Genomic DNA, 115,343 nt, shown 5'->3' on the forward strand with positions numbered 1-115,343 from the left:
GCCGACCTGATAACCAATATTCAGAAAGGGACCAAGGTGGCCGTAGAATCCATGCAGGTGGGCACCAGAGAAGTGGAAGAAGGTGTGACCCTGGCCCAGGAAGCCGGGCGTTCCCTGGAGGAAATAGTAAACGGTGTGCAGGTGGCCGGGGAGCATGTGCAAAAAATTATGGGCCTGATCAATGATATTTTGCAGAGCAGCCAGGAAGTTTCCAAGGCCGTTAACAACGTGGCCGCCATAACGGAAGAAAACACGGCCGCTACCGAGGAAATGTCGGCTTCTGCCCAGCAGGTCAATTCCTCCATGCAGAGTGTGGCTTCCATATCCGAAGAGAATGCCGCGGCAGCGGAAGAGGTATCAGCATCCACAGAAGAACTCACTGCCTCTATAGAAGAGATCTCTGCTTCATCGGAACAATTGGCGAAAATGGCCCAGGACTTACAGGCTATAGTTGCCAAATTTCGCGTTTAGGGGGTGGAGCAATTGAGCCAAATTTCAGAAGAAGAAAAGCAATATGTCGTTTTCCGGCTGGGTTCCGAAGTTTTCGGCATAGACATCAACAAGGTCAAGGAGATTATAGTTTACCAGGAACCTACCCATATGCCAGGGAGTTCAGAATTTATAGAGGGAATAATTAACCTGAGAGGACATGTGATTCCCATCTTCAGCCTGCGGAAAAAATTCAATTTCCCGGAAGCCGGGGATATGGGAAAAACGCGGATAATTGTGGTAGAAGCCGGCAACAGTACCGTGGGGATAGTGGTGGACGGCGTTTCCGAGGTAGTCATGATTTCCGGCAGTGTAATTGAAAAACCATCCTCTCTTCTCACTTCTACCGTAGACGAAAATTACATCACCGGGGTGGCCAAAATGGAATCGGGATTGGTCATAATCCTTGATTTAGAAAAGGTTATTGGCCGGGATATGGCTGAAGCTGTATAAATGCTCATACAGTCTGACAGGGGGTTAGCCAAAACATCAATGCGTAAACCATCAAAATCGCGCTCCCAATAACGGGAGTTTTTCTTTTACCCCAACTTGGCCTAACCGCCGAAATGCAGCGCCGCTGTATGCTGCGCGGCATAAATAATACATGAAAACGAGGCAGCCGTTCCATATTTTTACTATACACTCCAATAATAATAAAAGCATTAATAACTAACAATATAAACAATAAAAAAGACACATGTTAGGAGTGGTCAAGTTGTTCAAAATTAAAGACAGATTCTTGTTGGGTGTTGTAGCCGGTTTAGCTGGAAATACTATAAAAATGGCCATTGATGAAATCTCCATCAAAAAAAAGATATCCCAGCGCTCCTTCCGCGAGACTGCGGCCGGTGTCTGGGTATCAAACCGGAAGGAAGCCCTTAATATAAAAGGACAAATCCTCGGAGGGTTACTTGATTTCGGCATGGGTATGTTGGGTGGTATTGCCTCAGTATCTTTACTGTCCAAAACCGGGCGGGACCATATCATAACCAAAGGAATTACCTCAGGTATAGCCATGGGCTCGTTAATTACTTTTGTTTTGGGCACTTTACCCATAAACCAAATAAGACCGAAAGATGCAGCCAGTAATCTTTCATACATGGTCAGCCATGCTGCATACGGATTGGTTACAACAACGGTTGCCGCCAAACTCGGCCATCCCTCTTTATTTGATACAAAACCGCAAAATAATTATCTTGCACCGACAGAACTTACCTCTGAACAAAAAAAAATTTATAACACACCGGAACCAAAATATCATAAAACACAAAAACTTGAGCGGGCTTAATCGATCATCCATCAGTCCGCAATCCGCGTAAGCGGGAGCGGTTATGCAGTAAGAGACTTTGACCGGAGCGGAGGAATCATTTATCCCTGTCCGTACATTTATATTCTCCTGTACAGAGCGCCTATCGAATAACAGCCGCGGAAATCAGCCAGGCGGAAAAATCCCCTGTTTAAAAATAACCGGTCTAATGCCGTTAAAGTCATACCGTTAGAAGTGCGGGCGGTACGCATTTCCTTTACCTCGACAAAAACTAAACCGTCCCTTTTAAGTATATCCTGAAAAATTGATACCAGCCGTGAATTTGTGGCATTATCCAGCAGGTTCATAACAAAGGTGCAAACCACCGCATCAAAAGTACCCGGCCAGGTTTCTATAACCGCCGGCGAAATCACGCTTATAATCTGGTTTTCGCCCGGTTTAAACCGGGCGAATTTCTCAATGACCGGCGTTTTTTCCACCGCTATTACCGAAAAGCCCAATCCCTGTAAATACCTGGTATTGCGAAATGTTCCGGCGCCAAAGTCAAGTATGCGGGAGCATCCCATTTTTGCCATTAAGGGCGCCACTTTAACAATATTATTAGCCACCTGCGGCATCTCTCTTATCTTCCCTGTATACTTTGATTGCTTTTCCTACACAAGTCTTGTTCTCCACTTATTATTCTCCACTGGAAATAATAAAATACCCGCCTGTTGCGCTTTGTTTCAACAGGCGGGCCGTTACCAGGAAATATCCAAAATATATGGTTTTTCGGTGTCAGCAATATTTAAATCGGAACCAAAAATAAACCGTGCCGACTTTTCCTTCGGGTCCATAGGTTCCAGGAAAACTACCTCATCTATATATTCTCCGGGCATTAACTCAAGGGTCGGTTGTGAAAAAATTCCATACCGGTTGGGGATTTCTCTGAAAACCCTGTTACCCTGACGTCCAATCGGTTTTGATAAAACAAAATAGGCTTTATGGCGGGAGTAGTTTGCAACGGTTATAAATAACCTGGTTTCTTTGGTCGCAAACTCCACCCGGTTAATATTTACCACTTCACCATCCATATTCACCGCTTTATTCGGATAAACCGTCAACACAGTGGGGGCCAGAACAGACCATGGATCCTCTACCGGTTCAATCTTATCGGCCACAATAATCGGCGTGCTGCCTTTACTACCTTTGATGCCGTTTTTGATTTGCACACTGCCCACAACTTTGATATACTCGGAATACTGTAGCATGAAATGAGGTTTGCGGTATTCTACAATCAAGTTTTTAAAGGGTACATTATCACCTTCTACAGTAATGGTAAAAATAGTGGTGGTATCGGTCAGTTGTAGAATCTTCTCAATTTTACCCACCAGGTTAACAGGTACTCCTTTGAATTTGGCAGGGTCGGAGTACAATGTCCTGAGGTTTTCATTGGTAAAACCGTATTGAGCAGTTTGCAGAAAATCGCCCGTTGCTTTTCTGGAATCACTGTAGGCCTGATAACTCACAAGAAAAATGATAATAACCAGAGTTACCAGCGTTACAGTGGTTAAAAACTTTCGTTCACTGGCCATTAACCCTCGCAAAGGAGCAGGCAGCTTTTGGACCCATCTCCGGTAACGACCTCCGGACAACTGACCGGTACCTTTCAAATAGGGTTGCTCCTTTACAAATACATAGTATAAAGCCTCTCGCAGTTCAGTTACAGACTGAAACCTTTGTTCCGGTTCCTTGGCGAGGCATTTCATGACAACATCGGCAACCATGGACGGGACTTGCGGATTTTTTTCCTTAATGGGAGCCGGTTCCTGATACAATACTTTATTCACTAATTCCCCGATATGCCCACCGGTAAAAGGATATTCCCCCGTCAATAGCAGGTACATCAGCACTCCCAGGCCAAAAATGTCCGTCTTTTCATCAACCTTTTTACCGGTTATTTGTTCAGGAGCCATCACAGAAGGAGTTCCTATGCCGGCCAGGGTCTGGGTTAACGAAGAATCCTCTGTTAAACGCGCAATACCAAAATCTGATACTTTTACCTTCATATCCCCGGTGAGCAAAATATTGGCCGGTTTTAAGTCCCGGTGCACAACGTGGTTAGTATGGGCATGCTCCAGAGCTGCACAGACGGGCTCAATAATGTTGTAGGTTTCTTGCCAGCCGGGCTTTTTATCATGCAGGTATTCTTCCAGGGTTATCCCGTCAATGTATTCCATGATCAGGTAATAATCCCCGTTATCTTCATAGTAGTCATAAACAGCTACTATGTTTTCATGGTTTAGCTTAGCATTAATCTGGGCTTCCCGGAAAAACCTGCGGACGGCTTCGGGGTCCTTTTGTTTACTATGCATTTTTTTAATGGCAACTTCCCTGTCCAGTTTTATATCAAACCCACGAAAAACAGTCCCAAAATTCCCTCGGCCGATTTCCTCATAAATTTCATATCTGTGTACATTTTGCCCCAGTTGTTCCGTAAGGAATCCCGGAGCAAAATACTCTGTCTGATCCCTATGCTCCGCCGGAACAAGGATTTCGGCAAAATGTGCGATGTCTTCCCTGGAGTAACTGGCCCCTTCCCTGGTATGAATGTAATCGACCAGTTCATCCAGCTTCAACACTTTTACCCTGCCCACATAACCGGGTCTGGTAAACTCCATTGTACTGAGGTCTGCTTCTTCATGCACAAAAACAACTATGGGGTATACCTTGACACTCACCTTATCTCCGTATTCATTTAAGTAACGAACCGTTGTATAGGACTTGACAATCTTGGCGTAATGGTTTACCTGGTTGGCGGGGTTTCCTATTTTGACTTTTTTGTTTTTTCCGGACCTTTTTCGTTCCTGTGTCCAGTTTCCCATTAATCCGCCGGATATTTTACCGTGCATATTCTTGCTCTCAATGACAAAAACACCATTAGGGCCAATAACGACATGGTCAATGTCGATAGTGGCCCCATGGTAAAATATCCTGGGAGAATTTAAGACTACGTAATCCTCAGGAAGGCTCTTTTCCAAAAGTGAGGATACCTTTTCTTCTCCTGGTTGCCCGTATATTCCCGAAATTTTGGAAACATTTTTCAGAACCCTTGCCATCACTATCCCCACCATTATAATGCGCAAATAACACTTTTGTATTAATTTTACCAACAATTTTGGCTTTTTGCCACTAATATTAATTTATACCCTTATAGTAAATAGCAGCGGGCTCCAGTATATACCAATATACCAATTTTATATTTACTATATTATATATTCTAATATGCATATTACTAATGTTCAATCTGATTGTTTTTCCTTTTTTACTTGATTTGTCTAGTATTTTAAGGTCTTACTTGACATCGGCCCAATTTTCCGTTAGACTATTTATTGTGCAAATCATCATATGCGCCCGTAGCTCAGTGGATAGAGCACAGGTCTCCGGAACCTGGTGCGTAGGTTCGATTCCTACCGGGCGCACCATTTAAATCATAACATGACACAGGTCCAAAGTCTGATAAAAGGTCGGATAAATTGGCGAAACACGACAAAATGTCGTGTTTCTTTTCATGTTATTTGTATTATTATAAACCAGCTTTCCGGCTAATATTGTATTTTACTTTCCTTACCGGGATTTATTGTATTTTCCTTCTGCTCCTTTATTTTTTCCGCCTCTGGAATTTGGTCGTCATTGTGAATTGCTTCCAGCCCGATTTCTTCCAAAATCTGATTTATCAAATCTTTACTCATTTTATCCCCCCTTAAAATTTACCGACAAATTATAAATATGCTTATTCAGGTCAAAAAATTCATCTTTTCCCAAAACAATTTTCCAAAGGGTACATTTCATATTTAGCCGACATATTATATTCAGAAATAATCAGCAACTGTCAGGGAGGTATTATATAAATGATTATATCCATTGGCCGTCTTGTATTCAAGCCAGGTATGGAAGCCAAGGGCCTGGAAACCGTATTCGAAAACTCTGCACTGGGCGCTGAACAAAAAGGTTGTCTCGAAGCCACAGTCCTGCAAAACCTGGATAATCCCGCAGAAGTTTTATTAATATCGAAATGGCAGGACCAGGTCAGCTATTCCAATGCCATCACAAACTTAAAAAGAGACCCCAAAGCCAGAAGACTTTTCCTCAAGGTACTGCCCCAGTTGGAAAAACAGCCTACTTACGCCTCATACAAATTTTGCCGACATAAATTTTGCTTCCGGTAACAGTTTTTTTAACGACAGTTCACCATTAAAAAAGGATGGCCAAAAACAGCGTAAAAGGCCATTCTTTTTGCGGATGAGAGTTATCCTTCATTTTCAACCTTATTCTTTAGTTTAAAACGGCATACTGACTGTATCGGGCAATTGCCACAGTCGGGTTTCTTGTTGGAACAAAACCTATTTCCTATACCCACAATAAGGGCATGGTATTCATTATAATAACGTACATCCGGTGGAATATGTTTCATAAAAAATTGCTGCATCTCATCATAACTAACGGATTCCTCAAAAAACCCCAACCGGTGAAATATTCGCCTGGTATACGCATCCACCACAAAAACAGGTTGCTCGGCAGCATATAAGATTATACTGTCGGCTGTTTCAGGGCCAATTCCATACAAGCTAAGAAGTTCCCTACGCAACTCCTCCTTATCTTTCTGCAGAAATTTATCCAGATCGCCATGGTAGTTGTCCATTATATGATTAACAAAAGCCCTAAGTTTCTTAGCCTTCATCCGCCAGTACAAAGTAGGCACAATATGTTTTTCAATTTCCTCGATAGGCGCCTTATACATCGCCTCCAGTGTAAGAATACCCGCAGCCCGCAGATTTTCTATTGCTTTGCTCACATTCCGCCAAGCCACGCTTTGGGTTAGTATTGCGCCCACTATAATTTCAAACCTGGTTTCTCCCGGCCACCAATTCCTGGGTCCAAAGTAGGCAAACATAAGGTCGTATATATGCTGCAGTTTCTCTAAAGTTTTCGTTGCTTTGGTTTTCAGTTGCCATCCCCTCTTTGCCGTTAATTAAACTTCATATTTCTCCCAACGTTTTTTATCGTGGTCAGCATCTTTATGAATATATTTATTGCAGCGGATGATGCGCTTCCTCTCCCGGTCGTCGAAAGGGCATTCTCCTTTTTTTAACAGTTTGCATTTGGGACAGGCCCGTTTAGGACCTTCCGTAGGTGATTCCATCATTTCACGAATTTTTTGCCTGCAGGCGGAACAAACCCACTTTTCCGGCACAATTGCCGGTGTCAGGCGTAATTTCCCACATACTCTGCATTTTTGTCTCTTCATATTCTCTCTCCATCCGACCTTGAAATATTTCTTTTTTCAACATCATTTCGCAATATCCTGCAACAACAATCCAAAACATGAAAAAAGCTGACTTCTGTCAGCATAATAACCAATCATTTGTGCAATAATACAGCCGTTAAAGTTTTTCACCGGTGCTAAAGTATTTCACTCTGTTTAAACATATGCCTTGGTTTAAAATGTTCGCACTGACATTCAAATTCCGACAGTCTGTCGCTGCCGATAATGTTCAGTCGGCATTCGCCGTCTTTAGCATGCACGCATTCGGCAAAACAAGGTGTCGTCAAAAAAAATCACCTCCTTTGATATTATCTCCGGAAAGGTGATTTAATATTTGAAATTAAAGTGGCGGCTCGTATATGTGACTGATAATGCCCAAACAAAACAGGAATATTAAAGCTATTTCCACGTGAATAACCGGAATACCCCTAAAAAGGGGACTTTTGGCAATCAGCCTGGACGGTTCGGTAAACCAGTTGGAAATGTTAAACCCGTAATTTATTATGGCCGTTAAGGCAAAAACACCAAGCCATAAAAAAAGAATTTTAAACCTGGGGTAGTTCTTGCTGTATTCGTTGGCCGGTATCCTGTTTACCATTTCAAGCAAGAGAAATTTACTAAAACCTTTCAACAAACCCGCCCCTAATCCGAAAACCGCTACCAAACCCGCGTTAATATCACCGCCGGGAGCCAGTTTGACAACTAAAAACAGGGCCGTTAGCCCCAACAGCACACCGGTAAACATCTCCCGGTAAACAAAAACTATACCCCGCCAAATAAGTCTGCGCAATTTTTATTCTCACTCCTGTTAACACATGGTATGCCTTTACCAAGCAACTTAATTAGTACTATAGGCTTTTATCTCATTGATAAAAGTAGTCGTCAGTTGATTTAAAAACTTGTGAGTATTCCAGGCCAGATAGAGATCCCGCACCGAATTCCAGCCGGGAAGCTTTATCTCCTTAAGTAGTCCCAGTTTTAACGCCTCATCTGCCGCCCATCTGGAAACCATACTTATACCCAGACCCGATTCTACAGCCGTAATTACCGCTCTGGTGCTGCCCAGTTCCATGGCCACATCCATCTGCGCAGGCTGGATACCTATACTTTGCAACCGTTCCAGCATAACCTTTCTGGTCCCTGAACCATGCTCACGTAAAATATATTTTTCTTTCTGCAGGTCCGCAACGGTTACCTGTTTTTTCTGTCCTATCGGACTGGCAGACGAGGTGATTAACACCAGTTCGTCATCAAGCAGCTTTTCAAACTTTACCACGTCATTTTTGATCCTGGCACCGGTAACACCCAGGTCCGCCGTCCGCTCTCTGAGGGACTCAATGACCTGACCTGTATCGCTGATGACGAGTTCAATCTCGATTTGGGGATATTTTTCCTTAAAACGGCCAATGAATTTGGGCAGGATATATTCACCCGGGATGGTGCTGGCAGCAATCCTCAAGTGGCCCCGCCGCAAACCTTTCAGCTCGTCAAGGGATTCTACAATTCTTTCATAAGAAGCAAGAATTCTTTCGGCCTCTACCAGGAAAATCTCGCCAGCCTCAGTCAAAACCACCTGCTTGTCATTTCTCTCCATTAACTGCACATCCAGCCGTTCTTCCAGCGCTTTAATCTGGGCGCTGACAGCCGGCTGGGTCATATACAGGAGCTTGGCAGCTTTGGTGAAACTCTTCTGCTGGGCCACGTAAACGAAGGATTTAAGCTGGCGTAAATTAAACATAAGTATATCTCCCATCACCATGTTTTACAAAATACTTCAATATTTTTTTTAGTAATCCTGCACAATTATAAATTTTATTTATTTATCTCAACATAAATTGCTATTACAACTACCCATAAAAAAGCAGCCCGTTCATAGGCTGCTTTCCACTATATTTTCAGCAGAATTCATAATTCATATTTGTACTGTTTTACTTTTTTAAGGCGGCTAAAATATCAGCCAATACTTTGTCAATGGGCTGGTCGCCGTTAATATTTATTAACAGCCCCTTCTCTTTGTAGTAGTCAATCAGCGGCTGGGTCTGTTCTTCGTAAACATCCAGCCTGTTATTAACTGTTTCTTCGTTATCATCGCTCCTCTGATACAGTTCACCGCCGCAGTTGTTGCATACACCCTCTTTTTCCGGTGGGTTAAATAAGACGTGGTAGCTGGCTCCACAGCTCTTGCAAACCCTCCGGCCGGTCAGGCGGGCCAGAAGTTTTTCCCTGGGCACCTCTATATTGATTACCCCATCAAGTTTGATGCCCATTTCATCCAATGTCTTGGACAGAGCTTCTGCCTGTGCGATGGTTCTGGGAAAACCGTCCAATAAAAATCCTTTTTCGCAATCGGGTTGTGAAAGCCGGTCTTTAACCATTCCCACAACAACTTCATCGGGAACGAGTTGGCCTTTATCCATATATTCTTTAGCCTTTTTCCCCATTTCCGTTCCTTCTTTGATCGCAGCTCTGAACATGTCGCCTGTTGAAATGTGAGTAATGTTCAACTCTTTAACCAATACTTCTGCCTGAGTACCTTTTCCGGCCCCCGGCGGGCCCATAATCATCAGCTTCAATGCTACCCCTCCCACAAAATGTTGTAAATCGTTGATACCAGCCTTTTCCCAGTATCCTATTAAAATGAATTATATCATATTTGTCCCAGAAAAAAAACTGTCAAATATGAAAATTCAAAAATTATAACAAAGCCCCTTTAAAGCCGGATTACATGAAACACAGTTATCTACATCAGAGTTTCACCCACTGCCCATTTACTTTTTCAAACTGGTCCTTGCCAACCCCACAAACAGGACATACCCAGTCGTCGGAAATATCCGCAAAAGATGTTCCTGGCTTTATCCCTGAATCGGGGTCGCCTGACGCGGGGTCATATATGTACCCACAAACCATGCAGCGATATTTATCATTTCCTGTGGCCCTGCCCTGAGCAGCATTACTGCCGGCTGCTTCAACTTTGCCGCCGAAGTCCTGTGGTTTCTTGCCGCTCTTGATTTCATGGTAGTTGGCATAAGTCATCGGAACACCGTCTTTTACTGTCTCGGCATTCACAACCTCCCCAATAAAGACCGTGTGTGTGGCAACGTCGATACTGTCAATGACTTCAGCCTCAAAGTAAGCGATAGTATTTTCCAGTTCGACGGGCACCCCCGTCTGACCCTGTTTGTACCGAATACCTTCCAATTTGTCAGCTTCCCTGCCGGAACGGAAACCAAAATTTCCTATGAAATTCATGGGAGCGTCAATGGGTAGTACGGAAACGGTAAATACCTTACTTGCCCTGATGTATTCATGAGTCAGATTGTTTTTATTAATACTTACTGCCATAGTCAACGGCTCGGTACTGATCTGAAATACGGTATTGGCCACCTGGCCGTTTAGTTTGTCGCCCTTTCTCGAACACACGATGTACATACCATAGCTCAGCTTGAAAAATGCTCTGGTATCCATCAATACACCTTCCTTCCGTAATTTTTTGATTATTTATTGATTATCCCGTTTTTACCGGGCTAATACCTATTTATTTCGCTGCTGTTTCCGGTCCCTGTGGTGAATCTTATGTTCTATTTCCTCATGGATATTATGCAGACTCCTGTCAACCTTTGATTTTAAATACATCAACCGGTCCCAACTCAAAAACACCGCCCAGTAAACAATTATAGCCAGGGTCAGGCCCGACACCAGGCTGCCAATCCAGAGAGGCCATGCATAATATACCAGTTTATAGAAAAGGCCGGGCTGAACATTGACCCACCCGATATGCAAAACGGTCATAAGCCGGACACCCAGTTTATACTGAAGAGGAATGATTACCGGGGCCGTAACAGGGTTTGTAACCCAGCAGACAATTATGGCTGCCGGGATATTTACCCGCAAAAAATAGGCCGCCGCCCCAGCCAGCAACATCTGCAAACCGATAGTGGGAGTAAAAGCGACAATTGTCCCTACCGCCAAACCTGCCGCCACGGAGTGCCTGGTCATTGTCCAGCATTCTTTTTTGAAAAGTTTTTCGCCTATGGCCCGGTGTAAAATGGTGCCCCGTAAATGGTGCCGGCGAGGCAGGTTTTTTATAATTTTTTCCTTTATATCACGAAATTTTAACATAAATTATCTTTCCCACTGCTAACACAGATTCCTTCCACACCGGAGGTTAATTGTCCTTTTTGGGTAGCCGGTAATCATATGCTGGTGGCAGCAGCTTCCGGAATACCAGCCAAAAGATGCTCGTCTTTGGTCAACCAGATAATTTGGTGCTCCTTAGCCAGTACTCTTAATATTTCGATAGTCTTAAGCAGCCGCTCACTGTCAAAGTTTACAAATGGGTCATCCAGGAAAATGGGAAAAGTTGCGCAATTTGTCAAGTACTCGCCAAGGGCAATTCTCAATGCCAGGTAGAGTTGGTCCCGGGTACCGGTACTCAGGTACTGGACATCACGGTAACAATTGTATTGCTCATCCAGATATTGAAAGACCAGTTTGTCCCCTTCCATCTCCAGTCGAACATCCCGGTACCTTTTCTTGGTAATCCATTGAAATATTTTTATTACCTTATCCTTTACCTGTGGAGCAAGCTTTGACCTGGCCTCTTCTGTGGCTTCCTGAATAAGCTTGACAGCAAGTTCTATGCTTTTGCCTTCCAACTCAAGCTGCTTTAATAAAGCCTCTTTTTCGGTCAAGGCCGATTTGAGGCTCCAGATATCGCGATCCAAGAGAATAAGGCGGCTGTAATTCTCCAAACCCGCGGCAATCTTTATTTCTTCCTCGCGGGCCCTTTCCAACAGGCCGGTCAATTCGGCCAACTCCTCTTTCAGCCGGAGATACTCCGCCTCAGTAATGATTTCTGTCCCCAATTGCTGTCGGAGCCCGTCAATTTCTTCCTCCAGAACGGCTATTTCTTTGTCAATGTTTTCAGCATGAGTTTCTTCTCTTAAAAAAGCCAGAGTATCACTGGCAAGTTTTACCTCTGCTTTCAGATCTTTGTACTTTTCGTAATCTCTTTTAAATTGTTCCGCTGACTCGACACCGGCCTGCTGCAAAATTTCCTTCAGTTGCCGCAAGTACTGGTTAAGCTCTCTTTGCAAATCATCCAACTGTTCTTCATAGGGTTCCGGGTCCAGGCTCCGGAGTTCTTCCTCCAGCAGTTGGATTTTCTGCTTTATTTGGATCTGTTCCTTTACTTTTGTTTCAAATTCTTCAAGTTCTTCGCGGTCAAGAATGCCTTCCAGCATTCGCTTATATGTCGTTAAACCTGACTTTGCTCTTTCTAATTCTGTTGCGGTTATTTTCGCCAGTTCCTTGGATACACCGTGCTTCACATCCAGGCCGCCGAAATAAATAATCAGAATACCACTGGCGACCATGATGCTGGCCACCACATAACCCCATATACTGCCTGTAAACACCCCTACAGCAGAAAACAGACAGAGCCCAAGCCCCAGCCAAAAAGTCCAGGAAAACCTGCTGCCCCGATATGCGGCCAGCTCATCCAACCTTTGTTCTTTCTCCGAAATTTCCTGCTGCAGGTTACTGATAGCGGCCTGCAACCTGCGGGCTTCCGCGAGATTTTTTTCATTGTAGCGGACAGAATAGTAGACGGCCATCGTTTTACTGTAGTCACCCATCTCCCGCTGGACTACCTGCCTCTTACCCTTCACTTTCTGGTACTCGTAATTGACTTGTTCTATCCTCTGTTCAACCTGGTTAATTTTGCGGTCCAGGTATTCCAGGTTTTGCAGGTTTTCCGGGTTAAATGCCCGGTCGCCCGCCTGAAAAAGAATCAGGCGGTTATTTAATTCGTTCAGTTCCTGTTCCTTTTCAGCAATTTTCCTCCTAATTTCCTGCAGATTTGTCAGCCTGGCCGTCAATTGCTCGTACCGCTCCCTGAAACCACAACGGTTTTCATAATCCTCTAGGAGGGGAGCTATTTCCGCAATCCGCCGCTCGAGGCCTTCCTTTTCGGCCTGTTTTCGCTTCAGCCGGTTCAATATCCCGTTATATTCGGCATGATATGCCGTTACCTCATCGAGTTCCTCTCTAAGGCGCTTAATTTCTTCCAGGCAGGCTTTTATAGGACCGGGATTAGGAGTTTGCCGGCCAAATCCCCGGTTTAACTCTTTCAGACGGTCGGCCAGTATGGCCAGGATTTCCTTGACTGATATGCCTGAACCACTTTCCGTTATTTTTTTGATGATGGCATCAGTTAATTCTGTCCGGTTAAGTTCAGCCACTTCTTCCTGCTTTATCAGCAGAGTGCTTTGAAACAGCTTGCCCGATGGCAAACCCAGCCTTTCCCGCAGCAGGTCCTCGACAGAAACGTCTGCCGGCAGTTCCCGACCGTCCTGTAGTTTGGTTACCTGCACCTGGTCACCTTTAAAATCACGTTCAATTTTGTAGTCAAAAGCATCACCAAAGTTAACTACCATACTCGCCCGGTAAGGCGCTGTCTCATCCCAGGGTCTGTAGCTTTCCCGCAGGGCTTTTACTTCTTCGCTGCGACCCTTGAAGCCGTAAAGGATGCCCAGTATGGCATTTACCAGGGTGGTTTTCCCCGCTTCATTAAGGCCTTTGACGATATGGAAGGACTCGCTGAAGCGGAATGCCTGGTTCACAAGTTTGCCAAAACCGGTAATATGGACTTCCTTTAGTCTCAATCGAGGCGCCTCCCTTCAATGGCCGTTAAGCCAACCCGAAGGGTTTCCAGCAGCAGAAGGCGTTCTTCTTCTGTCAGGTTTGGGCTGTTCAGGCGTTCGTTAATTTTTCTGACAAAAATTCCTTTAATAGTCTGGTCGTTGGGATGACAAGCGGGAACCAGAGTAGTATCCTCAACTACTTCCAGGTAAAAGAACTTCTCCGCAAACTGTTCCCTGATTTTAACCTGCAGTGGATACAGGTCCAGGTCAACAATACCTTTTATAATTACCTTTACACAGGCTTCCGGATCCGTCCACCTTTCTAACTGCCGGTAGAGGTCCGGCAGGGTTTTTCCCGTTGCGTTATATTGGTATACCTTATATGGCCGGGAAGGTATGGGGACAGGGGTTATCCCTGTGCCGACGGCAGAAAATTCCACCAAAAGGACATACCTCTCCCCAATATTATCAAAAGACAATGTGCTTGGCGATCCGGAGTAAAAGGCTTTTACTCTTCCCGCCGAACAGTCCTGAAAATTATGGTAATGCCCTAAAGCAATGTAATCCATGCCAGAATCGGCAATTTCTGTTGCCTCTATCGGGCCGTAATTATCCCGGACCAAGGGCAGGGTTTTTACGGTGCCATGCAGCATAGCTACATGGTAGCCGGGATTATCCCTTTTCCGCAGCCTCTGTAAGGGGGAACTACCGCTCACTGCGGTTTCATAAGGCACTCCGTATATTGTCAAGTTTTCTAATTCCACCACGTTTTCCCGGCCTGGAGCAAAGAGATAAACGTTCTCATTGTCCTCTCCGATACCGGCAAACATGCGGGTGATCTCTTCGTCATGATTCCCTGGGATGACAAATACTTTGATCCCCCTGTTCGTCAGGCGTTCAAAGGCAAGCCAAACCGTAGTGAGGGTATGCCTGTCCACCCGGCTGGAGTCAAAAAGGTCTCCGGCAACCAATACCCCTTGGACTTCTTCAGCTATGGCCACATCGGCAATTACATCAAGGACCCGGAGAAGCTCCCGGCGCCTTACTTTCCTGGCCTGTTCGCTGAACTTACCAAATAACCAGTCAATATGCAAATCCGAAGTATGCAGCAGTTTAACATTCATATTCAATGCTTCCTTTCACGGGATGCGAGTAATACCTCCGCTTTAACACAACCTTTTCAACAAATCCACCAAAATTTCCTGCTATTTTTTGTTATCTCTGCCAATGGAAACAGATAAGCGGCCTATAAAAGCCGCTTGGTCGTTCTTTCACCGTTATACGAGAAAAGATACTTTTTATTATCAAGAATCGTTTCCAGGTGTACAGTCCTTTTCCAGATCCGGTAAACACCGGGCAGGGTTTTTTCCAGATAGAAAATATCCAGATCCCGGCCGTCGTGGTAATGTTTCAGATACAGTTCCCCGTTTAAGTTATAGTCAGCATCCTCTACTTTGATAACGGGGTAACCGCAGTTGGTCAAAAGAGTAACCATCCCTTCCCTGACCTTTTCCCAGTCCGTTTCGGTGACCTGCCACCTGGTATAAACTTTTTTAAAGAGATAGAGGTCCAGGTCTTCGACCAGTTCCTTGGTCAGGTAATTTCTTATAAAAGAAATATCATTTTCCGTGGTACGGACCTCAAACATCTTTGCCCTTCCCTCGCCACCGGCGCGGCCGTACTTTTCCTTTTCCTCTTCTGTCGGGTTATCCCATCTCTTCTCGATATCTTCCCATATTTTGAGTCCCACCAGGTATGGATTTATACTCATCCGGGAAGGTTGCAGGATACCGGCATTCATTTTAGCAAACTCGATGGTCTCTTCTTCCGTTAAATCAATTTCACGCATAATCCTGGCATGCCAATAGCTTGCCCAGCCTTCGTTCATAATCTTTGTTTCCATCTGCGGCCAGAAATAGAGCATTTCTTCCCGGATAATGCAGAGAATGTCTCTCTGCCACTCCTCCAAATTTTTCGCATGGGCCGCCATAAAGGACAGTAGGTCTTTTTCCGGTTCCGGCGGAAATTTCTTGGGTAGGTTATTGGAATCTTCCTGTTTAGGCTTTTCTTCGCCTAAATACCATAGGTCATCATAAGGTGTTTCCTGCCTTTGTTGTTCGGGTTTGGCCGACAATTTCTGCCGGGGTTTATATAGGTCGGGTTCGATATGTTCCTGTATTGATAAAACGTCATCAATAAAACCTTCCACCTTATCCCGTCCGTATTTTTGTTCATACCCCATGATCCTGTCAGCGCTTACCGCCATACTTTCGATCATGTTCCGGTTGGTGTTTTTAAAGTGGAAATTGTTTTTAAAAAAGTCACAATGGGCAAAGACATGCGCTATAACCAACTTGTTTTGAATAAGGGAATTTCCGTCCAGTAGAAAGGCATAACAGGGGTTGGAATTGATCACCAGTTCGTAAATCCTGCTCAGGTTATAATCATACTGAGTTTTCATTTTGTGAAAGGCTTTCCCAAAACTCCAGTGACTGAACCTGGTGGGCATGCCATAGGCGCCAAAGGTATAGATAATATCGGCAGGACATATTTCAAACCGCATATCATAGAAATCCAGGCCAAACTTTCTTGCCTGTTCGGCGATTTTTTCTATTGCTTCTTCCATAATTTTGATTTCTTCGGTTTTCATGCTGCCCCCTTTAATCATACCAAAATAAATTCCTTAAACCTGAAATACATCCCGTTTGGGATTAAAAAACGCCCTTAAAGCAGGGTAGACTCCCGATTTATCTTTGATCAGAACACTTGTAAATCTGGGATTTTTGATCTGCTGGTAAACCTTCATCAAACTGCTGGAATTATAATAAAGCCCTTCAATTTCACCATAACCGAAAATATTACACACATCCAATAACCGGTTAACCAGTCGGAGGCATTTCTCGTTGTCTGACGGTAGATTGTCTCCGTCAGAAAAATGAAAAGGATAAATGTTATAATCAGATACCGGATACCGCTCTTCAATAATTTTCAGAGCCAGTTCATAAACAGAGGAACACCTGGTACCGCCGCTTTCTCCTTTGGTAAAAAATTCTTGTTCCGTTACTTCCTTGGCTGTAGTGTGGTGGGCCAAAAAAACTATTTGCACATTTTTATATTTGGTCCTGAGGAATCTGACCATCCAGAAGAAAAAACTGCGGGCAATATACTTTTCAAAGGGGCCCATGGAGCCGCTGGTATCCATCATGGCAATAACCACGGCGCTGGACTGGTGCTTGATTTCTGTCTCCCAAGTCTTAAACCTGAGGTCATCAGGAATAATCTTCAATTCTGAGCTACCTTCCCTGGCATTGCGCCTGATACTTTCCAACAGGGTTCTCCTTTTGTCAATATTGCTCATGATTCCTTTTTTGCGGACATCTTTAAATTCTATAGACTCCGTCACCATTTCCGGCTGTTTCTTTTCCTGTAAATTAGGTAAGCCCAAATCTTCGAAAATCAGTTCCGCCAGTTCGTCTACCGTGATCTCCGCCTCATAATAATCAACCCCCGGTTCGTCACCGGCGCCCCCGCTTTTTCCGCTGCCCCTGGCACTGTCGCTGCCTAAAACGTTGCCGGGTTTTGTTTTTCCTTTCCCTTGTCCAACGTGTTCCTGTTTATTCAGGTTAAACCGGAAACGGTATTCTTCCAGGGACCTGATAGGCACTTTCACTATCTTTTTGCCGTCAGACATGATGATACTTTCCTCGCTCACTATATCGGCAAGGTTCTTTTTTATGGCCTCTTTGACTTTTTTCATGTGCCGCTGCTGGTCAACGTAACCTTTTCGGTGAAGGGACCAATCCTCTTTAGACACGATGAAGGAAAATTTCTCCATAGCCCTTCCTCCCGCGGCAGCAAAATTACCTGTTTAATAAGCTGCCTACATATTTCAGCAGTTCATTGGCGCATACCGGGCAGTATTTATACTCATCAATTAATTTGGCAATTACTTCGTTGATCTTTTTCAACTGATTTTCATCAGGCGTCTTTGTTGAAGTAGTTATCTTGACTACATCTTTCAGGTCAGCAAAGAGTTTTTTCTCGATTGCTTCTCTGAGACGCTCATGGGAACTGTAATCAAACTTTTTCCCCTGGCGGGCGTAACTGGATAATCTGATCAGGATTTCTTCTCGGAAACTCTTTTTGGCATTTTCTGAAACTCCGATTTGCTCCTCTATGGACCTCATCAGCTTCTCGTCAGGATCTAACTCTTCTTCCGTAATGGGGTCTTTCACCTTAACCCCGTTACAATAAGCTTCAATGTTGTCCAGGTAATTATTGAACAGAGTTTTGGCTGATTCATCAAAAGAATAGACAAAGGCCTTCTGAACCTCTTTTTTGCATATTTCATCATATTCTTTACGGGCGATGGAGATAAAATTAATCAGCCTTTCCTTCTCTTCTTTGGTAATTGACGGATGCTGGTCCAAACCATCCTTCAGCGCCCGCAAAATATCCAGAGCATTAATACAATATGTCTCCGTTTTAATGAGCGCTGTAGAAATTCTGTTGATTACATACCGGGGGTCGACACCTGTCATGCCTTCTTCGGGAAATTCATTCTGCAGTTCTGCCAAATCCTTTTGTTTAAACCCTTCCACATCCTCGCCGTCATAGATCTTCATTTTTTTCACCAGGTCCATGCCCTGTTTCTTAGACTCTTTCAAGCGGGACAAAACAGAAAAAATCCCGGCAATGCGCAAGGCATGTGGCGCAATATGAATACCCCGCATATCACTTTGATGAATTAATTTTTCGTAAATTTTTTCTTCTTCCGATACTTTTAAATTGTACGGAATAGGAATAACTATAATCCTTGACTGCAGAGCTTCGTTTTTCTTGTTGCTAACAAAGGCTTTGTACTCGGCTTCGTTAGTATGGGCAATAATTACCTCGTCGGCGGATATAAGAGCAAATCGCCCCGCCTTAAAATTCCCTTCCTGGGATAAACTTAACAGGTTCCAGAGAAATTTTTCGTCGCATTTCAACATCTCCTGAAATTCCATAATTCCACGATTGGCTATGTTTAATTCCCCGTCAAACCTGTAAGCTCTGGGGTCTGACTCGGATCCGTATTCAGTTATTGTTGAAAAATCCACACTTCCCGTTAAATCAGCTATATCCTGGGACTTTGGGTCAGAAGGGGTAAAAGTACCGATGCCTATCCTCTTCTCTTCGGAAAGGATTACCCGCTCAACAGGTACCTTTTCCACTTCCCCATTATATTGAGTTTCCACCATCATCCGGCAGGCCGGGCATAATTCCCCTTCAATATAAATACCATAGTCTCTTTCAAAAGCTTTTCGCATATCCCTCGGAATCAGGTGCAGAGGTTCTTCATGCATCGGGCAGCCCTTAATGCCATACAGCGCCCCCTGGGGAGTCCGGCTGTACTTTTCCAGCCCCCGTTTCAGCATGGTAACAATCGTCGATTTACCCCCACTGACAGGCCCCATTAACAGAAGAATTCTTTTACGGACGTCCAGTCTTCTTGCCGAAGGATGAAAGTACTCCTCTACAAGCCTTTCCAGGGTTTTATGCAAGCCAAAAAGTTCAGAGGAAAAAAACTTATATTCTTTATAGCCATCCTTCTCCTCCACTCCGGCATCCTTAATCATATTGTAAACCCTGTCATGAGCTAACCGGCAAATTTCGGGCCGTTCCTGTACCAGATTCAGGTAATCCTCAAAAGTCCCTTCCCAGTATAGGGCTTTTTCTTGTTCCTGGTACTGCCTCAAATCCCTGAGAATATCCATGCACGTCCCTCCACATTTTTACTGCCAACCTCAACTTTAACCCTAAATAATTATATGCATTTTTATTATCAAAGAAGACTTTGCGGGCAATCTTAAGTTTGCCGCTTGATTATTAATATGCGGAGGGTTGAGTTAAGTTCACCTGTTTTTGCCTGCCCGCCAATTTTTATTTTTTTTTTCGCCAAAGCAGAAAAATACCTCATCCCGCCAAAGGCCCTGCTTCATTAAAGTCCCCCTTACAAAATAAAAACGCCCTGGCTTTTCCGGACGTTTCGTTGTTTATTTCCCGCTATTTTTCTTTGAAATTTTAAATCTTATTCAACATTCAGGAATACCGAATCCTTATTAAAACTACCTTAAAAATATCTAAATCGGATTTGTATATAACAATCTTTTACAAATGTCCGGTAGGCCGTAAAGGGATGTCTAATGAAAAGGTAGTCCCGTGTCCAACAGCACTTGTCACTTTTAGATTCCCGCCTATTAAATGGGCCAGTTTTTGTACAATAGCCAGTCCTAGACCAGTCCCTCCTAATTCACGGCTTCTCCCCTTATCGACCCGGTAAAATCGTTCAAATATGCGTTCAAGGTGCTCGTTAGCGATACCGTTCCCAGTATCAGCAACTAGTATCCGTACTAAATCCGGGTGCTGTTCAACCCTAACCTCTATTCTTCCACTTTCCGGGGTATATTTGATTGCATTATCCAACAGATTCAGCAATATTTGCTGAAGAGCATCTGAATCTGTTGAAACAAATATATGTTTCGGAATGATCCATGATATTTCCTGGTGTTTTGCCTCAGTTAAAATCTTCATTTGCTCAAGCAAAGGAACTAAGGTTTCATATAAATCGATAGTATTTAAATGGTTCTTAATTTTGTCACCGTCTGCTCTCGCCAAAAACAGCAACTGCTCGACCATGCGAATAAGCCGGTCTACTTCCTCTTCAATACCTCCCAACACTTCTTTATAGTAGTTAGTGCTGCGTTCCTTTTGTAATGCTAAGGATATTTCCCCTTTCATCACAGTTAAAGGAGTTCTAAGCTCGTGCGAGGCATCTTCGGTAAATTGTTTGTACCCTTCGACGGCAATTTCCAACCTATTTAGCATACGGTTAAGAGACCTGGCCAGCCTAGCCACTTCGTCCTCTCCCGGAATATCCAATCGCTTGTGCAACTCCTGTTCAGAAATTCGTTCGGCTGTGGCTGCTATGCTGGCTATCGGTGCTAAAGCTCTTCCGGTTATCAAACGGCTGGCCAAAAGGGTAATTGTAAAAAATAAGGGAGCCAAAATCACCACAGTTGCTATCAACATTTGCAACATATTTTCTATGGGTTCAAGTGATTGGCCTGTCTGTACAAAACCAGCGACTTTGTTGGCACTTATAATTGGCAAAGTGTACACCCTGATAGGCTCATCGTCATTAATTCTAGTCAGTTCCTGGAACCCACCTTTAAGAGATACATTACCAATACCATTAATTTTTACTGGTAAGTCCTCCAGAGGACCCCAGTGTCCTTGCACCCGCCCTTTATTATCGACTATGCGCACGAATTGGCGTTGTTTTTCCAACTCACTGGAAGGAAAGGCTTCTTTATAGATGATCTCGCTCTTATTAACACTTACGTCCATAGAAATCTGCTTGGCCATTTCAGTCAAAGAACTGTCCACCTGATGATAAAGCCAAGTTTGCAGGACAAAATAGACCAGAACCAGACTGACCAAAAAGGTTCCGGACAAAAAAACAGCATTAAAAAGCGACAGGCGGGAACGCAAAGTGACCGGCATTTTAATTTTCACTTATTATTACCACCCTGAATTTTATAACCTGAACCACGTACTGTATGAATTAATTTTTCAGAAAAGGCTTCATCAACTTTCTTACGTATTTGACGGATATAAACATCTACAATATTGGACTGGTTAAAAAAATTATAATCCCAAATATGCTCAGCAATAATTGTCCTGCTGAGAACCTGCCCGGCATTACGCATAAGCAACTCCAGCAGAGCGAACTCACGGTTGGTTAGCTCAATCTCCTGCCCGTTGCGAAATGTCCTGCGCGAAACGAGATCTAATTTTAAATCAGCAACAGACAAGATGTTCCCTTTACCTTCAGTACGCCGTCTTGCTAATGCCCGTATTCTGGCAAGCAACTCCTTAAATGCAAATGGTTTAACAAGGTAATCGTCCGCACCGGCATCCAATCCCTCTACCCTGTCATCAACAGCATCCTTGGCTGTCAACATTAACACAGGAGTATCAATACCTCGTTCTCTGACAGTTTTACAAAGCGTAATCCCATCCATTTTGGGCATTAGAATATCCATAATAATTAAGTCATAACTGAAGCTGTTTATCCAATTAAGCCCTTCTTCACCGTCATAGGCAACATCTACGGCGTAGGTTTCTTCCTCCAGCCCTCGCTTTATAAATGAAGCTATGCGTTTTTCATCCTCCACAACCAATATCCGCATCGAGATCTCCCCTTCTAACGACTGATTAAGCTATTAAATAGTGGTAACCATTAATATTTTCTAGGAAAATAGTTGTTATCCTTTAAGTCAATTTTTAACTTTGTCGTAAAGCTTTTACTACTTGTTTTTGAGAAACAGCCTGTACCGCAAATACCGCAACAATCACCGCAAAACTACCAGCCGCCAGTATTAATGTAAGATAACTCCACGGGATAAACAAAAACTGAGGTGGTGGGTCGAAAACTCCTGTAAGTACTTTTACCAATACCTTCGCGATTATGAAACCAAGAGTATAACCGGTTAACCCTCCGCCTACAAGAATTAGAAGCCCCTCGCTCCATAAAAAAGAGCCCAATTGTTTCCTGTTAGCACCGAGCGCCGTAAGAATTGAGAAAGTGCGTTTCCGTTCCACCAGACCTAATGCCAAAACTAACCCGGTCGCTCCTAAGATCAGTAAAAGCGCATAGATTAGTTCAAGACGAGTTAGCCCACGAAGATCAACTGCGGTAAGGCTTGAACTTATGATATTTTGAGTTGAACCAATGTCAGTCACCCTGATCCCGGGAAGTGAATTGACCACGGACCGAACTTGAGGTAAAAGACTTCTCGGATCAGTCTGAGTGCGAATTAAAATTGTTTCTGCTGCCGATGACCCAGTTTGCTGGGCAATATAACTTGCGTTTGCCACCAAAAAGGAATCTTTGGGAGCTGTGGGAAACTCCCTGACAACACCTATAAAATGAAAGGGAACTGCATGGTATTGATGATCTCTGGCATTTTGTAACCGGAGAATAAGCTTATCGCCCGGCTTGAGCTGAAAATCAGTAACTGTCTCTTCAGATACTAATACACCGTCCGGGCGGTTAGCTAATGCAGATAGCATTGCTTTAGCATTACCTCCCGTAAAATAAGCATCAGAAATATTGGTGGCATCGCTGATGTGAAGTGGATCAATGCCAAAAATATCCTGGAGATCGTTACCCACATATGCAAATCGATGCTGCATTGGTTGAATTGCAATGATACTAGGAATTAGTTTCAGGTTTGACAATTTGCTGCTTGGAGGTTCGGAAGTAGATCCTGTAACTGTTATATCAGCCCCATTGGTAAGTTCCGCATCAACATGTGACTGAGCGTTATAAGTTGTATTGAAAATTGCTGTAGAAACGGCAAAAGAAAAGGCCAGCGCAACAATCACTATGCCGTTTGTTATCAAGAATCTTTGCTTGCTAAGTGATGAGGCCAGTACAGTGGAAAGCCCGTGGGCAATAGGCCGGATAGTTTTGGCCAAAGCTTTTTTTCCACGTTCGATTCCGGAAGACCAAAGACGAATGAATAGCAATGCACCACCTATCCACAAGCAAAAAGGTGCAATGAAAGCCTGGTAATCTACGCTGGTCTGAGCTACCCCTTCCGGAGCCAAAACAAGTTGATAACTGGAACTTCTAGTTCTCCAGAATGTTACCATAGCCAGAATCAGTAAGATGACATCAATAAACGTACGCTGCCATAAAGGTTTTCGTTTTTTACCTATAACAGCCCGTGCAGCGGCCACGGTTGAACAACTTATTTCGTTCCAGGCCGGATAAAGTACAGCCAGGACAGTAAGCAAAATACCGGCCAAGGTCGCTAACAAAATCCAGATAATCATTGATGAATCCATTTGCAAATCGAAGGCGGCAATGTATTTAGCGTTAACATATGTCAGAATGAATCCTAATAATGTTCCCATCACGGCAACCAAAATGGCTTCAACTCCGGCAAGGGCAAAAATTTGCATTCTTGATGCCCCTCTGGTCCGCAAAAGTGCTTGCTCTCTACGTCGGCGGTGTTTGCCGGAAGCCGTAACAGCAAGAGTCAGAATAACAGCTAAAATGGTACCCGGTAATCCCAGGAACAAGAACAAAACTCTCGCGTACAAGGCGTCTTCACGCACCCCATCCAAACGGGATGCTAAGTTGTCACCAATAATACCGTTGCCTGCGATTCGCGCTTCAACGTTGTTAGCCAGCCTCTGAGCCGACAAATAAGCGCTTGTGGGGTCCCCTGGTAAATGGTCATGTGCAATTTTAACATGTAATTGACTGCGGACTGAGTCCGGTCGAACCTGCATCTGGGGATCAAATAGCTTATGCCATAGCTGGTCAGGAACCAATAACACATTGTCAGGCGGCGCCTGCGGGGCTACGCCTGCCGGCGTGCCGATGGCCTGAAAAAGAGAGTCTGCATTTGGCAGGTCAATAATACCATCAATAGTAAGCTCAACCGGAGCCAGCCCTACCCGTTCAACAGACACTTTATCCCCTACAGTTACATGTAAATTGGCTGCAGTTTGCTGGGCGGCCAATACTCCAGTATTTTTTCCCAGGAGATGCCGGATTTGTGCAGGGAATCGTTTCCGGTATTCCGGGCTGATACCAAGAACTTTACCTGGGCCGGTTGTCTGGATGGAGGCACCTGTCTGGGCAACAAAGCCAGCAGCGTCGGCATAGCCTACCTCCTCAATGGACGTAATTTTGGTCGCTTTTCCAATTTCTGTTTTCACCGCTGTTTTATTCGAACCCGGAAGCAACAAGATCTGCCAGTCTACGGGAATGTTTGCTATTGCCCTACTGGTCATAGACCTTGCACTTGACGAGATAAATGCCCCCATTGAAGCAAGGAGAGAAACTGTAATGGCAACCCCGAGGGCTGCACCCAGATGGCGCCCACCTCGTTTGAAAATCGAACCTTTCAACCATAAAAGCACCTTCAACAATGCTGACGCACCTCCAGTCTCCCATGTTCCATATACCATACAGTTTTCATGCGCCTTGCTACTGTCATGTCATGAGTTGCTATTACAAGAGCTGTATCTGTACCTTCAATGGAAGCAAGAAGAAGGTCAAGCAAATGCTGTCCGGTTGTTTGGTCCAACTGGCCCGTTGGTTCATCGGCAAGAATAACTTTTGGCTGGCGTACTATTGCCCGCGCCGCAGCGACCCTTTGGGCCTGCCCCCCTGATAATTCTTCAGGTAGTTTGTTCGCCAGATTTTCGAGAGATAATTTTTTTAGTGCATTGAAAGCTGCTTCATCAGCCTCCTCCTCCCCAACATGACTAAGCAGAAGTGGTATTTTCACATTATCTATGCAGTTTAACGGTTCCAAAAGACTTTCAGTTTGAAAAATAAATCCTATTTTCTCGGGCCGAAGGGCATGCCGCGGCCCCAGAGCCGGCCACGTAATTGTACCAGACGTTGGGAGCTCAATTCCTCCCATGACCTGTAACAGGGTCGATTTACCGCTTCCCGACGGCCCAACAACAGCAATCCGGTCTCCTGGATGTAATTGGCAGGATACGGCATTCAGCGCAACTACCGAATTGTTGCCTTTTTTGTAAATACAGCTTATATCTTTTGCGCTGATAAATATTTCCCCCTGAATACCAGTCACTTCAAGATTACTGGAAGCCTGTGCCAACGTTTGTCTAGCCATCGACAACCCTCCCATCTCTTAAGTGCACGATTCTGTTGGCATAGGACGCCAGAGTCTCGCTATGGGTTACGACAAGAATCGCACACCGTTCATTTCGCACACTATCAAGGAGGTTTATTATATGTTTTTCGGTTTCGCTGTCCACTTCTCCTGTTGGCTCATCAGCAAGCAGTATTGACGGGTTGGTAGACAACGCCACTGCCATGCCGGCTCTTGCGGCTTCCCCGCCGGAGAGTTCCTCAGGATAGGCCGAGCGACGGTGGCTGATTCCAGTCCGGTTAAGAAGGTCGTTCATCCTCTTCCTGTCGCCCCTGTGAGTTAAACTCATTTGTAGCAGAATATTTTCCTCTACGGTCAGATGCTCAAACAAATTTCCGGACTGCAGGAGAATCCCAATTTCTGCAGATCGGATGGCAGCCCGTTCCTCCTCCGGTCGGCGCGTTATGCGCTGCCCCATTACTTCCACATAACCACCATCGGGTTCGTCAAGCCCGGCCAGACAGGATAGTAAAGTAGATTTCCCACTTCCGGAAGGGCCCATCACAGCAACAATCTCACCGGCATTTACCTCAAGACTCACACCTCGCAATGCCAGCGTTTCTTCTTCGTTTGAATGATAAAAGCGATAAAGGTCAACAGCGTTTAATAAACCCATTATTTCTCCCACCTGAAACTTTCCGACATTCTTTTCCACTGGTCAACATTGTCAGCTCCAATTGGTGCCCAAAGTTCCAGCCTGGCTAACTTGCCATTTTTGTAATAGAAATAGCTGCTATTATCAAGCCGGACCTGTTTTCCGGTTACAGAGTTTGGTTCGGAGTTTGAAGTATATTTTACGAGAACAGCGGGGCCACCAGGTAGATTAACTCTTTGAATAGTGCTTACCTGTACTGCTCTCTCAGTATTCTTAATGGCAGTTACCTGTTTGGCTTCAATTGTTGCAATGGAAAGCGGTTTTGAAGATTCTTCAGTAGTAACTTTGACTCCGTCCAGTTTATCGGTGAAAACTACATTACCAGCTTGCTCCGTACGTGCCCAGCCTTCGGGAACTTCCAGGGAATACCCCCCCTGTGCTGAACTAAACCTGATAAACACCTGCGAATCAGGAATGTCACCCACAGGGTTCTTTTCCGGTGCTACCGGCTGCTCAGTAGTTGCCTGCGTCTGTTGAGTTTGAGTTTGCGACGGTTTATTGGTAGTAATGGAAGTTTGGGCCACTGGGTTGGATACGCCAGACCTGTTATTGGTATGCGCAGTTGTCTGCTTTCCACAACCCACAATAGCCAGACCTAATACTAAAAGGCTGACCAACTTGAATTTGTTCAACATTCGACATCCTCCTTTTAATGAAATTTCGTCAATTACAATCGACTTTTGTAATTCGGCTCTTTACAATATCTTACTTTTAGTAAATTAAAATAAAATGAGTTATAAATGAAGATTTTTTAATAAAACACCTTTTTCAAACCGAAACCTGTTAATCAAAGATGAAATCTTAATTTTCTTTTCATTGTCAGTTAATCATTATTGGATAATAATTTAATTTGTCGAAAATTGTGAGACCGGAGAATGGATATTGGAATCTGGTTAAAAATAAAATAGTCTACAAAATACTAATTGGGAAAGGACATGAAAGTTGAATTGGTCGGAACATTCTTTAAAAATCGGTATTGAACAATACAAATTACTCGCCATATATCTGACTATGGTGTTGGAAAGCGCCTGTATCTCTATACCGAGTGAGGTGATAATGCCTTATTCCGGGTATCTGGTGGCAGCCGGCAAACTTAGCATGTTAAGCGTAACGTTGGTGGCGGCCTTGGCAAATTTGTCCGGAAGCTGTATAGAATACGCGATTGGTAAGTTTGTGGACCGCCCTTTATAGAAAAATACGGAAAAATACTTTTTGCTATCAAAAAACCACATGTCCAAAGCAGACTTGTGGTTTGACAAGAAGGGTGAAATAACAGTAAATTTTTGTTACTTATTTATCGTATATGTGTCAATGCAGGTTTCATCCTGTTTAACAGATTTTAATGTAAGTTTATTTTTACTTACTTCGGCTATGATGTAATTGGGCTCGTCAGTTGGGTTGTAAAAAAATGTATCCCAACTTTTCCTGGACGAATCTTTATAGTACTTTGAACCGCTTCGACCGGTTATGTAATATATTGTACCTTTAGAAGGGCTTTTAGCCGGTTGACCCCCATACATTGGGTAAGTCCTTGCCACTACATGGTCGTGGCCATTGAAAACCACATCTACATGATATCTGTCAAATATTGGCCCATAAGCTGCCTTTAGATAATTGTTTGCTCTTTTACCTTTGCTGTAGAAAGGAGGTTTATGAAAAAATACAAGTTTCCATGTTTTTTTTGTGTTTTTAAGGTCATTAGCCAACCATGCTTTTTGGGCATTTAAAGCTTTAATTTCTTTTTCTTCGATGTTGTCAAGCATTACAAAATGTGCATCCCCGTAATCAAAAGAGTACGTCAGGCCCTTGGCGCCATCAGGTCCGTTTTGGGGGAGCTTAAACTGCGCGGACCAGAATGCTCTGTTGGTTTCATGATTACCTCTTACAACCATAGCCGGGATAGAATCAATTACTCCTTTGGCGCCTTCAAACCACGCATTCCAATGGGCACTGCTTGTTCCGCGATCTACCAAGTCGCCCACAACTACAAAAAATTTGGCGTCAGGATTAAATTTGTAAGCGCTCCGCACTGTATTCTTCCATGAGGTGTAGTTGCCATCACTCTGGCTGTCCCCAAAAATTAAAAATTTAAAACTCTTTGTAACCAAAGGTTCCGTTTTGAACGAATGAAAACTGCTCCAATTTTTGCCGTCACCGACCCTATATAAATATGTGTTCCCGGGTTCAAGACCGTTCACTGTTGCGTAATCAATGTTAATTCTTCCGGAGTCTGATAAAAGTTGATATACTGTGGCATTGATAGTTCTTGCCTTATATAGGAATGCCGCCCCATCTGACAATTTTGCGTATTGGAGAACACCCTTCTTTACTGAAGCCCCGGTTTTCCATGAAATGGTCTGAGTTTTACCGGGGTCCAGTATCCATGTAAGGGCTATATGGTCCGGAACAAAAGAACTTGTGGCTTGATTAACCGGTTTGTTAGCCGCGGATAATGATGAGCAGGCCGTAAATACCAGAAAAGCCACCAAAATACATAATCTAATAAAGTTAGAAAAAAAGGCTTTTCCCATAAGTCCGTCCTCCTTGACATCCTCCCTGGACTTTGGTCCAGGGGTCTGGAATGTCTACTAGACTTAAATTCCTGCATATCTCAATTATACCATGTGCATTATTCTTGGTTAATGAGACGCTTCATCCCCGGAATGAATTCCGGGGCTTTCGCTCAGATTTTCCAGTAATTCATCATTGGTAGGGAACCATCTTTCGAGCAGCTGTTGTCGGCTGATCCATACAATTTTGGGTTGATCGCCCGGATGTTTACTGCCCCGAACCTTTCGGGTCGGACCATAAATCCACTTAATTACCTTTTGTAGCAAATACACTCCACGTTTGAGCCCCTTAATAGATATGTCTTGCACCGAAAAACCCAAACCTTTAACCCCTCGATTGATCATAGTTAGACCAAAGAAAACCTCAATGTTTTTATATTCGGGGTTCTCGACTATATACCGTGCTAATTCAGGCAATGATTCCTTGGCTAAACGCAATGCCCGCACGGCAGCTTTTTGGATGTCGTTTTCATTGCCCCGCAAGCGCCCGCTTTCAAAATGAATTTCGCCCACTTTATCCCCGGCTTTTGCCAATAACCGTCCGTCACTTGTGTATAGATTCGGGCCTTTATAAATAGTCTTGGACAAGCGCAAAAAATTTGTTGAATTAATTCGTTCCACGTGATATATCCTGGCAAAAAAACGTTCCCATTTCTCCCATAGAGCAAAGACTAACCTTCGCCACCAGGGCCAGTCCGGAAATTCCAACTTTACCAATGGCAGTTTTTGTTCTTCAACAATTTTCCGGCAAATAGTTTTTAGAGCCCGAACGGTATTCTCCGGAGCACCTTTTTCTCCTCCAGCATCATGTAAAACCAGTATTGACCCCTCTTTCGTCTTCCGTAGAATGCTTGACGCAATTTGTTCGGGATTGCGCCTGACCTTCCAGTCATGGCCTTCCACATTCCATAAAACCGCCCGTTTTTTCCGCACTTTTATCCATAACCACGTTACAAGATTAAAAGTTCCCCAAGGTGGACGAACCCATTGGACAGCCGTACCTGTTAAGTTCTCGATGATACTAACACATTCTTCCCAATCGCGCCACGTTTGCATGGGAGACATAAACCAGGCGTACCTGTGGCTATTGGAATGTGCCCCAATCTGATGGCCTCGTTGTTTGATTTCTTTAACTAAATTAGAATACCTGATAGCATTTTCTCCAGTTACAAAAAATGTTGCCTTAACTTTATATTCGTCTAATATATCAAGTATCTGAGGTGTTGTTTCAGAATTAGGGCCGTCGTCAAATGTTATAGCCACACCGGGAGTATACTGGCGCTTCCAGCTTCCGATACCCAACCGGTGTAAAAACATATCAGGAATTACAGTATATGTAGCGCCTATAAATACAATAATAACCAGTAAATAGTAACCCCAATTCATGTAACAACCCCCGCTAACTTTGGTTCGTTAACTTATCCGGACTATGTTCCATAATTAATTTTTCAATATTACCAAAGGCATAAAAAACTGCCACAGAAATAAGGATAAAGGCGCTTACATAGAAGGGTGCCCTGTACCCAAGCGTATCCCATACTTTGCCGCCAATATATGTTCCAACAGCCGTTCCCAAACCTTCAATGGTCATAAAGATGGCCCACATTGTTCCCCTTTTCTCTGCTGAAACTGCCCTAGCCATTAATCCATTCCATGCAGGAAGAATAAAAGAATACGAGATACCCAGAATAGCCCCAACTATTAAAGCCCTTACAACCAATCTCTGCAACGGCAGGAGAATCAAACAAACTGATGCCAACAGAAACCCACCAACAAGCGGTCCTTTAACACCGAGCCTGTCAGCCAATTTTCCCGCAGGAACTAGGAAAAGCACGGTAAAGATTCCTCCGCCGATAAGAAGGTAGTTGAATTGTTCGGGGCTTAGGCCGAATACTTTTTTTGCATATATCACAATAACGGGCATCAATATTCCTACTGACATGGTTTGGACAAACATTCCGGGGTATAGGACTCTGTGTGAAATCAATTCGTGAAATAATTCTTTTAAAAAAACCGACTGTGATAACATCCCTTGATTGATTATCCGTGGCATTTTAATAGCAATTGTTAACAGCAAAGCCAAAGCTAGTAACCCTAGAAGTGTCAGAAAAGAAATTCTATAAGATTTTTCAATCACGAAATTAATAACTACCGGACCAATACCTGCCCCAACCAACCAGGCTATAAACACCTTGCTTAGCGCTTCACCTATTTGTCGGGCAGGCATCTTCGCGGCTATTCCGGAAATTACTACCGGCCATACAGGGGAAATCCCCAACCCGAATAACACCGCACCTAATATAAAGGAATAGGTGTTCCAGCGAAACGTTATAATTGAAATTCCAATACTGGAAACAACTATCCCGGTAATTAATAACCTTTTCCCGCCAAATCTGTCTGTAAGCCAACCTGCCGGGATGCGAAAAATATTATCAAACAGGTAATGTAGTGAAATAGCTGTACCGATTACTTCCATACTAAAACCTGCAACAAACCGTCCATATAACGGCAATATGCTGAAAACAAGCGCTCCGCGTACAAATTCCAATAACCCAAGCACTAATAGAGGAGCCATTTGATCACCCAATCACTGTTTTAATTTTCATTTCATTAACCAAATCCAACATATGTTCTACTGCCCGTTCGGCTGCGCGTCCAGGTATGGCATTCTGTGCCTTATTGCGCATTCTCTCCAATTCTTCAGGATGTTTTAATAAAAAATGAACGATATGCCCTAACTCTTCAAGGCTTTCAGCGGTTTTCCCAGCGCCAATTTTTCGCAGGAAAACAGCGTTCCCCTCTTCCTGGCCGGGAATTGGGCGATAAATCACCAGTGGTAAACGCTTGGTTAATGCTTCGGATACTGTCAATCCCCCTGCCTTTGTAATAATTAAATCTGCGGCTGACATTAACTCTTCCACATTACTTACAAAACCAAAACGGACAATTGGATTACGAGCTTTGTCAACAATTTCATCAATAGATTTATATAATTTATCGTCTTTGCCACAAACTACAATTGACTGCACAGGAAATTCTGATTCCGCAAAAAGTTTACATACATCTTTTAAACTATCTAAAACGCCATAGACTCCTCCCATTATTAACAGTGTCGGCTGGCCAGGGCACAGCCCTAACCGGGAGATTATCTCCGCTCTGTTCAAATAGCGTTCAAAACGAGGACTTACGGGTATCCCCGTAACTTTTATACGAGCCGGGTCAATTCCTCTCAATACCAAACCGTCAAAGACTTCTTTACAACCGACAATATACATATCCACTCCCGGATGAATCCATTGGCTATGCACAACATAATCAGTTATCACTGTCACGAGTGGAACATTCAACCTGTGTTTTAACTTTAATTGTGAAATGACTCCTGCCACTGTAGGATAGGTACATATAATAAGATCAGGTTGTAAAGAACAAATAAGTTTTTCAAAATCTTTTTGCCCCATTTGGTTTAGAAATCGTTGAATTAAAGAATCAGGTGAAACCTTAGCTGTACCGTAGTAAAATTTCCCCCAGAGTTTTGGAGAATACTTGATCATGCCGATATAAACATTTTTAATTACATTGTTAAATGTCTTACTAAGGAACTCTCCGCAATCCAAGTGAGTAACCATGGCATAAGGTTCTCTAATATGAATTGCTTCGATTACTGCCTCCGCCGCCCGTACGTGCCCTGCACCAAAAGTTGCAGAAAAAACAAGTACACGTAAGTTCTTCAAAACTTAAGCCCCCTTCAGTAAGTTTTTTTAATTTACATTTTTGGCCCTGCTCCATTCTTGCCTATACTTTTATTTTTGTATTCGTTTGAAGAACTTCTTTTGGCTTTTATAAAAGCAAAATAATAACCCAAGTAATCCCCCCTAATATGTTATAAGAAACTCCCAATAATTCATCTTTCCTATTCCGGCTACGAAAGGTGCATATGTTCGGATAACCGGAATAAATCTGGCCAAAACAATGGTTTTTCCTCCGTATTTTTTATAAGTATCACCTAATACGGCTGCAATACAAAAAGCACCATTACCCATCCGATATTTAGTGATCCTTGAGCAGAAAACGTTCCTGCTGCAAAAAGGAGCGAATCACCCGGAAGGAACGGTGTAACCACCAATCCTGTTTCAAAAAAGACAATCAGAAATAGGATTAAATAAGTCTATGGCCCCTTTTCCAAGATACTCTGTCTAAATTCATTTCTTTTTATAAACTGAACAAAACTGCTGACCCAATTCCCAGAACTGCCCCGGCTATAACATCTGTGGGATAATGTTGACCCAAATATATCCGTGAGACACCGATTAATACTGCGACTGTTAACAGCACTGGTGCAATGAAAGGATAGTGGATTGATATTACGGTGAATATAGAGAAACTTGCGGCAGTATGTCCCGAAGGAAACGAATAATCTTTCAGAATAAATCCTCGACGAAGTTTAACCCCGGGCAATACCAAATAAGGCCGGGGCCGGGAAACAAATCTTTTGAATAACTGTACCATAAAATGACCAACGGTCAACGAATAAACCGACTCTTTTCCTACACTATTCCCTTGACTGAATACGACTAAACTTATACAAAGCAGTATGGATATAGTGGTTCCTCCTAATATCGTAAAAAAAGACATCACGCCATCCAATACCGGGTTCTTTAGATAGTTGTTAATGTTTCGAAATATCCAATTATCCAGTCGAAGAATGTAGTTCATTTCCTTCACCTCATCATGCCAGCCAGTGTTTACCAAGGACTTCAAAAAACTCTTTTTAATAAGAGATACATTGTGCGACAAAAAAGTTCAGATTTTAAACTCATAATTTTATTGTAGTTGTAAATTGGGTTGAGTCAGATACTTTAGCAACTCCTTCAACTAAAGAAAGTAACTTATTCCGCGCATATTTTTAAAGGTTCATTGCTTTCTAAATATAGTAAATCCGGATAAGCATCCCTTGATAACGCCGGATTATATTTCCCAACTTTTGTTCATAACGTTCAACAACTATCCCCCGCAATACTACCTCATAACCCCAAAATCACAGGTACTGCCAGTGAGTAAAGCCACTTTTTTTGATATTCTTCAGTTTTTCAAACAGACCCATCTTATTCCTCCTCTTAACTTTGTCTTGATTATAACAAGTGAACCTTAAAAATATCTTAAAAAGACCTGTCTTCAAATTTTGATGAAATTCAAATATTTAGAGGGGTGTTTTAATGGGACTACTTTTAATTGAAGATGAAGAAGGTTTAGCCAAAGCAATTTCTTATATTCTTAAGGGAAAGGCTGTGTTTGTTAAAGCCGGTTGTAAAACGGCCCTATAAGACCGAATGAAAATTGACCCTGAGTTACCAAAGTACGGCCCAAGGCCGGAAAAGCCGTCCAAACTTGACCCATTCAAAGATTACCTGAAGGTCCAAATGGCTAAAGCAATTTTCAACTGCAACAGACTTTACCAAGAGCTGAAGTCATTAGGTTGTTCTGGTGGCAAAACCATCTTGGTACAAAAAAACCGGCCATATTTTGGCCGGTTTTGCTATGTCGCAACCTTTTCCCCTCCACTACGCGCGAAAGCCCTGAACATCCGGGCCGTCTCAAACGTTGTTTGGGGCTGAGCATCTCCTGAAATTCCATAATTCCACGGTTGGCTATGTTTAATTCCCCGTCAAACCTGTAAGCTCTGGGGTCCGACATTGTAAACCCTGGCATGAGCTAACCGGCAAATTTCGGGCCGTTCCTGTACCAGATTCAGGTAATCCGCAAAAGTCCCTTCCCAGTATAGGGCTTTTTCTTGTTCCTGGTACTGCCTCAAATCCCTGAGAATATCCATGCACGTCCCTCCACATTTTTACTGCCAACCTCAACTTTAACCCTGAATAATTATATGCATTTTTATTATCAAAGAAGACTTTGCGGGCAATCTTAAGTTTACCGCTTGATTGTTAATATGCGGAGAGTTGAGTTAAGTTCACCTGTTTTTGCCTGCCCGCAGTTTTTATTTTGTTTGCCTGATTAGAACCCCACCTTACAAAAAAACGTCTAAAATGAAGTCTCCTTTCGAAAAAAAGAAAACCAGCAGACATCTTCCGCTGGTTTAGGTTGGGGCTATTATGGTAAAACGAGAGGGATGATTTTACTCATCCCTCTCAACCGCTTCGGAGTTGACGGCAGACGGTAAACCCTGCATCTCTTTTGACCACACGGGCGCGTGGGGAACCTTTCCCACCTCATCAACTCCGTTATTATTATATCACGCCTGATGCGACTATCTACTTTAACCCAAGAAACCCTATAAAAACTTGAAACAAATACCTCCGATCTGTCATCACTTTTGTATTTCCCAACATAATCCGGATTTTCAACAATTTCCTGTAACCTGTCAAAATATAATTCAAAGTCAACCGGATGCTCTTCTTTAATGTGTTTAATAGCACTAGGAGATATTTTAACAAGCCGACTAGACAAAGAAAGTTCTATTAAATCAACTACCTTTTGTGGTAACTCTCCTATACTTTGATTTATTACAATACTTAACAATACTTTGCCATAAAAATGTAAGATCGAAAACCCGATCCTATCCCCCCACAAAAACCCAAAGGGAGATGCGATAACCTCTCCCTCATTGTTTACGGTTCTCTGTCTTCGGAATTTAATTCTTCTAAAAACTGTTTTTCATATTTGTGCCACCAAACTTGAGGTGGTACATGCCCCCACTCATAATTTGTATAATTTCAGCATCAACTTTCAGTTTGCGTAATCCTATCACGTTTGAAGTAAAAAATTGTCCTGTTACAGTTCTCGGTCCGGTTGTCAATTTAACTCACCCTTAAATCTTTAATATATACTCATTTTACCATACTAAGTCTACGAGTGCATCTTTAACCGGATAATCGATTGCTTGGCAGAAGGATGCTGCTGTTCGGCTGTATTTTGTCTAACCACCAAAGTCAGGTAACTTGGGCAATTTCTTGCCATTTATGCCGAGTAAAAACAATAAAATGGTTCCGTCCCTTACGGGGTTAAGGAAGTTCAAACTTTGAAATTTTAAATCTTATTCAACGTTCAGGATATACCTTTGAACATCGGCATCTGTTTTTATTAAATCAGGATCTGGGGTCCATAACCTATCGACAATTTTCTGGAAATTGTTAAGATTGGCTTTCTCAATTCGATAAACTACTCCTTGAGTATCTATAAATTCAAATGCGTCATCCGTGTCTAACACCAATTTACCGATGTCCCGTGAACAATATTTCACTCCGTCATACCATGATATTGTTTTAGAGTTACCAGGATGAATTCGTACATCAACTGCAATACTTACATTTCTGTCAACACTTAATATTACATATGCTGTCTCTTGATTAAATACCATCATTCTCACCTTCTTTCCTTTTAACTATGGCCGGCAAAGCCAACCTCTCGTTCGTGTCAGTGACAGTTGGCAGTTGACAGTTGGCAGTTGGCAGTTGACAGTTGAGATAAGGAAGATCAAACTTTGGCAAAGGCAAATATATCATTTTCGGCAACCCAAATTTCCGTCCCCTTACGGGGATAAATGATGTCGGTTACCAGAACAACCTCTCCCGAACCAGGGAGATTTTTTTCGATACCCCGGCACAGTGCCCGCTAGTCAACAAACTGGCTACCCACTGCCTGCTTTACGGCTGCCAGGCCAAGAAGGAGCATATTGACGATGAGGTGGTCAGGTTGGCCGCGCCGATGAAGCGGCTATTTAGGTTACCGGACAGCCGGTCCGCAGCAATGGTTGCGGCCGGTTTTCAATTTGTTTTAGAGTGCTAAAAAAACGTGATATTATGCAAAACGGTCAAAACTTTTACCAAAACAATCTGCAAAAATTGGCCATTCATGCGGCTGCTGGTGCTGATTTGTTCTGCAAAAACGATGCTAAATTAATTTGCACAACCACAATTAACTCTTCGTTTTGGTTATAGGTAACAATGTTTCAACCACATTATTAACCTGTTCTGGCGTCAAGGATGTTGACGTTGAATTAATTGTTTGCAATATTTCATGAGTATGAATTACCGGTATTTTGGGGGAATGGACTTTTAGGTTTGTATCCAACAACGATGGTTTTGATAAAGAAATCGCCGGCCTTTTTTTCGCTTATAAACTTATTTAATGCAATAGAGTGGACTATCCCCTGTTTTACAGGGTTATAAAAAGGCCGCTTGCGAAAATAGCCTTTATCATCTTTATATACCTGGGACCATTCCTTATTCTCGGCGTTACCGTATATCTGACCGTAATAATTTTTGGTTTCTACCGTGTAAATTCCACCGGGGCCAACAATAATATGGTCAATCTGAGCACCATTAACCTTAAGGTCATTAAAAATGTACCAATCATCAGGTAATTGATTAAGGATAGCGGTTACTTTACTTTCTCCAATTGCACCCTTCAAGAAAGCCAAACCCTTGGACAGAAACCCTCCCCCGACGGTAATTAAAACGACAGGAACCATCAGAACAGCAATTCCAGACAATACAAATCCAGAAAGAAGTCCGCCGATTACACCTATAACCCCTAAGATCAAATAATACTTTGCCTGCACATTTAGGCTTTTTTGCTGTGACACTATCTTAGCCATGACAAAATAACCTTCTTTATTACTTTTTCTTCATTTCATCTTTAAATTTTTTTATCAAGAACAGTTTTGAAAAATTCAAATGGATGATTCTTCGTACATATCACATCCGCAAAAGGACTAAGTTATGTATTTACGCTAACAGAATAAGTCAGAAACATTAAAGATGGGTAGATTTCTAACCTGTTACTGAACTTCTCTGGCTTAAGAAGGCTCTTATGCAACAACCATAAACCACTCCAATTAGGACGAGGATTTAAGGAAGATATAACATTATCAAACAAGATCTTAGCATGTTCCTTGGTCTGATACCTCAAACAATTCTTTGTAGCGCCTCCGCTATAAGAAGGCAGTATTAGAATAACTGACTTAACCAGGCTCTCACCTTTAGACACAAAATTTTGATGCTCCGACCGACTAATGCTATTAATTTGATTTATCGCTTGCCCCCAAAGGTATGAGGTCTTTTTTCTTGGACTTTGTCTTAAACCGGATTGCCAATGATGTTTTACCTCAATCAAATAAACAGTTGAATTAAACATAACCCAATAATCTACCCAGCCCTGACGTTCTTGACCTTTCATTTGTCTTTTAATGGGTTGTTCAAGAAACGCGGCGTCGGCTGCTTTTTCAACCGAAGGGAACAATACAGAATGGATCTGCTTTTCTTTATATATGAATGGTAACTCTTTAGTAGCGTTAAAATATTTTCCCGATGTCATGACGAAATTTCGGAATACATCACTTAAAAATCTTTTGGTATTCCTCATTCCTGGTCCATTCTGAAGTTCGCTATCAGTCAAAATATGACCCAACCCAGGTACAACTTCCCACATATTAGCACTCCCTTTTCCCATTTATAATTTGCTTCTCGAAACTGAGTTTTTTAAATTTAACTTAGGGGCTGCTGAACAGGCACCGAAGGTCTCTACATAGCCGGTTCATACAGCCAAAAATAGCATCTGTTATGGCTGCGACCATGTCCCGATATAAATTTTCCCGTCAGTGATGGTAGCCCCAATAGGGATCCATGTTACCAGCCATCCATTGTCAGTAAATTCGATATGCTCGGGCGAAAATGCATAAGGGTATTGATCAAAATAATCCTGGAGCATAAAAACTACCATTGCATCTCCTTCAGGGTATCTGTCAGCCATTTCCCCGGACACTTCTTCTAACCAATCCTTCACATCCTGGTCATAACCGTCTGTCACCGCATTAATGAAACCTGAAAAACCACCTGCACCCATCATCAGGCTTAAACATGGGACCTCGTCATAGTCTCCGACCCAATCCAGGGTGACTTCAGAAATCACAGCCGTATATCCGCCCATTGAACGTTTACCGTATTTTTCAAAGATATAATCCACAAACTCCTGGTCTGTCATCCGTGCCACACTACCGCCCGTGCTGCCGGTTGTTCCACTCAGTTCGTTGAGGGGAACGCTCAGTGTGCCGTCAAACATATTCTTAACTTCATTAATGGGAATTGCCAGGTTCAGATTCTGGCCCTGAGTAAAACCGGCGGAGTTAATGCCGATAACCTCACCCGCCATGTTAAACAGGGGACCGCCGCTGCTGCCGGGGGAGATGGGGGCTGTGATCTGGATATACTCCTGGTTCTCAACAACCCTGTTTAAGGAACTGATTATCCCGTCCGACACGGTGTTCTGCAGTCCCAGCGGATTGCCTATGGCCACCACTTTCTCACCGGCCATGCATTTGGACGAATCCCCTATTTTCAGTGCCGTAAGGCCGGTGGCATCTATTTTTAAAACAGCGATATCCCGTTGTTCATTGTAACTCGTTATATATTTAACGTTGAAAGTCCTTCCGTCCTCAAATCTCACAGTTGCGGAGGAAGCCCCATCAATAACGTGGTAATTCGTGGCGATGACGCCGTTTTCCCGGACCACAAAGCCGCTGCCAAACCCGAGAGGCCTTCCGCCGCTGTCAAATGTTGAAATCAGGACAACTGATGAAGAATTCTTTGCTATGTCACTGACCTGCAGGTTGCCCTGGACATTCGTTGTGGTGGTTCCGGGAGCCACACTGTCTATGTATATGCTCCATGTCTTGGCGTCCCATTTCACGGTGGCGCCGAGAGATTCGGAAACAAACCGGAGTGGGACCATGGTCCTGCCATTTATAATCTGTGACGGGATCGCCAGCGACACTTGCCTCCCATTCACATATGCCACAGTCTGGCCGATAGTCAGGCTTATTATGGTATCATCCTTGGTAGCCGTAACTGTCATGGTCTGGTCGTCCCAGTCTATGCTCGCCCCCAGTTGCTCAAAGATAGCCCGCATAGGTACGATTGTGGTACCTTTTTGGATAATTGGTGCCGGGTTGTAGGTCTGGGCCTGCCCGTTAATGTATACCGTTATGTTGGCTGCAAAAGCCGCACTGGCCGCAACCAATATAATCAGAACGGTCGCCAGAAACGCGATGTGGTATTTCCTCACTGCAACCACCCCCTGCAAACAACTTATATTTTCCAAACCAAACACGCCATTTAGTCTTGTGATTACAAAAAAATTAACAAGCAAATTTTTTTGATTTATTTCTCCAATATTCTTCACGATGGAAATTTTCCCCTGCAAAATATCGGAAATATTACTACTTCCCATCAATCACACTTTCCGGATCCAACTTAATCTTTTTTACCTGATTTTCCGGTATTTCAACGGAAGTGTCATCCTGTTGGGGGGCAAACCCCTTTTCTTTGTCCATTTCTTTCACCGGTTTTACCTTTGAAAGGACATCCGAAGCCGAAACGTCCCCTTTTCCCTCATCAAGGAGGTCAAACCAAGGTAATCCCCACTCCGTATAAGTTTTCGCCGAAATTGGCGTTGGTGGCGGCTCCAATCCAGTTATATCACGAAACATCATCCATCCAGCCAGGGCTGGTCCGGGCAAACTATGTAATCCTGTTCTTCATCCTTAAGTTCCTGGTCCCACTCTTTTCCCGATATTGCATTGATTTTGCCGACTGCAATTTTGACAGCATTCGGTCTCCAGTATGCCCCACGGAAATTAAGCCACAAAGCCTCCCTTTGGTACATCGGGATAAATACACCTCCGTGTTCCCGCCAAGTTGCCGGGACTTTATCTTTGTAGTCCTCAACCCTGAATATAGGAAACTGCCCCAACCCCGGCGGTAGCGGGTATGTATTACCATCATCCGAAATCCTTAGCGTACGCTGAAAATCAACGGAAAAATGTTTCCCGATCTGAAGCGAATTGTTTCTAACCCTTACTTTCAACATGATTTTCCCCCCAACATAAATGGAATAATTTTTCGGCATACAACTCAATCAAATCGCGTTTTACAATCTTATCCCTCCACTCTCCCGGAATACCCCCTTCACCGTAACAGGCGCCGGCCAACTGCCCATATATTGCCCCGGTCGTGTCGGCATCATCACCAAGGTTTACCGCCAACAGCGCCCCTTCGCGAAAAGACGTGCTGTGATAGAATGCCCACAATGCCGCTTCCAAAGATTCCGCGACATATCCGGTCCCCTTTATTTTCGGAGGGTTGCGCCTTTTGAAGGAACCACCGGCTATTTCACTTATCGCGGGGTGCAAAGGGTCCTCATCCCATATGCCCGGAACCAGGGCAAAATGGCCGGACAGGATTTCTTCTTTTGAACATCCGTTAAGTGCTCCGACCAATAAAGCCCCCATATAACGGCAACCATCCACTGCCGCTTTGGCACCATGAGTGGTCATGGAACTTTGCCCTGACTTTTTTACTGCTTCCCGGGGGCTATTGGCATAAAACATAGGTACCGGCGCCAAACGCATGATTGAACCATTTCCGGCACTCATGGGATCGGTTGAGCCACAATACGGCTTTCCGGACCTCTCAAATCTCAGCAAAGCCTTCCGTACCGTGTTCCCGATATCAAAACATCTTCCTGTGCTGCTCAGGTGCCCGTCACGGTACCACATTAAATACCGTTCCATCTGGTCAGTGGTGTCAAAACCCGCTTTGGATATCAGGCTCTCTGCCAGGCACAGGGCCATTGAAGTGTCGTCCGTCCACTCGCCCGGCTTCAGTCCAAACGGGCCGCCGCCAACCATATCACTGATTGGTGTGAATGTCCCCGGTGCCCTGAATTCCAGGGCAGTCCCGAGGGCGTCACCCACTGCCAGTCCCAGCAGGCACCCGCGATAACGTTCAGTCATGTCCATGTGCTTTTCCCTCCCCTGCGGTATCATCCACAAAAATAGACCTTTCCAGTGACTTGTCCCAAGGACTCCACCGGCTGCCCCGGTATTTTTCTTTTAGATCGCTGAATTTCCACATGTCGGCCTCGATTGCGTCAGCATAATGAACCAGACATGCTTCTATTGTCTTTGGCCGAATGAATTTATTATCTCAAGGCCAAGAACAATATGGCCCAACAGTCTTCCTTTATCAGCAACTTCGATAGAGTATTCAACTTCGTACTCCTCAATTTTCCCAATATCATGGAGCAATGCGCCGGTTATGGCCAGTTCTTTGTTTACGGCCGGATACAAGTTTGCGATATAGCCTGCTATTTTCGCTGTTCTAAGACTGTGTTCCAATAGTCCGCCTATGTACGCCTGGTGGATTGCTTTTGCCGCCGGAACAGTACTGTATTGATGAAAAAGTTCCTTATCATTGATCAGTTCTTCAAGCAGTTGTCTCAGGTAAGGATTAGTCATTGATGATGCCATACCTGCAACATCTTTTTGCATGTTCCCGACGTCCAGGGGGGTGAGGGGTATAAAGTCAGCAGAATCAACTGCTGCCTTATCTATAAGTTCCCATGAACTGATTTGAATTTCAGGGGTACCTGCGAATTCAACTACCTCGCCCTTGCAGCCGACGAACACTTTTTCCGGAAGTTCAAAGTCTTTATCATCTCCGTCCCATATCTTAGCTGCAATTTCTCCGGTCCTGTCACTTAATATCAGGCTTATATACCGACCCGGCTTATTTTTATAATTTAATACTTTTACGGATTTGACGAAAAACAGGTCGTCAACTTTGTCTCCAGATTTGAGGTCAGCAATATATCTGGTTTTCATCATTCCACCTCATTTCTATGAAAAAATCTCCCTTTCAGGAAGATTATCGCATGTAAAAGTGACAATAGTTTGTCATTTTGTTATTTATATTTTGCCAAAATCTTTTCCATTTTCTGGCGCATTATAATTGGTAAGTGTTTTTACGGACGTCCAGGTGTTCCCGCAGGCGTTCGACCTGGTCGCCGCGTAAAGCATAACCGTCGTATAAATCCCGAACTTTATCGGAAACATCGTTTTCGATCCTGGTTTCTATTCTTGTCACCTGCTCCTGCAGTGTTTTCACCTGTCCGACAAGATGTTTCAGGTCTTTAACATCATTATTCAGATTATCAAGCCTAGCCAGTATTTGTTTTAACAATTCTTCCATGCCAAACATACCTCCACGTTCTTTCCAGCCCTAAAGAGCGGGATATTTGTTAGTTTGTTTTTTTGGGGAGCTTGATTTGAATTTCCTGCATACTGATTTGTTCAACTCTGCACCAACGCCATCAGCCGGTTAAGGACCGCTGCAGCTTCCGCCCTGGCGATATTCGCCGCCAGGCATTTTTTCCTGCAATATCCTGCTCCCCACGGCCAAAAATTCTGCCCTGGTCATCTTCCGGTCAGGCAGGAACCTGCTGTCGGGGTACCCGCGCATGTACCCACGGGCCACCATGCTGCTTACCGGGGCATACGACCAGTGTCCGGGCTGCAGGTCGGTCAGGACACTAAAAAAACAAGAAAATAAGTGATATTTGGAAGGAGATTGATAACAAATGTCAAATATTAACAAGAGTCACATACGATATTACCGCACAGATAACCCAGTCCAGGGCTGAGAAATAGAAAAATAGGGATAGTGGATAAAAAACATGCAGGAGTATTTGGGCTGCCGTAGAAAAAAAACCTGAGAAAGGGAGATGTGCTGTGGAAAACATTTTAAAGCAAATCCTTGACGAACTGAAAACATTGAAAGAAGGCCAGAAGAAACTCGAGGAAGGCCAGAAGAAACTCGAAGAAGGCCAAAAAGAAATCAGGTCCGAGCTGCGCTATATTTGGGACGACATTAAAAAGATTGATGCCAGACTGACCAAACAGGAAGAAGAGACCTTTATTCTCAAACGCATGAAGTAAGCTGAAAAAGTCGAAAACAAAAGTTTGAAAAGTTTTTAAAAAGGCTAATTTTTGTGAAGGTGACGGTGAAATAAGGGTTGTTTCTGAAAATCCCAATGAATTTGGCTGGAGCCATGCCCTGTTTATTAAACAGGACGGGAAGTTAGCCGCAGCCCGTAGCTCAACATAGTCAAATTCACCCACGGTCCGGCGTATGATGTGGTACACCTGGACAAAGCACCGTGGCCGCTGGTCGTGCCTTATATCCAAAATAGAAAGAACTAGGGAGAGGTTTTCGCCTCTCCCTTTGTTTTTTGTAAGGGCATATAATTTCAACCTGAACCGGCGGACATTTTCCACTGGTTTTCTTTTTTTGTAGTGCGTCAAATTAGCACACCCTGAGAAGGTGGCAGGTTTTAAAGAGAATGCGCTGTTTGTCCAATCGTAGTGACGAACTTGTATTCCAGTTTCCGTCCCCTTACGGGGATAACGAAGATTAAACTACACAGTAGAAGTCGTAGAATCACCGACAGGGAAGAGGTTTCCGTCCCCTTACGGGGATAAGGAAGATTAAACGGGACTGCAACTGGACAAAAGAAAACGGCTGCTGGGTTTCCGTCCCCTTACGGGGATAAGGAAGATTAAACAGTCCGCGACGGCGGGCATAGGGACAATTAGTCCTGTTTCCGTCCCCTTACGGGGATAAGGAAGATTAAACAAGCAATACATTTAATCATCCTTGGGACAGTTTCTATGGTTTCCGTCCCCTTACGGGGATAAGGAAGATTAAACGAAGTAGGTTGGCAGGTAATAATAACTGTCGTAAAACCGTTTCCGTCCCCTTACGGGGATAAGGAAGATTAAACGGAAAAAGGTTGACGTTGGCGCCGCAATATCCGAATGGGTTTCCGTCCCCTTACGGGGATAAGGAAGATTAAACCGTAGTGCCCGAAGAAAACTACAGCCTGCGGGGAGGCTAGAGTTTCCGTCCCCTTACGGGGATAAGGAAGATTAAACCATTTTGCGTGTGGTCATACGGGCTTAGCTGCACACCAGTTTCCGTCCCCTTACGGGGATAAGGAAGATTAAACTCAACCATTCCGTGAGTTGCTAACCGGAAATGAAAAGTTTCCGTCCCCTTACGGGGATAAGGAAGATTAAACGCGCTTCTGCTATCTGGTGTTTCGTCTCGTGATAGTCCCGTAGTTTCCGTCCCCTTACGGGGATAAGGAAGATTAAACTTTACAGAAATGCTTTTAAAAGGCACGACGAAGAAGTTTCCGTCCCCTTACGGGGATAAGGAAGATTAAACTCTGCTGGATTCCCCATTGATTTAACGTTTCAAGTTTCCGTCCCCTTACGGGGATAAGGAAGATTAAACTGTTATCCCTTCCTGCCCTAGGAACATTTAGGGGCAGGTTTCCGTCCCCTTACGGGGATAAGGAAGATTAAACGTTGTAAGTGTAGAAAACTACAAATTCTTCGCCGCCACGTTTCCGTCCCCTTACGGGGATAAGGAAGATTAAACGACGTAAGCGAAGGGTTCGAAATCAAGGTGATCAGAGTTTCCGTCCCCTTACGGGGATAAGGAAGATTAAACCCTGCCTGCGAAATTGCGCATGGGAGTAAGGCCGAAAAACGGCTTTGCGGCTTATGCACCCATTGTATACAACTACACCGCAATTTTGCATAATAAACCCTCCTCATGCGGCTTAATTCAATGCGCGGCTCACGCTTAACATAAATTCCCAATATTCACCAAAATGAATAATTTTACACAATTATCACCTCATCCACCTCCGTCTTTTCCACACTTCCCCAAACCTGGACGTCGGCATTCCCGGCCAGTTTATAAACCCTCAGCAGGTCATCGGCAGTAATGTATTTAGCAATACCTCCCGTCAATTTTTTGTAATTCTTGGAGTCCAAAACACATTCGAAGGCCGACTTCTGGACCCGGAACCCAAACCTTTTCAGGTACTTGGCCAGCCTGTTCCTCCGTTTATTGTCAATTACGTCGTATATCACTACTACCAGGTACCTGCGCATTTCCTCAGGTTCAGTGTCATCAAACCTGAAGTAATCATCCAACAACCTGGTTTCCACCACATTGACCCCCTTAACGTAGGCGGACAGGACGATATATGGTAATATCATTATCTTCTATACAGTTTGCCAGAACTCCTGCCTGGTGTTGAACAGCCCGCCGGTAACTTACCCGGTAATCAAGATAGCTCAAATAATTAGCTTCACTGCGTATTTTTTGTTCAAAATGCTTAATAAACTTGCGGAGGGCATCATTTTTGAGCAAGACTGCTCCGCTTGCTTCATCTTTATAAAAATCTCCCGGGGCCAGGATACCCCCTTGTACAATACTCATCACCAATGAGTCCACAATTACCGGCCGCCATTCTTCCATAAGGTCGCTGGCCAGGGCCGGGTGCCCCTGGCGGTCACGGTGCATCAGCCCGGCATAGGGGTGCAGCCCCTTGTTCACCACCGCTGTATATGTTTCATACAGCAACAGGGTATACCCCAGGCTTAAGAGTGAATTGAAGGGATCCAGCGGCGGCATCCTGTTGCGCCCGGAAAAAGCAAACCTGCGGTCAACCATAAGTGATAAGGCTTTAAAATAATGTTTAGAAGCAGCACCTTCAAAGCCCATAACCTGGGCGATTGAACCGGCCCGGGCAATGTTTTCCTCCAGAAGCTGCATACGGGATATGCACTCATCAACAGCAGGACTGTTCACGTGCCTGTTGTACCGGCGGAGGATCACGGCCTGGTTATGTATTTTGGCAGCAACAATCATGCAGGTAAACTTGAAGCAAAACTCTTCATCATCGCCTGCCCTGAACTGTTTCCTTTGCCTGAGTATGTTCACATGCCTGGTAGACTCCAGTCGCCCGTAAAAAAATCCGGAACGGGAGAGAAAAGTAACAGGAATACCCTTTTCCAGCAACTCAACTGAACAGGCAGCCGTCATCTGGGCAGAACCCATCAGGACTACTCCTTCAAGTAATTCCAGGGGTATGCTGACCTCCATGCCGTCTTTTTGTTCTGCTGTAATCCGCCCATCTTTGATCCTTACTCTGGTATCAGGCTCACATACATACAGGAAACTCACAGGAACCTCTCCATTTCACCGTTAATTACATTATTCACAGTATCGAATATAGTGAAAATTTCCGGCTTACAACGGCCTTTAAAGATAAATTTGATCAGGTTTTCCAATTTGTCAACAATCTGCCCCCCTGTCAACCCGGACCGCTGTTTGATGTCTTCCTCCAAAACACCGTACAGGTTATGGGCAGCCAGGTTCCTGTCCCTGTTCAGGATTTCCATGGTATCTAAAAAGCCGGCAAAAGAGCGGGTCTGGCTGTCCGGGTTTTTCCGCAGGAAAAAATTGATCAGGCAGTTCTGCATCCTGATATTGACATGGCTACCGTCCCTGTACTCACCGTTGTGGCATTCATCGAGGTAAGCCAACAGCTCAGGGTTAAGCGCCTTGATTTTATCCCTCCTCACCAACCTTTCAGTAATCTTGCCGGCAGCATTTTTCTTACCGGCGCATTGCTGTTCTTCAATTATGGCTTCCACAGCAAAACCAAAGCAATATTTCAAAAATTTCGTCTGCAATTCCGTCACCAAAGGGTTTAGCCGCAGCAGGAAGTCTGTCAGTTGGCCTGACCTCTGCAATAACTTAACTACGTTGTAATATTCACATATTTCCAGGCACTCCCTGTCCATCTGCGGATAACCGGTCAAGGCCCTGGCTTCCTGGAATTGAGGGCCCTTGGCAGCCTTGTCCAGGTTTTTCAGAGCAATCGCAAACCTGAGCAGTCCCATTACCGTAGAATCTGTTCCCAACCCGTAACCACCTAATATCAACGCGGCGCCTTCGTAATTGTAGTTTTCCAACAGGGCTGTCACCTGCCCCCTGGCCAGGGCTCTTTTAAAACTCTGGATATCAGGTTGTACACAACGGTTCGGGGCATCCGGTTCGTTGTCCAGGTTATTGCCGAATTCCCACTCCACATCATAATCAGGGCCGCCCATTTTACTCAGGTTGGCCCTGGCTGCCGGGGTTATAACCTGTACAGGGACCAACCGCTTGGAAGATACAACGGTTTCCAGGCATAGCATGGACATCATTTGGGGTGTACCCGAGCTGACATTTAACAGGATAGTAGCCTCAGGGTGATCCTTGGATATTTCCTCCAGGTGTTGGCTGAAAACCCCGATAAAGGCGTCAAAATCGTGGGGGTTCTGGATACCCGAAAAGATGAGGTGTTTATCTATGGGCCAGGACAGTTCCCGGCTCAGCAAGTCTACAGCCCTTGTAAAACGCCTGTCCTTTTCCTCCCGTCTGCCCATTTCTCCAGAGAAGAAAATATAGACGGCATAGGGCCTGTAATGCCTGATGATGTGCAACATGGGCCCGTCGTAATTGTCCCGGATCGGGTCTGTTGACCCGACACAGGTAAACAGGACATATCTACTCAATATTGACCGCCCCCATTCCTAACGCTGTTTTAATACCGATTCCTGCCCACTGTCCAAAGGCAAAAAGGAGATTGGCCAGGCTGGCCATTGTTTCCGGCCCGTTGACGGCTAATTCCAGCTTTCCAATAAAAGAAGGAATTTTGACTCCTTCCAGGTGATACCTGGTGCTGCGCAAATCATACCGCCTGATGTAAGTAAACCGGGCCAAGTGTTCCAGGGCATCGGTGCTTCTCAGGGAAAACTCATCGGCAAAGGCATCAAACCTGTTCATCAGGCTTTGGTAAATAAGCGCCAGGTCCGGCAGAATGGCATACCTCCCGGCTGATTTAAAGGAACAGGGAGTGAGGAATGTGATTTTGATAGCCCTCCGGGGCTGCTCCTCCAGGTAGTACTTCCTGGTCAGCTCGCCATACGATACGGGAGGCTCTAACCTTTTTTCCCGGACCGTCAGCCTGATGTCCTTGTCTTTCAGTATAAATTCACCGGCCTTATCGTCCAGCAGCGGCCGGCCAACCTCCTGCCAGGCCTGCTCCGTCAGGAAACTGACTGTCCACATCCACAAACCGTTGCCTACCGCCCCGGACACAAACTGGCTGAAGGGCTTATACCCACTTTCGTGCAGGTATCCGGCATAACTGGGATTAACCCGCTCCATCAGCATCCCGTGAAACAGGGAAGCCATGTTGTAATGGCACTTCTCTTCCCGATCAGGCTCCAGCAGGATTTTTAACCTCCTCAGCATGGTGTAACCTCACTTAACCGGCAAAAGCCCATAAATACCTTATCTCCCCTGCCTGCTACCGCCAATTTCAGGGCCCGCGGGGAAAGGGGCCTGTCTTTTTCATGTTTGTGCTTGGAATACCTGAATTTTAATATTTCCCTGGCCAGGTCATTGGCCTGCCGGGGGCTGTCCGCCAGGGAAGATACAACGGTTTTGGAATGGTAGCCTACCCCGCCGCCAAGAAGCATAATGCCTCTGCTGTCTTGCAGGGCCCCGGCAGGCAGGTACTTTTTGCTTTGAGCCTCCACGCCGATTACTCCTTTTTCCCCAAATACGGCATCATACTGTTTTTGCAGCACCTCCACAATATCTGCAAAGGAACGGATGCCATAAGCGTTTTTGATTTTGAATTCGTCGATTGTCAAGGTAAACTCCACCTCCGTCCCCGGCCTCGCGCATTCCCGGTAAAGAGGCAACTTCTCAGCACTTTTCTTGAGTTTCCCATCAACAAGAGAAAAATCACATTTTCTAACCAGCATCAGGTTTTCCGGAGGAAAGGGCGTGGAATCACTGACAGATATGCCGGCCATGCCTCTGAATAGATGCGTTTCGCCATTTATTTGTCTGGTGTAATCCAGGTAATTCCGTTCAAGGATGGAATACAGTTCGTTAACTTTGTGCTTGTCATCTTTCTGTTTGTTTTTCCCGCTCCCCTGGTTGTACCTGTCTTTGTTTCTTGATTGCAGGATTTCCCCTAATTTCCGGCAGTACTGCCCCGTGCCCGCAGCATCCCCCTGCAGGAGGGCAGCCAACACCGCCGTGCGGAGGGCGCCCTTTATGCTGCTTCCGGGGATGTAAGGCAGCCCCTCGGCATTTCTGATAAAACCGTGGATGTCGTTGGTGTTAAACCTTTGCCCGTTTTTTTCCGCGTCAACGGTGGAATAGGCAGCCCGGCTGACCTGGCGGAACACTTCCGCTGCCCGGAACTTGAGCAAATGCTCCTTTTCCTGCAACCAGGCAAAATTGTTTACGCCGTTTTCTTTCTTGCCTTTTTCCCTGCCCGCTTTCTTATGTGGGCTGCTCTGCTCTGCTTGTTGGCGGATGTACTGCTGGTACAAATCAAGCAGCCCTTTTTCAGCCAGCCAGCCAATCCACTGCCGGCCGTCCAGTACATACACCTTTTTTTCATTCGGCACATAAGCGTAATCCAACCGGGAAATTACGGTACTTTCACCTCCCCCGATAAAAAGAGGTGTCAACACCTTCAATTTCACCCTGTATGTTTTCATACCCCCAAGGCTCATACCTTCACCCCCACGTACATGCCTTTACCGTAGCGGTAAACGGGGTGCCCCCCACAGTCAGATACATCCAGGACCCGCCCTCTGATTTTCTCAGGAAAACAGGAGCCGGCCCCAAACATAACCACAGGCTTTTTCTTGAGCCAGGTATCGGCGTAATCGGGTGAAGCCACATAGCCTGTTCGTTTGACCAAGTTATAATAAGAATTGGCCTGTTTGGCTATACCCAACTCCTCCTGCCCGGGGGACAGCACCGATAATAACATGTACAAGTTAGCGTCTTCAAGGAGCATTTTTTCCAGCATGATGTCACTGTCATACAACCCTGTCTCAAATGATTCCTCAGCCAGTTCAAACTTACCAAGCCCGCTGCTCCGTTTCCCGCCAATGCCGGTAAAGCCAAGGCTTTCCACCACAATATCAAACCTTTCCCGCCAGTACTCAGTAGAGCGGAGAATAAAATACAGCCCTGAATTTTCCTTAAACCTGTAAACCATGACCGGGTAGGGCACGGTATCCTGCTCTCTGGTTATATTGGCCCGGTAGAGCAGTTGCTCATAGCCCGGTTCCTCGATTTCTTCCAGCCACGGCAGGTCCCCGCCGTTATGCAGGAACTTTATGTAATCAGCAAACCTGCTCACGGGAATATACACCAGCTTTTTTAAGGCCTTCCTGTCCTTTAACCCTTCCACATCAGTGGTTCTCCGGACCGAGGGCGGCATTGCCGGTTTGGGCAGGTACAGTTCCAGGCCGCACCAAGGGAACATGTCTGACAGGAAAATTTGGTTCCCCTGCACAGCCGCAATGAGTTCATCAAATCCCTTTTGGCCGAAAACAGCAATCCATTCCTGGCACAGGGCACTGAACAACGTATCCGCCGTACAGGCCATTTTCCCCTGGGCCAATTCCGCCCCGGCATTACATGTCCCGAAACGGACAGGTGTCAGAAATTTTAGTTTATAGATAAAATATTTCATCATGCTACCACGCCGTTTCTACCGTCCGAGAATGCCTGTTCTGCCAGGGATTTGATATCCAGCGGCTCCTTGCCGGCAATCCGGGCGTAATCCTTATAATCCACCTTGATATCCAGCACTTCGATTCTCCCGTAGCCACGGCTGCCATGGCCCCCTATATAATCGTCCTCCAATAAGGTAAACCCGTAGCCTAAGTGCCGCATGTCCTCCACCAGTTCATCCGGGTTTTCCACATTATACACCAGCCGGAAGGAAAACTCCGCCCCGGCCGGCACCCGCTCCAGTTGCCGGGGATTGGCAACAGCGGTCAATCGGTTAATATTGTTTTCAAACTTGATTTCCGTCAAGTACAGGTCTGTATCCATTTTTTCCAGGCGCCTTGCGCTTTCCTCGGTCATAAAAATATCCTGAAACTGGAGCCGGGACAGCACTATTTTGTCTTCACCCCGGTCCGCTGTATTGCCTCCGGCCGCCCCAAACAGGCGTTTGAGCCGGTAATCTTCCTTTTTGATTTCTGTCAGTTGTCCTTCCCGGGCATAAACCCGGGCCAGTAGATAACGCATTTTCCCCTTAACGCTGCTGCCGGGGATATAGGGTCGCCGGGTCAGCGGGTCCCGGACCACCACCGTGTCAACGGCCCCAATGGCCGAAAAATCTTTGGACGCACCAATATGCAGGCCTGTTTTCAACCGAAGCCCACCGTAAAAAATCAGTTTGCCATACAATCCGTTAATACCAACCATCGGTTTATTCCCCTCCTTCATATTTGTGGTAAGCAACAAGGGCCTCCACATATCCGGCAAAATCAAGAAATTTCTTGGTGCTGCCTTCAATGGCATCAATCCCATCAAGTAATTTTGCTTTCTCAACAAATGTTTTTACCTTTGGTTCCCTGCCACATTGGTAAACCAGCTTTACTTTCAATGCCTGGATTTCCCTCTGAATATCTTCAGGCAACCGGCCCTCTGTTATTTCACCCTGAAAAGTCCTGATCTGTACCTTGTTTTTAATCGCATTGACTCCGGCCAAAAACTTGCGAATCTGGCTGGTAGTGACCATTTTACCGTTTTCTTTTTTCAGGTCTTTTATCACTTCTGCAGCTCTCTTTACGTAATCTTTACTCATGTTCTTCATCCTCCTTCCGGTTAAGATATATCAGCAGGTTAAGGGCCGTAATAACCTCCCGGCGGTCCTTCTCCTCCATGGCCCAACCATGGAGGGCTTGCTTCATCTCCCGGTAAACCCCGCCGAGCAGCTCCCTGTCCTCCCCCGCCGGTTCCATCCGGCCCAGGAAATAGGCCAACCGGGCCAATTCCAGCCGCTTTTCTTTTTTCCAACCGTCCTCCATCCCCCGGAATAGGGTGAGGAGTTTATACAGCCTGGACATACCACATTCCAACTTGCCGGGATTGTTATCACTGATGTTAAACCACCTGAGAAGCCCTGCCAGCTTTTCGTCACATACTCCTCTCCTGAAGTCATCCCAGAGGTAAACATGCCGGAAAACAGGTTTTGCCAGTTTGTTCCCTTGCTCATCCTCCAAATACTCCATCTCTTGCCCGAAAAGGGCAATCCGGTTTTTACCCGCAGCCTTGGCGGCCTGTTCCAGTTCCCCGGTTAATTCCGCCATCCGGTTAACCGGAAAAGAACTGTGAAAAATACCGACCCCGGCGGAAATGGTCATCTTCCCGTTGGTGAACTTGCGGAAGGCTTCATTGAGGTCCACCGCCAGCTCGATTACCTCGTCCCATGCGCCGACAATAAAAACATCGTCACCTCCGGCGTAAACAATAACCACATTCCGTTCCGCACCCTCTTTTTTGTTACAACCCTGTATTTTAAAAGGTGTAATAGGCTCCGTCCGGCCCTGGCAAAGCTTGTTTATTTCATGCTTAAAAAACATGGACAGGCTGTAGGAGAGGGTGGCGCTGCGGGAAAGTGAAACGTACCTGAACCTCTCTGCCCTACTCTGATCCCAGCCATCTTCCGTGGTACCGGCAGGCATAACAAACCCGTTCATAAAAGCAGCACCCAGGTTATCCACATCAGCCCGCAGAACCCCAACTCGCCTGATCCCATAACTCCTTTGCGCCAGGGTTGCAAAATCGACCAGGCCCTCCCCGTCACCGGCTACGTTGTATGTTCCGGCCCACAGATTGGTCATGTAGTTTTGTCCCGTAAGCAGGCTGTTTACGGAATAAACTCGCCGTGCTTGTCCTTGCTGTAATAACTTTTCGGCCGTACCAAGGTCGGTAAAGGAAAGACAAACCCGGCCGTCCCGGACCGAGGGCAAAAACAATATATCTTTAGCGCAAACGGCGTCATTAGGAGCAACTGTACCGGCAGTGCCCCGGTCATCAGCATCGCCGCCAACGTGATCTGTCCCACTCATACTGGTAAAATTGCTGCCGGATAAGTTGTCCTGCCTAACCACAATTACAGGCCGCTCCTCTATCCTGTCTCCAGCCCTTCTTGCTACCCTGGCCAGTTTGTCTCCTGCCTTGAACAAAGCCAAACAATTAGGACATATCATACTGTTTTCCCAGGGCTCTAACCGGAAGCGGGAAAAACCACAAACAGCACACTCCCTGCCATCTTCTAAACTGCCGTTAACAACGCTGCCGGGTTCTATCAGCTCTGCCAATTGCCTGGGCGAATACCGCTGCAGTTTATTCAGGGAGTTGCTTTTCGAGACCCGGTGGAATAACTCGCCGAGCATATTTCCCGTTTTCTGTTCCCGGTCCAGGCCATTGGCCAACTCACCGGCACTTGCTTCAACAAAAGACAGCGCCAGGTACAGGTCTGTGGAATACGTATCCATCAACCAGTCATTTACCCGCTCTTTAGCTGTCTCCAGCACTGCCCTGACCCGCTCCGTATTGGGCAGGACCAGGTAAAAATGCCCGCCGCCCGAATACAGCAGGTTGGCCCGGCATAACCCACAGGATTCTAAAATTTCATCTATTACATGTTCAAGAAAAATTTCTAAGTAGAAGGAACGCCCCCGCAGTGATTTCAGTGCCCCTTTGCTGGAAACAGTATAGATAAACTTCTGAATTCCCGATACATCTCCCGAAACCAGGAGCATAGCCTTTTCCTGCCTCAATTTTTCAGGCTGTGTAAAACAGGCCTCCCGGTAATTACCAACCCCCTTTTCAAGCAGGTAATAATAAAGGCAACCGGCAACCATGGCTGTGATTTTGCTGTGGTTATACAGTGAAATGTCAGCCGTTTCCGCACTGTTGGTGCTGGATGGGACATTAACCAGGCAAGCCTCCAACAATTTGAGTAATGATTCCAAGGAATCACTGGCCGCCTGCAGTTCCCGGAAACCTTTTTCAAAAGCCTGCAACAGGTAACTGTATTTTAGGGGTGAAATCTCAACACTGCTTGCCTTTTCCGGAAAATTTATCCGGCCGGACTCAGCCATCGTTTCCAGACGGAAAACAGTTTCCTCCGCAACCATTTCCGGCCTGAAAACATTAAAAACACTGTAAAGAGGCATGTCCCGGCGAAATAATCCATGGCCCCCGGCCGCATCCCGTCTTCTGCGGTCAGCTCCCGCCGCAATATTATCCGCTTCATAAACAATATAAGCCGGGCTGTTGTTGTTTAACTGCGCATTCCTGAGGGCTTCAGCATGGTGAAAACAGATACAGTCCTCCACGTCTTGCCATTCGTCTCCCGGAAAATGTTTTCGAAAAAAACCTGCACCTCGGTCCCCGTGACTGCCTTCTCCGGGGTCTGCCCGCTGCACCAATTTACCGATATCATGCAGCAGGGCCCCATATACCAGTTTTTGATAGTAGGCGTCCACCGTGCATCATCCTTTCTTCCCAGGGCAATAGTTTTACAGTATAGAAAAAACCTTCTATTCGAAGGTCTTCGACATGTTCCAGCTTTTTCCTTGCCAAAAATTGCGACACAATTCGACATTATAGAGTCCCCCACCCTTGCCCAAAACTTGCCTACCATATAAGAAATTCCAATAAGAAGTTACAAGGCATGTTTGCTTGCCGCTGGATTCCCATTCTTTACCTGACAAGTCGAAAATTTGACTGTTGGGCAAAATATTGTTGCTGCCCTGTTCCTGATAGTCTACAATTTAAAACAAAAGCGCGAAAGAGGTGGATGACTGTGCGTGTGTGCAGAATCTGTGCGGATCGTCTAACCAAAGAAGAGATTCCTCGAGGTACCTGTCAGGCCTGTGAAAATGCCGTGAGCAAACTAGTGACACAAAAACTTCTGAAGCTCGGTTCGTACCCCAGAAAGGCAAAAATAAAAGCATAAAAAAAAGTGCGTTTCCAGAACGCACTTTTTATCTGAATAATTCGGCCACATATTCTGGGAGTACAAACGCCCCTTTGTGAATATCCGCATTGTAATACTTTGTTTTTAAACGGTTTACAACGTCCAGCGGAATCTCCGCATTGAGCGGGTCGTATTGCTTCGAACCCATGGTAAAACTCCAAAACCCACTGATATACGTAGGTACAGTGGCCAAATAAGTTCTTGTAATGGGGAAGAGGTTTTTAACGCTTTTATGCACATTGCCTAGCAGTTCCCTGTTAAATAAAGGAGACTCTGACTGGCATACCATAATTCCGTCTGTCTTTAATGCTTCATAAACGTTTTTATAAAAGCTTTCATGAAATAAATTTGTAGCCGGACCAATAGGGTCAGAAGAATCAATTATAATAACGTCATATTTATCTTTATGCCTCTGCACATACTCAATACCGTCTTCCACAAAAATGCGGACCCTGGAATCCGTTAATGCGCAACTGATTTCCGGTAAATATTTCTGGCAGGCCAAAATTACCCGTTCATCAATCTCAATCAAATCTGCCTGTTCAACAGCCGGGTGCTTCAACACCTCCCGAATGGTACCGCCGTCTCCACCGCCAATAACCATCACTTTTTGCGGATTCGGGTGGGTCATCAGAGCCGGTAAAGCTATCATTTCATGATACATATACTCATCTTTTACCGTTGTCTGAATAATACCATCCAGAACCAACGCCCTGCCAAATTCGTAAGTCTCCACGATGGCAAGATGCTGGTATTTCGTTTGCTCGACATGCAGAGTCTCTTTAATTTTCCAATTTACACTGTAACCATCAGTGTGTTTCTCTGTAAGTATTAACTCCAAGCCTTTCCCCCCTCGACTGCCGCTAATCCTTTCCACATTTTTAAATAATACCATTTGGTTTATTATTCGTCAAGCAGGGAGTGTTTTTCCAGTTTTTGGTAAAGACCCGCCCTGGATATTCCAAGTATCTTGGCTGCTTTCACTTTGTTGCCGGCGGTTCTCTGTAAAGTCTGCATTAAAACCAATTTCTCCGTTTCATCTAAGATCTGTTTAAGGGTTAGATGACCGGCGCCATTGTCAAAAACTTTATTTAAATATACAGGAACCTTCTCGACCGCAATTACGGGACTTTCCAGGGAATTCACAGTCTTCTTTGCTATCTCCTTTAATTCATCGACGTTGCCAGGCCAGTCGTGATTAAATAAAAGTTCATAAGTTTCCGGGGGTATTTTCGGTTGTCCTCCTATTCCGGCCTGCTCAGCGTACCTTTTGACAAAGTACAAAAACAATGGCAGTATATCCTCTCGTCGGTCTCGTAGAGGAGGCAAGGAAAAACTCAAAACATTTAAACGGTGATATAGGTGTTCCAGAAACAAGTCTCTTTTAACAAGTTCTTCTAAATTTCTGCTGGTAGCAGCAATAATACGGACATCTACTTTCTTTTCTTTTCCGTCAGCCCCGCGAATTTTTTTAGTTTGCAAAAACTGTAACAGTTTATTCTGCACCTCGAGAGAAAGGTCAGCTATATCTTCCAGAAAAATTGTTCCTTTATCGGCTAGTTCCAATTTCCCCATCCGCTCGGAAGCTTGTTCACCGTCAACAAAAACGGACTTCGTAAAAAAAAGTTCGTTTTTATCCGCGTTTTTAGAAAGAAAAGAACATTTTACTTTCACAAAGGGGCCAAATTTACGGGTCCCTTCACTATGCAGAACCCTAGCCATAAATTCTTTGCCGCTGCCCCTTTCTCCCCTCAGTAGGACAGTGCAATTACTGCAGGCCATCTTTTTTATGTTTTCCTTTAAAATTTTGACCTGCTTACTTGTTCCAATTACATTTTTAAGTTTGTATTTGGCTCCTGTGACCTGGGCCAATTGCTCCTGATAATAGGCAATTTTGCTATTCAGGATCCTGACCTTGTATTGAAAAGCGTTAGATAGTTTTCTGCCATTGATAATCAATAATACCACCCGCCCGGAGCCCAAGGGGTAAATCATTATGTCTACAGGTTCCCCTGCTACGGGGGATGCATCAAGGTCAATCATACCCTTTTCAATACCATTACGCACGTACTTTTCAATTCCTTTTAACAATGGCCGGCAGTCCTGGCCACGTAATTCTTCTGGCACAAAACCCAGTAAACCGGCAAATGTCCTATTTATGTAAACTATTTTAAAATTGCGATCCACAACTGCCACAGCGTCCGTTATACTATCAAATACCTTTGTATTGACTGGAAAAGTTAGATGGTGGTCACAACCGGTATAGTCCACAGCTTCCCTGATAATAACCCAGGCTCCAATATAATCGTGGTCTTTTTCCACTTTAGTTATGGTCAGTTCCCATTCCACACCTTGATATAGAGTCTTTAACTTTTGGAGTTTATTATGTTTTTTGGAGAAATCAAATTTTATATTGGGAAAAACCTTTTGGATGGGAAACTGGATAACATCGGCGCCTTTATTAAACTTATCTTTAAAGGCCCGGTTCATAAAAACGATATTACCCATTCGATCCACAAATAAAATACTGTCGTTTAACTTATCCAACAGCCTCATATTATCCAATTTCAAAATATCAAAGCGTTTTTCAGGCGACAACATAAATTGGTCCCTCCGCTTTTTCTCCCCAATACCTGTTTTCCCCATAAAGAAGCCAAATCTTAACGTTTCATTATTATTTTAATTTTAACGGAAAACTTTATGAAAGAAATTACTTTTCCCTTAATCGGTCATTTTTGAATAGTCAACGGTTTTTTTGTGACTTTAAAGGATACTCAAATTTTTTCCGTAATAATGGGTAAACTAAAAAAGCTTAAAGCTAAATTGAAACGGAGGTATTGCATGGAAGGTAAAATATTAGCTGCACTGCTCTTGTTACTTGGTGGTAGTGTTACAGTTTATATCTTATACCGGGCCATGTTTGCAGTTGTTGAACCTGTTGTCACCAAAAAATTGGAACAGCAAATGACCAAGGATAAACTATCCCAGTTACAAAATAATCTGGTCCTGCATAAGCAGGTGGACCAACAGGCCGTTCAGCAGATACAAAATAATATGAAAAAATAAACAAAAAAGGAAGGGCATATTATTCTTCCGCTCAAGGACGAAATCTCGCCCGGTTAGCCACTCCCGCTCACGCGGGGCGTGGACCGGTCGAGATTTAAGTCCCACTCCAGAGTAAACAACTCATTTTATTCCCAGTACCGTCGATCCATGGTTCTGAACTGCAGGGCTTCAGCAACATGCAGGTCTTCAATCTCAGCTTTGCCGGCTAAATCGGCTATGGTCCTGGCCACTTTCAGCACCTTGTTATAAGCCCTCGCGCTCAGATTAAGCTTTTCAAAAGATTCCTTGAGCAGCTTTTGAGCCGATTTGTTTGGATGACAGTACCTTTTTATATCTTGCGGGCCCATGCGGGCATTGCAATATACTTTAGCCGACTTCAACCTTGCCAGTTGTATAGCTCTGGCTTGTTCGACCCGCTTTCTGATTTCCCTTGAAGGCTCCCCCTTCTCGTTTTTCATGATATCATCTATTTCTAAACGCGGCACATCAATGTGCATATCTATCCTGTCCAAAAGCGGCCCCGACAACCTGTTCCGGTAGCGCATAATTTGCGGTGGCGTACAAAGGCACTCTTTTTTTATATCACCCAGGTAACCACAAGGACAAGGGTTCATAGCAGCTACCAGCATAATGTTAGCTGGGTAGGTAACAGCCGCATTAACGCGGGAAATCAATACCTTACCGTCTTCCAGGGGTTGCCGAAGAGCCTCCAGTACGTCCCTCTTATACTCCGGAAACTCGTCAAGAAACAATATGCCGTTATGGGCTAAGCTGATTTCGCCCGGGACGGGAATCCTGCCCCCGCCAATTATGCTGTTAGCAGACGCAGTGTGGTGAGGTGCGCGAAAAGGCCTAGTTGTAATAAGCGGCTGCCCCTTAGGCAGAAGTCCGGCCACACTGTAAATTTGGGTCACTTCTAATGATTCTTCCAGGGTCATTGTAGGCATAATAGTAGTCAGCCTTTTTGCCAGCATTGTTTTTCCCGCTCCAGGGGTACCAATCAAAATTATATTATGCCCGCCGGCAGCGGCAATTTCCAGCGCCCTTTTAGCTAAATGCTGCCCATGGACATCAGAAAAATCGAGGGGTTTTGTTTCACTATATTCCTCGCTACCTGAGATCTTTTTTTCGGGCGGTTTTGGAGCATCCTCTTCTTGGATGTACCTTATTAAGGTCGCCAGGTCAGGCGCGGGCGTAATTTCAATTTTCTCAACCAACGCTCCTTCATAGTAATTATCTAACGGAACCGCCAATTTTTTTATGGCGCCCCAACCTTTTTGCCTGCCAACCATTAAGGCCACCGACAATACACCGTTAACAGGCCTGATCGTTCCATCGAGGGATAGCTCACCTACTACGTACATATTCTTTAACCCCTGGCTAAATATTTGCCCGGTGGCCCCGAGAATACCCAAAGCAATAGCCACATCCAAAACGACCCCTTCTTTCTTAATGTCAGCCGGCGCCAGATTAACGGTTATCCTTTGCAAAGGAAATTCGTAACCGGAATTTTTTATAGCTGCCCTAACCCGCTCCCTGGCTTCACGCACAGCCGTATCGGGAAGACCGACTACATCATTTGTCGGTCTATATTCCAGATGCTTTTCTACATCTTTTATGTCCATTACCACAAAATTTAAACCAAGTTCATTCTCTTTTACTATTTTATTCATAACAGCTTTTTTTCTACTTGTCACTACCAGTATGCTGGGAAATTTCCGAGTTTCTTCTATTATAATACTGTACTTTTTAACCCATTCATCAGATTCAAAAAGCTGGTGGTATAATGGAACTTTGTTAAAACTGTTATTAGTTGTTCTATCTATCTCTATAAACGTATGGATACCTTTTCCCCTGGCATAACCATCCGCCTGTAACATCGAAAACTTTACTTCCGGATCAAAGTATTCAATTTTAAAGTTTTTAAATAAATAACAATAAGTCGAGGCCAAACAGAGCCAGTGGTACATGTTTTCTGTTTTTCTATCAAGGTAGTAAATATATCGCGCGTTTCTGTGTGGCTGCCACCTTTTAATTTTTTTCTGTTGCACTAAATTTTTTAGGTTCCTGGAACATACCTTGTAATTCCAATCTATTAGTATCTCCAAGTGTTTAGAATCAAGGAAATGAAACCTTTGCAGCAGTTCCAGTACAGCGTTATTACGTCTTTCCCACTTTTGGAGGCTATTTTCTACTTTTGCCATTTTCTTCAGCCACCACCTTGGTCCCAATGTAACTTAGAGGCGCTTTGCTTCTTATAGTGAAATAAAATTTTAGTATTGGCGCGGATTTTGCCTTTGTCCTGTGTAGACCCCACTCCCCGGGATAATCTCCAGGATAATCTACAGGTTGGATTAGCTGTGCCTTCGCATTGGATTCCTGAATAATTTTATCACCCTGGAGCTAGATTTAACCATTCTGGGACTCTGTAGTTCCGGGAAGTGTTCAGTAAGCATCTTATCAAGGTCGTAAACTATTGTGGTAGATGATATTCCTCCCTTTGGCTCAATCCTTTGCAGCGTGCGTTTGTGGTACCTCTTGCAGCTGGAACGGATCCTTCTCGGTGAACTCATTTCTTTTTATCTCCCTTCAATGGCTCCCGGCCAGTCTTTTTACCAATCTCCTTCCCGGATAACAATAGTGCCCTGGTTGCCAGTATGACCGTAACTTTACTAACTGCTAATGGTACTGGTAACATGTGAATTCCTCCTACACACATTTCTTTAATTGACTTTTAACTGGCTTAGGATTGTTTATCGGCATTTTTTTGAGCATTTCCCTGGCCCTTTCTTCACTCAACCAAGGTGTTTGTACTTCCCTGAGTTTACCTTCGTGTAAAAACAACGCTCTTCCCCGTTCCGTAAGATAATAGGCTAATTCGTTTTCTATTGCTACTTCACTGTTAACCTTGGTTGCAGTTCTATAACAGTTAGATGCGCAAATATTTGCGCGCAACTGACCAGGAAGAATCTTATGGTCAGGACGTTGCATGCCCAGGCAAACTATTATACCGGCCGCAGCTCCCATGCTTAAGATATCCACCAGGAGGGCGTGGGCTATCTCACGTTTCTCTTTAAGCTTTTTATTATGCTTTGATAACTCCGGGCAGAGCTGTGAAAACTCATCAACAACCAAGACTAGGTAATCCATTTTACCTTTATAGTCCTGAATCTTGGAACATCCTGACTTTGTAAAAATATCCATGCGCCGGAATATTTCTTCTTTTAGATAAGTAAGCATCTTAATAGGTTCATCTAAGTTATAGTCGGAAGTAAACCAAGCATGATTAGCAAAGTCAACAAATTCATTCTTCATATCAATTATGAAAAGCCTTGCTTTATGTTGCTTAAGTAAGCCAATCATTAACTGTCTAAAGAATGTGGATTTCCCGTATCTGGTCATACCGTAGTTGCCAAGGTGGCCTAGTGCCAGGTCATACCAGAGCAGTCCGCCCCTCCACCAGCCAATCTGCACTGGCAGGATCATCTTCTTTGGTGGTTCATCTTCTTCGTATTCGATGCGCTTAGGTATCTTCAAAGTATGTAACTGCATTACCATAACACCGTTGACGCCGTGAATATCTATGGTTGATTTTGCAGCCCATTCAAGTACCGGCTTATGGTCAATATAGTCAATATCTGACTTACCTACCGGTACGGAATAGACCAGATTCCAGCCAGATCTTGTTTTTGTCTTTTTAACCAATAACGGTATCTGCCCGTTAACATTAAAAGCCTTTACGCTTCTAAATACTTCCTCAAGCCTCTCCCATGGAGGTTTCCCCCAAAACTTTATACCGCTTAATTTGCTGGCTACAATAGGAACCCCGGATAAAAGATAAAAGGCGCCAACTCCAATTACAACCCAGCTAATCACTTTATTCTCCTCAGCTTACCGTATATCTTTGATTCGCCAGTAACTTCCCCGGCATAATACTTTGCGATATCCCAGGATATCTTTTCGTACCTATCCATAATTCTGTCTAAGATAAGCCAGTAACCGGCCAGCGAAAACACAGTAATTAGCAGCCCGTTCACTCGTTCATTCCTCCTACACGAATTTTAGAATGCAGAGAATACTAATCATCCCCACCAGGATAACAACAAACGCAGCCCTGTTACCCTTTGCATCTCTCCTTTCCAGTAAAGTCTTTAGCTTCGGGTACAGAAAACCAATAAAAACTACTCCTAAAGAAACAGTCAATGCCACGGCAAATGTGTCGATTGCAGACATTGACTGTATCATTTTTATACCCTTATTCGCTTTATCAACCATTAATGGTTCAGTCAAATATTCCTGTTGAGCTTTTCTAGCCATCTTAGCTTCAATGGCATCTGTTATTTGAAGCAATGTGGTACTTCCCGTTGCAAAATGATGTTTCCAACCCTCAGTTCTTAAAAACATTAATTCATCGTCAGTAATCTTGCCGGTGGTGGCGTAACGCTCCAGAATTTTGTAAGTTTTAATCTCTTCGGAGCTATATGGTTTCGGTGGATTTGGCGGGGTCATTGTTCTGTTCTGTTCACCCATGATTCTTCACCTCCTTGTTGCTAATTATTTATTAGTACTTATATTTTATTTGCTCATAAATAAAATATACTTGGAATGATATTCCAAGTAATCATAAAAACTAAAAATTTTTCCTCGTAACCTATTTACATTTGTTAATAGGTATGATATAATAATAAGTGTAAGGGGAACCACCCCTGGAAAGGAGGTGGGGACCGTGGAGGAAATTCAACAATGGTTAATCGCAATCGCGCCTTACATAGTACCATTTGTAAACTACTTCTTAGAAAAGGTCAAAGAAAAGGCAAAGGCACTACCGAAATCGCCTGGCAAGCATCGTCGATAGTGCCACCCACGGTGAGGGGCGCAAGCCCCTTCCCCTAAAATTATATCATTTTTGTGATTAAAGTATAACATAATTAGGAAATTTCTGCAAGGGAGGACTTAATCAATGACTAGAGATGAAAAAGTCAATTTTATTAAAGAACATATTATGACTCCAGGAATGGTTATAAAAGAACTGGACATTAGTAGAGCAGCGTTATCAGGTTTAAAAAAACGTGGTATTTTAGTACCTATTATAGAAGGGATATACCTTCGAGAAGACGTTATGAAAAGAAAAGCCGAACAGCCAGCATTACGAAAAAAATTTTTAAAGAAAGGCAATAAGGAATAGAAGTAAAGACCTGGCAACAAAATCGGCTTAGAAAATTATATCATCTTCATTTTGGGATTCCCTTTTATTTTGTAAGTTTAGTTCCCACCAACCATCTTTAAAGTTTTTTGTATATCTACATTGGTTTTCTTTAAAATTTTTGCATCCAAAAAAGGCCCCTATACCATTATTATTGAACCTCATTTCTAGCTTTGCCCCACAGCCACTAACTGGGCATAATAATATATTAACTTGTCCCCAAGGCGATAATTGGTTTATCCCTAAAGTTATGATGGTTACTTTAGATGCTCTTTGTTTAAATATTTCACGTGCACATTCAATTATAGTTGCACCGGTAGTAAATACATCATCAAATAAAACAACATGTTTGCCTTCAAAATTCGTTATAGCTTTAAATTTACCTCGGACATTTGCAGCCCTAGCTTCACTGTTAAGCCCCTTTTGGGTTGGGTAGTATTCGACACAAATCAAACTATTACTAAAATCAGCAAATTTTGTACCTCTACAAGCATCGGCAACGACTGGTGCCAAACGATCATCGTATCCTGGACGCGGAGGTACTCGGGTAACTCCATCAATGTTACCAAATGTCTTTTCAGCCCATGTTAAAATGCTTTTTAAAACGTAACTAAAAAGTTGGTTTTGATCTTTTTTATATTTACTTCGCCGAATTCGATAGGAAAATTGATGCGCCGGATATTTGAAGTGGTCACATCCAAAATATCGACCACAAGATACGACTGTAATTTGCCGATCATCACAGGGCACATTAAAAACTATTACCCAACCACTTTTAGATAAAGGTTCTTTTCCATTATAAGTTAAGAGAACCTCGGAAAAATAACCTTTATCCTCCCCCGAAATTATTTTTCGAACCTTCTCAATGGTCGGTACCCAAAAATCCGGCATTCTTCCAACATAATTAGTCTGTACCGGATTCGGTGTAACTACAATTGTTCCAACACGTTCAGTTATAACATTTGCAATTTCCGCCGCATTAGGCGTTATATACACCGTTTCATAAGGCTCTAACTTTAATACATCTAAACCTCTTCTGACATTAAATGTATAGATATTACTCTTATATATACAGTTAACTGTCTCACCGAACATTGCTCTTAGCTGTACTAATTGGTGCTCATCATGGTATATAAAAACATGAGGCATAGCCCCCACAATTTCGGACCACTGCGGATCCAGGAGCGAGCCGCTATGCCCAACATTTATTATTAATCCTTTAATTGAATTGTTCTCCACAAACATGTTCAAGACTCACCTGTCCACCCGCAGAGGGAATTTCGTCGTCTCTCTCGTTGGTGTTAATAACCGCTGATTCCTGTAATTTTTCAATTAACTCACTTATTTTAGAAAAACTATGAGCACCAGGACGACTAACATATTTTTGGGGCCAATGCAATTTTGGATTATCTATTGCACTTTGTGGAATGAATACAAATCTTTTTTGCTTTAAAGCATAATCAGCTTGAATTAAAGCACCACTTGTTTCTCCGGCCTCTATAACAACAGTTGCTAAAGAAATCCCGCTCATTACAGCATTTCTTGCGGGGAAATTCCATTTTTGCACTGGCTGTGATGGTGGAAATTGTGATATTACTAACCCTTCTTCTGCAATTTGTTGCTGAAGCTTCTCATTCTCTTTGGGATAAACTTTATTAATTGGAGTTCCAATAACTGCTATAGTTGGTGTTCTTGATTCAACAGCTCCTTCGTGAGCAGCCCGATCAATTCCTTTAGCCAACCCAGATGCCACCACAATTTTATATTTTCCAAGTAGAGTAGCTAAAGTTTTAGCTTTTGTCTGCCCGTCAATGGAGGCGTTTCTGGTACCAACGATTGCAACTATATGCTGTTGAGCAAGCCATGGGTTACCTCTCATAAATAAAAACATAGGTGCTTGCTCAGTTAAAGCTAGAAGAGGAGGATAAAGCTCCTCATCCTGTCCTATCAAATAATCATTGGGACTAAGTTTTTCAAGACCCCGGACAACTTCTCTATATGCTACTTCTATTTCATTTTTAGTAAAACCAGTTAACTTAGAAAAATCAGATATATTCTCACGCATAGGACAATTTAAGTCTAATTGCTTGCTTAACTGGTTAAATAATGCTTTAGCTTTTTTGTCCGCATATCGGCAAAGTGTATGAATGACAAAATAATTGATAGCATTCTGTAATTTACTTGGGTCATTTATAATTGAGAGCCTATTAAAAAGTTTGGCATCGGGAGATTGTGTTTCTACTAAAGCTAGCTCTTTCTTTCTTTCTTCTAAATCGCGTTTTAAAAAAATCGTACCAGCTCGATCCACCTTAACAGGTCGCAATTTTCCGGCATGAATTAACTGGTTTAAACGCTGGGGGCTTACACCAAGAAACTTGGCCGCTTCGTTCGTAAACATCAATTCGCGTTGTAAAAAATCCCGTAGCTTTTCATCATCCAAGTATTCCATATTTTCATCCCCCGCAAAAAAATTTACCTTTGGAATTTATTTTAACATAAGCCTTGATAATCATCAAGTGGATAGATTTTTTTGATTACATTATTGAGATATTTTTGCCAGACAACTATGCTTGAAAACTTACCCCACTATATGCCTGTAATCTTTATAACAAAAAAGCCCCCACCGCATGGTGAGGGCAGAAAAGTGGATTTATGTTTTTGTTCTGGCACCGAAATAAAACGCGGCCAAGGTGCTGATAGTGCTCACCAACACGGTGAGCACCTCGCTGGGCAGCCGGTTCCTAACAGCCAGGTATCCAGCCAGGCTAAACACTCCGATGATAAGCAATATAGCAATCAGCGCACGCACGCCAAAATCTTGCTTTAGTTTCACGTTATCAACTCCTTTTAATCAAACCAGGACCGTACCGGGCCAACGTCAATGTGTGTAAAGGTATTGTATAGTCCAACGCCACCGGCCCCCAGCTTTCTGGCCGCGTCTGCCACTTGTTTCGGGTTAATTCCGGAAATAACAATATCAGCAGCCATTCCCTTCATGTGGTAGCTGTTTTTAGCCCCGCCTATTTTCGCATTGTAGCTCGGGGTGCGGTATCCCGAATTGAGTATTACTGGCTTGCCGAAGTAAGCTCGGATCTTCTCCAAAAGCTCCGGCAGTTTAGGATGGATCCGCACCAATCCGGAACCATCACGGCAGTCAAACTCCGTATCTTTAAAGTGGGGTGAAACATATACGCCCTGGGCCTTGTGCGGTGCCCACAGGCGCAGGGCTGACATAGTGACTGGCCCGGCGATGCCATCGGCTTTCAAACCCATAGCCTTTTGTGCCGCAGTTACCACCGCCTTTGTCTTGTAGCCAAAATCACCGTCTACAGTAATAGAAAAACCACAAGCGGCAAGCAGTTTTTGCAGTTCGGTGACGTCGATTCCTTTACTACCCAGGCTTAACATCCGAATCACCCCTTTTTTCATCATTCTTTAATCGTTCCAGTGTGCTGATAATAAACTTTGGTACCGGCAAACCCATTTTCCCCATGTTCTCAAGTATGCTGATTCCTTCTGTACCAATTAAGAACATTACAACCGCATTCCGGAGGAAACCCTGATCGTTGCCAGCAACCAAGTCCAACTGATTGGCAACAATCACAAAAGCAAAGAGCAGGGCCTTTTTCCCTACTCCCCAGAATCCGGTTCGGCTATTAAGTGTTTTTTCATACGCGGCCGCTGCAACACCGGTGATGTAATCGAGTATTACAAACAGTCCCAGGGCGATAATGAGGTTATCGGCCCCGCCTACTAGGTAGGCAATGCTTGATATTAGTCCGCCAGACACAATAGTATAAATGTTTTCAAGTTTGTTCAACGATAAGGCACCCCTTTCATCTACGTGATTATCATACCTCACAAAAGACAGCTACCCTCCCTTCTACAGCAAAATAAAAAGAAGCCCTATGGCTTCACAGAACAACCGCCCTTACCGGGCACATATCCTGGCATATTCCACAGTTTATACAGGTATCCTGGTTAATGCTATAATTGCCGGCAGAGTCAATTTTAATGCTTACGGGTAAACTCGGGCAGAATACCTTACAGGCATCACATTTAATGCATTCCAAAGGGTCTATTCTAGGTATTCTAGGCATCTTTGCCCACCAACCTTATAGCTTCATCCATTTCCGCTTTTTTAGATTGGTAGGCGGCAACTATAGCATCTGTCGGCTGACCAAGCATTTCCATGCGCTGTTTGGTGAGGATGAGGTTGTCCAGTATTGTTTGATATTTCGCTTTGATTTTTTCGATTCTAGTGTCTACAGGAAGAAGTTGAATTGTTCCGTCTTTGTACTCATATAGGTCAATATTTTGGGCCACATCATCGCTTACATCGATTTCTGCAAATAGCCTCGACATCATTTCCGGGGCAATGTTTGGGAAAATATCCGCCAAAGATTCGCTTGCACCTTTCACTTTTATAATTTTGTTATTAATGACATCTACTATAGCGACAGCCATTTAACCACCTCGTCAACCTTAATTAATATGTCACTAATACATCAAATTCGACCGCAATAAGATATTGTCTTCTTTCTGATTGATAACCACTATCAGCACCATCAAATTTTACATGCACATAAGCTCTAACCTGAAAAGTACCATTAGCAATATCTTTATTAATAACCTGTATAGTTAAATGTTTATGGTCATATGACAAATAATACCATCCTGTATTCCCTGCAGTAAGAAACATACTATTAATTGCAGTTTGGGTTTGCAGTCCTTGTCTTGGAGTCACAAAAACCTTAAAATCTTTGCCTCTAAATGCCGCAGGTAATGTTATGGTTTGTGGTGGCAGTTTTTGGTCACACTCTTCGTCACTCCACAAATACCAACCGGCAGGGTCGTCCCAAGAACCACCACTATAACTGTCACTCCAGTAATATCCTCTAGTATCGTAAATTTGCTGGAACTCCCACAAATAGAAATACGGCTTATTCTCCCCTGCAATTACCCGCATCGGACCTTCCCATGTAAATGCCGAATAAGAGCCGTCAGAGTGAAGCACCTTAAGGCCATCCGCAGTAACTATAGTGTTATCGGCCAACTGCGTCTGACCTGGGTCAACAAAAGGCACATTTGATTCGTGCCAGGCTTTTATCTCTTCGGCTGTGCGCTGGACGGTATCGATGCGTAGTTCGTCAATGAGGCCGTTGAGAAAATTACCGTTTAGCCAAGTGCCTATCTGTATATTTCCGTCAGCGTAGCTAAACCCAATAGGCCCAGTTTTTGGATTCGTTGCCACCAGTTCTCCATTTAGATACAATGCACGACCAGCAGGGCCCCAGGTATATGCCGCTGAAAACCACTCTTCTACAAGTGAGTTTTCAGCACTGTATAGCCCGATTTCAGTTACGCCGTCGCTATCCCATACATATAAGTTTTTTGATGCTGTTCTGCTCATGATCAGCAGTCGGCCACCCGGACTGGACGCTGACTCTCCTGTTGTCAGTATTGCGTTATAGGGATTGCCAAACTTGTTGATTTTCCCATAAAAGTATATCGTACCCTCTGCCGGGTTCAAGATTGACTTTGGATATTTGAGAGACCCCGCAGCTCGGGTTCCGTCAACAAAAGAAGTGGCGAAGGTTTTTTGTTCAAGTTGGACATCTGCTATAAATACTTCCCTTCCTGCTACATCACTATCGAAAAATACATTAACAATATTAGCAGTATCAGCGGTTGTCGTAAACGTACCTATACGCTTAAAAAAACCATTTCCCAAATCAATGACCTTTGTCGTGCTTCCATTCCAGCCTGCGACTTCCGTAGGTCTTAAATATATATTACCTTCCGGATAACCTGTTCCATCGAATTGTAAATAAACATCATCCAAAAACCCATCACTTGACCAGTAAACGCAGGAAAAAGTATAAGTTGTATTGGGAGATACCGGAATATTTGATGAGTCTATATATTTTCTTGTATCGTTACCGGTTCCTAATATCGACCAACCTTTGTAACCATTTTTTTCTGTTTCCGTGGCTATTAAATGCCCACTTAAAAGGTTCGTTGTCCCCTCCTCCACCGCCACAGCCCCGCCGAATTTGCCTTCGCCTGGTCGAAGCGTGGCAACTGGTGTACCGACCGGAGCAAGCCCCTGGGTACTTTTCAGATGCGTGTCAAAGTGAAACAACGCGGCGGTGTCGTATAAACCATAGGATGTGCCCTTTTGTGTACCTACGTGCAAACCATCGTAGTCAAGAGCGTTAGTCCAGTGTTCCCCTCCATCAGTTGTAAATCTTAGCCCTTCCCGATTGAACCGTATTAGCCTGTTAGGATCTGCCGGGTCAATAGCGTACAATCCAACAGCATCCCAGTAAAAATTACTGTCACCTTCGATTCTGACCAGGCTGGTAAGTATTTTACCTGCTGTTATTAAGTCAGCCACAATGCCCTCTGAGGTCATAGCCTGCCTATAACTATGCCCACCGTCGACAGACACGCCTATAGCCCCGTTGGTAATCCTGATTCTTTTAAGGCGCAGCTGGTCAGTAGGGTCATAAATTGTAATCCCGTCTCCATCAATTTCAACGCACGAGTTAGCCCCGGCGTTTATCTGGTTCGTAGCAGCTGCAATAGCACCAATAAGCCACTGGGTAGACAAATACCCGTTTTCGTCAAACTGTCTGGCTCTATCCCAGGCGTCTTTACTTTTTTCTACTAAGTCTTTACTTGACTGAAATTCACTCAAGAGGTCAGTGATATTTTCCTTAAAATTAGCCAGTGTTACTTTGCTTCGCTCCGGTTCGTATGGGTAGTATTCATACTCAATCACTCGGGCCTTGATATTTGCGTCCAAAGGTTCATCGATTACAGTTACCGTATCACCTATTTCAAATGCTTCATGAGTATAGCCGGTTAGCTTTTTTAGTTCAACAATATCAACTTCATAAGTTACCTTTGGAATTTCATTAGCCCTCATGTATTTTTGCATCTCTTCTAAGAGCTGTTTTTGATCGTTAATATCGTTAAATTCCTTTTTCCCGGACTTAGGAATCGGATAATTTCCAATGTACAGACTGTCGATGTACTTGCTTGTAACGATACCATTAGTATCAATCGTAACACCGACTAAAAGCCTATCCTTTTCCTCCTGTGTCCATCCGGAAGTATCAAGCCCCTCGATTGTTAAACCGTCCTTACCATAGCCATACAACCGGGTAATCAGGTTCTTGCTGTCAGTAGTGCGCTTAATACTTTTTAAGTTCTTCCGGTATCTAAACTGAACCCCTTTGTCAGTTCCTCTTTGGGCCAAAAGGTTTAATTGCCTGTTATCCCATTTGAACTCACCTCCCCACACGTCCTGAACGGCCCTCACGCAGTCCAGTTTATTTGTCTCCCCTAAGTCAAACAGGTCGTTTAACCCAAAGTCGCTAACAGTACCTATGGTAAACCTGGTATTTTGAAGTATCTGTGTCAGGGCAAACATGGCCGTAGTACCGGCAAAGTTAAGCAGTTGGTCTTGGTATTCATCGATTAGCTCAGTGTATACGTGTTCACATTGTACATTAGCGATAAGCCGGCCAGAGACATCATGCTCCTCTTCGGTGGTTCTTATAATAAAAAGCTGGCCTTCGCAGTCAATATAGTTTTCGGTCTCAATATACTGCCACTTCGGGTCTGTTCGCGGCAACCAAAAAGAGAGGAGATACTCACCATTGAGTTTCTCCTGAACTGCCACGTTTTTTGCGTTTTCCAGATAGGCCAAAATTTCTTCTGTATTCCGGTCTAATACTTTTAGCATTACAACCACCTCGGCCTATATGTGATTGATACCAGGGCAGCATTACAGCCCATGTCAGAATAAGACACTATATTGAGTCCCGGTTGAAGCTTCAGAAATGAGCCGGAAATGTAGGTTAAAACATTTGTTTGAGCAACGGTTGCCGTGTACTTATCGGTGTCAATCATAAGAGTTTCCCCTTCTTGAAGAGTTCCCGTGAACTTAATAGATAGTTCGCCTATGGTTAACAACGGATCAACTGTATGGATAGTTGATATAGTGTGACCGGTGACAGTTATAATTATTGGGCTTTCAATAGTACCTGGGTTCTCTATGCTCATTGTGTTATCGCCAGCCACCATTTCTTTTGACACAATTATTTCATCACCGTAGGCAAAGGGGTCACATCTAAAGGTAAGGGGAAATTCCCCGCCGGCCGCAAACTGTTCAATCGACACGAGGTTATTAATTTTACCGTAATAATAGACTCCGGGGTCATCATCAAATTCCAGCCAACCTTTTCCTTTGCTCGGGTCTAACCATGCCGCTATCTGCCTTATTTTTTGTCTGAAGATTTGTAGATTACCTGACTGCTCTACCAGATTGCAGTCCACCTCTATAGACCTGTCCGGGTAAGTGGGCCGGAGATTTGAGTTAGCCCCTGAAAAATCATAAGACCCATCCCGGCCCGGGACTTCTTCATAAACCTCTTTAACCTGGGATAGCAGAGGGCGGGATGCTTTTGATACCTGTATTCCAAATTCCGAAGAATGTCGCCCTCTATATGTAAAGCCAAGTTCAGGCATCACTACCGACCCCCTCTTGCTCTTCTGCTAAAGTCAAAGGTCCGTTTTAGTCCTGCGCTAAAATCGTCAATGTTTTCCTTTGTTCCGTAGAACTCTTTAATATTAATCTCTATTGTAAAGCTGCCGGCTGTACCTGCAACCGCGGTCCCCGCCATAGAGCTCGCCGCTGACTCAACTGGTCCTTTGTCCAATCCTCCAGCCAGCATTTGACCCATTGGTTTCCACCATTCGTCCAAAGTAGACAGTGGCCCCTTTTTTGCTGGTGAATGCAGTTCTAAGTAATCACTTGCCGCACTCGCCAGCATGGATGCAGCAGATACAACAGCGTTATACTGTGACATAATTCCATCAGCAAACATCTGTCCAAGAAGAGAACCTGCGGCCAGATATTGTGGCCCAAAACCTTCCAGCATAGCGATTATTTCTTGCTGTTTCTGCTGTTGCAAAGCTTTTTCTGCCTCAGCTTGAAGGTTAGCCTCAGTAAGTAGGTTTTCATAATGTTCCCTAGTCTCCCGTTCAATTCTGGCGTAATGGTCCCGGATACTTTCCTGTTCTTCGGCAAAATGTTCTAACCGGGCCTCATATTCTTCCTGCCACTGCTTTTTCTTCTCTTCGGCCTGTTCCTTTATACGGTCTATTTCACTCTGTAGCGCATCAATTTGCTCCTGACGAGCCCGTTCGTTAGCTTCCTTTTGTATCTCCCACTGAATATCGGCTATTTCTTTTTCGATGTCAGCTAATTTTTCTTTTCCGGCCACCGATGTGGCATTTTTATACTTCTCATACTCTGCCTGCAGCTCCAGTAACCGTTTGTTACGGTCCTCTTCTTTTTTGGCCTGGTCTTCCTGTCTGCCCTGCTCTTCAATAGCTTTAATCTGATCTTGAAGAGCTTTAATCTGTGCATTGGTTTCTTCTTCTAACTGTTCCAGCCTTGCACGATGCTCTTTTTCGTACTCCTTGCGCCGACGTTCCAGGGAATCAAGTTCTGCCTCCTCTTCTTCCTTCAAGGCCTCAAGTTTAGCATCACGTTCCTTAGAATAAGCTTCGCGCAGGTCTGATATATAATCATTAAGCAACTCTTTTCTAAGTGAAAAGATAGTCCGGTCAATTTCTTTGATTTCTTCTGCGGTCAGTTTATAACTAGACTTAAGACTTTGCCACGCAGCAATCTGGTCTGACACTGACATACGCTCGTAAAATACCTGTTCTTCTATCCACGCCTTGGCTTTGTCTACTTGCTCTTTACGGGCCTGTTCCTGCAGCTGATAGATGGTAACATCTATCTGCATCATTTCTTCCCGTGTGAGCTTGTATTTAGCTTTAACTCGCTGCCAAGCAGCTATTTCATCCTCTGTGGATAGCTTATTAAGAGCTTTTTGTGTCTCTATCCACGTCTTAGAGTAGTTTAACTGCTCCTGCATCCGCTGACGTTGCAGTTGGACTATCTGGACATCAATTTGCCTATGCTGTTCAAGGGTCCATTTACCGTTTTTAATAAATGCATCACGAATTTTTTTTAGGTTGGCTATTTGCTGCTCAGTAGACATGTCGCTGAGTTCTTTTTGGTAGTTGAACAGGTTCATGGCCTCGGTAAACGGGTCGGGGCCAGTGGATTTGGATGTGGATGAGCTGCGACTTGTTTTAGAGCCACCGCTTAAATTAAGGCTTTTGGGTACACTCCCGGAAGTAACTTTGAGTTTTTCAACTGATTTGATTTGCTGGTCAATAATCTTTTGGGCTTCCCTGGCCGCACCTACCTTGTCTTTTTCAACCTGATACTGCTCCTTTGCTTTCTGCAATAGCTGATTGGCAGGGTCCAATGCAGAGTAGTATGTTAAACCAAAAGTTTTAGCCATTTCAGCATTTCTGTTAGCAACTCTTTCATGCAACGCCATTTCTTCTTTTAAAGCCTGCATTCGCCTAATGGCATCATTTATAATCTTATTTGTTTCTGCTGCAGATGCCTGCATGGCTGCAATGGCTTTCTTTTGTTGGGCATTAGCCAAATCGTTTGTGACTTTAATTTGGTCTCTTAATATATTTTCATTGATTTTTAATACCCGGCCATTTTCGTCTACCTCTACTCTTATTTGAGGGTAAGTTGCAGCGAGTTTTTGGGTAGCTTCTTCAAGTCTTTGCTTTTCATCGGCAGTTAGCTTTTGCTTCTTAGATAATTCAAAATAAGTATCAGCAAGCCGCGATAGCTGTTGAGCTTCCAGCTTTTGCTGAGCAGCCTGCTGCGCCATTGTGGATATTGACTTAACATCTAAAGCTTCAGCCTCTCTGATAGCATCATTAAGTATTTTTCGTTTATTGGTCAAGTCATCAAGCTGTCTGTTAAGTTCTTCAATCTCCCTTTTGGCCTTAGCAACTTCCATTCCGGCTACCATGTTACTGCCGGTTTCATTGCTTATTTTATCTACAACCGATTCTTTTTCAGCTTTTAATTGCCTTAACTTTTCTATTTCCTCATCTAGTAGACTTATTTCTTCTTTTTTTGCATCGATCTGGCTTGGATCAATGCCTTCCCTTTTTATACGGTTATACTCTTCGGTTTCTTTGTTGAGTTCTTCCTGCTTTCGCTTCGCCTCTTCGATATCCCCTGCTGCAGACAAAACAGCGGCGCCTACTGCTGATATTGCTAAAATAGCCCATCCAACTGGCCCCATTTCGATAAACAATGCCCTAAAAGCTAAACTAAGTTTTTTTACCGCATTAATAACAACAGTTAAGGCTGCAACGAGACCGACCGTACCAATAAGCTGTTCTATTAATTTTCTTGTCTCTCCATCCATTTGCGTTATAACTTCAACAAAATCATTGATGCCACCCAGCAGTGATGTTAAAGCAGGTTCTACATCATTAAAAACCGTAGCAGCCAAAAGTTGTAAATTGTTGGTTGTTTTACGCAGGGTTGCATCAAAAGTCTGCTCCATGGTTGCCGCAACTTCCCGGGCAGCACCGTCTGCATTCATCAATTCCTGTGTAGTTTGTCTAATGAATTCGCTTCCCCGGTTCATACTTAGAGACAATGCCCTGATACCATCAGAACCGGCCACAGTAGACAAGACAAGGTTCTTTTCTTTTTCCGTTAGACCGGCCAAACCTCGCTCGAACTCGGCTATAATATCCGCCCAGTCCTTCATATTGCCCTGGGCATCATAAATTTTAATGCCCAGTTGGTCCATATACTCAACAGCTTCTTTGGACGGATTCATCATAGCCAGTAAAGCAGATTTTACTGATGTACCAGCATCCGATGCCTGCAGCCCTGCATCACGCAGGATCATCAGGATGGTTATTAGTTCGCGGTAGTCCATTCCGGCCAACCTTGCTGCAGCCGATGACATTGCCATAGACAAACTAAGGTCCTCTACCTGCAATGCGGACCTGTTAGCCGCTTCTACAAAGGCATCAACTATTTGCCGTGTATTTTCAACAGGTTCTTCAAATGTCTTAAGTACGTTAAGAACAGGAGTCGTTGCCTGCTCCAAATTAACAAGTCCGGCAGTTGCCAGATCCAAAACTTCTGGCAATGCCTTTAACATATCGGCACTTTGTAGACCGGCAGCGCCTAATTCAATCATGGCTTGGGCTTGTTCGGAGGGATTAAAAAGACTACCAGAATTGCTAAAAATAAAATTTTGAAATGTATTTACGGACTCATTGGTGACAGCTGCTACTTTGGTTAGCTGTGTTTCTAAATCGGCACCAACGGTAATCATTTGCTGTAATCCTTGGCTGAAAGCATATAATATACCTACCTGACCAAGGATGCCCAATAATTCATCGACGGCGTCTCCCATGGTATTTGCCGCCCTGGCATTTTCCTTCATCTGATTTTCTAATTGCTCTGCTGATTTGTTCAATTGGTCTGTTTGTTGCTGCAGCTTTTGTTCATCAGAGACCAGACCCTGGACAGTTCTTTTGAATCGGTTAAATGCAGCTTCATACTCTTCAAAAGCTTTTATAGATATACCAATTACGTCATTTGGCAACGGCTTTCACCCCTTTCAAGATGAAAGCACCTGCTCACAGTGCTGCGCTCATAAAAAATGTAGGCTGGAGGGCTGAGCTACCCTCCCCCGCGGCCGACGGGCGCCTACATAAAAAGAAAAAACCTGCATATGATATAGCAGGATTTTTTGTAATTTGGTTGAAAGTGGTAATTATAGGAGGTGTATTTTAGTGACAACTGCAATTATTATTCTTTTAGTCTGCCTTTTAATCGGGTATCTGATGTTAAGAACTCACGACCATTATGCAAACGAAGATATTCGCATCGAACTTCAATACTTGGGCGGACATCCGAACCTTAAAGGGCCCCAGTTTGTAATAATAGAAGATGCCAGGGACCGGTTATTTATTGATAAGCTAACCCTACTCAAAAGTAATATTTCAGAAGTTAAGCTTATCCCCAGCACTTCAGTAAGTAGTGCTGCGGGTGGTGCTGTTGTCGGCGCCATATTAGCCGGTCCATTAGGAGCAATGGCGGGAGCTGCGCTATCAGGGAACGTTCCTAAAGATTCTAGCCTGATACAGTTAACATGGAACGATTCTGGTACAACCTACGACCTCTTTTTTACTGGCCCAAATGTAATGAATGTTTATCCTAAGCTGAAGCAATTTATATCTAAATAAGCCCACATATTGGGGCCAAATAAGCGGCCCCTTTTTTATCCCCATCCACAACTATACTTCTTCCGCTCCCGTGGTTTCCACTTATTCCACCATTTGCGTAGCCAATAGTAGTTTTCCTGTATTTCCGGCTTAGGCCAGTTCGGACATGTATCAGCACACCCATCTTTCCGTTGTTCGCATCTGGTACACGCCTGCCTTGCAATCGACCGGAAAATGCTGTTATATTCACGAGTAATATTTATAAGGCTCAACTGGTCGGGTGAGTACTCAGAAACTACCAAGCCGAAGATATTAACCTTTTGCGCCTTCCATATTTCCGCCCAATCCCGGCTGTGTAGCACTATTGGTACAAAAGTATTCGGGCAGCCGTCCTTCTTTAAACTGGCGCCACTTAATCAGCAGTTGAACCAACGCCTGCCGGTTGGTATTATCCAGTTCTGCAATTTCATCAATAGAAGTAAAATAAGGTTTCTGCGGATTAGAAGCCAGTCTGCAGCAATGTAATAACTCAACCAGCATCTGGTCTTTCCTCGCGTGAAATTCAGCAGTGTTATTTCTCAGGTTTTGCTCCATGGCTTCAATCTGAGATATTTGGTCAAACATTTCTTTTTCTTCCTGGGTCCACAGGTTTTGTAGAAATTCAGTTATCCTTTTTCCGCGCTCTGCTATAGCTTTATTCCTGGCTTCCCGTTCTTCCTCAGTCAACTGGGCTATTTCTTCTTCTGTAAGACTGTCATAGGGGCCCTGTAAATCGTCAGGCGAATTATCATAGAGCTTCTTCGCGAGCTCAGTTTTCTTATTTAACACCTTTATGTCAAGGCCGGCACTCTCACACATTTGTTTCAACAACTGAGGCAGCATAGCTTCTGATTTAAGACCTTCCCCAAGATACTGAAATAACGCCTTGGAATAGGTCCGTGAAGAAATGCCTTTGACCTTATTGTCCATTTTAACAAAAAGCAAATCAGGTAATCCATCTATTATCGGGGCATATTCCCCATTCTTAATATCAGTCAACCGCTGGTCAACAAACTTCTTTTCGAATTCGCTCATCACAATCATCCTCCGCAAAAGTATTTTCCTCCGCATTGCAAAAAAACAAAGCAGGCGACGGACCTGCTGCGGAGGAGACAGGCCCGTCTTTTAAACCTGCTCTCTGTTGTTTATTAGGAATCAGCTTTTAAATAAACAACCAAAGCTTTTTCTCCAGTAGCCAATCCCTGGGTAAGGGTAACCGCTGATGTGGTTGCAGTATAATCTGTGCCTTCGAACAGCTTTGCACCTTTGATATTTGCAGTGTCCTTAAGTACTAGCATAACATTCCGTCCTAAAGGATCTGCTACTGCGGTTTCGGATAATGTTAGCGTGGTAACCGGCGTTGCGGCACCGTCGAATGTTTCTATTGCAATTTCTTTGGCCAAATCCATACCCGATGGGGCAGTGAAGTTTATTTGCTGTTCGCCGTCATCATAGTTGGTAGGCTTTTGGGATATCCTTAAGCCCTCAACAAAACTGGAGGTGATCAATTGACCAAGGTCATCTCGAGCATGTGCAACAATATACACTGTTTTAGCGTTCTTCAGGTGGAAACCTACATAGTTGGCAGGGTCTACGTGCTGAAGTAAAGCAAGAATCGTTTTTTGGGCAGCTGTGTTTTGCACAGAGAAACTACCTTCGCAGTTCTTGTAGATTGCCGAAACATACTTCGTTCCTTCAAATCCGAATCCACCATCATACTCTTTAATTTCCCCCTTGGGGTCATACCCGAACTTTTGCACGTCCTCAATTTGTTGGTACAATGATGCGGTGGCAATAATTGTAAAGTCACTATCTTTTACACTCAGTACGCCAGGCATTAATTATCCCCTCCTTTTCCTTTGACCTCGGTTAGTTTGGCCGGGTCAATCTTAGTTTCTTTGCCGCATTTGGGACACTTAACTTCAATTTCTCTTGTTGGTTTTTCCCCAAATACGAACTCAAATTTTCCACACGCGCACTTCTGTTTCCAAACCGCCATTTTCTGTCATTCCTCCTTTCAAAAATAAAAAGCCCTTTGTGGGCTTAAATAGGTTTTTCCCATTCAAGATGGTACGTCATGCTTCTGGCATGCCAGCCATTGTCGAGAATGAACGGCTCATCGCCTTGGTACAAAACTTTAATGCTTCCCGCTTCAACCGGGTTATCCGGGTCTGTCCAGTCCTTCCTGGTAATCACTCTCCCAAACTCTTGGCCAAAGTGGTTAAATATTGCATCTCGTATCTTCAGGCACATCATTCGGCCAGACAGGGACTGTTCATCCTTCGCAAAGATATCTATTTGAATAATACATAGGCCTTTACTTTTTCGCTGGTTAATAGTGGGGGAGCGCGCACTGTTATTGCTTTTCAAATCGTAAGCAGCCAAGAAGGGAGAAACAAGCTCCTCTGGGGACTGTTCTTCGAAACCCATATTATCCTTGGACGGTAGCAGAAACGTTGCGTAATTAGCCTCAAGTTCTTTATTAAACGAAATTACGGTGTTTTCCAAAAGCATCACCCTTTCTTCACTTTTATGAAAGATTTTGTAGTGCAAAATAGTCAGTCATCCGTTTCCCTTCAGAAGTAAGCTTAACAGCCAGCTCCATCATTTCAAAGAAGTGTTTTTGAATCTTAGGTATGTTTTTTCTGAACATGCCTTTTCCTTTTACCCGAAACTTAACACCAGCTCTACGGTTTATCCTGGCATGAATTATTTTAGACCTGCTCTTACCGTCCAATATTCCCGAAGCAAATAAATAAGCCAGTTGCTTTTTAGTAAGCCTCATTGGTATCTGATGACCATACTCAATATAAATGATATAATCTACATTCGACCCAATACGGCCTTCAAGACCTTTGAGAAACGTACTGCTCTCCAATTTACCCTGAGCAGCTTCAGGTTTTACATCTGGTAAATCTACGCCGGCCGCATCAAGAAAATTCCCTCCTATCGATGCCCTTGCCCGACCAGTATCAACGGGGCAGTCAATAGCAATGATATGTATCCCGTAAAGAACAGCTGAGGCTACTGCTGATTGTGCATTTACATAAAGCAGGCGCCGTTTTTGTTCTATTAAGGCTAAGACTTCTTTCGTCCCCTCAAATTTTATATCTAAAAACTTTGCCATGATCTATTCCTCCGCCGGTAATTTCGTGCCTTTTACCAACCATCCAAGGTGACTGCCTAAAAAAACCCTCTTTATATCTCTTGGCTGAAACCATTCTAGATCACAGACTATGCGGTCCTTAGAACTTACAACAGGTAGGTCAACTACAAATGACTTATCCCCTGCCTTATATATCCCGCCGCTTGCCTGAATAAATTCCAAACTCAACTCTGTCACTGAACCAGTCATTTCTACGTCAGTATAAACATTTTTATCCGGCACCCCCCGGGCTTTATCACCTTTAATAGTAAACTGGTACACTTTATATGTGAATGTTTGGCCGTTTGCCCGTATCTCCTCAAGGCACGATTTCATAAAATCAACATCATTTGCTGATAGCACTTATATCACCCCCGGTATGGCAAAACCGTGGACATTCTGGAACGTCTCCTTGCTCTTACTGCCTGTCGATATTGCTCTCTTAACGCCTTGGCTGTTTCGATATAATTTTTGCAGACCATTGACTTATCTACGCCTTCAGCATCCCTGCCCACATTAAATTTAAAAAATTTTGCTGAATCAGTAGCCAAGATTTCAAGACAATCTGCCCTGGCCAATAAGAGAATTAAATATTCCTCATTAGCAGGCAGATTATCTAATGTTGCACCGTGGCTAGCTAAAGCATCAGTGATAGCCTGATTAAGTTCCTCAGTTGAAAACGCTCTTTGGGTGATATCAAGATTAATATCTTTTAGCTTCTGCCTTAACCTCCCTGTTAGTCCCGGCTCAATATATGGTTCTGTTGGTGTTAAATCAATTGGCATTTACACCACCACCTCTCTTGTTGCTACGTTACCGTTAAACTCAAACTTCAGTATATATGCGCCCGGATCTAAATCTAAATACCAATCGCCAGCAGCATCCGTATAATTCACACCTTTAAGCTTGTTGCTGCCAGTAAGATAAGCTGAAACCCGCGCCCCCTCTACCGGAATCCCACCTGACAGTACTTTCATGTCTAACTGCGTTCCAGTAATTCTAATAGTGCCGGATCCCGGCCCAAGTTCTTTGATTTTTTGTAGCAAAGTAGTGCCTTCTGCCGATGGATCCCCCGTATCGGCCTGGAGTGCATCCAGTTTAGCATTTACCTCAGTCAACTCCACGCCAGTACTGGTTGCAGCCATATCTCTTGGCGTGGCTTCATCCGTTAGCGCTGAAGTTAGTTGCCGGACGTTTCGTGTCCATACTTTGTCAGGTAATGTATTAACTTCGGTGTTACTTGCAGGATCTGTAGGAAGGTTATCTGTTTTAGCTTTAATCTGGTCAACATAACCCTCAATAACAGGTAATTTGTCAAGATAATTTGCTCTCGCCGCTGTGAGTCTATTTTCCAGTTCATCTACAAATCCTTTAATTGCTGTATAAAGAGTAGTGGCATCAACTGATGGGTCACCTAAATTGGCCTGTATAGCCTGAACAGCACTTTCCAATGTATCTGTGTAAGCTTTTAGTAAAGTTAAGTCATTCTGGACAGTAGCCATATTAGTTTCAAGAGTATCTACATAGGCAGAAATAGCATCAGCGGTATCTTGGCTGGCCTTGGTAGCTAGGTCTGCCGCTATGCTGGCTCCTGTTGGAGTACCAAGGCGGTCTAATACATCTTTTTCAGTATTTTCCTTTATTCTAAAACAAAAAACCGTACCAACTATCTTTGACGTTGATACTGTGCCACGCATGGAAACTAAATATAGCCCCGGTCCTAAACCCACCGTATTAATAGTGCCACCATATAACCCTGTGGTATTGTCTAATTTCCCCGGAGCAGTTAGGGCCGTCCATGTGCCGTCTTGATTGCGTATTTTTACAGTAGGAGATACAGGATCTTCCACCGAACCCTGGTCATTATGAAACGTTTCAGCGTACGGGACCACTTCGCCAGCTTTAAATTCTCCTAAATATATCAACTTATCAACCTCCTTCCTAAAGCATTAATGGGACCGAATACGGAAGCGTTAACTGTTCCTGTCGGTTCAGTCCAGTCTATCACCAGTTTTGGCCGCAAAGTTGGGTCGGTGTAGTCAGAAGAATAGAACTGAACATAATTGTTACTCGGATAACTCGATTCATCGGTCGCTGTTGGCTTTAAATATATGCCGTAATTTGTGCCGGGGTTGTCTCGCCAACTGGTCAGTAAATCTGCGGGAAGTGTGAAGGTGTATGTTGATACTGACGAAGATATCTGATTCTGAGACAATACTGTCGCATCAAATGTTGGTTTTGTACCCCACGTTACAGTCATTTCGTCCCATGCGGAAGTTATCTTGTTTACCTGAACAATAGGGGTGCCTTGTGAAGCGGCTTTATTTACTTCTATGTACCCGCCTGTAATTGTTTTTTCGGCTACAACAGATAAATCAGCGAATTTTACAAGGCTACGGTAAACGTAGTTTGTGCCGTTAGTACCGACAATAAGGTAAACATTTGCACCATAGTTGCCTGCGAAGTTGCTTTGCCGAACATGCGTATCTATCCCCGCCGCTCCGTCCGGCTGCAAGGTGGTGGTAGGGTCAATTACTATCGGGTAAGTTGCATTCTGTAACCACGCGGCATCTGGCGTAAAAGTAACGCTCTGTCCGTCATAAGTTAGCGTTACCGGGCCACGGTTGCCCGCGGCATCTTGGGCATACGGTGCAGGGACACGGCCCACAGGAACGCCGTTGCGGTAGAAAATAAGTGCATTGCCTTCCTGTTGTACAGTACAACCAACCAATGTAATCGGGAAACTGAAACTCATCGGGTGGCCGGGTTGTTTCAGCACTATATCTCCTTTGACTCCTTCGGGAGTATTGATATACTTTAAGTCACAGTATTGCCAAGCATTGGCAAAAGTTATTGTATTGCCGCTAACACCAGGAGCAATATCGGGCAGGTCGTATTCAACGTATACCCCTTTGGCAAAGCCTATTTTTATAGCTTTTTTCTGGTCCTTAGTATACAATCTTAGGTTGTGGTCAGCCCTTTTTATCTTATGCCCAAATGTTATACCTTTATTGTCGGGAGTATTGTCATACTCCCAATTGCTGTTGAAGTCCTGAAATGTCTGACCGTCAAAGTAATGAAGTCCTTTTTGAACAATTGTTCTTTTCTGTCCATTACCCAAATCAAATGTTTTGCTATGTTTAGTGCGTTTCTCTGTTATCTCCCGCAAAGGGCATCACCCCTTCTTGCAAATCAGAATAAGCAAGAGAAGGAATACCATCCTTCCCTTAATTATTCCGATTTATCGATTTACTGTTACGTTAATTCGGTTTCACCATCGTCTTGGCCCTCAAGTGTTTTCTGCGCTTTGTCTGCTTCTACATCAATATTAGGGTCGTAAAGCTCAAATAAATCTTTATGAGTTTCATACGTATCTTCATCGATTTTAAATATATCCCCGATACCATAAGGCGTATCGTTGTACTTGACGGGTGATTTCGCCTTAACGTGTATCATCTTTTTCTTCACCATAAACCTTGTCCTCCTTTTTAATAACTAGCCGGGGGCCGCTTAAAGTGCAGCCCCCAAACCACTAACAACAATTAAGAATGAACAGTTGCAATGAAAATCTCATCGATGCGCTCAAAACTGGGAAGTACAATTTCAGAAACCACAGTTACCACGTTCACCGGATGTGGTTCTTTGTAGGTAGTAATAGCAACCCCAGTGTTTACTATTTCCACATCGGCATCGGTGTTACCGGCCATCAGGTCTGACTCTTCAGGGGTGGTACCGTAATAAGTGCTACCCAGGGCTCCTTCCGGGATGAGAGTGAATACATCATCCGGGAAATAATTTCTAGTTACTCCGCTCTCATCTTTGAACTTCTTGTCATAGACAGCAACGCTTAGGCCGCATTTAGCAATTAAGTACTGCTTTAACATGGTATCGGTAAGAATGATCTTCTCACCGTTAAGTATGTTCATATCCTGCTTAATACTTTGGTTCATCAAGAGGTAGTTCCATGTCTTGGTTGTACAGATAGCACGAGTTGGCTTGGTACCAGTAGCCTGCTCCCTGTTCTGTTGCCAGCGCTGAATGTCGGAAATTGGGCTAGAGTTTACAGTATCACTCCACCTTGCAGTATTCAACAGAGTTTCTTTTTGTTCACCAGCCAAGCCATAATCGTAGTTATAATCAATTCCGTTGGCAGTAATAGCAATCATACCGGTAGACAGCAGTTGCATGATCATGCGTTCAGGTTGAACATCGGCGCCGTCAACAAGGTTAGAAACGTCATCAAAAATCTTGTTGATGATTGGCTCAAGCATAGCACGGTTGCCAGATTGAAGAACCATGTTCAACTGCTGCCTGTCAGTTTCGCCAATTCTCATAGACTCACGGAAGAACGGCATCTCAGTTTCTACCTTGGTGACGCCAATCCTGTCGCGAATCGGTGCCTTGGTATCAAAGGCGGCAGGTTTGAGTGCTACCGGCAGGCCTTGGCTCCCCTTAATCCAGGAAAGATTTAGGCCCAACTGTTTCTTTGCGGGAAACAGTGTTGCTCCAAGAGGGGGAATTTTCTCAGAAGCATTAGTAGTGTAATAAGTCGCAATTTCTTTCGCATTAATGAGGTCAAAAATATTCATGTTGACTCACTCTCCTCTCCATTTAAATTAGTTGGCCCTGAATATGATGCGGCCATTGAGAGCCGCTTTAGCATCAGCACAGATAGCTTCCGGCAGCTTATTGCTATCGATAAAGCCGTGAACAATCATAGACCCAGCGGCAGGACCATAGGTAACGTCAACGTCCCTATGCAAGATGCCTTCAGCATCCACGCCGGCACCAGCTACACCCGAAGCCGCACCCTGAGTGTTCTTTTTCTCAACATTCTTGTTAGGGTCATCGAGAACGGATCCACCAATACCTCCGACAGGGGTCCCAGCGGGAACAATTTTTTTCCCGTCAGCGTTAGCCACTACTCCGGCATCGCTAACCATGACTGGAAATGCGACATAATGATCAGGAATCGCCAGAATTTCTTTAGTTCCCAAATAATCAGTTTTAACAAATTTCATAATCTACTCATCCTCCTTTTCAATTTTTTAACTAAAATAATTACTCTGAGCTTGCGCAGAATTTTTGGCAGCCTGAGCCCGTTTCTCCGCAAGTTCTTTTCCGAATGTACCCTTTTCCGTGGTGCCTCCGCCTTGGCGGCCACCGTTCCCGGTACTCCCTGGAGTTCCGCCAGGCTTTTGTTCACCAATCATATGAGGATTGTCCTTGGCAAAAGCCTCCACAGCTTCCTTAACTCCGGTTACCTGCCCATTTTCGATTTTGATATTGCTGCGGTCTAAGAGAGCTACAACCTGTTCAGGCTTAATAAATCCCATCTGTGCAGCCAAAACCTCAATTTTTGTGTCAATGAGAATCTTATTCGCCCGTTCTTCAGCTTCTCTGGCTTTGCGTTCCGATTCTTCCTTTTCAGCCTTCAAGCGCTCAGCCTCGGTCATAGCCTGTTTGTCAGCTTCTTTTTTGGCCTTTGCTGCTTCCTGCATAGCTTTGAATGATTCAAAACCCAAAGTCTTCGCCAACTCTTCATTTTTGCTCTCCCAGTGACGGTCTAACCGGCGCATTAAAGAAGCTTCATCCTGAAAAGTAATAGGCTGGGATCCGCCATTACCTCCATTGCCCCCATTACCACCATTACAACCGCCTCCGTTACCGCCTCCATTGTTCCCGGTGTTCCCGGTGCCGGCTCCGGCTCCGCCACTTCCAGCGCCGCCGTCACTTTCGTAACAACCGTGCATAGTAGCAAAATCGAAGCGGTCCCTAAAAGGCAAACCAAATAAAGTTTTCCAGAACATAAAACCATCCTTTCTTCCCGGTATTTGTACCCCGCCTCCGTTGGCGGGCCCGGCTGAGTTTAATGTCATCCCGTTTGGACATCCCGCACAGTTTAATGACATGAGCGTGTGGTCAAAAGAACAAACATAAAGCCCTAAGATTCATTCTTGAATCCTGGGCTCTTATTTCTAATTTGTCTATTTAATCCAATAGCAACTTTCACGCTGCTCTCCCCCTCAACTCTCGAAGATTAAGTGCTCCTGACTTTATCCATGACCTAAGTACCGGCACCAACCTACACCTGCAGCGCGGATGACTGGTAATGGTGGGTATCGGCAAATTTGTTCTCCGATAAACACCGGGCATTCCAGGGACACTTTGATAACCGGGATGTGTCCCTTTTGCCAAGTCAGGGCATGGTGGGTCAACCCGGCTGTCTCCAGCAGTAATCCAAGCATGGAATATTTCCTCACCGATTACTTCTTGGACATTATCAGCAAAATCAAGATAACCGGCAGAACTTGCCCTGATAATTTCAGTCCGAGCAATGAGTTCGCACCTAGTTTTTAAATCCATCGGTTTCTTTAAACCATCGGTAGTTAATCCCGTCCCAAAAATGCGCTTTGCTATTTTTGGAATACTCTCACCCGCCACAGCGCCCCGGGTTAGCTCCATTCGAATTTTGAACAATATGTCCGTCTCAACCTTCCCTGCCAGTTGCAACACGTTTCCGACCAGAACTTCTATCATTTCACGATTAACAAAACCAACTCCCCCAGTAACAGATGCCTTTAACCCACCTCCACTCAGTTTACCTGGAATTAAACTTTGAACCTTGGAAGCTAATTCATTGTCTAAGCCGACTACCAGCATTTCCGAAATAACTTCCTGCCCTATTGTATAAGCATCTTCAATTGCCTGATTCCTTGCTTGAACGGTTAGATTGGTATAATACTTAAGCTGCCGTTCAATATCAAGTATTATCCCTTCAAGGTACTCAAGCTTCAAAGCATTGGTATTGCCCTGAGCTTCAATAAATCGAATATAGAGGCTCTTTCGCGCCTCTTCATAGATTTCAATTAACTTTCGGGCTAATTTATTAGCCCTGGCTTCACGCTTTATTTTTAACTGTTCAAGAAATTTTAACAGGTCATCCGGCAGGCTCATTCTTCACCGCTCCCACTATTATCATCGTACTTGTCTTCAACGGGACCAGGTTCACCGCCAAGAGCCTCTCTTAAAAGTTTCTTTTCTGTAAGTATTTCGGCCAGTTTTTGCTCAGGGTTTTCTATACCGAGAGCATCCATAGCTCCTTTTAGACTTTGGATTAAAGTAACTACTTTCTTGGTTTCCAGTTCAACAATTTCTGCCTCATTTTCCGGTATTGGCATCTGGGTCTTAACTTCTACCAGTTCATCAATTTCACCAGGGAGAATATTATCTAAGCCAGCAGATCTTATCAAGTCCTGGTCATAATGCTTCCTGGTATCATACTTATTAAGCATATACAATGCTTTACCGAAAAGTCGCTGAAGCCTTGGCTTCCAAACTATCATACTTTGATTCGTTGCACTAATGATAACTCCGTACAAAAGCTTAATAGCAAAACCACTTAACTGTCCCATACCTTTAATTTGTTCCGGTGCTATGTTCGGCACACTTGCCATTTGGTGCATAATTTTAAGGAGTATTTCAAGATGTTCTTTCAAAGCTTCTCGATATTTGAACTCATTTTCTAAAGTTTTTGCATCGGCCGGGGTTTCGGAGTCAAAGCTCTGCAGATTCCATAGAGCGTTAGGCTGTACCTTAAGTCTTATATCTTTACCTTGTTTAAGGGCTTCCTGTATATCTTCCTCACTTGGCAGCAAAGCATTTAGGATTACCTTAATCGCAAACATACCAAAACGCAGGCTATCAGCATTATCACTCAGCTTGCGTTCTATTTCATCATTCAAATCCTTTAATTTTTTTACTTCTGATCTACCTTCTGTTTCACCGGTTAGTCCTCCATTTGGGAATATTTCCACCGGAATAAAAGGTAACTTTAAATCTACAGGTTCAACTATCGATTTAACCCGCTCAAGTTTCGTGTTATAATAGGCCTCTTCCATCCAACAACTACCGTCCTGCATCCAGTAGGTTTGCTTCCAAATAGTGTCATCATCGATAAAGGCTACAAAATGAATTTTTTCAAGGACATCAACATCATCCGGATTGTATATTGGCCAATACTCAAGCCTTGGACGCCAGATAATCCGTAAACCAAGGTTTTCGTTATAATGCAGCTTCGCACATACAGAACCACCAATGAAATGGTCCTTTGCTCCTTTTAATAGTTTTTCATGCATCATATTCTGCTTCATTATCTGATACAGAAGCCGCTCCCTGGCAGCTGCTTCGACATCAGCCGCCTTTTGCTTTTCACTTGGCTGATACCCAGGTTTTAAAATTTCCTCTTGTGGGTCCTCCTGCCGAGCCGGGCAGGCTAAACCAATGGGCCGTTCAAACATGAACGCCGCCCGCTTATCGATAAACCATGCGGTAAGGTTAGCCGTAATCATTGTAGGAGTATAATCAAGATTGTTTTCTGCTTTTAAATCTTCTGGTTTAATTTCTTTCCTCTGCTCATCGACCCAATGCTTACCGTCATAGTAATCATAAAATTCAATTAACTCATTAATTAATTTCAAGCCCTCTTCACCCAAATACTGAAGCTGGGTTCCGTCATCTAACCTATATGCCAATTTGGGAAAAGAAGTCAGGTCTCGTTTTTTGGCCAATATCATCACCTCATTCCTGAACGGTAGGTGGTAGTTACAGCTTCTTTTGATTTAATGTAAGTATGAAGCGCATATCTGAGCGCATCAAGCAAATGATCGGGGCATCTGTCCTTGTCCGGTTCTTCCCGGAAAATGCCTTCCCGGTTTTCCTTCCATTTGTAGCCTTCAATTTCTTTTATAAGGTTGATTAACCGCTCCGAAATAAATAAACGAGGCCTTCCTGTATCCTCGTTTACATGAAAAAGAGTTGCTACTGTTTGTATCCCGGCATGGACATCATTGTTGGCCTTCCGGATTGGGATCTTATTCTGCCTGTAATCTGCAATATTTTGCGGTTCACTGGGATCAGCATAAAAAGTACTGACTTTATATTTTTTGTATAGTGCCTTATCAATTTTAACCCAGGTTTCGGCGCTAGGGTCATTGCTATTTATCAGTCGGCCAGCTTTATATTCCTCATGGAAGGCGTAAAAATCACCTTTTTTGGTAACTCCAATTAAAATGGTTGCGCCAGGTTTCGCAAAGTTCCAGTCCTTGCCGCCGATAACAGTAACAAATTGATCATAAGGTATTTGACTATCTTTGATTACATGGGTTTTTCGAGAGAACTCATCGTACACTTGGCCGTGGAAACTCTCCAGACTGGCCATATACTCACGTTCAAAGTACCTTCGCGGGAGTGTTTTCCTGGCTTGTTCAACCTCTTCAGCAAGAAAAGGAATCGTAGTATTATCCAGGGTGGTAAAATGGAAGTTTTCATACTCTTGGTTGTAAAGCTCATCAACAATGTCACCAAACCGGTATATCTCTTCGTAATACCAATTTTTCCCGAGAGGAGTGGTTGAAAAAATACCCCATCCTCTTTTATCAGATAGAGTCATCCGCAAGTTCCCGGACCATACTTCCGGCTTTAATCTTGCGGTCTCATCTATCCATATCCCGTTTAAGCCGGTACCAACCAACTTTTTGGGATTATCCCCAGATTTAAATTCAATAAGAACGCAACCCATAAGCCAGAGAGTCTTATCACTCTCTGACCATAGAAAACCAAGCTCCTCTTCGTAATCCTCAAGAACTTCAAAAACTTCACGCTGTTGAATCTTAGAGAGGTTATAGTCAGGGGCAACAGCCCAGTAATGGAGCAGCGGTTTAACGTTTTTCTTCTTCCGGTTGCGTTTTTTTTGTTTCCGATATCGCTCGTTTTCCTTTTTGCGTTTATCTAGGTAAGCCTCAATTACTTCCCTGGGAGTATTCCCGTAATCTTCGAGGATACGTTTGATAAACTCCCTGCCGGCTCCGAACGTCTTGCCGCTCCGCCTGCCGGCAATGAGGTTTTTAAACCTTGCTTTTGATTCATGAAATTCCCATTGCTTTAAGTGAGGCTGGTAGTTTTCGAAGATGTTGATTCTTAGAACATTGACCGGTTGGTTCATTCTGTGTCACCAGCCTCAGCCGGCAGCTCCGGTTTCTTTATGGTGGTATCTATAATGTAAACCTTATTACCTTCCTGGGCGCCGTCTAATGATTTCTCATACTCAAACTTTTCACGTTCAAGTTTAAGCCGTTCTTCCTCTATCCGGCGTTTATGCTTATCAGGTAACAGATCCAGATATTTCTCCAGTTTCTCCAAGGCCTTCATTTTATCGTGGAGCTTAATACTTACTCCGTCCCGGCCTTGCTTAACTTCGCTGATAAGAGTACCGTCAATTTGTCTACTGGGTTTTAGATTAATGTAATTGACAGTTTGGGTAAGCTGGTTCCCGTTTTCATCCTTAGCGGGGCCGAACATGGTAATAACGGGCACATCTTTTTGGCCAAACTCTACATAATCAGTAATGTCTCCAAAGGCTATCTTCATATAGACCTTGAGGATATCCACTGCATCAAAAAAGAGCTCTTCCTGTATAATGCCCTTAAGCCTGCGGATTTCTGCGCGAATTTTATCATTTTTTAGCAGGCGGCAACCTTCAACATGGGCGCTATCCTTAGAATAACCGGCTTTAATTGCCGACATTGTTGCATTGAAACTTTTGATGTAATATAGACAGAATAAACGTTGCTTTTCGGTGAGATTAGAAGAAATATCATCCTCTTTGAATTGATCCGATGGTTCCCTTGATTTAACCTTTTTATTAGTAACGTTACTTTTCTTTTTTGGTAACGTTACTTTTTTGCTGCCGTGTAACTTTTCGTCCCATCGGTCCTGGCTCTTCCATTTCCGGATCTGGGTGTCCTTCACGCCCAGCTCTGTTGCTATTTCGAATAGCGGCTTCCGCCCGTCGCTCAATACCCATATTTCAAACGCTTTTTCCCTCAATGGACTTCTTTGTCTGGCCACTACATCATCCCCCACCTCCGGGAGCCGATTTATGTTTCTTCTGCTCTTCCAGACACTGCTTACACAGTATACAACGTTCTTCATCGTAATCGCTGATGAAGAATTCATAACCGCAATTCTTACAAATAACGATACAACCCAATAATATCGCCTTCTATTCACTAATAAATATTTAGTATAGAGGTAAAAATAAAAGAGCCCGTTGGCTCTTAATCAAAAAGTTAATTTGTCCAATTAGAAACAAACTAAACAATTTAAAAAGCAAAAAACTAACCCGCCCTGTTAATCAAAGGCGGGTTTAGTGTGTAGGCTACGCCTCCATTATACCATAATTTCCCGAATTGTCAAATCGGTAATGGTTAACGTCTATTCCTCTTCCTGGATGTCCTGTTTGCTTTTCAATTAATCATGGCTGGCTACTTCGCGCTCTTTTTCCTGCCCTTTATAGTCTAAAGGGACAGTCCCTACCGTAGTTTTTACGACACCATTTTGCCAATCAAACATGACCACCGGTTTACCATTAACGAATATTGCTGATTTCAAGTAAAACCCTCTCCTTTAAATCAAATTTGTTAATCCAAACTCTCTTAAAATTTGAAGCGGTATGTTGTAATTTATTTTTGCAGGGTTATAATTTGTAAGGTCTAAACGGACAAGTATATTTTGCCACCGGCAATGTTTTCGAAAAGCTTTTACTTGTCTGTCCGTCCAGTTTGGATGGATATAGTAATCGTTGCTAGTTTGTTGCTTTCTACTATCATAATTATCAAATAACGAATTTTTAGGCCGGTATCTACAATCAGCTACCTGCACTCCCCACTCCCGACATTTCTGTCGTTTATATTCCATTAATTCAAAAGGAATATCATGGTTATATAGCATAAATACTTGAATATTTTTCCTACTATAACCAGCATCCACAAACATATCAATGGCATTTTTCACTGTTACTTCTTCGGACAAATCATTATCCCACGCTATCCTAGGGAGTGTGAACCGCGCAACTTTAATCTTCCTAGCCAATTCAGGAGTCAATAGTCGAGCATCAAATCCGCTTTGGCTCTCATAATAAACCACCTTCCTGTTAACCCGAACCTCAGCCAGTAATTCTAATAGCATATGAATCTGGTTATGAGCTAACAAATTATTATCAAAGAAAAGAACCTTGTTTTTATTAATTTCACCTATGATTCTGTTAACTGGCTTACAAGTATGCCTGGGTTCAATCTTATAAGTCATACAGAAACTACATTTACGGATACACCCGCGTGAAGCATGAATAATTTGATAGTCAATTGGTTCAGGTAATAAACTGTAATCAGGTTCATATTCTTCAGCTTCCGGATGAATCCCAGTAAAAATTTCATCTGCAAAGCTTAGTTTCGCATGTTCTGGCATTAGTGTGGCATAGATCCCGCCAAGGATTATCTTCGCATTCGGATACCAGGCTTTATAAAACCGAACACAGTCCCATGCATATTTGTGCCAGTATGTAAAAAGTGATGTTATATAAATTTCATCTGGATAAAAGTCAATACTCTGAGGGCCCTCAACTAACCTGACCTGATGTCCAGAATCTTTTAGCCAGGCGCCAATTTTAAGTAATCCCACCGGCAAGCATTTATTAAAATTTTTGCTTTTGTTTTTTGGGTATCGTGGTGTTACCAGAAGAACCTTCATAATATCACCTGCTTAGAGATATCATTGTATCGCTCATCTTTTTTCTTCGGCACAACCCATATATCCGTTCCTGTTAAGCTTAAAGCCCATTCACCACTAAGGCTTTGCAGTAAAGCTATCATTATTGTGTTGCCGATCGCAGTAGCTGCCGCCGGAGGAACAGCGTTTCCTATCATTTCTCGCCACTTAGCATCTGATTTCCCGGGGAGTTGGAAGGGTCTGCCATCCGCTAAGGTAAGGGGGAACCCCTGTAAAGCTGCAAGCTCCAATGTAGTGAGTGGCCGATGCCAGGTACCGTCAAAGGAAATAATTATCCACTTACCAGATTTATTATCTTCCGGAATGCGGGGGTCCGCTACCGCCCCTGGCCCCGCATGAATATCCATAGCACCGGTGACTGTATATCCCGGCTTGTCCCATGCCTGCACACCCATCACCCCATCTCGGCAAGTACATCCCAAACGGAGATCGGTTATGTATAGTGCCGGTTCATCAGACCTAACTAGCTGGTACACCTGCTGGTTATCTCTGGCCGGCAATCTCGGGTCCGCTATATTCGCCGCATTGGAACCGTTAACTTTGGCGTTACCTGTTACAGTGTTCGCAGGAGAATTCCAGTCTTGTACCCCGAACGAACCGCCGCCCCGGGGAATGTATTCCAATCTGTACTGTTCCGGCGCTATCTTCTCTAAATCCCGCCAGTCTCCACCAGCAGGTATCAAAGCTAGCCTTACCCATGTTTTCCACTGCAAGTTTGGTAACCTATGTAACGGCCCTGCTGTCGGGTCGTCTGGCGATGGCATAGGACCTATGATTTCTCCTATGGACTTTACTCTGCGCTTAGGTGGTTTATAAACGAATGATGTAATTTTTTGTGGGTTTCTTGCTATCAACAGGTATCTTTTCCTGTGCTGGCCCAAGCCTCCTATCTCACCGCAATCGTGTATTTCGTCTTCCGGTAGGCATATGACATAACCGTAAGATTCCAACATACCCCTGATAGTGTTGAGTAATTTGGCTCCTCGCGTTCTAATTCGTGGTACATTTTCAAGCATAATTATTGCTGGCAGGTTATCCCGAAATGCTTCAAGTATGAGGAATATTCCTCGAATAGTCAGGTTGTTTAGCGCCTGGTATTTTTTGCTTTTAGCTGTTTTCTCGGGTAATAATGCGCTAAATCCTTTGCATGGTGGACTGGTAAAAATAATATCAGGCGCAATCCCCTGAGTTACTCTGAATAAGTCTTCAGGGGTTACTTCCTTCCAGTCGTCCGGCGGTTCTTTTCCATAAAACGCCACGTAATCATCTCTGCTGAACAGGTCCATACAAACCGAAGGAGCCCCAGTAATTTCTTCAAAGGCACGACACGAATTTGGGTCACAGTCTATCCCGGCTAACGTTTCAAAACGGCCTTTCAGTTCTCTCCATTTTCCGAAAGAGTTTTGGAAACCAAGAGCCGCGCCTCCTATGCCACAAAACAAGTGAAGTATCTTAAACACTACTTCCTGCAATATTTTCACCCCTTTTTTAAAACTCCCATGGTTCCTTATGCACCTTCGTACCCTTTTTTTTGTTTCGGCGCCCTGACTTGCTGCTGCTTCTCTTGTTCGGATTAATCACCGGTACCGGTGGTAGCGGATCTCCATATATACTGTGATGTACTCGGTTCCGTAATACTTTCTCTAACTGTTTTGCCCGTAGCTCACGTCTAATTTCCTTAAGCTTGTATTCATCCGGCCAGAGTTCAGAGTTGCAGCAGGGGCAACGCCAGAATGTTTTTTCCTCATCAAGCTGCATTATTACTGGTTTTTTTATGAGCTTGTTTACTTTGCAAATAGGACATTCAACTGAGGTAATTTCCATTTCCAACGTTACCCCCTCCTTTGACTACTCACTATCTCTGTCATACCCTTCCTGACACTCCGGGCACAGATCATCACTAAAGGTTCCTGTAATCCCTTGACAACTTGCCATAAACTTTAAGCAATTTATACACCTTGCGTTAACCTCTTCGCACATTTATACCGCCTCCTAGTAAATAATGTCCCTGGGGCTCATAAGGTCTTTCAATCTCCTAAGCCTTTTAAGTTCCTGCTCTTCCTTCATTTCAAGGTAAATAAGATAGTATTTTTCATAATCTTTAAAGTATGTAAGTCTTTTATAGCAATTTCCACAGGAGCCCGTATTATCCTTAAGCCTAATAGTAAAGTTGTTCTTCCCGCAGAACGGGCAGGTAGTGTTAATCATTACTCCTACAATCTTGATACCGTGAATCTGGTGTAAAATCCGGAAATGGTTCAATACTTCCGCCAGGCAAGTAAGGTAATGGTTTGTGTCAGGTTTTTTAGTTTTAATTGGTATTCCCATCTTTTGCTTCATCAGCGCACCCCTTAACTTTTGGTCCATAAAGTGCGTTTAATCGTTCAATCTCTTCTATAATCCGGTTCACGTCCGATAAATTAATTTTTCCGATACTGGCTAAAAATTTTTTTAAAGCGTACTTTGCTGAAACGTTCTGCACATTCTCGATGGCGTTTAATACTGCCCGGATAGTAGTCTTTGACAACCCTGAATTACGGCCGTAAATTAAAGCGACAACATCATCTTTAGCTAATCTGGTTGAAATATTTTGGAGGGTTTGATTTATAGTGGAGATTATTGTAAAGCAGTTATCAAGAACAGTTTTAAAGTTAGTTAGCTCATCTTTCGTTAGGACCTGTCCGTCCGGCAGTTCAATTTCTTTCGGGCATTGAGTTATGTCTTTTAATAAGATTAGCTCACCCGTCTCCAAACAACATTCTATCTGCTCGCCAGTTACCTTTGTTATTCCTCGATATTCACATAGAATACATTTCTTAGATAAAGAATTGTTATCCAACACTATTCACCTCCTGAATTCAAGTCCGTATCCAATGTTTCTACCGTAATCTCAACTCGTGGCTGGAAACTGTAATACTTTCCGGTTCCTGCTCCGTTTTCTACTATCTGACTATCATCAATCCATACAACAGAATTTAACCCGTCTTTAATGGCCTTTTCATAGTTATCCTTATCTGGCTTGGTAATCGGCCTAATTACCCCTGCTTCCGCTAATACCGCTTTCTTTTTACTGAATGACTTGGGAATTGACCTGTAAGCCTTCCAGGTTAATCTAATGGCTCCTCTAATTGGCTCCGGCACTTCCCCAAATTGTTCCTTTAAAGCCATTATCGCCTGGGCCCTAATGTTCTGCTCATATGCCTGCGTTTTCCCCGGCGTATAGTGTATCGTAAACTCTTTCCCTTCTTTTGGTTTAATCCTACGTGATCTTGGCCTAAGTTTTGCGACCGGCTCCCCATAGATAACAAACGAGAATTTGATAAAGATTCCTCCTTCCTTACGAGAATGACTACCCGGCCTAATTCACAGCTTATCTTATCACAGTATCCCATTTCCCCTAAGTTACACACCGAGCGAGAATAGAGGCAATAAAATTTTTTCATTGGTATCCTTGCCACCTTTTATCTAAGGACCTTCATTAGCTTCTTAGCTGACGCCGGTTTCTGGTTCAGTTCAACAACAGCTTGTCCCATGATAGCGGCGCAACATTTACATACTATTTTGCCGCGGAAATCAATTGTGTTGTTTGCTTCACCGCAAAATATGCAACCATGTTGATACTTTTTAAGGATAATCTTATCTCCCTCAACAAAGATTTCTAAAAGGTCTTTTTCATCTATACCAAAATTTCTTCTTAATGTTATGGGTAACACCATTCTGCCTAACTCATCAACTTTACGCACTATTCCAGTAGACTTCATTTAACTCTCTCCTTTCGTGTTATCAACTATTAGTTTCAGGTGCCGTTCAACCTGTATTTCCTTTGGTCCTAAGTACCAGACCATTTCGTCTGGTATGTCCAATCCCTGAGTCCTCATTACGTTGCGGCAAAAAATTTCGTAGTGTTCGAACAGAACGGAGTTAATTTCAACCAGGTTATCCATGAGCTCGTCAATATACTCCGCATCACCCTGTGGGTCACGAAATAGATTACTTTTTTCTTCTTGGCTTAAATGTCCCAGCCAGTGTAAAAAACTTTCTTTATGAATCAACATTGTCATGGCATTTCGCCTCCATAAACATAGACCCGGACTTTTTGCCTGCCCCACTTCATAGCTTCCTTGTAAGTTGGCAGCCAAACGTCAATCTTATAACCCTTAATGTCCTTACCCGTATCCGTGGCCGTAGCCCAGCCGTATCCTTCAACGTAAAGTTTGGTCCCAAGGGGAATAACTTTTGGATCTACTGCTACCGTTCCTATACATGTTCTTGTTCCGCTGGCTGTGGGATTCTTTGTTAATATGTAGGCTGTGGCTTCTACCAGTAAACTTTTTTTAGGTTTATTCTCCCCTCTTGATACAGCTGCATCATGTTTTCTTCTAAAAGCTGGTTTACGCTTTTCATATACAGCATGTGATACAGAATAAACCCTGCTGCTAACCCTAACAGAAACATTGCCGGTATCAGGATTATCAGAATCGATGAATACTCTTTCATAAGCAAACACTCCCGCAACTAAAATCAAAACGAATATTAACTTTTTCAAGCAATCACCTACCTTAACCAAGCATCACGCAGGGACTGCTGTTCAAAAGCTCCTTCCGGTAGTTTGGCATCCGATATGACCCCAAGTCTTGTTATATGGAACAACTCGATTAGTTGTTCTCTTATCGGCGCCAACCACTTTTGCTTTATTTCCTCCCAGTCATCGACTGAATTTTCCCCCGGCAGCAACTTGAACCCGTTTTCAGTTTTAGCTAATCTAGCACCTGAACAGCGAATCCCGTGCAAAGTCCCAAATAACTTCGGGTAAATCTGCTTAGTATTTATGAGCAATTCGACCCAAAAAACATGATCATCCAATAAATCGGGCCTTGGGTCAGTTAAATGATCTATAATGTTTTCCGACTGTTTGTTTTCCGGAGTTACCAAGTGCTGCTTTTGTCTTTTTTTCTCGTTTAGGATTCTCTGATACCTGTTTGACAATGGTTTCACCACCATACCATATACCCCTATATTTTTTTATTTTACATTTTCTACTCTTACGCTGATGTAATGGAAATGTAAGGGAAAATGTAAGGTCATGCAATACAAATGATTTATACTATTTTATACCCAACCTGGGTATATTCCTTACATCCTTACATTACATTTGGTGATATAAATATTTTTTTGCTACGTTAACTTTTAAAAACTAAAATGATTAATCTAAATTAAAAACAAATTTTCGTTGCCTGTTTTATGTAAGAAATGTAAGGTTCAACGTAATGCCTTGGCGTTCTAAGAGTTCCCACATTACATGATTCATTACATATCCATTACATTCCTTACATTTTTACATATCTAAACTGGGAGGGTTTTTGCGTTTAATGTGATCAACTAGTTCTTTGATTGTTTCAGTTGCCTTATTTATATCTATGACTGTTGTTCTGACCGTACTCTGGCCCATCCAAACGGCTTCACCACTAGAGATAAAATACTGTTCTTCTTGGAGATACTTAAGAATTGATAACTTATCGAAGGGCTCCCGGCCCGTTTTCTTCCGGTAGTGTACTGACCAGGTTTCAAACACTCCTTTAAACCACATATAAAGCTTGTCCCCGGCAACTTTAAAGTAATTGTCCCCAAACTCGCCTTCGATATAGAGGTAATGCACGTCATCCCAAAACTGGTTCAACATATGTTCCTGTTCTCCGAACTGTTTGATTTCTTGGCACGATTGTTCAACCCAATCAATGAACTTATCGTCTTCGAACACTGTCGCTTCAAAGGCCCCGGCGCATATAGCCCAGTTCTCGGCTGTCCGATCAGACACATCTAACTCTACCAACAGCTTTTTGACTCCCGCAATGTTATCAAGTATCTTTGGTAAGTACTTATCGTAGTTGACTATCAGGTGACGGATAAAGCCACTAAACCGCCTGCTGTGTTTATTTATCCATTCATAATGGTTATTTTCCGATTTGCGTTTCTTTGTTGAAATTTGAAGAGGTATGCAGCGGGACAATAGTCCGTTGTCCCGGGGCAGTTCTTCACCTGAAATAGCAATTGTAGAATTAACAGTGAATCCCCGGGTCTGAAATGCAGTGGCTGTACCCTTGCCGGATATCTGCCGGTTGTAAGCTGACCGGAAAAACCCGTCCTTTTGAGTAACTTTAGCCTCGTTTCGGTATTCATCAAACCAAACGCCAAGGCTGGAATAGTAGGACAAAACCCGGGCGATAAAGTTTGCAGTTGTGGTATCCCCTATTGTAATCCCGTCATTCTCAATGCCAAAGAAAGACATTATCCATCGCATAAATGTACTTTTACCTGATGCACGCCGACCATGAAGAAACAGTATCGGAAAACATTTATAATACTCAAATATATCTTTGCTAAAAACAGTCCCAATTACCCATCCTATTGCAATGTATGCTTCGTAACCGCCAACAGTATCATAAAGCTTTTTTGCAATATCTTTAATGTCAACCTCGAATTCATATAAGGAAGGTATGGCATCTTCCACTGGCTCTCCCTTTGGTCCTATCTGCATTGACTGGGGTTTATAACCTTTACCACCTATCCATACTATCCCGTCACTATCTGGCCTGTATATCTCGCCTTTTCTAATAGCCATGTTTCCAAAGAGCCAAAGGTCTTTATCCAGTCTACCTATCTTCTCCGGCATGTAAATCATATCGCCGGTATCCCGCAAGAATTCATATTTCCATATAAGCATCAGATCATCTGACCGGCCTTCAAAAATATAGTTCCCTTTTGAAAAACAAAACTTCTTGAAGGAATCCACCCCGGCCATGTCGGACGGTTCCAAAGCAAATGTTTCCGAACGCTCACCGTATTCATTAACTAGTTCCACATTTCGGATAACTCCGGATGGAGTAAAGAAGCTGGACCGGATATTGATAACGAAGTTAGATATATATTTTTCATATGCTTCTCCTCCATCACGAGACTTCCTGGTAACTACATATTTGTTGAATTCCCTTTTTATCGGAAGTCCCTGGCTGAAAAACTTGGCTTTTTTCCTCTTAATGATTCGCAAAGCCTCTTCCGGTTGCGAATCAATATATTCCTCCGGAGATACCGCCGAATTGATTACACGTAGTATTTCCTCTCGGGTATGCCCCTGGGCCAGTGCCCCGTCAAAATCAACTTTCCCTTTAACCCGCCATTCTGCCGGCAAATCTGCTATATTTGCTTCAATGTCTGCCTGGTTTAGTTTGTATGCAGTAACATAAGCCCAAAATTGAGTATCGTAACGTTTGTCTGCTCGTGGCTTGTAGTTTGGTAAGCTGGGGTCATCCTTTACTTCGCTATCAAATATGATAGTGACTTTTTCTACTCCCCACTTAGTTAGTGTTTGTACAAGCCGGTCAAAATTTTTTACCGCAAAGGAGGATATACCTGGCTGACCTAGTCCCGGGATTCCCCACTGATAAAGTGCTGCTGCTTTGAATTCCCCTTCTGTGAGAACAATATGCCTAGTATCTTTTCCTTTAAGTAGATATTGACAGTAAATATGAGTGGGGAAGTTCTCGAACCCGATTTTATGTGGCCTAATATGATAGATTTCGCCTTGTTCATCTAGGTACGGTATTAGTGGGATATCCTTTAGCAGCTGTTCTTCAATGATGTGGGAGTTGTTAACTTTTTTAATGAGGCCGGAGTTTAAGAGATCGTCCAAGGAATATTCAGCCCGGAGTTTTTCTATGATTTTTTCAACATGCTGACCTCCTGAGCGAAAACGAAGCGTATTAATGGTATCATCCGTGAAACCTCGCTTAATTTTAAACTCTTCCCGGTGCTTGTCGGTAAGCGGCAGGAGTTCAAAAAATCTCTTATAAATTTGCTTCACCGTATCGGGTAAATTAACCGGTTTCTGCTCCGCCTCTGATTTCTTTTTTGCGGTAGACTTTTTCCGTTTTGACGGTACATCTTCAAGGCCCAGAAACTTCTTTATCTCTTTAACAGCATCACCGTTGCTGCAAGCCTTAAGCTTAGCGTAAAAACTAATTGCGTTACCTGATTCTTCACACTTAAAACACTTCCAGAGCCCTTTTTTTGGGTCAAGTGAAAAGTGGTCAGAATCTCCACAGAACGGACAGGCACAGCTCCAGGATTTACCTTTGCGCTTGACGATAACCAAGCCGTTTTTTTCAAACCATTGGGGTATATCTAGTTTTGATATCAGATCATCTAAACTGAAATCAGCCGGCAATACAGTCACCCCTAACTTGTTGTGAAGAGGTCTTTATAAAAAGGTTTTTATTTCTTGTTCTTTTCCGACCACAAACGTATTTCAATTTCCTCGTTTGCCTTACTGACCGCCGTAACAAGTTCAGTTCGCATTCCTGGGTACGGAAATGACAATACCGTTTTTGGCTTCCCATAAGTTTTTATTGAAACAAAGAATACTTCATCTGGTTTTTGTTTTGGAGTGAAATTAACAGACGCTATATCACCAACACGCATACTGGGGCCTCCTTTTATTTTGTTTTAGCGGGGCTAGGTACCCCGCCAACTCAATTATCCATTTGGTCAAAAACTAGGAAATGAGAACTATGCTACCTTCTTCAATTTGGGTTTTAAGATTCTGTTCAAAATACTCTCTTATATTTAACATGGCCTTGTTCTTCCACGCCCCTCCATCAGCTTCAAAAAGGGCCATTTCCGGTGTTTCGTGACCACTTCTCATCCGGAATACAAACAAGCTTTCGGGTTGTTCAACTTCTACAAAAGTTCTGTAAGGCTTTAGGGTGACTGGATTAGGGACAGTTACTTCTTCAACCTTTGCAATGCCGACCTTAGCTTGAACCGTTTGTGAAATGCCATCATCACCATAGGTTTTGACTACGCTGTCTTTGATATTTCCCACCAGAGACAGAATAGCAGAGGAGTGTTCATTACGGATAAATTTACTCTGCATGGCAATGATAAAGGACTCAGAGTCCATGAACTGTCCAAACTTGAATTCTGGAATCCTTGCCTCAGCCTTAACATAACAATCACGTTGTTTAAAGGGATCATATAATGGCGAAAAAACTTTAACCACTGTAGGATTGACAACTTGAATAAATACAGGAAATGCAACATCATCAATATTGCTTTTTATGTAGTCAACGATAGAAGTTAGGCTACTTACTTCCAATGGTTCCGGTTGGGATGGCTTAACAGGATGTAACTGGTTCCGTGAATATTGACGTCCATTAACTTCTAATATTTCATCCTGGGCCAATCCAACGATATACTGTAAAGCCTCTTTTATCATGTACGGTTCCCCCTTAAATTTTTAATTAGTTTTTATTTTTGCATCTGAACAACTTTACCGTTGTCCTTTACCAGATCATCTATGGCCATCTGTCCGGGAATTTGCCGATTTACCTCAGCAGCCACTACCTTACCCTTAGAATCCCGGTCAATAATCAGCTTGGTTTCAACTGACTTAGGCGGTACCAGAGATGGTTTTACTGTAAAATCTACATTGACAAAAACCCTGTCTTCGTTCGGGTGAAATGACAGCGTTAATGTTATCTTCCTAACTTTTTTTGCTTCGGTGTTAGGGTCTGCAATATTGTCCAGTACTTCCTGGAGAACATCTTCAAACCTCTCCTGCATTGCTCCGTTTGCAAGAGTTTCAAAACTGAGCTTGTCCATAGAAATCTCCCCTTTTTAATTTTGGTTTAAAAGGATTATCTTTTTGATATGGTGCTTCCTGGACTATTTTGATAAGTTTTTTTGGGGCTATTTCAACTCATTAAATGTCCCAACCAATCAACATATATCACTTAACATCAACTCTTTCTGGCGGGGGTCTGGTCTTATTCATGATACCACCCTTTTTGTTAATTATTTATGAGCATAAAAATCTAAAAAAAAGGAATATTATAATCTATTCTTGTGTACACTATAATGAGTTAGTCTGCTTGTCTTTTTAAAACGGGTAAAAACTTAAACAATAAAGTTATTTTCCCCTTAACCTCTTAACCTTTCTTTCAGCCGGCTGAATCTCTCTGAGATCACATCATTCTTAATGGCCTTCTTTATCGCCAGTTCCTGCCCTATTAGCACCAACCTGTCCTTTGCCCTGGTAATTCCCGTATAGATTAAATTCCGCTGTAGCATGATGTAATGCTGATTTACTATCGGCATAATTACAAGCGAAAACTCAGAACCCTGGCTTTTGTGAATTGTACTGGCATAGGCTAAGGTAACTATCTCTAAGTCACTATAAGGGAAAAATACTTCGCTGCCGTCAAAGTTGATGTAAACCCCTTCTATCGGCCCATCACCCATATTCTCTTCTCCTATCGCTACCACTTGGCCAATGTCACCGTTAAACACCATTTTGTCATAGTCATTCTTGATAACCATTACCTTGTCTTGTAGTCGATACAAACTCTTTGTCTTATTCTCCGGCGTTTCCGGGTTTACCACATCACGGATCAACATGTTCAGGTTATTAACCCCAGCGGATCCTTTTCGCATAGGTGAGAGTACCTGGAAATCCATGATACCGCAACCCTGCTTTACAGCTTTTTTTACTTCTTCGATAACCAGTTCAGCCGCTTTGTCCGCATCATCTACTATCCTACAAAGATAATCTTTTTGGTTTGCATCGGGTCCGAATAATGGAATATCCTGACCTTTTCTTATCTGATGAGCATACAAGGCAATATTGCTACCCTGGGCCTGCCGGTAGTTATATTCAAGGAACGTAGTAGGAATAACCTTAGAATCAATAGAATCACGAAGTACACTTCCTGGGCCAACGCTGGGGAGCTGGTCAACGTCACCAACAAGAATAACCTGCATTTCTTTTGGTACCGCCCTAAATAGGGCATCAGACAATTCAATGTCTGCCATAGAAAATTCATCCACTACCAGTAGTCCGGGTTCAAGAGGATTTAATTCATTGTGCATAAATTCACCGTAACCGGGATTATACTTCAACAGCCGGTGAATCGTTAGTCCTTCGATTCCAGTGGTTTCAGTAATCCTCTTAGCTGCCCTGCCTGTTGGAGCTGCAAGGTAAATCCGTTTTCCGACATTATACTGTTTCCATATATTTATTACTCCGTTGATTACCGTAGACTTACCTGTCCCGGGGCCACCAGTAATGATGCTTAATGGTTCAACTACCGCCATCCTGACCGCTGCCCTCTGCTCCGGAGCATATTCAATATTTATCTCCTGTTCAAAGTCAGCGATCCTTTTATCAATATCCATAGCTTCCAATTTAGGCCGGTTAGCCATTAACCGCATTTTCTGTGCCAGACTAACCTCTGCTTCATACAGGTGTTTCGGGTAAATGCAGTCACCTTCCCTGATAACCCTCTCCTTGGTTATAAGCCTTTGACATGCTGCCGCCACGTCTGCCGTTTCAATTCCTGCCCCATTACCGCAAAGTTGTTTTACCGCAGGTATCGTGTCTCTCGGTCTAAGGTAACAGTGTCCGTCATTCCCGGCTTCATTTATAGCGTATTCCAGTGCCGCTTCCACCCGGCAGGGGTCGTTGGGCAGTATCCCCACGGAGTAAGCAATCTTATCTGCTGTCTTAAAACCTACCCCGTGGATAAAGTCTGCTATAACGTAAGGATTTTCTTTTACTACCTTAATAGCATTCTGCCCAAAAGCATTATATATTTTAACTGCTAGGTTTGGGGTAACTCCGTCACGGCAAATAAGAGCCGATAGCTCCGCCAACACACTATTTGCCGTGAGATGTTTATGTATTTCCTCTGCCATTTCCGGAGTTATCCCCTTTATCTGTAGCAGACAACCGGGGCCCTGCTCCTGAATAACCTGCAGGCAATTTTCGCCGAGTGTATCATATATCGCATTGGCTTTGACATAGCCTATACCGTAGCAGGTTGATGTGAGATAGGAGGTAATGCCTGCCCTGGAAGTCGGCATCTTGATATCGTAAGCCGTAAACTTAAACTGCTTACCCCACTTAGGGTCATTGTGCCAATATCCTTCGAATTCAACTTCATCCTCTTCCCTGATCCCCGTGGTATTGCCAACGAATTTATAGATTGATTCGCCAAAATCTCCCCTATCTATTACCACATCTAATATTGTAAAGCCGTTATCTGGAGTGGGGCCAAAGCGGATTCGGCTAACGGTACCGGTGACTTTTTCGGTTTCAACTACAGCCTGGGTTTTCCTCTTTCTGGCTACCATTTACTCCACCTTTTCTTCCTGCCCAGTTCTTCCTTGGCCTCATTCAACTACAATGACAGATTCATACCTTTTTGGCATTTTTTCACCACAAATCGGACAATAGTTAAAGTAAATGTGTTCGCTGGTTCCTTTTTTGGATAACCTTATTTCCTTTTCTGGCCTATACCACTCGATTTTTGCCAGTGTATACGGTCTTACGTAAACTTCTATATATAACGAAAGTGTAACGCGAGCATTTCTACCGTGCTTACTGTTTTGTTGAGATATTTTTCTGGCCAATTTCTCTGCGCAGGTACACATATTAGCCCACCTTCTTCCTGCCCAGTTCTTCCCTGGCCTTGGCTATTCTCCTAAGCAAATCATCCACTAAACCCTTCGGTAGCTTTTTCCTTTCCGACAGATCCTTGATTATCTCTTGCACCGACAAGAATCGCATTTCGCCTTCCTGATTCAACAGGTTCAGGAATTTCTTCATATTCTCTTCACGTTCAGTAACTTTAACAATATGCTCCCGGGAGAGGACTTCGCTGCCCGGCCTAGCAGATTGCAGTCTTACTAGTCTTGCTTCCACCTGCCTATCGGTGAATTCTAAGATTGCCACCTGTACCGGTCTGACCATTTCCTCCGGATCTGCCTCTACCCGGGCCATGGCTCCGGGGTTGCAGAAAAGGGTTTCGCCAGCATCCTTGTAAATTTGTCCCCTCGGACAATGCATTGCGATAGTTTCATCCACATCTCTACTTATAAACAATCCGAAGCCTCTATGTAGGTGTCCAGCGAGTATAACATCAGCATTGGTTTTGCAGTTCTTGATAGTGGTGTGAGCTCCAGGTATCGGCTCTGACGTCAACATTCCATGTACTGCATGAACAATCCAAACATTATCAACCGATGTCATATTTGATTTAGGCGCCATATAATCTTCTCCGTTTAAATCCATGTTCGTATGATAACCCTGCCCAGTCAGTTGAACCGCATAATTACCAAGGTCAAATATCTCCGGTTTTCTGCCCAGTATCTTTATTATCCTAGTCCTATCTAACAATCCAAGCTTAGTACGGTAAATGGTATCAAGGTTATGTACGAATTCATCATGGTTCCCTGGTACTACATACATGGGTACCGGTGATTCCAGAAACAGCTCCGCAAAATCCCCCGCTACCGAATCCGACAGATCTGGAATATTAAACAAGTCGCCACTGTGAACTATAATAACCTTTGTACCCGGTTTAATCATCTCTTGGGCCATGTAGAACACTTCTCGAAACTTGGCCTTCATTGATTCAGCAAAATTGTCTGTTCTGCCCTTTGGGTTAATGCCTTGTATATGACTGTCGGTAATGTGTATTATAATAAAACTCACTGCCTCACCGCCTCACTTATACCGTTCTTCTTGGTCACTTCGTAAACAACATCGGCTACATCGGCTATAGCTGTATGGTGAGTAACGTACCATACCTGCTTATTGGTCCGAGCAGCATACTCCTTAATGAAATAGGCAAAATTCTTGATCTGTCTCAGGTCAATGTGTTTACCTACTTCATCGAAGAATACCGGTCCGGTGCAGTTGAACAACTTTAACAGGGCCGTTCTGAGGGCTGTTGAAACAACGTCAACAGCACCCCCGCCATCATCCTCCGGTACATGCTCGACATTGTGTTCTCCGGATTCATCAACAATCAACCAGTAAGCTGCCGGGCTGTCGGAGTACATTTTCATGTCAACCTTAAACCTGCAATTATCCTCAGTGAAAACCGTTTGCATCCCAGCAGTAACAATTTGCTCAACATGGGCCACCGTTTGGGCCCTGGCATATTCGGCAGCTTCAGCGCAAAGGAGCTTCTCTGCTTCCCAGTTTCGGATATCATCCTTAGCCTGGAAGAGTTCGTTCTCTGCTTCCCTGTGCTGTTCCCGAAGAGCTTCCCTTGCTCCAAATTGCTTAGTATAATCAGATTGCATTTGATTGACTATGTTTTCAAGTTGTTGGAGGGTCATCAGTTTGGCCTCCTTCCTCATACCATTTAACGCTATCTATATCAGAAACCCCGATTTCGCAATCCATCCGGCACAAAATTGCGTCTACTATGATATCCTGTAATGCTTCCTTCACTTTATTTAAGTTGATTGTGACAACGTATCGTTCTTCGGAAAAGTCACCGGTCCATCCTAACCGCCTTTTTAAGTTGGCAAATTCATCACTTTTCTGAATCAAATCAATTAGCACCGGTAAATCAACAGTTGCAGTTCCTTTTGGAATCATCATAACTACATCACCCCACTACATCACCCCAAGATATTTTGCTGGGATAAGTTTTTCAGCTTCGGCCAGATCCTTTGCAATCTGTTCATCCAGTTCAGCAATAACAGCATCGGCATTCTCCGGTTCAACATCAAGAGCCCTGATTTCTTCATCCACTTTCTGAAGCTGCTGTTCATATGTTTCCAGGTTGGTTTCCGCCCTGGTTCTCTCAGTCTTACCTTTCTCTATAGCAGATTTAAGCAGGTTGATTTTATCCAACATTTTAGATTACCTCCTTTAACTTTTCCGGATTAATTTCGGCCCCGCAAGTGGGGCAAATTTTATGCTGCTTTAGAGCTTCAAGATATTCCCTTTGCAGGTTCTCAATTTTCTCCGTAGCCCTGGCAAGTGATTCTTTTTCTGACTGAATCAGGCGTAAAGTCTGGTTTTTCTGGAGCCTTAACTTCATTAGTGCCAATCTGTTTTGATTGTTCGTTTCGGCCTGTTTCAGGAGAGCCTCAGCATGTATCAATCCGGCTGTATCCGTCAAAACCTTTTGAGTGTAAGCAATATTTTTCCTAACCACATTTCTGGCATTCACAAGTTCCATCAAATTAATCTGCTTAACTTTGTTCCTGTCTGCCCTGCTCAGAGCCTCTTCGGCCTGGGCCAGTGTTTCCGTATTAGTCACAATCGCCTTGGCTTCCTCAATGGCTTTAAGCAATTCTGTCCTTTGCCTAAGTAGCTTTTGAAGGTTGTTTTTCCGGACTATTTTTTGCTCTCCTTCAGTTACAATGATACCCGCATCATATATCCCTGCAGTAGTTTTTATAATCTCTTTGGCTACGTTAATAGCTGATAATAATCCATCCCTCCGGCTAACCAGGGACTTAAGATTATTTCTGCGAATCTGCAACTGCTCCAGCTCCATTACTGCGAGTTCGGCGTCCTCAACAAACTTTGTGCCAGCAAGCCGTTCCTTCTCCGACTTAATCTTTATCTGCAAACATTCTCTTTGGGTCAGCAATTCCTGTAGCCTGTTCCGAAACGCTGTAAACTTCTTTATCCGCTGCAAAATCAACCCAACAGCCTTTATCTTTGCGTCTAACTCTTCCAGGTGGTCATATTCCTTTATCTTTTCTGCCAGATCCTTAACTTGCAATTCCAGCCGTTTTTCATCCTGCTTCCTACGGTAGATATCAGCACCCAAACACTTCCCGGCATAGTCTATTTCTTCCGTTCCGGCCAGTTTACCAAGTACCTTTGCTCGGGCCGGGGCGGTAGTGTTCTTGGTACCCATAAACGGACCGTCTAACTGTTCTGCAATGTTAATGTATAATGGTTCAATCCCGGCTATTAGTAATGGCCTTACGCCCGTTATTTCCTGTACTTCAAGTGGTACGCAACCTTCTCTGCCTTCATCAAATTCTGCCACTCTGCCATCCGGATAAGTGATTGTATATCGGCTAATTCCGCCCCTTGTACGACGGTACCTGACCATGTGCCCATCATCATACTTGGCTATCAGGATGCACTCATTGGCGCCTTTGCGTATAAACCCATCACCGGCAGGGATATTATAGAACAACTTCCGGAAGGCCCGGATTATGTTTGATTTGCCGTTGCGGCTAGGACCAACAAGAACGGTCAGCTTCCCTGCTTTAGCAGGTTTGATTATCGTTTTCTTGTGACTGGTAAAGTTCAAAATCTCGAATTCCACTATCTGCCGTTCTATCCTGCGTTCCATCCTGAACCTCCTCTCCGTAATATCCGTAATATTGGTTAACTTCAGACACACTCATATATATCTCAAACTTCACTTCATCTTTCACTACACTGACAGCAATAGGATATACCGGTTCGTATGACAGATCCCTTCGCGTAATTACCAGCCCTTCGGTGCCCTTTGGAAACAACCTTGCAAACAGTTTAGCGTTAGATATAAAAATCTCTCGTTCGTCAAAGTTAATAATGCCTATTCCCGGAATATTAACCTGCTCACCGTAGACTTTCACTTCAAGTTCAATCAAGGCAATCCACCCTTTCCTTAAACCCGCCCCTGGGGGATGGAGAGCCTTATTAATAAGGCTCCCCATCATCCTCAACGGTTATTGTAGTCTGTGTCTGGCCTATACTGCCAGTAGAACCTTCTGTTTCATCGTAATCGTCGGAAGTAATTTCCGTTTGTGCCCAGGAGCCAGCAAACTGCTTCTTAATTTTATTGAGTTCCAGCATGTCTTTAGGCCCGACCCTATTCCCGTTTTTCGGTTTAATAATGGAAACATCATAACCACCGACTTTGCCGGGAACTAACCCCAAAATAACCTCGGCTGCAAGGTCAGGTATGCCCTGGGTAATTCTGGCACTCCAAAAATTATCCCACGCAGACAATGACGTTGGAGGCAAAGTAATCATAATCGGTACAAACTGTCCTGTCGGGATAATGAATGCTCTGCGCATTTCCTTGCAAGCCTTACCTTTACGTTGTTCTTCCGCCGTTGAAGCGGACCCCCATTGGTTGTTTGGGCAGGTTACGCATGGTCTTACATTTCCTTCGCGGTCTGTACCGTTAATTCCATCAAAAGAGCTGCATATAGGGATTTTATCTTCCTTGTTAGTTTTATCCCAGTAACCCCTGGTAATCTGCTTAAATACTACAACACCTTTAATTTCATCATGCGCCTGACCCAGCGGATCCATAAAAGTCTGGTTATCTTTGTTAATTTTGAACCGCTGAGGCTTAAAGTTAAACCCCTGTTTGCTGGTTTCATAATCGTCAGCAAGTGCTAGTGCCAATTCTTGTTTTTCTTCCGGTGTCAATCCCGTGGTGTCAATATTGGCTAAAATCATATCAACCTTGGCCTGATCAAGAGTGGCTAATGATGTACTCATATAAATCATCCTTTCTTTTTTGTTAATTATTTCTTTTTTGTTAATTATAGGTGCTGGAGTCCAAACCCCTTTTACTTGCAGGCAAGCAAGTTCAGCTTGGTAACCAACAATTCACCGGCTGTCCTTATTGCAGCAAATTCATCCTGCAACATTTCAAGGTCAAATAATGCTGCGTTATATGCTTCTTCAGCAGCCTGGTATTTTTGTAACGCTGCCAAGTAATCGGGGTCCGTCTGTTGTCTCAGAGCCAATTCTGCTTTCCTAGCTACATCATTTGAGAATCTGGCCTTAATCTTCCCATTTTCTTCGATTGTTTCGGCATTAATCTCGGCCATAAGGATTCCTTCAGCAGCCATAAGGTTGTTCTTGGCATTTTTCAGCTGCTGACTCAAAGCAGTAACGTTGTTTTTTTGAACCCTGATTTTCCCGGGCTGTTCCTGAATCTTTTTAATCATCCCGTCAATGTCGGTCTGTTCGATAAGCTCCCTGTTGGCTGCAAGAATAGCAGCCTTTAGTTGTTCTTGAAATTGAAGCATAAAATCACCCTTTCTAAGATTTTTTTAATAAACCTTCACTCTTTACCGGATGGCTCCGTTATGAAAAAAATACTGCCAGCATTCTCGCCGCCTTTTTTCAGCCAACCGTTTTGCACGCCAGACCTTATAATATTGAATTAGCTTTCGCAATCTATCCCCCCCTTTGTTAAGGTTTTATCAATCTCAAGCTCATATATGGTATCATTCAATAATCGAATGCCTTGTAAAAAAAGATTTTTATCATAAATATCATGATAAACAATTCGAGGAGTTTCATAGGTCTGTTTCGTCTGATTCGCTTGGATCACCGTCTGGCTCGCTGACATCTTCCTCGGCCTCCTTAACCAGTTCCCAAAGCGACACCCCCAAAGCAACAGCTATCATACAGAGCATTTTAAGTGATGGGTTATGCCGCCCTTTTTCAATATCAAGGTAATACTGGTAATTAATTTCTGCTTTGTTAGCTACGTCCGCTGCCTCCATGTCCTTTAGTACCCTATGGCGTTTAATGATTTTTCCTAAATTTGCTCTCAGTTTAACATGATCTTTGGTCATTTGCTCACCTCCACTTATCTTGTTGTGTTTCTTGTTGCTAAGTATTTATTAGTATGTTGGGCAAAAAAATAGTGTATTAGGGTAAAAAACACTTTACATATATCCCCTTTCACTATCATTATTTACTTAGATTATACTAATATATACTTAGCATGTCAATATATATTATGAAATTTTACTATTATTTATGAGTATTTTTGTGTTTTCACAATTTTCCATTTTTTAAATTAAGCTTGCTTTGGTATAATTAGCAGTAGAACATGAATATAGGTATAATTTATGAGCATAACAGTTAAGTTATAGCAATATCTCTTGGATTGAAGGGGTAGAAGGAGAGAGAATAACATGACAAAAGAGGTCTCCAAAAATCTTATCATGAAGATAAAAGCAGCCAGAGAAATGAGAGGTCTCTCTCAGAGAGAGTTATCACTACGGGCAGGTTTGAGCGACGGATATATAGGCATGATCGAGGCCGGCAGACAAAATCCATCCCTAAAAGCCTTAAAGAAAATTGCCGATGCACTTAATCTGGACCCAGCATACTTAATAGAAGAAAAAGATAAACCAGGAATCTTGGTTGAAGCATACAAAAACCATCTCTCTGACAAGGAAAAAGAATTTATTGCTAACCAAAAAAACATGCCATGGATTACACTTTCCAGAGAACTAGATGAACAAGGTCTAACTCCGGAGCAGGTTAAGAAATGTATCCAGCTTGCTATGAAACTTACTGAACAAATAGGTCAAAAACAATAAAAGAACCCCAGTTGTTATTGGGGTTCTTGTTTATATAAAGTGTTTATTATTATTACTTCATCTGTTTCAAACTTCTCAATCCCAGGACCAAGGTCCTCATGGAAAACTGGTTTTTTGTGTGACACCCGCATCATCTCCCCTACTCTATTTAAAGACTTTGTTCTCTGAACCAGGTTTAGTAGAGGCGTGTATAGAAATCATTAACTATATTTAGAGAACAACTGTTCGGACTGTACAATTATTTTATCATTCAAATTGATATGGGACAAGGGAGAAATTTCATACAAATTTCACACCTAATTCGACAAAAATAGTAAAAGGAGCAAGAAAACATATGTCATCCATTGTAAATTCTTACAATATTGAGAATACTATTGTCTATCCAAGAAAATCACGGGAAGACATTGAACGTGAAAAAGAAACCGGCGAAGATTGTCTGACCAGCATGACTCAGCTTCTCATTGCAACCTGCGACCGTTATAATATTCCTAATCGTGAAGTGCTACCGGAGATAGGTTCTGCTGATACAATAGAAGGGCGCCCCGTATTTAGCAAAATAATTTATAAACTTATTCCATCCGGTAAATATCAAGCTATTGCAGTCCGGGAAATATCCCGCTTAGGACGTGGCAACTTTACTGACGCCGGTATAATTTATGATACCTTAATACACTATGGCATTTATATAGTCACCCCGTATAGGATATATGACCCTTCTAACCCTGCTGATCGCCGCGCCATTCGCATGGAATTGTTCATGGCTCGTGAAGAATATGAGTATACAAGGGAGCGCCTGAATTACGGCAGAGATATAAAAGCAGAACAGGGATATGCACCAGGCTATTTAGCCACTCTTGGCCTTGATTCTAAAAGAGGTAAGTTTATTGTTATACCTGAAGAGGCTGAATTGGTCAGAGAAATATTTGAAATGCGGGTTAAAAATATGTCGTATCAGGAAATAGCCAACATTTTAAATGGGCGTGGCTTAAAAACGAAAAGAGGAACTAAGTACCATCATACAACAATCCGAAGGATCTTAAATAATAAACTTTATATTGGTATACTCACTTGGAAAGGGAAAGAGTATCCTGCCCAAGTGCCTCAAATAGTAACAATTGAATTATGGAATCAAGTTCATCAAGGCATACAACCAAACCGGGCCCATAAAGTTAGTAAACCGCGGGATAATGACTACCTTGTTGAATTATATTGTCATGAATGTGGAAAAAGGATGTACGGCGAAATGGCCAGTAGTGTTAAGATTCTAGCAAGCGGAGAGCGAAAACTTTACACCAAATATCCAATCTATGTATGTATAGGTCGTAAAAATATTCCCAAGTGCCGGCACCAGCAACGAGGATGGTTTATCCATGACATTATTATCGGTGAACTGAAGAAACTGGTCGAAAATGAGAATATAGTTATGGCCATGGCAAAGGATCGTGACAAAAGATTATCTAACAATGAAGACCAATTAAAAAATCAAATTGCCTCTTTGGAGAAGAAGTTAAAACAAAAAGAACATTTTCTTATGAAACTGGATGAAGATTATCAAAACGGCCTATCCCCTGCTCTATATTCAAGACATTATGAACGGACTGAACGTGAAATAAAATCCATTAAAACGGAGCTAAATAAGAAAAAAGCTCTCTACAATAAATCTATTGTCAAAGTAGAATCACCTCAAAAAATTATGGGGCAGCTAAAAGAACTAATGGAAAATTGGGCTAATCTTCCTAACAGAAAGAAAAAGGCTATTATCAAATCCTTTTTCCCAAGGATTGAAATAGCTAAAGATAAAACTTTTTACATTACACGCAATCTTCCTAATACATTAGATGTTTAAATTTTTCGGCATCTGGAATTACTTCCTACGACCTCAAATGAAGGAAGACCGTTGGAAACATCAACTTCCACAGTAACCGGAACAGCCTGTAGACCTACAACTACTGCACTGTTCACTGCCGCAAGCATTTCACATCCACCACCTTTTTATACACACGCGGTATAATATATTTGATCCGGCTGTTTTTCCTTTTTTTTAAGAAAAAAATATTAAAACACTCCCGCGTAATGTTCAATCTGCGGTTTGTCCGACTTCAGGTTTACACCAACAAAATCAAAACGCATTTTTCTGTTGACCTGTTCGGGAAAGCATGTGAGGAAGCATTCGGCTACCCGGCGAATTTTCTGGATTTTCCTGGAAGTTATAGATTCGGCATGCGTACCGAACTTGGCAGATGACTTCGTCCTGACTTCAACAAAAACAAGATATTCTTTATCGACTGCAACAATATCAATTTCCCCAAAAAAGCAGCGGTAATTTTGCTTAATTATGCGAAAACCTTTCCTTTGTAAATATTCTGCAGCCAACTCTTCACCTTTCCGACCAAGTTCCAACCTTGCTTTACTCATTTTTACCTCCAAAGAAAGGGGCCTGATTAACCAGGCCCCTCACTCCCGTCTATTACATTAAGCTAAAGAGCGCTGCCGCAGCTTTATTGGCCAGGGCAGCCAACTCTGCGGGTCGAACACCCAGGTAAGCAGTAATGACTAGGCAAGCTATAAGAGTGAATTTTGATGCAGCGTTGATGGGTATTGCACTGTTATCAGCAGGATCAGCCATATACATTACTTTAACTACCGACAGATAGTAGTATACAGACGCCATACTCATAATCAGACCGATAATGGCCAACCAAAGGTAACCCTGCCCTACAACAGCGGAAAACAGGTAAAACTTACCGGCGAAACCGGCCAATGGAGGAATACCGGCCATTGACAGCAAGCAAACGGTTAAGACTGCAGCCATCAAAGGTGATCTCTGGGCCAATCCGGCATAATCCTTAATTTCATCACTACCGGTTTTCGCATAAAAATTCATAACAACTGTAAAAGCGCCGATTGTAGCAAAAACATAAAGCATACCGTAGAAGGCAACGCCTTTAGCACCAAGTTCATTGGCTGCTACAAGACCGGTCATAATATATCCGGCTTGCGCAATACTGGAGTAGGCAAGCATTCTCTTGATGTTAGTCTGCGGAATAGCCACCAGGTTGCCAATGATAATGGTAAGGGCTGAAAGAACCGCAAACAGCACTTTCCAGTGTACGGCCAGATCCGGGAATGCTACGAGGAACACCCGGAGGATAGCGGCAAAGGCAGCTGCTTTAGAACCAACAGCTAGGAATGCCGTTACCGGAGTAGGAGCTCCTTCGTATACATCCGGCGACCACATTTGGAAAGGTACGGAGGAAATCTTGAAACCAAATCCTGCTACCAGTAAAACCAGTCCCAGTACTACAGCCGGTTCCGCACCGTTACCGGCAATTTTGGTAGCAACATCAGCAATAATAGTTGTTCCGGTAAAACCATAAACCAAGCTCAAACCGTATAAGAGAATACCTGACGACATTGCCCCGAGAATCAGGTATTTAACACCTGCTTCGGCAGACTTATGATCTTCTTTCTTAAATCCGGTCAGGATATAGAAGGTAATAGTCATAAGCTCCAGGGCAAGATACAGGGTAATCAGGTCGCCGGCAGAAGCCATGAGCATCATGCCAAGTGTGGCAAATACAATGAGCACATAGAACTCACCGTAATAATATTCCATCTTTTTTACATATTGCACGGAAGCCATCGATACCAGAATTGCGGCAACAAGAAATAACTGCT

122 protein-coding genes, 1 tRNA gene, 2 pseudogenes and 1 CRISPR repeat array (1 of these 126 running past the window's edge) are annotated in these 115,343 nt (G+C 43.5%); of the genes and pseudogenes, 12 read left to right on the plus strand and 113 right to left on the minus strand.

Going from position 1 to position 115,343, the window contains the following annotated elements; all coding sequences use genetic code 11:
• From ACSNJE_RS08120 to ACSNJE_RS08130, 3 genes are all read left to right on the plus strand, one after another.
• The coding region (locus ACSNJE_RS08120) for a methyl-accepting chemotaxis protein (RefSeq protein WP_495252416.1) at positions 1–471 on the plus strand (471 nt) is incomplete at its 5' end.
• A 3-nt stretch (positions 472–474) separates the two neighbouring features.
• Complete coding sequence (locus ACSNJE_RS08125) at positions 475–942, plus strand: chemotaxis protein CheW (RefSeq protein ID WP_495252417.1); 468 nt, start codon at positions 475–477, stop codon at positions 940–942.
• A 253-nt stretch (positions 943–1,195) separates the two neighbouring features.
• Positions 1,196–1,777: a hypothetical protein gene (locus tag ACSNJE_RS08130; protein ID WP_474773972.1), complete on the plus strand. Its 582-nt coding sequence runs from the start codon at positions 1,196–1,198 to the stop codon at positions 1,775–1,777.
• A gap of 98 nt (positions 1,778–1,875) precedes the next feature.
• On the opposite strand, the gene ACSNJE_RS08135 is transcribed toward ACSNJE_RS08130, so the two are convergent.
• Together ACSNJE_RS08135 and ACSNJE_RS08140 are read right to left on the minus strand one after the other, a co-directional pair.
• Complete coding sequence (locus tag ACSNJE_RS08135; protein WP_052217966.1) at positions 1,876–2,373, minus strand: class I SAM-dependent methyltransferase; 498 nt, start codon at positions 2,371–2,373, stop codon at positions 1,876–1,878.
• Positions 2,374–2,496: 123 nt separating this feature from the next.
• Positions 2,497–4,854 carry a protein kinase domain-containing protein gene (locus ACSNJE_RS08140; RefSeq protein ID WP_495252418.1) on the minus strand — a complete coding sequence of 786 codons (2,358 nt, stop codon included), beginning with the start codon at positions 4,852–4,854 and terminating at the stop codon, positions 2,497–2,499.
• 291 nt (positions 4,855–5,145) lie between these two features.
• Here ACSNJE_RS08140 and ACSNJE_RS08145 point away from each other — a divergent pair.
• A tRNA-Arg gene (locus ACSNJE_RS08145) sits at positions 5,146–5,220 on the plus strand.
• 120 nt (positions 5,221–5,340) lie between these two features.
• On the opposite strand, the gene ACSNJE_RS08150 is transcribed toward ACSNJE_RS08145, so the two are convergent.
• On the minus strand, positions 5,341–5,487 hold the full coding sequence (locus ACSNJE_RS08150) for a hypothetical protein (protein WP_160315544.1): 147 nt from the start codon (positions 5,485–5,487) through the stop codon (positions 5,341–5,343).
• Between the two features lie 159 nt (positions 5,488–5,646).
• Between ACSNJE_RS08150 and ACSNJE_RS08155 the strand changes: the two genes are divergently transcribed.
• Positions 5,647–5,964: an antibiotic biosynthesis monooxygenase family protein gene (locus ACSNJE_RS08155; RefSeq protein WP_495252419.1), complete on the plus strand. Its 318-nt coding sequence runs from the start codon at positions 5,647–5,649 to the stop codon at positions 5,962–5,964.
• 80 nt (positions 5,965–6,044) lie between these two features.
• On the opposite strand, the gene ACSNJE_RS08160 is transcribed toward ACSNJE_RS08155, so the two are convergent.
• From ACSNJE_RS08160 to ACSNJE_RS08250, 19 genes are all read right to left on the minus strand, one after another.
• On the minus strand, positions 6,045–6,689 hold the full coding sequence (locus tag ACSNJE_RS08160; protein ID WP_474773976.1) for an endonuclease III domain-containing protein: 645 nt from the start codon (positions 6,687–6,689) through the stop codon (positions 6,045–6,047).
• A 78-nt stretch (positions 6,690–6,767) separates the two neighbouring features.
• Positions 6,768–7,043, minus strand: coding sequence for a hypothetical protein (locus tag ACSNJE_RS08165; RefSeq protein ID WP_495252420.1), 276 nt, complete (start codon positions 7,041–7,043; stop codon positions 6,768–6,770).
• Between the two features lie 155 nt (positions 7,044–7,198).
• Positions 7,199–7,348, minus strand: a complete 150-nt coding sequence (locus tag ACSNJE_RS08170) for a hypothetical protein (protein WP_160315543.1) — start codon at positions 7,346–7,348, stop codon at positions 7,199–7,201.
• A gap of 53 nt (positions 7,349–7,401) precedes the next feature.
• Positions 7,402–7,851, minus strand: coding sequence for a hypothetical protein (locus ACSNJE_RS08175; protein ID WP_052217960.1), 450 nt, complete (start codon positions 7,849–7,851; stop codon positions 7,402–7,404).
• Positions 7,852–7,899: 48 nt separating this feature from the next.
• Entirely contained in the window at positions 7,900–8,799 is a 900-nt protein-coding gene (locus ACSNJE_RS08180; protein WP_013120839.1) for a selenium metabolism-associated LysR family transcriptional regulator, read from the minus strand.
• Between the two features lie 190 nt (positions 8,800–8,989).
• Positions 8,990–9,625 (minus strand): adenylate kinase, encoded by a 636-nt coding sequence (locus tag ACSNJE_RS08185; protein ID WP_427916559.1) that lies wholly within the window; start codon positions 9,623–9,625, stop codon positions 8,990–8,992.
• A 181-nt stretch (positions 9,626–9,806) separates the two neighbouring features.
• Complete coding sequence (gene rd / locus ACSNJE_RS08190; protein ID WP_474773977.1) at positions 9,807–10,526, minus strand: rubredoxin; 720 nt, start codon at positions 10,524–10,526, stop codon at positions 9,807–9,809.
• Positions 10,527–10,592: 66 nt separating this feature from the next.
• On the minus strand, positions 10,593–11,180 hold the full coding sequence (locus tag ACSNJE_RS08195) for a DUF2062 domain-containing protein (RefSeq protein WP_474773978.1): 588 nt from the start codon (positions 11,178–11,180) through the stop codon (positions 10,593–10,595).
• A gap of 74 nt (positions 11,181–11,254) precedes the next feature.
• Positions 11,255–13,726: an AAA family ATPase gene (locus ACSNJE_RS08200; protein ID WP_495252421.1), complete on the minus strand. Its 2,472-nt coding sequence runs from the start codon at positions 13,724–13,726 to the stop codon at positions 11,255–11,257.
• On the minus strand, positions 13,723–14,829 hold the full coding sequence (locus ACSNJE_RS08205) for a metallophosphoesterase family protein (protein WP_474773980.1): 1,107 nt from the start codon (positions 14,827–14,829) through the stop codon (positions 13,723–13,725). The genes ACSNJE_RS08200 and ACSNJE_RS08205 overlap by 4 nt, the downstream gene beginning before the upstream one ends.
• Before the next feature lie 122 nt (positions 14,830–14,951).
• On the minus strand, positions 14,952–16,355 hold the full coding sequence (locus tag ACSNJE_RS08210; RefSeq protein ID WP_495252422.1) for a SpoVR family protein: 1,404 nt from the start codon (positions 16,353–16,355) through the stop codon (positions 14,952–14,954).
• A 33-nt stretch (positions 16,356–16,388) separates the two neighbouring features.
• Positions 16,389–17,540 carry a sporulation protein YhbH gene (gene yhbH, locus ACSNJE_RS08215; protein ID WP_052217944.1) on the minus strand — a complete coding sequence of 384 codons (1,152 nt, stop codon included), beginning with the start codon at positions 17,538–17,540 and terminating at the stop codon, positions 16,389–16,391.
• Between the two features lie 25 nt (positions 17,541–17,565).
• Positions 17,566–19,461, minus strand: a complete 1,896-nt coding sequence (locus tag ACSNJE_RS08220) for a PrkA family serine protein kinase (protein WP_052217942.1) — start codon at positions 19,459–19,461, stop codon at positions 17,566–17,568.
• Positions 19,462–19,855: 394 nt separating this feature from the next.
• Positions 19,856–21,262, minus strand: a complete 1,407-nt coding sequence (locus ACSNJE_RS08225; RefSeq protein ID WP_495252423.1) for a sensor histidine kinase — start codon at positions 21,260–21,262, stop codon at positions 19,856–19,858.
• Entirely contained in the window at positions 21,259–21,939 is a 681-nt protein-coding gene (locus ACSNJE_RS08230; RefSeq protein ID WP_474774571.1) for a heavy metal response regulator transcription factor, read from the minus strand. Before ACSNJE_RS08230 ends, ACSNJE_RS08225 begins: the two co-directional genes overlap by 4 nt.
• Positions 21,940–22,033: 94 nt before the next feature.
• The gene (locus tag ACSNJE_RS08235; protein WP_495252528.1) at positions 22,034–24,688 is read right to left on the minus strand and encodes an ABC transporter permease; all 2,655 of its coding nucleotides are present in this window, start codon (positions 24,686–24,688) and stop codon (positions 22,034–22,036) included.
• Between the two features lie 2 nt (positions 24,689–24,690).
• Entirely contained in the window at positions 24,691–25,413 is a 723-nt protein-coding gene (locus tag ACSNJE_RS08240) for an ABC transporter ATP-binding protein (RefSeq protein WP_474774572.1), read from the minus strand.
• Positions 25,406–26,068, minus strand: coding sequence for an ABC transporter ATP-binding protein (locus ACSNJE_RS08245; protein WP_474774573.1), 663 nt, complete (start codon positions 26,066–26,068; stop codon positions 25,406–25,408). Before ACSNJE_RS08245 ends, ACSNJE_RS08240 begins: the two co-directional genes overlap by 8 nt.
• Entirely contained in the window at positions 26,068–26,742 is a 675-nt protein-coding gene (locus tag ACSNJE_RS08250) for a hypothetical protein (protein WP_474774574.1), read from the minus strand. Before ACSNJE_RS08250 ends, ACSNJE_RS08245 begins: the two co-directional genes overlap by 1 nt.
• 307 nt (positions 26,743–27,049) lie before the next feature.
• Here ACSNJE_RS08250 and ACSNJE_RS08255 point away from each other — a divergent pair, with 307 nt between their 5' ends.
• Positions 27,050–27,298: a DedA family protein gene (locus ACSNJE_RS08255; RefSeq protein ID WP_474774575.1), complete on the plus strand. Its 249-nt coding sequence runs from the start codon at positions 27,050–27,052 to the stop codon at positions 27,296–27,298.
• Positions 27,299–27,393: 95 nt separating this feature from the next.
• On the opposite strand, the gene ACSNJE_RS08260 is transcribed toward ACSNJE_RS08255, so the two are convergent.
• From ACSNJE_RS08260 to ACSNJE_RS08350, 19 genes and pseudogenes are all read right to left on the minus strand, one after another.
• On the minus strand, positions 27,394–28,638 hold the full coding sequence (locus ACSNJE_RS08260) for a purple acid phosphatase family protein (RefSeq protein ID WP_474774576.1): 1,245 nt from the start codon (positions 28,636–28,638) through the stop codon (positions 27,394–27,396).
• 108 nt (positions 28,639–28,746) lie between these two features.
• The gene (locus tag ACSNJE_RS08265; RefSeq protein WP_495252424.1) at positions 28,747–30,063 is read right to left on the minus strand and encodes a polysaccharide deacetylase family protein; all 1,317 of its coding nucleotides are present in this window, start codon (positions 30,061–30,063) and stop codon (positions 28,747–28,749) included.
• A gap of 13 nt (positions 30,064–30,076) precedes the next feature.
• Positions 30,077–31,252, minus strand: a complete 1,176-nt coding sequence (locus tag ACSNJE_RS08270; RefSeq protein WP_495252425.1) for an MFS transporter — start codon at positions 31,250–31,252, stop codon at positions 30,077–30,079.
• 4 nt (positions 31,253–31,256) lie between these two features.
• Positions 31,257–32,408, minus strand: coding sequence for an MGDG synthase family glycosyltransferase (locus ACSNJE_RS08275; RefSeq protein WP_495252426.1), 1,152 nt, complete (start codon positions 32,406–32,408; stop codon positions 31,257–31,259).
• A gap of 112 nt (positions 32,409–32,520) precedes the next feature.
• Positions 32,521–32,842: pseudogene (locus ACSNJE_RS08280) on the minus strand (VTT domain-containing protein); the annotation flags it as partial.
• A gap of 44 nt (positions 32,843–32,886) precedes the next feature.
• On the minus strand, positions 32,887–33,390 hold the full coding sequence (locus ACSNJE_RS08285) for a phosphatase PAP2 family protein (protein ID WP_052217925.1): 504 nt from the start codon (positions 33,388–33,390) through the stop codon (positions 32,887–32,889).
• An 897-nt stretch (positions 33,391–34,287) separates the two neighbouring features.
• Positions 34,288–34,365 (minus strand): annotated as a pseudogene (locus tag ACSNJE_RS08290) (hypothetical protein); the annotation flags it as partial.
• On the minus strand, positions 34,340–34,504 hold the full coding sequence (locus ACSNJE_RS08295) for a hypothetical protein (protein ID WP_495252427.1): 165 nt from the start codon (positions 34,502–34,504) through the stop codon (positions 34,340–34,342). The pseudogene ACSNJE_RS08290 and the gene ACSNJE_RS08295, both read right to left, overlap by 26 nt.
• A 278-nt stretch (positions 34,505–34,782) precedes the next feature.
• Positions 34,783–35,262 carry a PBECR3 domain-containing polyvalent protein gene (locus tag ACSNJE_RS08300; protein WP_495252428.1) on the minus strand — a complete coding sequence of 160 codons (480 nt, stop codon included), beginning with the start codon at positions 35,260–35,262 and terminating at the stop codon, positions 34,783–34,785.
• Between the two features lie 463 nt (positions 35,263–35,725).
• On the minus strand, positions 35,726–36,052 hold the full coding sequence (locus ACSNJE_RS08305) for a hypothetical protein (RefSeq protein ID WP_474773984.1): 327 nt from the start codon (positions 36,050–36,052) through the stop codon (positions 35,726–35,728).
• Between the two features lie 654 nt (positions 36,053–36,706).
• On the minus strand, positions 36,707–37,288 hold the full coding sequence (locus ACSNJE_RS08310) for a nuclease-related domain-containing protein (protein WP_495252429.1): 582 nt from the start codon (positions 37,286–37,288) through the stop codon (positions 36,707–36,709).
• A 122-nt stretch (positions 37,289–37,410) separates the two neighbouring features.
• Positions 37,411–38,121 (minus strand): hypothetical protein, encoded by a 711-nt coding sequence (locus ACSNJE_RS08315; RefSeq protein WP_495252430.1) that lies wholly within the window; start codon positions 38,119–38,121, stop codon positions 37,411–37,413.
• Between the two features lie 129 nt (positions 38,122–38,250).
• A complete protein-coding gene (locus ACSNJE_RS08320) occupies positions 38,251–39,753 on the minus strand; it encodes a stalk domain-containing protein (protein WP_495252431.1) in 1,503 nt (500 codons plus the stop codon).
• A gap of 154 nt (positions 39,754–39,907) precedes the next feature.
• Positions 39,908–40,177 (minus strand): hypothetical protein, encoded by a 270-nt coding sequence (locus tag ACSNJE_RS08325; protein WP_495252432.1) that lies wholly within the window; start codon positions 40,175–40,177, stop codon positions 39,908–39,910.
• Positions 40,177–40,557: a hypothetical protein gene (locus ACSNJE_RS08330; protein WP_495252433.1), complete on the minus strand. Its 381-nt coding sequence runs from the start codon at positions 40,555–40,557 to the stop codon at positions 40,177–40,179. The genes ACSNJE_RS08325 and ACSNJE_RS08330 overlap by 1 nt, the downstream gene beginning before the upstream one ends.
• Entirely contained in the window at positions 40,538–41,488 is a 951-nt protein-coding gene (locus ACSNJE_RS08335; RefSeq protein ID WP_495252434.1) for an ADP-ribosylglycohydrolase family protein, read from the minus strand. The genes ACSNJE_RS08330 and ACSNJE_RS08335 overlap by 20 nt, the downstream gene beginning before the upstream one ends.
• Before the next feature lie 156 nt (positions 41,489–41,644).
• On the minus strand, positions 41,645–42,352 hold the full coding sequence (locus ACSNJE_RS08340) for a 3'-5' exoribonuclease YhaM family protein (protein ID WP_495252435.1): 708 nt from the start codon (positions 42,350–42,352) through the stop codon (positions 41,645–41,647).
• A gap of 121 nt (positions 42,353–42,473) precedes the next feature.
• Positions 42,474–42,719 (minus strand): hypothetical protein, encoded by a 246-nt coding sequence (locus ACSNJE_RS08345; protein WP_495252436.1) that lies wholly within the window; start codon positions 42,717–42,719, stop codon positions 42,474–42,476.
• A gap of 129 nt (positions 42,720–42,848) precedes the next feature.
• A complete protein-coding gene (locus ACSNJE_RS08350) occupies positions 42,849–43,124 on the minus strand; it encodes an S-layer homology domain-containing protein (protein WP_495252437.1) in 276 nt (91 codons plus the stop codon).
• 134 nt (positions 43,125–43,258) lie between these two features.
• Here ACSNJE_RS08350 and ACSNJE_RS08355 point away from each other — a divergent pair, with 134 nt between their 5' ends.
• Positions 43,259–43,465, plus strand: a complete 207-nt coding sequence (locus tag ACSNJE_RS08355) for a hypothetical protein (protein ID WP_495252438.1) — start codon at positions 43,259–43,261, stop codon at positions 43,463–43,465.
• 445 nt (positions 43,466–43,910) lie between these two features.
• Positions 43,911–45,044: a CRISPR direct-repeat array (repeat unit 36 nt; unit sequence GTTTCCGTCCCCTTACGGGGATAAGGAAGATTAAAC).
• A 173-nt stretch (positions 45,045–45,217) separates the two neighbouring features.
• Here ACSNJE_RS08355 and cas2 read toward each other — a convergent pair.
• The 11 genes from cas2 to ACSNJE_RS08410 form a co-directional block, all read right to left on the minus strand.
• Positions 45,218–45,550, minus strand: a complete 333-nt coding sequence (cas2, locus tag ACSNJE_RS08360; protein ID WP_242653654.1) for a CRISPR-associated endonuclease Cas2 — start codon at positions 45,548–45,550, stop codon at positions 45,218–45,220.
• A gap of 13 nt (positions 45,551–45,563) precedes the next feature.
• Positions 45,564–46,571, minus strand: a complete 1,008-nt coding sequence (gene cas1 / locus ACSNJE_RS08365) for a CRISPR-associated endonuclease Cas1 (RefSeq protein WP_013120865.1) — start codon at positions 46,569–46,571, stop codon at positions 45,564–45,566.
• A complete protein-coding gene (csm6, locus tag ACSNJE_RS08370) occupies positions 46,568–47,950 on the minus strand; it encodes a type III-A CRISPR-associated CARF protein Csm6 (RefSeq protein ID WP_495252439.1) in 1,383 nt (460 codons plus the stop codon). Before csm6 ends, cas1 begins: the two co-directional genes overlap by 4 nt.
• Positions 47,943–48,692 (minus strand): CRISPR system precrRNA processing endoribonuclease RAMP protein Cas6, encoded by a 750-nt coding sequence (gene cas6 / locus ACSNJE_RS08375; RefSeq protein WP_495252440.1) that lies wholly within the window; start codon positions 48,690–48,692, stop codon positions 47,943–47,945. The genes csm6 and cas6 overlap by 8 nt, the downstream gene beginning before the upstream one ends.
• Positions 48,686–49,975, minus strand: coding sequence for a type III-A CRISPR-associated RAMP protein Csm5 (gene csm5, locus ACSNJE_RS08380; RefSeq protein WP_495252441.1), 1,290 nt, complete (start codon positions 49,973–49,975; stop codon positions 48,686–48,688). Before csm5 ends, cas6 begins: the two co-directional genes overlap by 7 nt.
• Positions 49,972–50,949, minus strand: coding sequence for a type III-A CRISPR-associated RAMP protein Csm4 (csm4, locus tag ACSNJE_RS08385; protein WP_495252442.1), 978 nt, complete (start codon positions 50,947–50,949; stop codon positions 49,972–49,974). The genes csm5 and csm4 overlap by 4 nt, the downstream gene beginning before the upstream one ends.
• On the minus strand, positions 50,949–51,692 hold the full coding sequence (gene csm3 / locus ACSNJE_RS08390; RefSeq protein WP_495252443.1) for a type III-A CRISPR-associated RAMP protein Csm3: 744 nt from the start codon (positions 51,690–51,692) through the stop codon (positions 50,949–50,951). Before csm3 ends, csm4 begins: the two co-directional genes overlap by 1 nt.
• Positions 51,693–51,696: 4 nt before the next feature.
• Positions 51,697–52,074 carry a type III-A CRISPR-associated protein Csm2 gene (csm2, locus tag ACSNJE_RS08395; protein ID WP_013120871.1) on the minus strand — a complete coding sequence of 126 codons (378 nt, stop codon included), beginning with the start codon at positions 52,072–52,074 and terminating at the stop codon, positions 51,697–51,699.
• A complete protein-coding gene (cas10, locus tag ACSNJE_RS08400; protein WP_495252444.1) occupies positions 52,067–54,766 on the minus strand; it encodes a type III-A CRISPR-associated protein Cas10/Csm1 in 2,700 nt (899 codons plus the stop codon). The genes csm2 and cas10 overlap by 8 nt, the downstream gene beginning before the upstream one ends.
• Before the next feature lie 501 nt (positions 54,767–55,267).
• Positions 55,268–56,101 carry a polyamine aminopropyltransferase gene (gene speE, locus ACSNJE_RS08405; protein ID WP_495252445.1) on the minus strand — a complete coding sequence of 278 codons (834 nt, stop codon included), beginning with the start codon at positions 56,099–56,101 and terminating at the stop codon, positions 55,268–55,270.
• 62 nt (positions 56,102–56,163) lie between these two features.
• The gene (locus ACSNJE_RS08410; RefSeq protein ID WP_495252446.1) at positions 56,164–57,861 is read right to left on the minus strand and encodes a sigma 54-interacting transcriptional regulator; all 1,698 of its coding nucleotides are present in this window, start codon (positions 57,859–57,861) and stop codon (positions 56,164–56,166) included.
• A gap of 240 nt (positions 57,862–58,101) precedes the next feature.
• Between ACSNJE_RS08410 and ACSNJE_RS08415 the strand changes: the two genes are divergently transcribed.
• A complete protein-coding gene (locus ACSNJE_RS08415) occupies positions 58,102–58,326 on the plus strand; it encodes a hypothetical protein (RefSeq protein WP_052217895.1) in 225 nt (74 codons plus the stop codon).
• A gap of 125 nt (positions 58,327–58,451) precedes the next feature.
• Here the strand turns inward: ACSNJE_RS08415 and ACSNJE_RS08420 are convergent, their stop codons facing one another.
• The 5 genes from ACSNJE_RS08420 to ACSNJE_RS08440 form a co-directional block, all read right to left on the minus strand.
• A complete protein-coding gene (locus ACSNJE_RS08420) occupies positions 58,452–60,206 on the minus strand; it encodes a YifB family Mg chelatase-like AAA ATPase (RefSeq protein WP_495252447.1) in 1,755 nt (584 codons plus the stop codon).
• Positions 60,207–60,895: 689 nt separating this feature from the next.
• Positions 60,896–61,024, minus strand: a complete 129-nt coding sequence (locus tag ACSNJE_RS08425) for a hypothetical protein (RefSeq protein ID WP_495252448.1) — start codon at positions 61,022–61,024, stop codon at positions 60,896–60,898.
• A gap of 11 nt (positions 61,025–61,035) precedes the next feature.
• Complete coding sequence (locus ACSNJE_RS08430) at positions 61,036–62,202, minus strand: helicase HerA domain-containing protein (protein WP_495252449.1); 1,167 nt, start codon at positions 62,200–62,202, stop codon at positions 61,036–61,038.
• On the minus strand, positions 62,199–62,363 hold the full coding sequence (locus ACSNJE_RS08435; RefSeq protein ID WP_495252450.1) for a hypothetical protein: 165 nt from the start codon (positions 62,361–62,363) through the stop codon (positions 62,199–62,201). The genes ACSNJE_RS08430 and ACSNJE_RS08435 overlap by 4 nt, the downstream gene beginning before the upstream one ends.
• Positions 62,364–62,376: 13 nt before the next feature.
• Positions 62,377–62,856: a hypothetical protein gene (locus ACSNJE_RS08440; protein WP_495252451.1), complete on the minus strand. Its 480-nt coding sequence runs from the start codon at positions 62,854–62,856 to the stop codon at positions 62,377–62,379.
• A gap of 430 nt (positions 62,857–63,286) precedes the next feature.
• On the opposite strand from ACSNJE_RS08440, the gene ACSNJE_RS08445 reads away from it, so the two are divergent.
• Positions 63,287–63,511: a hypothetical protein gene (locus ACSNJE_RS08445; RefSeq protein ID WP_495252452.1), complete on the plus strand. Its 225-nt coding sequence runs from the start codon at positions 63,287–63,289 to the stop codon at positions 63,509–63,511.
• Between the two features lie 27 nt (positions 63,512–63,538).
• Here the strand turns inward: ACSNJE_RS08445 and ACSNJE_RS08450 are convergent, their stop codons facing one another.
• From ACSNJE_RS08450 to ACSNJE_RS08495, 10 genes are all read right to left on the minus strand, one after another.
• Positions 63,539–64,774 carry a ComF family protein gene (locus ACSNJE_RS08450; RefSeq protein ID WP_495252453.1) on the minus strand — a complete coding sequence of 412 codons (1,236 nt, stop codon included), beginning with the start codon at positions 64,772–64,774 and terminating at the stop codon, positions 63,539–63,541.
• Entirely contained in the window at positions 64,749–65,978 is a 1,230-nt protein-coding gene (locus ACSNJE_RS08455) for a DNA-processing protein DprA (RefSeq protein WP_495252454.1), read from the minus strand. The genes ACSNJE_RS08450 and ACSNJE_RS08455 overlap by 26 nt, the downstream gene beginning before the upstream one ends.
• A 201-nt stretch (positions 65,979–66,179) precedes the next feature.
• Positions 66,180–66,362 (minus strand): hypothetical protein, encoded by a 183-nt coding sequence (locus tag ACSNJE_RS08460; RefSeq protein ID WP_495252455.1) that lies wholly within the window; start codon positions 66,360–66,362, stop codon positions 66,180–66,182.
• 14 nt (positions 66,363–66,376) lie between these two features.
• Positions 66,377–66,937 carry a D-Ala-D-Ala carboxypeptidase family metallohydrolase gene (locus ACSNJE_RS08465; RefSeq protein WP_495252456.1) on the minus strand — a complete coding sequence of 187 codons (561 nt, stop codon included), beginning with the start codon at positions 66,935–66,937 and terminating at the stop codon, positions 66,377–66,379.
• Positions 66,921–67,349, minus strand: a complete 429-nt coding sequence (locus tag ACSNJE_RS08470; RefSeq protein WP_495252457.1) for a phage holin family protein — start codon at positions 67,347–67,349, stop codon at positions 66,921–66,923. The genes ACSNJE_RS08465 and ACSNJE_RS08470 overlap by 17 nt, the downstream gene beginning before the upstream one ends.
• A gap of 94 nt (positions 67,350–67,443) precedes the next feature.
• On the minus strand, positions 67,444–67,629 hold the full coding sequence (locus tag ACSNJE_RS08475) for a 4Fe-4S binding protein (RefSeq protein WP_495252458.1): 186 nt from the start codon (positions 67,627–67,629) through the stop codon (positions 67,444–67,446).
• Entirely contained in the window at positions 67,622–67,996 is a 375-nt protein-coding gene (locus tag ACSNJE_RS08480) for a hypothetical protein (protein WP_495252459.1), read from the minus strand. The genes ACSNJE_RS08475 and ACSNJE_RS08480 overlap by 8 nt, the downstream gene beginning before the upstream one ends.
• Before the next feature lie 22 nt (positions 67,997–68,018).
• Entirely contained in the window at positions 68,019–71,285 is a 3,267-nt protein-coding gene (locus ACSNJE_RS08485) for a phage tail spike protein (protein ID WP_495252460.1), read from the minus strand.
• A complete protein-coding gene (locus tag ACSNJE_RS08490) occupies positions 71,285–72,070 on the minus strand; it encodes a distal tail protein Dit (protein WP_495252461.1) in 786 nt (261 codons plus the stop codon). Before ACSNJE_RS08490 ends, ACSNJE_RS08485 begins: the two co-directional genes overlap by 1 nt.
• A 2-nt stretch (positions 72,071–72,072) precedes the next feature.
• A complete protein-coding gene (locus ACSNJE_RS08495) occupies positions 72,073–76,068 on the minus strand; it encodes a phage tail tape measure protein (protein WP_495252462.1) in 3,996 nt (1,331 codons plus the stop codon).
• Between the two features lie 190 nt (positions 76,069–76,258).
• On the opposite strand from ACSNJE_RS08495, the gene ACSNJE_RS08500 reads away from it, so the two are divergent.
• On the plus strand, positions 76,259–76,711 hold the full coding sequence (locus tag ACSNJE_RS08500; protein WP_495252463.1) for a hypothetical protein: 453 nt from the start codon (positions 76,259–76,261) through the stop codon (positions 76,709–76,711).
• A 291-nt stretch (positions 76,712–77,002) separates the two neighbouring features.
• Here ACSNJE_RS08500 and ACSNJE_RS08505 read toward each other — a convergent pair whose 3' ends face one another.
• From ACSNJE_RS08505 to ACSNJE_RS08715, 43 genes are all read right to left on the minus strand, one after another.
• Complete coding sequence (locus tag ACSNJE_RS08505; protein ID WP_495252464.1) at positions 77,003–77,782, minus strand: hypothetical protein; 780 nt, start codon at positions 77,780–77,782, stop codon at positions 77,003–77,005.
• 95 nt (positions 77,783–77,877) lie between these two features.
• Positions 77,878–78,567: a hypothetical protein gene (locus ACSNJE_RS08510; RefSeq protein ID WP_495252465.1), complete on the minus strand. Its 690-nt coding sequence runs from the start codon at positions 78,565–78,567 to the stop codon at positions 77,878–77,880.
• On the minus strand, positions 78,567–78,728 hold the full coding sequence (locus ACSNJE_RS08515) for a hypothetical protein (RefSeq protein ID WP_495252466.1): 162 nt from the start codon (positions 78,726–78,728) through the stop codon (positions 78,567–78,569). Before ACSNJE_RS08515 ends, ACSNJE_RS08510 begins: the two co-directional genes overlap by 1 nt.
• A gap of 44 nt (positions 78,729–78,772) precedes the next feature.
• The gene (locus tag ACSNJE_RS08520; RefSeq protein WP_495252467.1) at positions 78,773–79,237 is read right to left on the minus strand and encodes a hypothetical protein; all 465 of its coding nucleotides are present in this window, start codon (positions 79,235–79,237) and stop codon (positions 78,773–78,775) included.
• A gap of 22 nt (positions 79,238–79,259) precedes the next feature.
• Entirely contained in the window at positions 79,260–79,856 is a 597-nt protein-coding gene (locus tag ACSNJE_RS08525) for a hypothetical protein (RefSeq protein WP_495252468.1), read from the minus strand.
• Between the two features lie 3 nt (positions 79,857–79,859).
• Positions 79,860–80,237 carry a hypothetical protein gene (locus ACSNJE_RS08530; RefSeq protein ID WP_495252469.1) on the minus strand — a complete coding sequence of 126 codons (378 nt, stop codon included), beginning with the start codon at positions 80,235–80,237 and terminating at the stop codon, positions 79,860–79,862.
• A 5-nt stretch (positions 80,238–80,242) separates the two neighbouring features.
• Positions 80,243–80,659, minus strand: a complete 417-nt coding sequence (locus ACSNJE_RS08535; RefSeq protein ID WP_495252470.1) for a hypothetical protein — start codon at positions 80,657–80,659, stop codon at positions 80,243–80,245.
• A complete protein-coding gene (locus ACSNJE_RS08540; protein WP_495252471.1) occupies positions 80,660–81,799 on the minus strand; it encodes a hypothetical protein in 1,140 nt (379 codons plus the stop codon). It abuts the gene before it with no gap.
• The gene (locus ACSNJE_RS08545) at positions 81,796–83,043 is read right to left on the minus strand and encodes a DNRLRE domain-containing protein (RefSeq protein WP_495252472.1); all 1,248 of its coding nucleotides are present in this window, start codon (positions 83,041–83,043) and stop codon (positions 81,796–81,798) included. The genes ACSNJE_RS08540 and ACSNJE_RS08545 overlap by 4 nt, the downstream gene beginning before the upstream one ends.
• A gap of 86 nt (positions 83,044–83,129) precedes the next feature.
• A complete protein-coding gene (locus ACSNJE_RS08550; RefSeq protein WP_495252473.1) occupies positions 83,130–83,345 on the minus strand; it encodes a DUF7210 family protein in 216 nt (71 codons plus the stop codon).
• Positions 83,346–83,416: 71 nt separating this feature from the next.
• Complete coding sequence (locus ACSNJE_RS08555) at positions 83,417–84,463, minus strand: major capsid protein (protein WP_495252474.1); 1,047 nt, start codon at positions 84,461–84,463, stop codon at positions 83,417–83,419.
• Positions 84,464–84,490: 27 nt separating this feature from the next.
• Positions 84,491–84,895: a hypothetical protein gene (locus ACSNJE_RS08560; protein ID WP_495252475.1), complete on the minus strand. Its 405-nt coding sequence runs from the start codon at positions 84,893–84,895 to the stop codon at positions 84,491–84,493.
• Positions 84,896–84,922: 27 nt separating this feature from the next.
• The gene (locus ACSNJE_RS08565; protein WP_495252476.1) at positions 84,923–85,753 is read right to left on the minus strand and encodes a phage scaffolding protein; all 831 of its coding nucleotides are present in this window, start codon (positions 85,751–85,753) and stop codon (positions 84,923–84,925) included.
• 130 nt (positions 85,754–85,883) lie between these two features.
• Positions 85,884–86,831 (minus strand): putative phage head morphogenesis protein, encoded by a 948-nt coding sequence (locus tag ACSNJE_RS08570; RefSeq protein ID WP_495252477.1) that lies wholly within the window; start codon positions 86,829–86,831, stop codon positions 85,884–85,886.
• The gene (locus ACSNJE_RS08575; RefSeq protein WP_495252478.1) at positions 86,828–88,354 is read right to left on the minus strand and encodes a phage portal protein; all 1,527 of its coding nucleotides are present in this window, start codon (positions 88,352–88,354) and stop codon (positions 86,828–86,830) included. Before ACSNJE_RS08575 ends, ACSNJE_RS08570 begins: the two co-directional genes overlap by 4 nt.
• 95 nt (positions 88,355–88,449) lie before the next feature.
• On the minus strand, positions 88,450–89,877 hold the full coding sequence (locus ACSNJE_RS08580) for a terminase large subunit domain-containing protein (protein ID WP_495252479.1): 1,428 nt from the start codon (positions 89,875–89,877) through the stop codon (positions 88,450–88,452).
• On the minus strand, positions 89,874–90,782 hold the full coding sequence (locus ACSNJE_RS08585) for a terminase small subunit (RefSeq protein WP_495252480.1): 909 nt from the start codon (positions 90,780–90,782) through the stop codon (positions 89,874–89,876). The genes ACSNJE_RS08580 and ACSNJE_RS08585 overlap by 4 nt, the downstream gene beginning before the upstream one ends.
• 4 nt (positions 90,783–90,786) lie before the next feature.
• Complete coding sequence (locus tag ACSNJE_RS08590) at positions 90,787–90,924, minus strand: hypothetical protein (protein WP_495252481.1); 138 nt, start codon at positions 90,922–90,924, stop codon at positions 90,787–90,789.
• A gap of 260 nt (positions 90,925–91,184) precedes the next feature.
• Complete coding sequence (locus ACSNJE_RS08595; protein WP_495252482.1) at positions 91,185–91,325, minus strand: hypothetical protein; 141 nt, start codon at positions 91,323–91,325, stop codon at positions 91,185–91,187.
• 15 nt (positions 91,326–91,340) lie between these two features.
• Positions 91,341–92,462 (minus strand): B12-binding domain-containing radical SAM protein, encoded by a 1,122-nt coding sequence (locus ACSNJE_RS08600; protein ID WP_495252483.1) that lies wholly within the window; start codon positions 92,460–92,462, stop codon positions 91,341–91,343.
• Positions 92,459–93,973 (minus strand): DNA cytosine methyltransferase, encoded by a 1,515-nt coding sequence (locus ACSNJE_RS08605; protein ID WP_495252484.1) that lies wholly within the window; start codon positions 93,971–93,973, stop codon positions 92,459–92,461. Before ACSNJE_RS08605 ends, ACSNJE_RS08600 begins: the two co-directional genes overlap by 4 nt.
• Positions 93,974–93,989: 16 nt before the next feature.
• Positions 93,990–94,331 (minus strand): hypothetical protein, encoded by a 342-nt coding sequence (locus tag ACSNJE_RS08610; RefSeq protein ID WP_495252485.1) that lies wholly within the window; start codon positions 94,329–94,331, stop codon positions 93,990–93,992.
• 162 nt (positions 94,332–94,493) lie between these two features.
• Positions 94,494–94,841: a hypothetical protein gene (locus ACSNJE_RS08615; RefSeq protein ID WP_495252486.1), complete on the minus strand. Its 348-nt coding sequence runs from the start codon at positions 94,839–94,841 to the stop codon at positions 94,494–94,496.
• Complete coding sequence (locus tag ACSNJE_RS08620; protein WP_495252487.1) at positions 94,813–95,343, minus strand: hypothetical protein; 531 nt, start codon at positions 95,341–95,343, stop codon at positions 94,813–94,815. Before ACSNJE_RS08620 ends, ACSNJE_RS08615 begins: the two co-directional genes overlap by 29 nt.
• The gene (locus ACSNJE_RS08625) at positions 95,343–95,864 is read right to left on the minus strand and encodes a RusA family crossover junction endodeoxyribonuclease (RefSeq protein WP_495252529.1); all 522 of its coding nucleotides are present in this window, start codon (positions 95,862–95,864) and stop codon (positions 95,343–95,345) included. The genes ACSNJE_RS08620 and ACSNJE_RS08625 overlap by 1 nt, the downstream gene beginning before the upstream one ends.
• 98 nt (positions 95,865–95,962) lie before the next feature.
• Positions 95,963–96,262, minus strand: coding sequence for an AbrB/MazE/SpoVT family DNA-binding domain-containing protein (locus tag ACSNJE_RS08630; RefSeq protein WP_495252488.1), 300 nt, complete (start codon positions 96,260–96,262; stop codon positions 95,963–95,965).
• A complete protein-coding gene (locus tag ACSNJE_RS08635; protein WP_495252489.1) occupies positions 96,263–96,562 on the minus strand; it encodes a hypothetical protein in 300 nt (99 codons plus the stop codon). It abuts the gene before it with no gap.
• Positions 96,559–97,047 carry a 3D domain-containing protein gene (locus ACSNJE_RS08640; RefSeq protein WP_495252490.1) on the minus strand — a complete coding sequence of 163 codons (489 nt, stop codon included), beginning with the start codon at positions 97,045–97,047 and terminating at the stop codon, positions 96,559–96,561. The genes ACSNJE_RS08635 and ACSNJE_RS08640 overlap by 4 nt, the downstream gene beginning before the upstream one ends.
• Before the next feature lie 8 nt (positions 97,048–97,055).
• Positions 97,056–97,487, minus strand: a complete 432-nt coding sequence (locus ACSNJE_RS08645; protein ID WP_495252491.1) for a hypothetical protein — start codon at positions 97,485–97,487, stop codon at positions 97,056–97,058.
• A gap of 349 nt (positions 97,488–97,836) precedes the next feature.
• Positions 97,837–100,722 (minus strand): CHC2 zinc finger domain-containing protein, encoded by a 2,886-nt coding sequence (locus ACSNJE_RS08650; RefSeq protein WP_495252492.1) that lies wholly within the window; start codon positions 100,720–100,722, stop codon positions 97,837–97,839.
• 47 nt (positions 100,723–100,769) lie between these two features.
• Positions 100,770–100,976 (minus strand): hypothetical protein, encoded by a 207-nt coding sequence (locus ACSNJE_RS08655; RefSeq protein ID WP_495252493.1) that lies wholly within the window; start codon positions 100,974–100,976, stop codon positions 100,770–100,772.
• Between the two features lie 73 nt (positions 100,977–101,049).
• Positions 101,050–101,772 carry a hypothetical protein gene (locus ACSNJE_RS08660; RefSeq protein ID WP_495252494.1) on the minus strand — a complete coding sequence of 241 codons (723 nt, stop codon included), beginning with the start codon at positions 101,770–101,772 and terminating at the stop codon, positions 101,050–101,052.
• 32 nt (positions 101,773–101,804) lie between these two features.
• Positions 101,805–102,158, minus strand: a complete 354-nt coding sequence (locus ACSNJE_RS08665) for a replication terminator protein (RefSeq protein ID WP_495252495.1) — start codon at positions 102,156–102,158, stop codon at positions 101,805–101,807.
• 318 nt (positions 102,159–102,476) lie between these two features.
• Positions 102,477–104,687, minus strand: a complete 2,211-nt coding sequence (recD2, locus tag ACSNJE_RS08670; RefSeq protein ID WP_495252496.1) for an SF1B family DNA helicase RecD2 — start codon at positions 104,685–104,687, stop codon at positions 102,477–102,479.
• Positions 104,688–104,988: 301 nt separating this feature from the next.
• The gene (locus tag ACSNJE_RS08675) at positions 104,989–106,050 is read right to left on the minus strand and encodes a metallophosphoesterase family protein (RefSeq protein WP_495252497.1); all 1,062 of its coding nucleotides are present in this window, start codon (positions 106,048–106,050) and stop codon (positions 104,989–104,991) included.
• Positions 106,047–106,682, minus strand: coding sequence for a P-loop NTPase family protein (locus ACSNJE_RS08680; RefSeq protein WP_495252498.1), 636 nt, complete (start codon positions 106,680–106,682; stop codon positions 106,047–106,049). The genes ACSNJE_RS08675 and ACSNJE_RS08680 overlap by 4 nt, the downstream gene beginning before the upstream one ends.
• Positions 106,663–106,950, minus strand: a complete 288-nt coding sequence (locus ACSNJE_RS08685) for a hypothetical protein (protein WP_495252499.1) — start codon at positions 106,948–106,950, stop codon at positions 106,663–106,665. The genes ACSNJE_RS08680 and ACSNJE_RS08685 overlap by 20 nt, the downstream gene beginning before the upstream one ends.
• Positions 106,951–106,965: 15 nt before the next feature.
• Entirely contained in the window at positions 106,966–107,208 is a 243-nt protein-coding gene (locus tag ACSNJE_RS08690; protein ID WP_495252500.1) for a hypothetical protein, read from the minus strand.
• Position 107,209: 1 nt separating this feature from the next.
• The gene (locus ACSNJE_RS08695; protein ID WP_495252501.1) at positions 107,210–108,673 is read right to left on the minus strand and encodes a hypothetical protein; all 1,464 of its coding nucleotides are present in this window, start codon (positions 108,671–108,673) and stop codon (positions 107,210–107,212) included.
• Positions 108,588–108,956: a hypothetical protein gene (locus ACSNJE_RS08700; protein WP_495252502.1), complete on the minus strand. Its 369-nt coding sequence runs from the start codon at positions 108,954–108,956 to the stop codon at positions 108,588–108,590. Before ACSNJE_RS08700 ends, ACSNJE_RS08695 begins: the two co-directional genes overlap by 86 nt.
• A 49-nt stretch (positions 108,957–109,005) precedes the next feature.
• Complete coding sequence (locus ACSNJE_RS08705) at positions 109,006–109,818, minus strand: hypothetical protein (protein WP_495252503.1); 813 nt, start codon at positions 109,816–109,818, stop codon at positions 109,006–109,008.
• A gap of 71 nt (positions 109,819–109,889) precedes the next feature.
• Positions 109,890–110,354, minus strand: coding sequence for a hypothetical protein (locus ACSNJE_RS08710; RefSeq protein ID WP_495252504.1), 465 nt, complete (start codon positions 110,352–110,354; stop codon positions 109,890–109,892).
• Positions 110,355–110,627: 273 nt separating this feature from the next.
• On the minus strand, positions 110,628–110,909 hold the full coding sequence (locus ACSNJE_RS08715) for a helix-turn-helix domain-containing protein (protein ID WP_495252505.1): 282 nt from the start codon (positions 110,907–110,909) through the stop codon (positions 110,628–110,630).
• Positions 110,910–111,254: 345 nt separating this feature from the next.
• On the opposite strand from ACSNJE_RS08715, the gene ACSNJE_RS08720 reads away from it, so the two are divergent.
• A complete protein-coding gene (locus tag ACSNJE_RS08720; protein ID WP_495252506.1) occupies positions 111,255–111,665 on the plus strand; it encodes a helix-turn-helix domain-containing protein in 411 nt (136 codons plus the stop codon).
• A gap of 334 nt (positions 111,666–111,999) precedes the next feature.
• Positions 112,000–113,511 (plus strand): recombinase family protein, encoded by a 1,512-nt coding sequence (locus ACSNJE_RS08725; RefSeq protein WP_495252507.1) that lies wholly within the window; start codon positions 112,000–112,002, stop codon positions 113,509–113,511.
• Here the strand turns inward: ACSNJE_RS08725 and ACSNJE_RS08730 are convergent.
• From ACSNJE_RS08730 to ACSNJE_RS08740, 3 genes are all read right to left on the minus strand, one after another.
• Entirely contained in the window at positions 113,508–113,639 is a 132-nt protein-coding gene (locus ACSNJE_RS08730; RefSeq protein ID WP_495252508.1) for a hypothetical protein, read from the minus strand. The two genes, ACSNJE_RS08725 and ACSNJE_RS08730, sit on opposite strands and share 4 nt — an antisense overlap.
• Before the next feature lie 81 nt (positions 113,640–113,720).
• Positions 113,721–114,080 carry a YraN family protein gene (locus ACSNJE_RS08735; protein ID WP_013120877.1) on the minus strand — a complete coding sequence of 120 codons (360 nt, stop codon included), beginning with the start codon at positions 114,078–114,080 and terminating at the stop codon, positions 113,721–113,723.
• Positions 114,081–114,132: 52 nt separating this feature from the next.
• On the minus strand, positions 114,133–115,343 hold the 3' portion of the coding sequence (locus ACSNJE_RS08740; RefSeq protein ID WP_013120878.1) for an NADH-quinone oxidoreductase subunit N. The gene runs 229 nt beyond the window's last position; 1,211 of the gene's 1,440 nt are visible here — the last part of the coding sequence; its start codon lies off the right edge, out of view — the gene reads right to left on this strand; its stop codon occupies positions 114,133–114,135.

The organism is Thermincola sp. GK-1, assembly GCF_059412445.1.

Coding starts and splice junctions, on each gene's coding strand:
- ACSNJE_RS08555 (WP_495252474.1), bottom strand. CDS start 84,463: ATGAATATTTTTGACCTCATTAATGCGAAAGAAATTGCGACTTATTAC.
- ACSNJE_RS08705 (WP_495252503.1), bottom strand. CDS start 109,818: ATGAGTACATCATTAGCCACTCTTGATCAGGCCAAGGTTGATATGATT.
- ACSNJE_RS08535 (WP_495252470.1), bottom strand. CDS start 80,659: ATGCCAATTGATTTAACACCAACAGAACCATATATTGAGCCGGGACTA.
- ACSNJE_RS08425 (WP_495252448.1), bottom strand. CDS start 61,024: ATGTTACCAGTACCATTAGCAGTTAGTAAAGTTACGGTCATACTGGCA.
- ACSNJE_RS08445 (WP_495252452.1), top strand. CDS start 63,287: ATGACTAGAGATGAAAAAGTCAATTTTATTAAAGAACATATTATGACT.
- ACSNJE_RS08485 (WP_495252460.1), bottom strand. CDS start 71,285: ATGCTAAAAGTATTAGACCGGAATACAGAAGAAATTTTGGCCTATCTG.
- ACSNJE_RS08490 (WP_495252461.1), bottom strand. CDS start 72,070: ATGCCTGAACTTGGCTTTACATATAGAGGGCGACATTCTTCGGAATTT.
- ACSNJE_RS08165 (WP_495252420.1), bottom strand. CDS start 7,043: ATGAAGAGACAAAAATGCAGAGTATGTGGGAAATTACGCCTGACACCG.
- ACSNJE_RS08630 (WP_495252488.1), bottom strand. CDS start 96,262: ATGAAGTCTACTGGAATAGTGCGTAAAGTTGATGAGTTAGGCAGAATG.
- ACSNJE_RS08725 (WP_495252507.1), top strand. CDS start 112,000: ATGTCATCCATTGTAAATTCTTACAATATTGAGAATACTATTGTCTAT.
- ACSNJE_RS08240 (WP_474774572.1), bottom strand. CDS start 25,413: ATGGCTAGACAAACGTTGGCACAGGCTTCCAGTAATCTTGAAGTGACT.
- ACSNJE_RS08660 (WP_495252494.1), bottom strand. CDS start 101,772: ATGATAAAAGAGGCTTTACAGTATATCGTTGGATTGGCCCAGGATGAA.
- ACSNJE_RS08260 (WP_474774576.1), bottom strand. CDS start 28,638: ATGGGAAAAGCCTTTTTTTCTAACTTTATTAGATTATGTATTTTGGTG.
- ACSNJE_RS08730 (WP_495252508.1), bottom strand. CDS start 113,639: ATGCTTGCGGCAGTGAACAGTGCAGTAGTTGTAGGTCTACAGGCTGTT.
- ACSNJE_RS08265 (WP_495252424.1), bottom strand. CDS start 30,063: ATGAATTGGGGTTACTATTTACTGGTTATTATTGTATTTATAGGCGCT.
- ACSNJE_RS08465 (WP_495252456.1), bottom strand. CDS start 66,937: ATGTTAAGCCTGGGTAGTAAAGGAATCGACGTCACCGAACTGCAAAAA.
- ACSNJE_RS08420 (WP_495252447.1), bottom strand. CDS start 60,206: ATGTTACAGGCGGATGGTTATGCCAGGGGAAAAGGTATCCATACGTTT.
- ACSNJE_RS08310 (WP_495252429.1), bottom strand. CDS start 37,288: ATGGCTAAGATAGTGTCACAGCAAAAAAGCCTAAATGTGCAGGCAAAG.
- ACSNJE_RS08185 (WP_427916559.1), bottom strand. CDS start 9,625: ATGATTATGGGCCCGCCGGGGGCCGGAAAAGGTACTCAGGCAGAAGTA.
- ACSNJE_RS08715 (WP_495252505.1), bottom strand. CDS start 110,909: ATGACCAAAGATCATGTTAAACTGAGAGCAAATTTAGGAAAAATCATT.
- ACSNJE_RS08665 (WP_495252495.1), bottom strand. CDS start 102,158: ATGGACAAGCTCAGTTTTGAAACTCTTGCAAACGGAGCAATGCAGGAG.
- ACSNJE_RS08690 (WP_495252500.1), bottom strand. CDS start 107,208: ATGTTGGATAAAATCAACCTGCTTAAATCTGCTATAGAGAAAGGTAAG.
- ACSNJE_RS08270 (WP_495252425.1), bottom strand. CDS start 31,252: ATGGCTCCTCTATTAGTGCTTGGGTTATTGGAATTTGTACGCGGAGCG.
- ACSNJE_RS08560 (WP_495252475.1), bottom strand. CDS start 84,895: ATGAAATTTGTTAAAACTGATTATTTGGGAACTAAAGAAATTCTGGCG.
- ACSNJE_RS08210 (WP_495252422.1), bottom strand. CDS start 16,355: ATGAAAACCGAAGAAATCAAAATTATGGAAGAAGCAATAGAAAAAATC.
- csm3 (WP_495252443.1), bottom strand. CDS start 51,692: ATGGTTGGTATTAACGGATTGTATGGCAAACTGATTTTTTACGGTGGG.
- csm5 (WP_495252441.1), bottom strand. CDS start 49,975: ATGAGCCTTGGGGGTATGAAAACATACAGGGTGAAATTGAAGGTGTTG.
- ACSNJE_RS08305 (WP_474773984.1), bottom strand. CDS start 36,052: ATGATGGTATTTAATCAAGAGACAGCATATGTAATATTAAGTGTTGAC.
- ACSNJE_RS08525 (WP_495252468.1), bottom strand. CDS start 79,856: ATGGCAAAGTTTTTAGATATAAAATTTGAGGGGACGAAAGAAGTCTTA.
- ACSNJE_RS08685 (WP_495252499.1), bottom strand. CDS start 106,950: ATGATGATTCCAAAAGGAACTGCAACTGTTGATTTACCGGTGCTAATT.
- ACSNJE_RS08720 (WP_495252506.1), top strand. CDS start 111,255: ATGACAAAAGAGGTCTCCAAAAATCTTATCATGAAGATAAAAGCAGCC.
- ACSNJE_RS08285 (WP_052217925.1), bottom strand. CDS start 33,390: ATGAACTACATTCTTCGACTGGATAATTGGATATTTCGAAACATTAAC.
- ACSNJE_RS08440 (WP_495252451.1), bottom strand. CDS start 62,856: ATGGGTGAACAGAACAGAACAATGACCCCGCCAAATCCACCGAAACCA.
- yhbH (WP_052217944.1), bottom strand. CDS start 17,540: ATGGAGAAATTTTCCTTCATCGTGTCTAAAGAGGATTGGTCCCTTCAC.
- ACSNJE_RS08480 (WP_495252459.1), bottom strand. CDS start 67,996: ATGGCTGTCGCTATAGTAGATGTCATTAATAACAAAATTATAAAAGTG.
- ACSNJE_RS08330 (WP_495252433.1), bottom strand. CDS start 40,557: ATGTTGAAAGTAAGGGTTAGAAACAATTCGCTTCAGATCGGGAAACAT.
- ACSNJE_RS08455 (WP_495252454.1), bottom strand. CDS start 65,978: ATGGAATACTTGGATGATGAAAAGCTACGGGATTTTTTACAACGCGAA.
- ACSNJE_RS08155 (WP_495252419.1), top strand. CDS start 5,647: ATGATTATATCCATTGGCCGTCTTGTATTCAAGCCAGGTATGGAAGCC.
- ACSNJE_RS08510 (WP_495252465.1), bottom strand. CDS start 78,567: ATGCCTGGCGTACTGAGTGTAAAAGATAGTGACTTTACAATTATTGCC.
- ACSNJE_RS08655 (WP_495252493.1), bottom strand. CDS start 100,976: ATGCGTGTTGGTGATATAGCGTCTGTTAATTTCACTCCAAAACAAAAA.
- ACSNJE_RS08135 (WP_052217966.1), bottom strand. CDS start 2,373: ATGCCGCAGGTGGCTAATAATATTGTTAAAGTGGCGCCCTTAATGGCA.
- ACSNJE_RS08245 (WP_474774573.1), bottom strand. CDS start 26,068: ATGGGTTTATTAAACGCTGTTGACCTTTATCGCTTTTATCATTCAAAC.
- ACSNJE_RS08735 (WP_013120877.1), bottom strand. CDS start 114,080: ATGAGTAAAGCAAGGTTGGAACTTGGTCGGAAAGGTGAAGAGTTGGCT.
- ACSNJE_RS08615 (WP_495252486.1), bottom strand. CDS start 94,841: ATGAAGCAAAAGATGGGAATACCAATTAAAACTAAAAAACCTGACACA.
- ACSNJE_RS08550 (WP_495252473.1), bottom strand. CDS start 83,345: ATGGTGAAGAAAAAGATGATACACGTTAAGGCGAAATCACCCGTCAAG.
- ACSNJE_RS08340 (WP_495252435.1), bottom strand. CDS start 42,352: ATGAAAACCAGATATATTGCTGACCTCAAATCTGGAGACAAAGTTGAC.
- ACSNJE_RS08695 (WP_495252501.1), bottom strand. CDS start 108,673: ATGGAACGCAGGATAGAACGGCAGATAGTGGAATTCGAGATTTTGAAC.
- ACSNJE_RS08565 (WP_495252476.1), bottom strand. CDS start 85,753: ATGACATTAAACTCAGCCGGGCCCGCCAACGGAGGCGGGGTACAAATA.
- rd (WP_474773977.1), bottom strand. CDS start 10,526: ATGGATACCAGAGCATTTTTCAAGCTGAGCTATGGTATGTACATCGTG.
- ACSNJE_RS08230 (WP_474774571.1), bottom strand. CDS start 21,939: ATGCGGATATTGGTTGTGGAGGATGAAAAACGCATAGCTTCATTTATA.
- ACSNJE_RS08450 (WP_495252453.1), bottom strand. CDS start 64,774: ATGTTTGTGGAGAACAATTCAATTAAAGGATTAATAATAAATGTTGGG.
- ACSNJE_RS08600 (WP_495252483.1), bottom strand. CDS start 92,462: ATGAAGGTTCTTCTGGTAACACCACGATACCCAAAAAACAAAAGCAAA.
- ACSNJE_RS08345 (WP_495252436.1), bottom strand. CDS start 42,719: ATGGAAGAATTGTTAAAACAAATACTGGCTAGGCTTGATAATCTGAAT.
- ACSNJE_RS08180 (WP_013120839.1), bottom strand. CDS start 8,799: ATGTTTAATTTACGCCAGCTTAAATCCTTCGTTTACGTGGCCCAGCAG.
- ACSNJE_RS08315 (WP_495252430.1), bottom strand. CDS start 38,121: ATGTGGGAAGTTGTACCTGGGTTGGGTCATATTTTGACTGATAGCGAA.
- ACSNJE_RS08160 (WP_474773976.1), bottom strand. CDS start 6,689: ATGTTTGCCTACTTTGGACCCAGGAATTGGTGGCCGGGAGAAACCAGG.
- ACSNJE_RS08415 (WP_052217895.1), top strand. CDS start 58,102: ATGGAAGGTAAAATATTAGCTGCACTGCTCTTGTTACTTGGTGGTAGT.
- ACSNJE_RS08250 (WP_474774574.1), bottom strand. CDS start 26,742: ATGTTGAACAAATTCAAGTTGGTCAGCCTTTTAGTATTAGGTCTGGCT.
- ACSNJE_RS08295 (WP_495252427.1), bottom strand. CDS start 34,504: ATGGATATTCTCAGGGATTTGAGGCAGTACCAGGAACAAGAAAAAGCC.
- ACSNJE_RS08325 (WP_495252432.1), bottom strand. CDS start 40,177: ATGTTTCGTGATATAACTGGATTGGAGCCGCCACCAACGCCAATTTCG.
- ACSNJE_RS08710 (WP_495252504.1), bottom strand. CDS start 110,354: ATGCTTCAATTTCAAGAACAACTAAAGGCTGCTATTCTTGCAGCCAAC.
- ACSNJE_RS08580 (WP_495252479.1), bottom strand. CDS start 89,877: ATGAACCAACCGGTCAATGTTCTAAGAATCAACATCTTCGAAAACTAC.
- ACSNJE_RS08140 (WP_495252418.1), bottom strand. CDS start 4,854: ATGGCAAGGGTTCTGAAAAATGTTTCCAAAATTTCGGGAATATACGGG.
- csm2 (WP_013120871.1), bottom strand. CDS start 52,074: ATGAGTAAAGATTACGTAAAGAGAGCTGCAGAAGTGATAAAAGACCTG.
- csm4 (WP_495252442.1), bottom strand. CDS start 50,949: ATGAAATATTTTATCTATAAACTAAAATTTCTGACACCTGTCCGTTTC.
- ACSNJE_RS08635 (WP_495252489.1), bottom strand. CDS start 96,562: ATGACAATGTTGATTCATAAAGAAAGTTTTTTACACTGGCTGGGACAT.
- ACSNJE_RS08680 (WP_495252498.1), bottom strand. CDS start 106,682: ATGACCCTCCAACAACTTGAAAACATAGTCAATCAAATGCAATCTGAT.
- ACSNJE_RS08515 (WP_495252466.1), bottom strand. CDS start 78,728: ATGGCGGTTTGGAAACAGAAGTGCGCGTGTGGAAAATTTGAGTTCGTA.
- ACSNJE_RS08570 (WP_495252477.1), bottom strand. CDS start 86,831: ATGAGCCTGCCGGATGACCTGTTAAAATTTCTTGAACAGTTAAAAATA.
- ACSNJE_RS08335 (WP_495252434.1), bottom strand. CDS start 41,488: ATGGACATGACTGAACGTTATCGCGGGTGCCTGCTGGGACTGGCAGTG.
- ACSNJE_RS08475 (WP_495252458.1), bottom strand. CDS start 67,629: ATGCCTAGAATACCTAGAATAGACCCTTTGGAATGCATTAAATGTGAT.
- cas6 (WP_495252440.1), bottom strand. CDS start 48,692: ATGCTGAGGAGGTTAAAAATCCTGCTGGAGCCTGATCGGGAAGAGAAG.
- ACSNJE_RS08205 (WP_474773980.1), bottom strand. CDS start 14,829: ATGAATGTTAAACTGCTGCATACTTCGGATTTGCATATTGACTGGTTA.
- ACSNJE_RS08150 (WP_160315544.1), bottom strand. CDS start 5,487: ATGAGTAAAGATTTGATAAATCAGATTTTGGAAGAAATCGGGCTGGAA.
- ACSNJE_RS08220 (WP_052217942.1), bottom strand. CDS start 19,461: ATGGATATTCTCAGGGATTTGAGGCAGTACCAGGAACAAGAAAAAGCC.
- recD2 (WP_495252496.1), bottom strand. CDS start 104,687: ATGGTAGCCAGAAAGAGGAAAACCCAGGCTGTAGTTGAAACCGAAAAA.
- ACSNJE_RS08410 (WP_495252446.1), bottom strand. CDS start 57,861: ATGTTGTCGCCTGAAAAACGCTTTGATATTTTGAAATTGGATAATATG.
- ACSNJE_RS08195 (WP_474773978.1), bottom strand. CDS start 11,180: ATGTTAAAATTTCGTGATATAAAGGAAAAAATTATAAAAAACCTGCCT.